The organism is Cohnella nanjingensis (assembly GCF_014212125.1).
Classification (GTDB): domain Bacteria; phylum Bacillota; class Bacilli; order Paenibacillales; family Paenibacillaceae; genus Cohnella; species Cohnella nanjingensis.
The window spans coordinates 1-114452 of sequence record NZ_JACJVP010000008.1; the positions used below are offsets into that span (position 1 = coordinate 1).

The 114452-nt window shown below is 59.6% G+C and carries 110 protein-coding genes and 2 riboswitches; of the genes, 79 read left to right on the top strand and 31 right to left on the bottom strand.

Annotated elements, in window-relative coordinates:
* The first annotated feature begins 409 nt into the window (after window positions 1-409).
* The 8 genes from H7C19_RS07215 (at window position 410) to H7C19_RS07250 (ending at window position 7107) form a co-directional block, all read left to right on the top strand.
* Window positions 410-1663: an MDR family MFS transporter gene (locus H7C19_RS07215; RefSeq protein ID WP_185141922.1), complete on the top strand. Its 1254-nt coding sequence runs from the start codon at window positions 410-412 to the stop codon at window positions 1661-1663.
* 180 nt (window positions 1664-1843) lie between these two features.
* Window positions 1844-2497, top strand: coding sequence for a TetR/AcrR family transcriptional regulator (locus H7C19_RS07220; protein ID WP_185141923.1), 654 nt, complete (start codon window positions 1844-1846; stop codon window positions 2495-2497).
* A 68-nt stretch (window positions 2498-2565) separates the two neighbouring features.
* The gene (locus H7C19_RS07225; RefSeq protein WP_185141924.1) at window positions 2566-3054 is read left to right on the top strand and encodes a hypothetical protein; all 489 of its coding nucleotides are present in this window, start codon (window positions 2566-2568) and stop codon (window positions 3052-3054) included.
* A gap of 176 nt (window positions 3055-3230) precedes the next feature.
* Window positions 3231-3821 (top strand): TetR/AcrR family transcriptional regulator, encoded by a 591-nt coding sequence (locus H7C19_RS07230; protein WP_185141925.1) that lies wholly within the window; start codon window positions 3231-3233, stop codon window positions 3819-3821.
* A 103-nt stretch (window positions 3822-3924) separates the two neighbouring features.
* Window positions 3925-4677 carry an SDR family NAD(P)-dependent oxidoreductase gene (locus tag H7C19_RS07235; RefSeq protein ID WP_185141926.1) on the top strand — a complete coding sequence of 251 codons (753 nt, stop codon included), beginning with the start codon at window positions 3925-3927 and terminating at the stop codon, window positions 4675-4677.
* Window positions 4678-4722: 45 nt separating this feature from the next.
* Entirely contained in the window at window positions 4723-5286 is a 564-nt protein-coding gene (locus tag H7C19_RS07240) for an NADPH-dependent FMN reductase (protein WP_185141927.1), read from the top strand.
* A gap of 110 nt (window positions 5287-5396) precedes the next feature.
* Window positions 5397-5780 carry an iron chaperone gene (locus H7C19_RS07245; protein ID WP_221469094.1) on the top strand — a complete coding sequence of 128 codons (384 nt, stop codon included), beginning with the start codon at window positions 5397-5399 and terminating at the stop codon, window positions 5778-5780.
* 409 nt (window positions 5781-6189) lie between these two features.
* Window positions 6190-7107 carry an AraC family transcriptional regulator gene (locus H7C19_RS07250; protein ID WP_185141929.1) on the top strand — a complete coding sequence of 306 codons (918 nt, stop codon included), beginning with the start codon at window positions 6190-6192 and terminating at the stop codon, window positions 7105-7107.
* A 121-nt stretch (window positions 7108-7228) separates the two neighbouring features.
* Here the strand turns inward: H7C19_RS07250 and H7C19_RS34195 are convergent, their stop codons facing one another.
* Entirely contained in the window at window positions 7229-7426 is a 198-nt protein-coding gene (locus tag H7C19_RS34195) for a hypothetical protein (protein ID WP_221469095.1), read from the bottom strand.
* On the opposite strand from H7C19_RS34195, the gene H7C19_RS07255 reads away from it, so the two are divergent.
* From H7C19_RS07255 to H7C19_RS07290, 8 genes are all read left to right on the top strand, one after another.
* Window positions 7407-8249: a sugar phosphate isomerase/epimerase family protein gene (locus H7C19_RS07255; protein ID WP_185141930.1), complete on the top strand. Its 843-nt coding sequence runs from the start codon at window positions 7407-7409 to the stop codon at window positions 8247-8249. The genes H7C19_RS34195 and H7C19_RS07255 overlap by 20 nt on opposite strands.
* 15 nt (window positions 8250-8264) lie before the next feature.
* The gene (locus H7C19_RS07260; protein ID WP_185141931.1) at window positions 8265-9272 is read left to right on the top strand and encodes a Gfo/Idh/MocA family protein; all 1008 of its coding nucleotides are present in this window, start codon (window positions 8265-8267) and stop codon (window positions 9270-9272) included.
* 17 nt (window positions 9273-9289) lie between these two features.
* Window positions 9290-10000, top strand: a complete 711-nt coding sequence (locus H7C19_RS07265) for a PIG-L deacetylase family protein (RefSeq protein ID WP_185141932.1) — start codon at window positions 9290-9292, stop codon at window positions 9998-10000.
* 14 nt (window positions 10001-10014) lie between these two features.
* Window positions 10015-10965 carry a sugar phosphate isomerase family gene (locus tag H7C19_RS07270; RefSeq protein WP_185141933.1) on the top strand — a complete coding sequence of 317 codons (951 nt, stop codon included), beginning with the start codon at window positions 10015-10017 and terminating at the stop codon, window positions 10963-10965.
* A gap of 51 nt (window positions 10966-11016) precedes the next feature.
* The gene (locus H7C19_RS07275; RefSeq protein ID WP_185141934.1) at window positions 11017-12177 is read left to right on the top strand and encodes a Gfo/Idh/MocA family protein; all 1161 of its coding nucleotides are present in this window, start codon (window positions 11017-11019) and stop codon (window positions 12175-12177) included.
* 69 nt (window positions 12178-12246) lie between these two features.
* The gene (locus tag H7C19_RS07280; protein ID WP_185142016.1) at window positions 12247-13122 is read left to right on the top strand and encodes a carbohydrate ABC transporter permease; all 876 of its coding nucleotides are present in this window, start codon (window positions 12247-12249) and stop codon (window positions 13120-13122) included.
* A complete protein-coding gene (locus H7C19_RS07285) occupies window positions 13119-13955 on the top strand; it encodes a carbohydrate ABC transporter permease (RefSeq protein WP_185141935.1) in 837 nt (278 codons plus the stop codon). Before H7C19_RS07280 ends, H7C19_RS07285 begins: the two co-directional genes overlap by 4 nt.
* 56 nt (window positions 13956-14011) lie before the next feature.
* Window positions 14012-15379, top strand: coding sequence for an ABC transporter substrate-binding protein (locus H7C19_RS07290; RefSeq protein ID WP_185141936.1), 1368 nt, complete (start codon window positions 14012-14014; stop codon window positions 15377-15379).
* 181 nt (window positions 15380-15560) lie between these two features.
* Here the strand turns inward: H7C19_RS07290 and H7C19_RS07295 are convergent, their stop codons facing one another.
* Window positions 15561-16109, bottom strand: a complete 549-nt coding sequence (locus tag H7C19_RS07295; RefSeq protein WP_221469096.1) for a hypothetical protein — start codon at window positions 16107-16109, stop codon at window positions 15561-15563.
* Window positions 16110-16140: 31 nt separating this feature from the next.
* On the opposite strand from H7C19_RS07295, the gene H7C19_RS07300 reads away from it, so the two are divergent.
* The 5 genes from H7C19_RS07300 (at window position 16141) to H7C19_RS07320 (ending at window position 21034) form a co-directional block, all read left to right on the top strand.
* Window positions 16141-16911 (top strand): DeoR/GlpR family DNA-binding transcription regulator, encoded by a 771-nt coding sequence (locus tag H7C19_RS07300; protein WP_185141938.1) that lies wholly within the window; start codon window positions 16141-16143, stop codon window positions 16909-16911.
* Between the two features lie 266 nt (window positions 16912-17177).
* Entirely contained in the window at window positions 17178-18029 is an 852-nt protein-coding gene (locus H7C19_RS07305; protein WP_246469359.1) for a class I fructose-bisphosphate aldolase, read from the top strand.
* 2 nt (window positions 18030-18031) lie between these two features.
* Window positions 18032-19189, top strand: a complete 1158-nt coding sequence (locus tag H7C19_RS07310) for a Gfo/Idh/MocA family protein (protein WP_185141939.1) — start codon at window positions 18032-18034, stop codon at window positions 19187-19189.
* A 1-nt stretch (window position 19190) separates the two neighbouring features.
* Window positions 19191-20411 (top strand): carbohydrate kinase family protein, encoded by a 1221-nt coding sequence (locus tag H7C19_RS07315; protein ID WP_313731457.1) that lies wholly within the window; start codon window positions 19191-19193, stop codon window positions 20409-20411.
* 176 nt (window positions 20412-20587) lie between these two features.
* Complete coding sequence (locus tag H7C19_RS07320; protein ID WP_185141940.1) at window positions 20588-21034, top strand: hypothetical protein; 447 nt, start codon at window positions 20588-20590, stop codon at window positions 21032-21034.
* 114 nt (window positions 21035-21148) lie between these two features.
* Here H7C19_RS07320 and H7C19_RS07325 read toward each other — a convergent pair whose 3' ends face one another.
* Complete coding sequence (locus H7C19_RS07325) at window positions 21149-22024, bottom strand: hypothetical protein (protein ID WP_246469360.1); 876 nt, start codon at window positions 22022-22024, stop codon at window positions 21149-21151.
* A 498-nt stretch (window positions 22025-22522) separates the two neighbouring features.
* A complete protein-coding gene (locus H7C19_RS07330; protein WP_185141941.1) occupies window positions 22523-23230 on the bottom strand; it encodes a helix-turn-helix transcriptional regulator in 708 nt (235 codons plus the stop codon).
* Between the two features lie 323 nt (window positions 23231-23553).
* Here H7C19_RS07330 and H7C19_RS07335 point away from each other — a divergent pair, with 323 nt between their 5' ends.
* From H7C19_RS07335 to H7C19_RS07420, 19 genes are all read left to right on the top strand, one after another.
* Window positions 23554-24021: a LuxR C-terminal-related transcriptional regulator gene (locus H7C19_RS07335; RefSeq protein ID WP_185141942.1), complete on the top strand. Its 468-nt coding sequence runs from the start codon at window positions 23554-23556 to the stop codon at window positions 24019-24021.
* 205 nt (window positions 24022-24226) lie between these two features.
* Window positions 24227-24661: a hypothetical protein gene (locus H7C19_RS07340; protein ID WP_185141943.1), complete on the top strand. Its 435-nt coding sequence runs from the start codon at window positions 24227-24229 to the stop codon at window positions 24659-24661.
* Window positions 24658-25002: a hypothetical protein gene (locus H7C19_RS07345; RefSeq protein ID WP_185141944.1), complete on the top strand. Its 345-nt coding sequence runs from the start codon at window positions 24658-24660 to the stop codon at window positions 25000-25002. The genes H7C19_RS07340 and H7C19_RS07345 overlap by 4 nt, the downstream gene beginning before the upstream one ends.
* On the top strand, window positions 24992-26428 hold the full coding sequence (locus H7C19_RS07350) for a phage tail sheath family protein (RefSeq protein ID WP_185141945.1): 1437 nt from the start codon (window positions 24992-24994) through the stop codon (window positions 26426-26428). Before H7C19_RS07345 ends, H7C19_RS07350 begins: the two co-directional genes overlap by 11 nt.
* Before the next feature lie 16 nt (window positions 26429-26444).
* Entirely contained in the window at window positions 26445-26963 is a 519-nt protein-coding gene (locus H7C19_RS07355; protein ID WP_185141946.1) for a phage major tail tube protein, read from the top strand.
* A 13-nt stretch (window positions 26964-26976) separates the two neighbouring features.
* Window positions 26977-27321 carry a phage tail assembly protein gene (locus H7C19_RS07360; RefSeq protein ID WP_185141947.1) on the top strand — a complete coding sequence of 115 codons (345 nt, stop codon included), beginning with the start codon at window positions 26977-26979 and terminating at the stop codon, window positions 27319-27321.
* Window positions 27322-27475: 154 nt separating this feature from the next.
* Window positions 27476-30460: a phage tail tape measure protein gene (locus H7C19_RS07365; RefSeq protein ID WP_185141948.1), complete on the top strand. Its 2985-nt coding sequence runs from the start codon at window positions 27476-27478 to the stop codon at window positions 30458-30460.
* Window positions 30457-30660 (top strand): tail protein X, encoded by a 204-nt coding sequence (locus tag H7C19_RS07370; protein WP_185141949.1) that lies wholly within the window; start codon window positions 30457-30459, stop codon window positions 30658-30660. Before H7C19_RS07365 ends, H7C19_RS07370 begins: the two co-directional genes overlap by 4 nt.
* Window positions 30661-30663: 3 nt before the next feature.
* Window positions 30664-31689 carry a phage late control D family protein gene (locus H7C19_RS07375; protein WP_185141950.1) on the top strand — a complete coding sequence of 342 codons (1026 nt, stop codon included), beginning with the start codon at window positions 30664-30666 and terminating at the stop codon, window positions 31687-31689.
* Window positions 31690-31691: 2 nt separating this feature from the next.
* Entirely contained in the window at window positions 31692-32090 is a 399-nt protein-coding gene (locus tag H7C19_RS07380) for a phage baseplate assembly protein V (RefSeq protein WP_185141951.1), read from the top strand.
* Window positions 32087-32485 carry a phage tail protein gene (locus H7C19_RS07385; protein WP_185141952.1) on the top strand — a complete coding sequence of 133 codons (399 nt, stop codon included), beginning with the start codon at window positions 32087-32089 and terminating at the stop codon, window positions 32483-32485. Before H7C19_RS07380 ends, H7C19_RS07385 begins: the two co-directional genes overlap by 4 nt.
* Window positions 32482-32814, top strand: coding sequence for a GPW/gp25 family protein (locus H7C19_RS07390; protein ID WP_185141953.1), 333 nt, complete (start codon window positions 32482-32484; stop codon window positions 32812-32814). Before H7C19_RS07385 ends, H7C19_RS07390 begins: the two co-directional genes overlap by 4 nt.
* A complete protein-coding gene (locus H7C19_RS07395) occupies window positions 32814-33941 on the top strand; it encodes a baseplate assembly protein (RefSeq protein WP_185141954.1) in 1128 nt (375 codons plus the stop codon). Before H7C19_RS07390 ends, H7C19_RS07395 begins: the two co-directional genes overlap by 1 nt.
* The gene (locus tag H7C19_RS07400; RefSeq protein WP_185141955.1) at window positions 33934-34485 is read left to right on the top strand and encodes a phage tail protein I; all 552 of its coding nucleotides are present in this window, start codon (window positions 33934-33936) and stop codon (window positions 34483-34485) included. The genes H7C19_RS07395 and H7C19_RS07400 overlap by 8 nt, the downstream gene beginning before the upstream one ends.
* Before the next feature lie 12 nt (window positions 34486-34497).
* Complete coding sequence (locus tag H7C19_RS07405) at window positions 34498-36588, top strand: phage tail-collar fiber domain-containing protein (protein ID WP_185141956.1); 2091 nt, start codon at window positions 34498-34500, stop codon at window positions 36586-36588.
* A 12-nt stretch (window positions 36589-36600) separates the two neighbouring features.
* Window positions 36601-37089, top strand: coding sequence for a hypothetical protein (locus tag H7C19_RS07410; RefSeq protein WP_185141957.1), 489 nt, complete (start codon window positions 36601-36603; stop codon window positions 37087-37089).
* 18 nt (window positions 37090-37107) lie between these two features.
* The gene (locus H7C19_RS07415; protein ID WP_185141958.1) at window positions 37108-37884 is read left to right on the top strand and encodes a hypothetical protein; all 777 of its coding nucleotides are present in this window, start codon (window positions 37108-37110) and stop codon (window positions 37882-37884) included.
* 5 nt (window positions 37885-37889) lie between these two features.
* Window positions 37890-37997 carry a CD1375 family protein gene (locus H7C19_RS34200; RefSeq protein WP_221469097.1) on the top strand — a complete coding sequence of 36 codons (108 nt, stop codon included), beginning with the start codon at window positions 37890-37892 and terminating at the stop codon, window positions 37995-37997.
* 12 nt (window positions 37998-38009) lie between these two features.
* Window positions 38010-38306: a CTP synthase gene (locus tag H7C19_RS07420; protein ID WP_246469361.1), complete on the top strand. Its 297-nt coding sequence runs from the start codon at window positions 38010-38012 to the stop codon at window positions 38304-38306.
* Between the two features lie 72 nt (window positions 38307-38378).
* On the opposite strand, the gene H7C19_RS07425 is transcribed toward H7C19_RS07420, so the two are convergent.
* The 3 genes from H7C19_RS07425 to H7C19_RS07435 all read right to left on the bottom strand — a co-directional run bounded on the left by H7C19_RS07425 (window position 38379) and on the right by H7C19_RS07435 (window position 41103).
* Window positions 38379-39023, bottom strand: coding sequence for a PsbP-related protein (locus H7C19_RS07425; protein ID WP_221469098.1), 645 nt, complete (start codon window positions 39021-39023; stop codon window positions 38379-38381).
* A 438-nt stretch (window positions 39024-39461) separates the two neighbouring features.
* On the bottom strand, window positions 39462-40256 hold the full coding sequence (locus tag H7C19_RS35425) for a transglutaminase-like domain-containing protein (protein ID WP_185141960.1): 795 nt from the start codon (window positions 40254-40256) through the stop codon (window positions 39462-39464).
* Between the two features lie 13 nt (window positions 40257-40269).
* Window positions 40270-40360: riboswitch (cyclic di-GMP riboswitch) on the bottom strand.
* Window positions 40361-40425: 65 nt separating this feature from the next.
* Window positions 40426-41103, bottom strand: a complete 678-nt coding sequence (locus H7C19_RS07435; RefSeq protein ID WP_185141961.1) for a class D sortase — start codon at window positions 41101-41103, stop codon at window positions 40426-40428.
* Between the two features lie 179 nt (window positions 41104-41282).
* On the opposite strand from H7C19_RS07435, the gene H7C19_RS07440 reads away from it, so the two are divergent.
* Window positions 41283-44936 (top strand): collagen binding domain-containing protein, encoded by a 3654-nt coding sequence (locus tag H7C19_RS07440; protein ID WP_185141962.1) that lies wholly within the window; start codon window positions 41283-41285, stop codon window positions 44934-44936.
* A gap of 237 nt (window positions 44937-45173) precedes the next feature.
* On the opposite strand, the gene H7C19_RS07445 is transcribed toward H7C19_RS07440, so the two are convergent.
* The 5 genes from H7C19_RS07445 to H7C19_RS07465 all read right to left on the bottom strand — a co-directional run bounded on the left by H7C19_RS07445 (window position 45174) and on the right by H7C19_RS07465 (window position 51125).
* A complete protein-coding gene (locus tag H7C19_RS07445; protein ID WP_376775333.1) occupies window positions 45174-46598 on the bottom strand; it encodes an arabinan endo-1,5-alpha-L-arabinosidase in 1425 nt (474 codons plus the stop codon).
* A 3-nt stretch (window positions 46599-46601) separates the two neighbouring features.
* A complete protein-coding gene (locus tag H7C19_RS07450; protein ID WP_246469362.1) occupies window positions 46602-47438 on the bottom strand; it encodes a carbohydrate ABC transporter permease in 837 nt (278 codons plus the stop codon).
* Window positions 47439-47585: 147 nt separating this feature from the next.
* Complete coding sequence (locus tag H7C19_RS07455; protein ID WP_185141963.1) at window positions 47586-48473, bottom strand: carbohydrate ABC transporter permease; 888 nt, start codon at window positions 48471-48473, stop codon at window positions 47586-47588.
* Window positions 48474-48564: 91 nt separating this feature from the next.
* A complete protein-coding gene (locus H7C19_RS07460) occupies window positions 48565-49977 on the bottom strand; it encodes an ABC transporter substrate-binding protein (RefSeq protein WP_185141964.1) in 1413 nt (470 codons plus the stop codon).
* 167 nt (window positions 49978-50144) lie between these two features.
* Complete coding sequence (locus H7C19_RS07465) at window positions 50145-51125, bottom strand: glycoside hydrolase family 43 protein (protein ID WP_185142022.1); 981 nt, start codon at window positions 51123-51125, stop codon at window positions 50145-50147.
* A gap of 325 nt (window positions 51126-51450) precedes the next feature.
* Here H7C19_RS07465 and H7C19_RS07470 point away from each other — a divergent pair, with 325 nt between their 5' ends.
* Window positions 51451-52458: an ArsR/SmtB family transcription factor gene (locus tag H7C19_RS07470; RefSeq protein WP_185141965.1), complete on the top strand. Its 1008-nt coding sequence runs from the start codon at window positions 51451-51453 to the stop codon at window positions 52456-52458.
* Window positions 52459-52578: 120 nt separating this feature from the next.
* On the opposite strand, the gene H7C19_RS07475 is transcribed toward H7C19_RS07470, so the two are convergent.
* Window positions 52579-53400, bottom strand: coding sequence for a helix-turn-helix domain-containing protein (locus H7C19_RS07475; RefSeq protein WP_185141966.1), 822 nt, complete (start codon window positions 53398-53400; stop codon window positions 52579-52581).
* 134 nt (window positions 53401-53534) lie between these two features.
* Here H7C19_RS07475 and H7C19_RS07480 point away from each other — a divergent pair, with 134 nt between their 5' ends.
* Window positions 53535-53993 carry an SRPBCC domain-containing protein gene (locus tag H7C19_RS07480; protein ID WP_185141967.1) on the top strand — a complete coding sequence of 153 codons (459 nt, stop codon included), beginning with the start codon at window positions 53535-53537 and terminating at the stop codon, window positions 53991-53993.
* A gap of 243 nt (window positions 53994-54236) precedes the next feature.
* Window positions 54237-54638 carry a hypothetical protein gene (locus tag H7C19_RS07485; RefSeq protein ID WP_185141968.1) on the top strand — a complete coding sequence of 134 codons (402 nt, stop codon included), beginning with the start codon at window positions 54237-54239 and terminating at the stop codon, window positions 54636-54638.
* Window positions 54639-54659: 21 nt separating this feature from the next.
* Here the strand turns inward: H7C19_RS07485 and H7C19_RS07490 are convergent, their stop codons facing one another.
* Entirely contained in the window at window positions 54660-55544 is an 885-nt protein-coding gene (locus tag H7C19_RS07490; RefSeq protein ID WP_185141969.1) for a LysR family transcriptional regulator, read from the bottom strand.
* A gap of 142 nt (window positions 55545-55686) precedes the next feature.
* On the opposite strand from H7C19_RS07490, the gene H7C19_RS07495 reads away from it, so the two are divergent.
* A complete protein-coding gene (locus H7C19_RS07495) occupies window positions 55687-56640 on the top strand; it encodes a DMT family transporter (RefSeq protein ID WP_185141970.1) in 954 nt (317 codons plus the stop codon).
* A 69-nt stretch (window positions 56641-56709) separates the two neighbouring features.
* On the opposite strand, the gene H7C19_RS07500 is transcribed toward H7C19_RS07495, so the two are convergent.
* Complete coding sequence (locus H7C19_RS07500) at window positions 56710-57336, bottom strand: TetR/AcrR family transcriptional regulator (RefSeq protein WP_313731465.1); 627 nt, start codon at window positions 57334-57336, stop codon at window positions 56710-56712.
* A gap of 107 nt (window positions 57337-57443) precedes the next feature.
* Here H7C19_RS07500 and H7C19_RS07505 point away from each other — a divergent pair, with 107 nt between their 5' ends.
* From H7C19_RS07505 to H7C19_RS07515, 3 genes are all read left to right on the top strand, one after another.
* Window positions 57444-57983: a hypothetical protein gene (locus H7C19_RS07505; RefSeq protein ID WP_185141972.1), complete on the top strand. Its 540-nt coding sequence runs from the start codon at window positions 57444-57446 to the stop codon at window positions 57981-57983.
* Between the two features lie 109 nt (window positions 57984-58092).
* The gene (locus H7C19_RS07510) at window positions 58093-58461 is read left to right on the top strand and encodes an NmrA family NAD(P)-binding protein (protein ID WP_246469363.1); all 369 of its coding nucleotides are present in this window, start codon (window positions 58093-58095) and stop codon (window positions 58459-58461) included.
* The gene (locus H7C19_RS07515) at window positions 58437-58604 is read left to right on the top strand and encodes a hypothetical protein (protein WP_185142028.1); all 168 of its coding nucleotides are present in this window, start codon (window positions 58437-58439) and stop codon (window positions 58602-58604) included. The genes H7C19_RS07510 and H7C19_RS07515 overlap by 25 nt, the downstream gene beginning before the upstream one ends.
* A gap of 332 nt (window positions 58605-58936) precedes the next feature.
* On the opposite strand, the gene H7C19_RS07520 is transcribed toward H7C19_RS07515, so the two are convergent.
* Entirely contained in the window at window positions 58937-59917 is a 981-nt protein-coding gene (locus tag H7C19_RS07520; RefSeq protein WP_185141974.1) for a phosphotransferase family protein, read from the bottom strand.
* 438 nt (window positions 59918-60355) lie between these two features.
* Here H7C19_RS07520 and H7C19_RS07525 point away from each other — a divergent pair, with 438 nt between their 5' ends.
* From H7C19_RS07525 to H7C19_RS07535, 3 genes are all read left to right on the top strand, one after another.
* Complete coding sequence (locus H7C19_RS07525) at window positions 60356-60718, top strand: cytochrome-c oxidase (protein WP_185141975.1); 363 nt, start codon at window positions 60356-60358, stop codon at window positions 60716-60718.
* Between the two features lie 176 nt (window positions 60719-60894).
* Window positions 60895-61284, top strand: a complete 390-nt coding sequence (locus H7C19_RS07530; protein ID WP_185141976.1) for an RDD family protein — start codon at window positions 60895-60897, stop codon at window positions 61282-61284.
* Between the two features lie 299 nt (window positions 61285-61583).
* The gene (locus tag H7C19_RS07535; RefSeq protein WP_185141977.1) at window positions 61584-62372 is read left to right on the top strand and encodes a C40 family peptidase; all 789 of its coding nucleotides are present in this window, start codon (window positions 61584-61586) and stop codon (window positions 62370-62372) included.
* A 111-nt stretch (window positions 62373-62483) separates the two neighbouring features.
* Here the strand turns inward: H7C19_RS07535 and H7C19_RS07540 are convergent, their stop codons facing one another.
* The 4 genes from H7C19_RS07540 to H7C19_RS07555 form a co-directional block, all read right to left on the bottom strand.
* Window positions 62484-63659, bottom strand: a complete 1176-nt coding sequence (locus H7C19_RS07540; RefSeq protein ID WP_185141978.1) for a glycine C-acetyltransferase — start codon at window positions 63657-63659, stop codon at window positions 62484-62486.
* Between the two features lie 40 nt (window positions 63660-63699).
* Window positions 63700-64746 carry an L-threonine 3-dehydrogenase gene (tdh, locus tag H7C19_RS07545; protein WP_185141979.1) on the bottom strand — a complete coding sequence of 349 codons (1047 nt, stop codon included), beginning with the start codon at window positions 64744-64746 and terminating at the stop codon, window positions 63700-63702.
* 167 nt (window positions 64747-64913) lie between these two features.
* On the bottom strand, window positions 64914-65468 hold the full coding sequence (locus tag H7C19_RS07550; protein ID WP_185141980.1) for a helix-turn-helix domain-containing protein: 555 nt from the start codon (window positions 65466-65468) through the stop codon (window positions 64914-64916).
* Between the two features lie 133 nt (window positions 65469-65601).
* A complete protein-coding gene (locus H7C19_RS07555) occupies window positions 65602-65973 on the bottom strand; it encodes a DUF4190 domain-containing protein (RefSeq protein WP_185141981.1) in 372 nt (123 codons plus the stop codon).
* A gap of 367 nt (window positions 65974-66340) precedes the next feature.
* Between H7C19_RS07555 and H7C19_RS07560 the strand changes: the two genes are divergently transcribed.
* The 3 genes from H7C19_RS07560 to H7C19_RS07570 all read left to right on the top strand — a co-directional run bounded on the left by H7C19_RS07560 (window position 66341) and on the right by H7C19_RS07570 (window position 68995).
* Complete coding sequence (locus H7C19_RS07560) at window positions 66341-67114, top strand: ABC transporter permease (protein WP_185141982.1); 774 nt, start codon at window positions 66341-66343, stop codon at window positions 67112-67114.
* Complete coding sequence (locus tag H7C19_RS07565) at window positions 67111-67902, top strand: ABC-2 family transporter protein (protein WP_185141983.1); 792 nt, start codon at window positions 67111-67113, stop codon at window positions 67900-67902. Before H7C19_RS07560 ends, H7C19_RS07565 begins: the two co-directional genes overlap by 4 nt.
* 97 nt (window positions 67903-67999) lie before the next feature.
* A complete protein-coding gene (locus H7C19_RS07570; RefSeq protein ID WP_185142023.1) occupies window positions 68000-68995 on the top strand; it encodes an ABC transporter ATP-binding protein in 996 nt (331 codons plus the stop codon).
* A gap of 104 nt (window positions 68996-69099) precedes the next feature.
* On the opposite strand, the gene H7C19_RS07575 is transcribed toward H7C19_RS07570, so the two are convergent.
* The 3 genes from H7C19_RS07575 to spoVAC are packed head-to-tail and all read right to left on the bottom strand — an operon-like array spanning window position 69100 to window position 71480.
* Entirely contained in the window at window positions 69100-69960 is an 861-nt protein-coding gene (locus H7C19_RS07575; protein WP_185141984.1) for a DUF421 domain-containing protein, read from the bottom strand.
* An 8-nt stretch (window positions 69961-69968) separates the two neighbouring features.
* Window positions 69969-70997, bottom strand: coding sequence for a stage V sporulation protein AD (gene spoVAD / locus H7C19_RS07580; protein WP_185141985.1), 1029 nt, complete (start codon window positions 70995-70997; stop codon window positions 69969-69971).
* Between the two features lie 9 nt (window positions 70998-71006).
* On the bottom strand, window positions 71007-71480 hold the full coding sequence (gene spoVAC / locus H7C19_RS07585; RefSeq protein WP_185141986.1) for a stage V sporulation protein AC: 474 nt from the start codon (window positions 71478-71480) through the stop codon (window positions 71007-71009).
* A gap of 151 nt (window positions 71481-71631) precedes the next feature.
* Between spoVAC and H7C19_RS07590 the strand changes: the two genes are divergently transcribed.
* From H7C19_RS07590 to H7C19_RS07610, 5 genes are all read left to right on the top strand, one after another.
* Window positions 71632-71838: a DUF1657 domain-containing protein gene (locus H7C19_RS07590; protein WP_185141987.1), complete on the top strand. Its 207-nt coding sequence runs from the start codon at window positions 71632-71634 to the stop codon at window positions 71836-71838.
* 159 nt (window positions 71839-71997) lie between these two features.
* Window positions 71998-72789: a polysaccharide deacetylase family protein gene (locus H7C19_RS07595; RefSeq protein WP_185141988.1), complete on the top strand. Its 792-nt coding sequence runs from the start codon at window positions 71998-72000 to the stop codon at window positions 72787-72789.
* Between the two features lie 210 nt (window positions 72790-72999).
* A complete protein-coding gene (locus H7C19_RS07600) occupies window positions 73000-73965 on the top strand; it encodes an AAA family ATPase (RefSeq protein WP_185141989.1) in 966 nt (321 codons plus the stop codon).
* A gap of 2 nt (window positions 73966-73967) precedes the next feature.
* Entirely contained in the window at window positions 73968-75068 is a 1101-nt protein-coding gene (locus H7C19_RS07605) for a DUF58 domain-containing protein (RefSeq protein ID WP_185141990.1), read from the top strand.
* A 182-nt stretch (window positions 75069-75250) separates the two neighbouring features.
* Window positions 75251-76543: a DUF4129 domain-containing protein gene (locus H7C19_RS07610; RefSeq protein WP_185141991.1), complete on the top strand. Its 1293-nt coding sequence runs from the start codon at window positions 75251-75253 to the stop codon at window positions 76541-76543.
* Window positions 76544-76962: 419 nt separating this feature from the next.
* Here H7C19_RS07610 and H7C19_RS07615 read toward each other — a convergent pair whose 3' ends face one another.
* Complete coding sequence (locus tag H7C19_RS07615; protein ID WP_185141992.1) at window positions 76963-77826, bottom strand: AraC family transcriptional regulator; 864 nt, start codon at window positions 77824-77826, stop codon at window positions 76963-76965.
* Between the two features lie 165 nt (window positions 77827-77991).
* Here H7C19_RS07615 and H7C19_RS07620 point away from each other — a divergent pair, with 165 nt between their 5' ends.
* Window positions 77992-79284, top strand: coding sequence for a Gfo/Idh/MocA family oxidoreductase (locus tag H7C19_RS07620; RefSeq protein ID WP_185141993.1), 1293 nt, complete (start codon window positions 77992-77994; stop codon window positions 79282-79284).
* Between the two features lie 24 nt (window positions 79285-79308).
* Complete coding sequence (gene uxaC, locus H7C19_RS07625; protein WP_185141994.1) at window positions 79309-80718, top strand: glucuronate isomerase; 1410 nt, start codon at window positions 79309-79311, stop codon at window positions 80716-80718.
* Between the two features lie 248 nt (window positions 80719-80966).
* On the opposite strand, the gene H7C19_RS07630 is transcribed toward uxaC, so the two are convergent.
* The 3 genes from H7C19_RS07630 to H7C19_RS07640 all read right to left on the bottom strand — a co-directional run bounded on the left by H7C19_RS07630 (window position 80967) and on the right by H7C19_RS07640 (window position 84951).
* The gene (locus tag H7C19_RS07630) at window positions 80967-81434 is read right to left on the bottom strand and encodes a C40 family peptidase (RefSeq protein ID WP_185141995.1); all 468 of its coding nucleotides are present in this window, start codon (window positions 81432-81434) and stop codon (window positions 80967-80969) included.
* Between the two features lie 5 nt (window positions 81435-81439).
* A riboswitch (cyclic di-AMP (ydaO/yuaA leader) is annotated at window positions 81440-81586 on the bottom strand.
* A gap of 532 nt (window positions 81587-82118) precedes the next feature.
* Window positions 82119-82907 carry a hypothetical protein gene (locus H7C19_RS07635; protein WP_221469100.1) on the bottom strand — a complete coding sequence of 263 codons (789 nt, stop codon included), beginning with the start codon at window positions 82905-82907 and terminating at the stop codon, window positions 82119-82121.
* 40 nt (window positions 82908-82947) lie between these two features.
* Window positions 82948-84951 (bottom strand): M1 family metallopeptidase, encoded by a 2004-nt coding sequence (locus H7C19_RS07640; protein ID WP_185141997.1) that lies wholly within the window; start codon window positions 84949-84951, stop codon window positions 82948-82950.
* 147 nt (window positions 84952-85098) lie between these two features.
* Between H7C19_RS07640 and H7C19_RS07645 the strand changes: the two genes are divergently transcribed.
* Window positions 85099-85953, top strand: coding sequence for a YybI family spore inner coat protein (locus H7C19_RS07645; RefSeq protein ID WP_185141998.1), 855 nt, complete (start codon window positions 85099-85101; stop codon window positions 85951-85953).
* 221 nt (window positions 85954-86174) lie between these two features.
* Window positions 86175-86654 carry a YwhD family protein gene (locus H7C19_RS07650; protein WP_246469368.1) on the top strand — a complete coding sequence of 160 codons (480 nt, stop codon included), beginning with the start codon at window positions 86175-86177 and terminating at the stop codon, window positions 86652-86654.
* Window positions 86655-86904: 250 nt separating this feature from the next.
* Here the strand turns inward: H7C19_RS07650 and H7C19_RS07655 are convergent, their stop codons facing one another.
* Entirely contained in the window at window positions 86905-88989 is a 2085-nt protein-coding gene (locus tag H7C19_RS07655) for a transglycosylase domain-containing protein (protein WP_185142000.1), read from the bottom strand.
* Between the two features lie 306 nt (window positions 88990-89295).
* Here H7C19_RS07655 and speE point away from each other — a divergent pair, with 306 nt between their 5' ends.
* The 3 genes from speE (at window position 89296) to H7C19_RS07670 (ending at window position 93632) form a co-directional block, all read left to right on the top strand.
* The gene (speE, locus tag H7C19_RS07660; protein ID WP_185142024.1) at window positions 89296-90123 is read left to right on the top strand and encodes a polyamine aminopropyltransferase; all 828 of its coding nucleotides are present in this window, start codon (window positions 89296-89298) and stop codon (window positions 90121-90123) included.
* A 38-nt stretch (window positions 90124-90161) separates the two neighbouring features.
* Entirely contained in the window at window positions 90162-91031 is an 870-nt protein-coding gene (speB, locus tag H7C19_RS07665; RefSeq protein WP_185142001.1) for an agmatinase, read from the top strand.
* Between the two features lie 375 nt (window positions 91032-91406).
* The gene (locus tag H7C19_RS07670; protein ID WP_185142002.1) at window positions 91407-93632 is read left to right on the top strand and encodes a methyl-accepting chemotaxis protein; all 2226 of its coding nucleotides are present in this window, start codon (window positions 91407-91409) and stop codon (window positions 93630-93632) included.
* A gap of 236 nt (window positions 93633-93868) precedes the next feature.
* On the opposite strand, the gene H7C19_RS07675 is transcribed toward H7C19_RS07670, so the two are convergent.
* A complete protein-coding gene (locus tag H7C19_RS07675; protein ID WP_185142003.1) occupies window positions 93869-94762 on the bottom strand; it encodes a cation diffusion facilitator family transporter in 894 nt (297 codons plus the stop codon).
* 478 nt (window positions 94763-95240) lie between these two features.
* On the opposite strand from H7C19_RS07675, the gene H7C19_RS07680 reads away from it, so the two are divergent.
* From H7C19_RS07680 to H7C19_RS07700, 5 genes are all read left to right on the top strand, one after another.
* On the top strand, window positions 95241-97067 hold the full coding sequence (locus tag H7C19_RS07680) for a sensor histidine kinase (protein WP_313731470.1): 1827 nt from the start codon (window positions 95241-95243) through the stop codon (window positions 97065-97067).
* Window positions 97042-98592, top strand: coding sequence for a response regulator transcription factor (locus H7C19_RS07685; protein ID WP_185142004.1), 1551 nt, complete (start codon window positions 97042-97044; stop codon window positions 98590-98592). The genes H7C19_RS07680 and H7C19_RS07685 overlap by 26 nt, the downstream gene beginning before the upstream one ends.
* A 185-nt stretch (window positions 98593-98777) precedes the next feature.
* A complete protein-coding gene (locus tag H7C19_RS07690; RefSeq protein WP_185142005.1) occupies window positions 98778-99731 on the top strand; it encodes an ABC transporter permease in 954 nt (317 codons plus the stop codon).
* A gap of 12 nt (window positions 99732-99743) precedes the next feature.
* Window positions 99744-100649, top strand: coding sequence for a carbohydrate ABC transporter permease (locus H7C19_RS07695; protein WP_185142006.1), 906 nt, complete (start codon window positions 99744-99746; stop codon window positions 100647-100649).
* 72 nt (window positions 100650-100721) lie between these two features.
* Complete coding sequence (locus H7C19_RS07700) at window positions 100722-102470, top strand: ABC transporter substrate-binding protein (RefSeq protein WP_185142007.1); 1749 nt, start codon at window positions 100722-100724, stop codon at window positions 102468-102470.
* A gap of 26 nt (window positions 102471-102496) precedes the next feature.
* On the opposite strand, the gene H7C19_RS07705 is transcribed toward H7C19_RS07700, so the two are convergent.
* A complete protein-coding gene (locus H7C19_RS07705) occupies window positions 102497-102730 on the bottom strand; it encodes a hypothetical protein (RefSeq protein ID WP_185142008.1) in 234 nt (77 codons plus the stop codon).
* A 260-nt stretch (window positions 102731-102990) separates the two neighbouring features.
* Here H7C19_RS07705 and H7C19_RS07710 point away from each other — a divergent pair, with 260 nt between their 5' ends.
* The gene (locus H7C19_RS07710) at window positions 102991-103377 is read left to right on the top strand and encodes a YwiB family protein (protein WP_185142009.1); all 387 of its coding nucleotides are present in this window, start codon (window positions 102991-102993) and stop codon (window positions 103375-103377) included.
* Between the two features lie 4 nt (window positions 103378-103381).
* Entirely contained in the window at window positions 103382-105055 is a 1674-nt protein-coding gene (gene argS / locus H7C19_RS07715) for an arginine--tRNA ligase (RefSeq protein ID WP_185142010.1), read from the top strand.
* A 500-nt stretch (window positions 105056-105555) separates the two neighbouring features.
* Here argS and H7C19_RS07720 read toward each other — a convergent pair whose 3' ends face one another.
* On the bottom strand, window positions 105556-106731 hold the full coding sequence (locus H7C19_RS07720; RefSeq protein WP_246469364.1) for a S8 family peptidase: 1176 nt from the start codon (window positions 106729-106731) through the stop codon (window positions 105556-105558).
* Window positions 106732-107505: 774 nt separating this feature from the next.
* Here H7C19_RS07720 and rpoE point away from each other — a divergent pair.
* The 6 genes from rpoE to rho all read left to right on the top strand — a co-directional run.
* Complete coding sequence (gene rpoE / locus H7C19_RS07725; RefSeq protein WP_185142011.1) at window positions 107506-108090, top strand: DNA-directed RNA polymerase subunit delta; 585 nt, start codon at window positions 107506-107508, stop codon at window positions 108088-108090.
* A 181-nt stretch (window positions 108091-108271) separates the two neighbouring features.
* Entirely contained in the window at window positions 108272-109879 is a 1608-nt protein-coding gene (pyrG, locus tag H7C19_RS07730) for a CTP synthase (RefSeq protein ID WP_185142012.1), read from the top strand.
* A 139-nt stretch (window positions 109880-110018) separates the two neighbouring features.
* On the top strand, window positions 110019-110414 hold the full coding sequence (locus tag H7C19_RS07735; RefSeq protein WP_185142013.1) for a response regulator: 396 nt from the start codon (window positions 110019-110021) through the stop codon (window positions 110412-110414).
* Between the two features lie 404 nt (window positions 110415-110818).
* Window positions 110819-111673 (top strand): class II fructose-1,6-bisphosphate aldolase, encoded by an 855-nt coding sequence (fba, locus tag H7C19_RS07740; protein WP_185142014.1) that lies wholly within the window; start codon window positions 110819-110821, stop codon window positions 111671-111673.
* Between the two features lie 162 nt (window positions 111674-111835).
* Window positions 111836-113086: a UDP-N-acetylglucosamine 1-carboxyvinyltransferase gene (gene murA / locus H7C19_RS07745; RefSeq protein ID WP_185142015.1), complete on the top strand. Its 1251-nt coding sequence runs from the start codon at window positions 111836-111838 to the stop codon at window positions 113084-113086.
* A gap of 75 nt (window positions 113087-113161) precedes the next feature.
* A partial coding sequence (gene rho / locus H7C19_RS07750; RefSeq protein ID WP_246469365.1) for a transcription termination factor Rho occupies window positions 113162-114452 on the top strand: 1291 nt, incomplete at its 3' end.

The window sequence follows — 114452 nt, forward strand, 5'->3', positions numbered from 1 at the left end:
CTATGATGACGGAACAATAGGCGCTTAGAATGTAGAATGCCCGCTTACCACCAAAAAAGAATCAGATAGGCCATGTAGATTTTATCGTTGCAGCTCGTAAGGCCGGATTCGCCGCTGTGCGATTCTTTAAGCCTGTCGCAATTTTCATTATAGCCTGTGACCTGGTAAGGTCATGCATGTTTTTTGCTGGCGGGCAGCGGCGATAGTAGGAAAAAGACAACAAAAAAACGCCACGAAAGCGTGCCGTTCTCGGTAATTGAAGCAGCTGAAATAAAAGGATAGTACCTCGCCCCTTATAATATTAGTATAAACGAAGGGAGAATATAAGTCTATATCTTTGCTGGAAAATCGTCTAAATTAGGGGAACCCGGCCGGGGAGGAAAGAAAGGATCACGAGGGGGAACCCGCTTTGAGATGGCTGAAATGGGATTTGAACCTGCGCACGAGGTTAATCGGCGAGACGCTCTTCAATCTGCTGTTCTGGATGTACTTCCCCTATATGACGCTCTACTTCCGTTCGGTCTTCGGCGAGCAGACGGCGGGTCTCCTCATGTCCGTCCCGCCCTTGATCGGCATCTTCGGCAGCCTGATCGGCGGCCATCTCTCCGACCGGCTTGGCCGACGCTTCACGATGCTGCTGGGCGCCTTCACCAAGACGGGGATGTTCGCGATCTTCGCCTTGTCGCTGTCGCATTGGACCGACTATCTCGCCTTCATCGGGATCAGCCTCGGCGGCGCGCTCTACGGGCCGGCCAGCTCCGCCATGGTGGCGGATCTCACGCCGGAGCGGGATCGCCGCGTCGTCTTCGCCACCTTCGTCACCGCGATGAATATCGGCGCCGTCTTCGGGCCCGCGCTCGGGGCCGTCTTCTTCTTCCGCTACCGATCGGAGCTGCTCTGGACCTGTACCGGCGTGATGTTGCTGTACGCCGTCGCGGTCTGGTTCATCGTCCGGGAGACGCTCCCGGCGTCGGCGAAGGCGGTGAAGCCGGCGCAAGGCGCGCTCTCGCTCCTTCAGGCGCAGGTGGCCGGCTACGCCGTCATCTTCCGCGACCGCGCCTTTGCGGTCTATATCGCAGCGGGCATCTTCGTCACCTTCGCGTTCATGCAGCTGGACTTGTATTTGGCCGTCTACGTGAAGGACTACGTGCCCGCGCAGACGCTGATCGCCTGGGAGGGCGGCTCCTTCGCGCTGAGCAGCATGGGGGTCTTCGGGTGGATGATGGGGATCAACGGCCTCTTGTTCGTCCTGGGCGTCCTGCCGGTTACCCGCTGGATGGCCGCCTGGAGCGACCGGAACGTCCTCATCTTCTCCTCGCTTCTGTTCGGGATCGGGATGTTCCTGATCGGGTGGACCACGAACGCGTGGCTGCTGTTCGGCTTCACGATCCTCATGACAATCGGGGAGCTCAGCCGCTCTCCGGTCGCGCAGAGCTTCGTCAGCCGCTATGCGCCCGAAGCGGCCAGAGGCCAGTATATGGGGGCGGCCAGTTTGCAGTTTGCCGTCGGCCGTTTCCTGGCGCCTTCGACCGTCATTCTGTCCGCATGGCTGTCCCCGATCGCCGTCTTCGGGATCATCCTGCTGTGCACGCTTATCAGTATCGCCCTCTATATCGGCTTATTCCGGATGCTGCCGGCGCAGGAACCCGGGCAGAGGGGATAGGGGGACGCACAGGTTTAATTACGCGTCTTCGGCGCTCGTCCGCGTCCTCTGCCTTAATTGACAGAATGAAGTGCGATTTCTACAATGAGAATTGAAGCGCCGGCGCCGGAATGGACAGCCGGAAGGCCGGCGGAAAGCCGGATCGGGATGATCCGAAGTCACGACCAAAGGTGAATGCGCATGTCCCCACGTACACGAGAACAGAATGAAGAAATACGCAAGCAGCGGAAAAAGGAAATCCTGCAGGCCGCTATTCGCGTCTATGTCGATAAAGGCTACGCCGCTTCCGATATGGGAGATATCGCAGACCGGGCAGGGCTGGCGCATGGACTCGTCTATTACTATTTCAAAAATAAGAAAACGCTGTTCCGCGAGCTGTACGAATATATGATGGAGGAGTCTCGGCGCGCCACGGAGACTTACTTCGCGCAGGAGGGGGATGCCCCGGACTTGCTTCGAGGCTATGCCCGGATGGTTTGCGAGCGCGTGCTGGACGATTCTGCGATCTCCCGTTTCTATGCGCGGATCAGCCTGGATCTTCATCACTTGTATACGCCGGAGGAGATCTCTCCCTTCGCGTGGGTGAAGAGCTTCATGGGCCCCATGACCCGAGCCATCGAGAAGGGGATCTCCCAAGGCGCCATTCCGCATGGCGACGCCCGTCTGTTGGCTATGCAGTTCTGGGGGGCGGTCTCTCAGGGGATGGCGTATCTGGATCAAGCGCAGCACCAGCTTGCCGCACAGGGGATTCCGGATGCGGAGATGAAGGCGCGGCTCAACCAGCCGCTGGATCAGGTCGTCGAATCGTCGCTGCTGCTTTTTAAGCCGCAGTGATTTTTTTGTGTTTTATATTGACTTGTAACTCAATCAAACATAAGATGGCATCAAGGAGCGTGATTCTTATGATGTTGGTGGAGATGCAGAGATCGCAATTCGAGGCGCTGAACGACGAGGAGCTCTTCCTGATTTGCACGGAACCGACCGTCACCCGGATCCGAGGGCGGAATCTGGCGGTGAAGTCGGAAGCGATCGCCGAGTTGAACCGCGGGCAGCAGGCTTTATGCATGTTCAGGGTGCTGTATCCGGCGCAACATTCGGAAGCGGACTTCGAGGCGTGGATCGCTTATCTGCTGGAGCAGCCCGCTTATTGGAAAGGCGTCAACGACGGCCTGCGATTCTGGGGCGAGACGGCGTTGATTCAACTGCTGGAGGCCGCCAGAGAGACGCTTGAAGCGAAGGAGAGAGAGACGCTGGAGGAGGATCGGGCGATCATCCAATCCTCGATTCGCTCTCTGTTCGAGAAGTTCCGAAGCCAAGTGCAATCGAGTCTCGGTCACATCTGCCTCTATATCCGCTCCCATCCGCAGGAGTTCGTTCAGTTGATGGCTTAACGGGCTGCGGTTCCCGGCAAGGGCGATCATCATCTTCGATGCGGGGCCGGGGTTCTCTTCGCGGAGAAAGCCCGGCCTTTTTCGCCGGATGCGGAGGAATTGACAGCAAGACGGGGATGACTTATCTTGTATATAGACCAATCGTTATAATGAATGGACGAAAGGAATCTCAATCCATGGAACAAACGCTCTCGGCCCGCGAGCGGCTGATTCAGGCCACCTCGCATCTGCTCGACATTCAAGGGTACCATGCAACGGGGCTGAATCAGATCATCAAGGAAGGCGGAGCGCCCAAGGGATCGCTCTATTACTACTTCCCGGAAGGCAAGGAAGAGCTGGTTGCCGAGGCAATCGGCAAACATGGCGATGCGATCACGGAGCAGATCAGAGGCATGCTCGCGGAGAGCGGGGATCCCGCGGAGGCCATCTACGCCATCCTCATGTTCATCGCGAATAAGTTTATCGACACCGACTGCATCAAAGCCGGTTCCATCGCCTCCGTGGCTCTGGAGACCGCCCATGTCAGCGAACGATTGCGCGACGTCTGCCGACGCATCTACGACGCATGGCAAGCCGCATATGCAGGGATTCTCATGGAGAGCGGATTTCCGGCGGCGCGGGCTTCGCAGATCGCGACTTTGGTGACGGCATCGATCGAAGGGGCCGTGGTCATGTGCCGGGCGCATCGAGGTCCGGAGCCGATGATCGCCGTCGCCCGTGAATTGAAGCTGCTGATCGAGCACGCGCAGCGGGAGATGCGACGTTGAGTTATTGAACAACAAGAGATCGATGGAGAGGTCCATGGCTTGTTGTTTTCTTTTCCTCTATATTATATAGACTGGTCTACTTAAATAACGAGGAGGAAAAACAATGGATTCGGGTTTAGCGGGTAAAGTCGTACTCGTCACGGGCGGGTCCCGAGGAATCGGCAAAGCCGCCGCCGTGCAATTCGCCAATGAAGGGGCTAGGGTGTTCATCACGTATGCCAACGATTCGCGAATGGCCGCGGAGACCGTGGAGGAGATTCGCTCGCAGGGCAGCGAGTGCCATGCTATCCGAATGGATCTCACGGATCGGGACAGTATCCCGCAGGCGATCTCTAGCATCGCGGGGTCGTCCGCCGGCATCGATGTGTTGGTGAACAATGCCGTTACGGGCGACCGAAAGCCGGTTCGGATCGCGGAAGGATCTCCGGATGCGTGGCTCGCGATGATCGATCATAACTTAATGTCCACGTACTTGGTGACCAGAGCCGTCGTGCCCTTCATGCAGAAGGGCGCGTGGGGCCGAATGGTCCATCTCTCCTCCGATGTCGCGGAGGATGGCATGCCCGGCGCTTCGTCCTACGCCGCCAGCAAGTCGGGGCTTCACGGCTTCAGCAGAGCGTTAGCGGTCGAACTGGCGTCGGCCAACATCTTTTCTAACGTCGTGATGCCGGGGCTCACGTTAACCGAACGCAATACGGCCGAATTCGACCCCGGGCTGTTGACGCAATTCGCAAGAGCCGTACCCGCGAAGCGTCTGGGAACGCCTGAAGACGTGGCCAGCACGATCGTCTACCTAGGTTCTCAAGCGAATCGCTTCGTGAACGGAGAGGCCATTCGCGTAACCGGCGGGAAGTAAACGCAGACGCGCAGACTTTGACAGATCAAGAGGAGGATAAAGGATATGTCTAGTGAACAGCAATCGATTACGATCGTCGGACTGTGCGGAAGCACCCGCAAGGCATCCTATAACCGCGTTTTGTTGCGTGCCGCCGCAGCCTATTTGCCTAGCGAGGCAACCTATCTCGAAGCGGAGATCGGCGAGCTGCCCTTCTTCAATCAAGATCTTGAATCCGCCCTGCCCGAACAGGTAGCGTCATTCGTAGACATGATTAGAAGTGCCGACGGGTTGATGATCAGCACGCCCGAATACAACTATTCAGTCCCCGGCGTGTTGAAGAACGCGTTGGAATGGGGATCTCGGCCTTCCTTCGGATTCCCGCTGAACGAGAAGCCCGTCGCGATCATCGGAGCAAGCCGGGGGATATTCGGTCCGGTCAGAGGCCATCGCCATCTGCGCGATATTCTGTTCGGATGCAACGCAGCCCCGTTAAGCCGGCCTGAAGTCTACGTGAATCATGCGACAGCCAAGATCAACGACGAGGGGACTCTGGTTGACGAAGCTGCGCATGATCTGCTGCGTGCGGCGGCGGAAGCGCTGATCCTAGCCGCCCGGATGCGAACTTAGAACTATAGCGAGGCGCAGCCGAGAAATGCTATACTCGTGCCGAAGCGAAAATGAAAAATAATGTCATTTTCAGCCGATTCGCGACTCCATGCGCGGGAGGTGAACACGAGTTGTCTTCCAAAACGAAGTTCGAAACGACGGACGCGTATATCGGCACTTTTCCGAAGGACGTACAAGACGGACTAGAACAAATCAGGCAGACTATACAGCAAGCCGTACCGGAAGCTGAAGAGGTCATCAGCTACCAGTTGCCGGCTTTTCAGTATCACGGCATGCTGATCTATTACTCCGCTTACAAGAATCATTATTCGTTGTCGTTTCCTCCCCCCTTCCGCATCTTTGAAGTCTTTCAGACGCAATTGGCGCCGTACGAGGTGTCCAAGACGACGATCCAGCTGCCCATGGACCAGCCGCTGCCGCTAGATTTGGTGGGTGAGCTGGCGAAGTATCGGGCACAGGAGAACGCGGAGAAAGCGAAGAAGAAGAAAAAGTGACGGCATCGCGCCCGTTTGGATCGATCGCATGCAGGCGGGAAGAGACGGGGCCGTGATTGCACATTACGCACGCTATAGAGACTGCAACGAATTGCGGATCGCAATCGGACGCGGTCTTCTTTCTTTTGCATAGAAAACAAGCTAGATACCCGCATATTACGGTTACCTTTGCCTGTTCCGCCGGGGATCGGGGCCCGTTATCCGCATATTGCGGTTATCTCTGCCTTTTCCCTGGTACTTGGGGCTCGTTAACCGAGCGATGCGGCTACTGATCGACGTCGGCCTGCGAGCGCGGCTCTGCCGCGCGGCGGCTCCCCCGAGAGCTGCGATCTGCCAAAATGATCGGACAAACTCCGGACGCCTATGCTAAAATTTGTAGACAAGGATCGACTCGAAGGGGGCGACGGCAATGACGTCTACCGGCAGCGAATCTACCTCCCGCTTTGTCGCAAGGCCGCTTGAGATGACGTTCGACGTTAGCCGGCTCATCTCGCTCCACTATTTCGAATTCGCCAGGGACTTCATCTTCCGGGGGGAGCGTCACGACTTCTGGGAGTTTCTGTACATCGACAAAGGCGAGATCGAGGTCATGGCCGAGACGACGGGCTACAACCTGAAGCAGGGCGACATGATCTTCCACCAGCCGAACGAGTTCCACAGCGTCTGGGCCAACCGGAAGATCGCGTCGAACGCCGTCGTCGTCTCCTTCGTCTGCCGTTCCCCGGCCATGTCTTTCTTCGAAGGGAAGATCTTCTGCCTGGACAACCAGGAGCGCAATCTCGTCGCGGAGCTGATCCGCTACGGATTCGCCGCCTTCGAGCCGCCGTTCGACGATCCCGCCGTACACGATCTAGTGCCGAAGGAGAACGCCCCGCCGGGCGTCGAGCAGCTGATCAAGATCCATCTGGAGCTGCTGCTCCTCATGCTCCTGTCCCGAGACGACGCGATGCCGGGCAACCACCGGTTGTCCTCTACGGCGAAGGAGCGCAGCGAGGACGAGATCGTGCGCCGCGCCATCGCCTTGATGGAGGCCAACGTCCGCGGCCATCTGTCGCTCGAGGAGATCGAGAACACGCTCAACATCGGCCAGACGCACCTGCACGCGCTGTTCAAGGCGAAGGTGGGCATGAGCGTGATGCGCTGCTTCAAGAGCATGAAGATCGAGACGGCCAAGATGATGATCCGCGAGGAGACGAGCAACTTCACCGAGATCGCCGACCGGCTGAGCTACAGCAGCATTCACGCCTTCTCCCGGCACTTCAAGACGGTCACCGACATGACCCCTTCGGAATACGCACGCTCCGTCAAGGCCAGGTCCTCCTATTGAAGCCGTATTCTCTTATCGAAAGCTAGTCTCCCTAACGGAAGCCAGGTCCTCTAACCGAAACTAGGTCCTCTCGCTAGGTCCTCTTGCTGAAACCAAGTCCGCTTATGGGAGCCCAGCCCTCTTATCGAACCTCGCCAAACCTTTTCCCGCCCGGAAAAGGTTTTTTTGTGCTTCGTCGTCCGGCGCAGAAAAAGTGATAAATTTTTCGAAAGCTTTGGTAAATCTTTTTCCCCGCGGCGCCAGTAGAATAGGCTTCAAAGCCAAGCAAGACGACACCGGCAGAGAGCGAGGGCATCGAATTGAAGAAGGGCATCAACATCTGGTCGTTCCCGTCCGATATGGACCTTACGTCCTGCATGAAGCTGGCGAAGGCCGCGGGATTCGACGGCATCGAGCCGGCGCTGGCCGAATCCGGCACGCTCAGCCTGGAGAGCAAGACGGAGGAGATCTATTCCGTCCGGAGAGAGGCGGAGGCGCTGGGTCTCGAGATCGCAAGCCTGGCGTCGGGCCTCGGATGGACGAACGGTCTGACGAGCCGGAGCCGGGAAGTGCGGGATCGGGCGTCGGATATCGTGAAGCGCCAGCTCGAAGCTGCGGCGATCCTCGGCGCCGATACGATCTTGGTCGTGCCTGGCGCCGTAGGCGTCGACTTCATGGACGGCGTGGAAGTGACCGATTACGAGGAAGCCTACGACAATGCGGCGAACGCGCTTCGCGCGCTAGCGGAGGCTGCGGAGGGACATCAGGTCTCCATCGGCGTCGAGAACGTATGGAACAAGTTCCTGCTCTCGCCGCTGGAGATGAAGCGGTTCATCGACGAGATCGGCTCCCCCTATGTGGGCGCATATCTGGATATAGGCAATACGGTGCTGAACGGTTACCCGGAGCATTGGATCCGCGCGCTGGGCGGACGCATCAAGAAAGTTCACTTCAAGGACTTCCGCCGGCAGGCCGCCGGGCTGTCCGGATTCGTGGATCTGCTCGCGGGCGACGTCGACTATCCGGCGGTCGTGGAAGCGCTTCGGCAGATCGGCTACGACGGCTACGCGATCGCGGAGATGATCCCGCCGTACCGCCATTATCCGGAGCAGATCATTCACAACACGTCGGCTTCCATGGATGCCATCCTGGGAAGACGCTAAATGGGGGAGAAACGCATGGTTAAGATTGGACTGATCGGCGCCGGCTTCATGGGCGGCATGCACGCGGCTTGCTACGAAGCGCTGCTTCGGACGCTGGACTTCAAGGTGACGGCGGTCGCCGACGACAATCCGCAGAAGGCGGAGACGGTCGCCGCCAAGTTCGGCGCCCAAGCCTTCGCCTCTGCGGCGGAGCTGATCGCGCGCGGGGACGTGACGGCCGTAGATATCTGCTTGCCCACCTACCTGCACGCGGAGACGGCGATCGCCGCGATGAACCGGGGGCTCGACGTCTTCATCGAGAAGCCGGTCTGCCTGAACGAGCAGGAAGCGGAACGGCTCCTTGCGGCGCAGCGGCAATCGGGCGTGAAGGCGATGGTGGGCCACGTGATCCGCTACTGGCCGGAATACGTGGAATTGAAGGCACTGGCCGACAGCGGCATCTACGGCAAAGTCGTCTCCGCCGTCTTCAACCGGATCAGCCCGAAGCCGGATTGGGCTTGGCAGGGATGGCTGGACGACCCCGACAAGAGCGGCTCCGCCGCGCTCGACCTGCATATCCACGACGTCGACTTCGTCCGCTACCTGCTGGGCGATCCGGACCGCATCTCCAGCATGACCGTCAGCGACGGCGGCGCGAAAAACCACATCTTCAGCCTGTACGAGTATCCGGATGCGGTCGTGTCGCTGGAAGGCGGATGGGACTACCCCGCCGCGCTGCCGTTCGAGATGTCGTACCGCGTCAAGTTCGAGCGGGCCACCGTGCTGTTCAGCTCCGCCAAGCAGCCGACCCTCGCGATCTATGAAGAGAACGGCGGGGTCGTCGAGAAGAATCTCGAGCTGGACGTCGGCACGGCTGCCGGAGGCGGCAATATCTCGAGCCTGGGAGCCTACTACAGCGAGCTGCGCTATTTCGTGGAGCGGTTGGTCCGGGATGAGCCGATCGCGATCTCCACTTTGCAGGACGGCTGCGACTCCCTGAAGCTGACGCTTCGCGAGATCGCGAACGCCCAGTCGGTATCGTGAACGGGGGGACGACGAAGATGAATATCGTAGCGGTCGGCTGTCATCCGGACGATCTGGAGATCGGCTGCGGGGGAACGCTGGCCAAGCTGGCCGAAGCGGGACACCGCGTCGCGATGGTTCACGTGGCGAACGGGGACAAGGGGCACAAGGTCATCCCGTCCGAGGAGCTGAAACGGATCCGGGCGCGGGAAGCGGAAGCGGCGGGCAAGCTGATCGGGGCGGACGTGATCGGCCTCGATCTCTCCGACCTGTCGGTCAAGGCCGACAATGACGAGCTGGTTCGCCGGCTCGCCGAGGTGTTCCGGACGTATCGGCCGGACTACATCATTACCCATCCGCCCGAGGACTACATGAAGGACCATATGGAAGTGTCGCGGGCGGTATTCGACGCCAGCTTCGCCGCCACGGTGCCCTACTACCATCCGGCAGCGGATCTCGCCGCCTGCGGGAAGGCGCCGCCGATCTATTATATGGATACGCTCGCGGGGGTCGGCTTTCTGCCGACCGAATACGTGGACATTACCGCGCAGATCGGCACCAAGCTGCGGATGAACGCTTGCCACGAGAGCCAGGTCAAATGGCTGTTCGAACACGACGGCATCGACTTCCTCGACTTCGTCCGGACCGTGTCCAAGTTCCGCGGCTTGCAATGCGGCGCCGGGTTCGCCGAAGGCTTCGCGGCCTGCAGGGCATGGCCACGCCTGCCTCACACCCGATTGCTACCCTGAGGAGGAGAAGCTAGATGGACTTTATGACGACATCGCAGGGATCGCTGCTCGAGCACTTTTTCCCGGCAGGCTGGGACCTGCGCAGAATCGACGATTGCTGCGCGGTTCCGCCGGAGAGGATCGGGGAGCGCCAGCCTTTCTGGCATCGCGGCTTCGAGCCGGCCGGCTGCGGCACGACGCAGGATCTGGATACGAAGATGGGGCACGAGATCGCGCTTCAGATCCGGCGGACGCGGGAGGAGGGTCGCAAGCTGGCGCTCATCCTGCCGGCGGGTCCGATGGGCATGTACAAGTGGGCGGTCTACTTCCTGAAGGAATGGGGCGTCGACTGCCGGCACGTCTACGGCTTCAACATGGACGAATGGAGCGACGGCGAAGGCCGCACGCTGCCGCCGGATCATCCCGGGGCGTTCCGCTTCGCGATGGAGCAGGCGTTCTACGGGCCGCTCGGCGAGCTAACGGTTCCGCCGGAGCAGCGCCATTTCGCGACGCTGGACCAGCTGCCGTCCTACCCCGCCAAGATCGCGGCGCTGAAGGCCGAAGGGGCCGAGCTGATCACGATCTTCGGGATCGGCCGGATGATGCATATCGCCTTCTGGGAGCCGCACTTCGCGGCGGAGTACGAGACCGACGAGGCGTGGCGGGCGCAGGCGTACCGGATCGGCGCGCAGCTGCACCCGCTGACCGTCGAACAGAATGCCTTGACGAGCTTCAAGAGCCGGACTACGCTGGTCCCATGCAGGGCGAACACGATCGGGCCGGCGCTGTTCCTGCAGTCCGACCGGATCATCGGCGGCTGCGACGGCGCGCTAGGACGCGGCATGCAGTGGCAGGGATTGTCGTTATGGGTGACGCTCCGCTACGGTCCGGACCGCTGGATCCCGTCCAGCTTCATGCCCACGCTGCCCGGCAAGCTTTTCTACCTGGATGAGCTGGCGGGGCCGCTGGAGCCCGAGGTCAACTAAACCATACATCATGTCCTGCCGCATATAGGCGGACAGAGGGGGGCGGATCGGATGAGAATGGGCGTGATCGGTTACGGCAACCGAATCCGATGGATGGTCTCGCAGATGACGGCCGTGGACCCGGACTGCAGAGTGGCCGCGATCGCCGATCCCGATGCGGAGCGCATCCGGGCGGAGCTCGGCGAAGACGTCGCGGGCGGCATCCGGTTCTTCCGGTCGGCGGACGAGATGCTGGCGGAGATGCAGCTGGACGGCGTCGCGATCGGCACGAGATGCTCGCTGCATACGGAGATGGCGCTGAAGGTGTTCGCGACCGGGCTGCCGCTGTTCCTGGAGAAGCCGATCGCGACGACGTACGAAGACCTCGGCCGGCTCCGGGCGGGCTACGCGCAATCCGCCTCGCGGGTCGTCGTCTCGTTCCCGCTTCGCTTCACGCCGCTGCTCCAGCTGGCCAAGGAGATCGTCGCGTCCGGCAAGCTCGGCACCGTGGAGCACGTACAGGCGGTCAACAACGTGCCGTACGGCGGGGTGTACTATCATCATTGGTACCGAGACGAGCGCGAGACCGGCGGGATGTTCCTGCAGAAGGCGACGCACGACTTCGATTACCTGAACGCGCTGATCGGGCAGAAGCCCGTACAGGTCGGCGCGATGACTTCCAAGCAGGTATTCCGGGGCGACAAGCCGGCCGGACTGCGCTGCGCGGATTGCGAGGAGAACCGGACCTGCGCCGAGAGCGCGGTGCGCACGGACGTCTTCCCGGAGCCGCCGCAGGGCGAATTCTGCTGCTTCGCCGAGGACACGGGCAACGAGGATTCCGGCAGCGCCTTGATCCGCTACGAATCCGGGATGCACCTGACGTACTCGCACAACTTCTTCGCCCGCCGGGGAGCCGCGGCGAGGGGCGCCCGCCTGTTAGGGTACAAGGGCACGCTGGAGTTCGACTGGTATACGGCGCAGGCCAAAGTGCACATGCACCATACGGACCGCGTGGAGACCTACCAGCTGAGCTTGGGCGACGACGGACACGGGGGAGGAGACCGGGTGCTCGCCCGGAACTTCGTCGAAGTCATGAAGGGGATCGCCCAGCCGGAGAGCGCGCTGGAGACGGGGATGCTGAGCGCGCTCCTATGCCTCAAAGCCCGGCAATCGGCGCAGACGGCCGCTTTTCAATCGATCGGTTGGAATGCCAAAGTCGGCGCATTGATGTAAGCGATACCGGTCACCTTTTCTCCCTTTGATCTGACACCAATAGGAGGGATTCCCCCTTTGCGATCGCAAATGCGTGAGGAACTGAAGTTTCTGGGCTACATCCTGCCATGGCTTGTCGGCTTCCTGCTCTTCTTCCTCGTGCCGGCCGGCGCATCCATGGTCTACAGCTTCACCGACTACAACGCGATCAAGCCGCCCCACTCGGTCGGCTGGAGCAACTACAGCAGATTGTTCGAGGATCCGATCTACCTGAAGAGCCTGCGCAACACGCTGTTCTTCGTCTTCATCGGCGTGCCGTGCAACCTGCTGTTCCAGATTCTCGTCTCCTCGCTCCTGAACGTGCCGAGACGGGGCGTATCCTTGTTCCGGACGTTCTACTACTTGCCCTACCTCGTGCCGATGATCGCGACGGTCATGATCTTCCGGCTGATCTTCAGCACGGATTACGGCATCGTCAACCATGCGCTGGACTGGTTCGGCATCGCCAAGATCGGTTGGCTGGAGAAGGAAGCGTTCGCGAAGCCCATCATCGTGCTGATGAACATGTGGGCGGCCGGCAGCGGCATCCTGATCTTCCTCGCCGCGCTGAAGGGCGTGCCGCGGCACCTGTACGAAGCGGCCACGATGGACGGCGCCGGCAAGATCCGCTCGTTCTTCGTCATCACGCTGCCGATGATCACCCCGGCGATCCTGTTCTCGCTCGTGATGCAGATGATCGCGAACTTCCAGCTGTTCACGGAAGCGTACCTGTTGAACAAGGGCGGACCCAATTACGCTTCGTCGACGTACATGCTGAACACATACAACACCGGGTTCCGCGACTTTAAGTTCGGACTCGCCATGGCGCAATCCTGGATTCTCACGCTCATCATCCTCGTCATCACGGTCGTCGTCTTGGCTACCTCCCGGCGCTGGGTGTACTACGAAGGAGGCGACAACCGATGAGCCGATCGAACGCGAGGGCGACCGCTCTCCTGCAATACCTCCTGCTGCTGATCGGCTTGGCCGTCTTCATCGGTCCGCTGCTGTGGCTCGTCTCGACGATGCTGAAGACGCAAGGCCAGTCGCTTGAATTTCCCCCGAGGTGGATTCCCGATCCCGTCACGACCGAGGCGTTCTCCCGGCTGTTCCGCTCGCTGCCGCTGGCTTGGCATTGGCTCGGCAATTCGCTTTTGATCGCGGTGCTCGTGGCCATCGGCACGGTGCTGTCCGGCTCGCTCGTCGCCTTCGGCTTCGCCCGGACGCAGGCGAGATCGAAGAACGCGCTGTTCATCGTGCTCATGGCGACGATGATGATTCCCTACCAGACCACGCTGATCCCGCTGTACCTGATCTACAAGAACATCGGCTGGTACGATACGTGGCTGCCGCTGATCGTACCTTCCTATCTGGCGGGCGCTTTCTACGTCTTCCTGTTCCGGCAGTTCTTCCTGACGGTGCCCCGGGAGCTGGACGAAGCGACCTATATCGACGGAGGCACGTCCTGGACCGTGTATACCCGGATCCTGCTGCCGCTCTCCGTCCCCGTCCTGATGACCGGCGCCATCTTCGCTTTCGTGTTCTCCTGGGCGGACTTCTTCTCGCCCTTTCTCTTCCTGCAGACCGCGGAGAAATACACGTTCATCATCGGCCTGCAGCTGCTCATCGGCACCCAATCGCAAGACCTGCCCGCGCTGGCCGCGGGGTCGATGATCAGCCTGCTGCCGATCGCGATCCTCTATCTCTTCGCGCAGCGCTACTTCACGGAAGGGGTGGTCCTGACCGGCACGAAAGGCTAAGGAATCGATCGTACGCAGTTGTTTGTCTATCTTAATGATGGGGGAGTCGACCGAAGATGAAAAAATGGGGATTGGTGTTCGCCGCGATGGCGTTGATGCTGGCGGCATGCGGGAAAGACGGCGGCAACGGGGAAAGCGCAAGTCCGAAGGCTTCGGCGGAAGGGTCGGCCGGCGCATCGGCTAGCCCGTCGGCGAGCCAGCCGGCGTCAAGCGAGGAGAACGTCGAGCTGACGTTCGCCCAATGGGGGACCGCCGAACAGGTGGCCGCGACGCAGAAGCTGCTCGACATCTTCACGCAGAAAAATCCGAATATCAAGGTGAAGCTGGTCTACAAGGACTGGGGCAGCTACTGGACCTGGATCACGACCCAAGCGGCGTCCAAGGACTTGCCCGACGTGTACAAGATGAGCTTCGCCTACGTGGACAAATACGCCAAACTGGGCGCCATGAAGGAGCTGGATTCGCTCATCTCCGCGAACGGCTTCGACGTCGCCGGCCAGTTCGAAGCGCCGCTGCTCGCGATGCACCAGAGCGGTGGCAAGCAGGTGTCGCTGCCGCGCGACGCGAACACGGTCGTTCTGTATTACAACAAGGATCTGTTCGACGCCGCGAAGCTGCCTTATCCGGAGAACGGCATGGCGTGGGACCAGGTGCTGGAAATCGCCAAGAAGCTGACGGTGGACGAGAAAGGCAACACGGCGGACAGCGCGGGCTTCGACGCGAACAAGATCAAGCAATGGGGCATCGTCGCCGATGCCGCCGGCATGGCCGATGCGGTGCTCGAGCCGCAGCTCTGGTCCAACGGCGCGCGCCTCGTCGATGACGGCGGCAAGCTGGCGCTGAACACGCCGGAAGCGACGCAGGTGCTGGAGTTCTTCCGCGACCTGACGGCGAAGTACCATGTCAATCCGAAGACCAGCACGATTCAAGGGATGGGCGGCAATCCGATCCTCGCGTTCGGCACGGGCAAGTTCGCCATGGCCTTCGGAGGCAGTTGGAGCGCGACCGACTTCGCGACCGCCTCGTTCAAGTTCGGCGCGGCGCTGCCGCCGAAGTTCAAGGAAGTGCAGACGGTCGTGCAGCCGGCGGGCTACGCGATGAGCCCGTTCACCAAGAAGGAAGCCGCGGCGTGGAAGCTGCTGAGCTGGCTGTCGGGCGAAGAAGGCCAGACGGAAATGGCGAAGCTGAACGACGGCATCCCGGCGAACAAGCTCGCGGCGCAAGCCTATCTGGCCGGCGATATGGCCGATCTCAAACAGCTGTTCCTGGACGCGCAGGCCAAAGCGATCCCGTCCGCATGGAGCGACGGCAGGGACCGCCTGATGTGGGAGTTCATCCCGCAGAAGCTGGCCCTCCCGCTGCAAGGAGACGGAGATCTGGCGAAGGCCGTCAAAGAAATCGAAGGGTTGATGGCCAACCCTTGAGGGGCGTGGGGCATAGAGAGTCGAGGTTAGCGGATAGAGCGTAGAGCGTAAAGCGTAAAGCGTAAAGCGTAAAGCGTAAAGCGTAAAGCGTAAAGCGTAAAGCGTAAAGCGTAGAGCAAAAAGCAAAGCGTGTTGGTGCAGGACCCGGAGCGATTGCGCTCTGGGTTTTTGTATTGCGTGCTTACAGGCGGATGCGACTGTTGCTGTAACGATACATTTTATCGTTACAGGGTGCTGATGCGGCGCGATTTTCGCTGTAACGATACATTTTATCGTTACAGGGTGCGGATGGGCTGCGGCTGTCGCTGTAACGATACATTTTATCGTTACAGGGTGCGGATGCGCCGAGATTGTTGCTGTAACGATACATTTTATCGCTACAGGGTGCGGATGGGCTGCGGCTGTCGCTGTAACGATACATTTTATCGTTACAGGTGTCGGATGGGCTGTGGCTGTCGCTGTAACGATACATTTTATCGTTACAGAGTGCGGATGGGCTGCGGCTGTCGCTGTAACGATACTTTTTATCGTTACAGGGTGCGGATGAGCTGCGGATGTTGCTGTAACGATACATTTTATCGTTACAGGGTGCGGATGGGCTGAGGCTGTCGCTGTAACGATACTTTTTATCGTTACAGGGTGCGGATGCGTTACGGCTGCCTGAGACGCGGAATGGACAGATGGGAGGAGTTTTTTTACAATGTAAAAAAGGAACGAACAATCTGTTCATTTTGAACATGGGATTCTCTAGGAGGACCGATATGAGCAGCACGCAAAGGTTGAACGAACGCCAGCAACGCATGCTGGCGCTCCTCGAGCAGACGGGCGATGTCCGGGTGCCGGATCTCAAGGCGCAGTTCGGCGTCACGGAGATGACGATCCGGCGGGATCTGGAGAAGCTGGAGCAGACGGGCAAGGTGAAGCGTACGTTCGGCGGCGCCATCATGGTGACGAGGGACGTCGCGTTCTCGGACCGTACCGGCGTGCATACCGCCGAGAAAGCGAAGATCGGCAAAATCGCGGCGGAAAGCGTTCAGCCGGGGGACGCCGTCTTCATCGACGGGGGGACGACGACGCTGCAGCTCGTCCGCCACCTGCCGCCGGAGATGCGGATTACGGTCGTCACGAATGCCATTAATCTCGCCGCCGAGCTCATGGACAAGAAGATCCCGACTCTCGTCTCGGGCGGCATGCTGCTCGACACGACCTCGACGCTCATCGGTCCCGTGTGCGCGGATACGCTGTCCAAGATGGCGTTCGACCGCATCTTCCTTGGCGCGACCGGGATCACGCCGCTGCACGGCTTCAGCAACTCGAACATGTACGAAGCGGAGATCAAGCGGGTCGCCATCGCCCGCGCGAAGGAGATTAATATCGTCGCCGACCGCTCCAAGTGGGGCATGCAGGACTTGTTTTCGTTCGCCGAATTGTCCCGGGCCGACCGGCTGTTCACGGATACGATGGACGAACGGACCGGCGAGGTGCGTCAGGCGCTGGAAGAAGCTGCGGTGGAGTGGATCGTCTGCGAGTGAACCTTCATGGAGAGAAGCGTCGATAGTGAGGGCGAACGACGACTGCGACGGCATGGACTGAACGCCGGCAGCGCGGAGCGCAAAACGGATGCCCGTGCGGTGAGGGAACCATCGAGCGAGGTATTCGTCCGCGAATGTGGTTCGTCCCAAATGAACTAATATGATCTTTTTGAACAAAAGCATCGACAAAACCGTATCCGTGCCGTATAGTAATGTTTAAAACAAACATATATATGTTTGTATATAACATGAAAGGGATGATCGGGTTGTCCAGCAGCAGCACCAAACCTAGGCTGAACCGGATGTTCAGCGAGCAGGGCAAATGTTTTGATGTCGCGATCGATCACGGTTTCTTTAATGAATATTCGTTCCTGGCGGGAATTGAGGATATGCCGCGCGCGATCGCCACGATCGTGGACGCGAATCCCGATTGCATCCAGCTAAGCGCCGGTCAAGCGCGGCATCTGCAGGCCATTCCGGGCAAACGCAAGCCCGGTCTCGTGCTGCGTACCGACGCGGCGAACATTTACGGCACCGAGCTGCCTCGGTTCCTCTTCAGCGAGTTGATCGACGAAGCGGTGGAGCAGGCGGTTCGCCTGGACGCGGTCGCGGTCTGCGTGAACCTGCTGCTGCTCCCCGGACAGCCCGAGCTTCACCACCAATGCGTCCGCAACGTCTCCCTGCTCCGCCGCAAATGCGAGGAGTACGGCATGCCGCTGATGGTCGAGCCGCTCGTCATGCTCCCGAACGAAGTCAAGGGCGGTTACATGGTAGATGGCGACATCCGCAAGATTCTGGCGCTCGTCCGGCAGGGCGTGGAGCTGGGCGCCGACGTCATCAAGGCCGATCCGTGCGACGACGTCTCCGAATATCACCGCGTCATCGAGACGGCCTCCGGCGTCCCGGTCCTCGTCCGGGGCGGCGGCCGCGCGAGCGATGAAGAGATCGTGCACCGGACGGTGGAGCTGATGAATCAAGGCGCGTCCGGCATCGTCTACGGGCGCAACGTGATCCAGCATCCGAATCCGGCGGGCATGACGCGGGCGCTGATGGCGATCGTCCATCACGGCGCAACGGCGGTCGAAGCGTTGGCGCTGCTGAACGGGGAGGGGGCTTAGGCATGGCGAAGAAGACGATCCGTTTCGGCATCATCGGCTGCGGCCTTATGGGCAAGGAATTCGCCAGCGCGGCGGCGCGCTGGCTGCATCTGACCAACGTGAACGTCGAGCCGCAGATCGTGGCCGTGTGCGACGCGAACCCGGCGGCGACGGCTTGGTTCCAGCAGAACATCCCTAGCGTCAAGGGCGTCTACGCCGACTACCGGGAGCTGCTCGAAGACCCGGATGTCGATGCCGTCTACTGTGCCGTGCCGCACAATCTGCACGCGCAGCTCTACGTGGATATCATCCGGGCGGGCAAGCATCTGCTGGGCGAGAAGCCGTTCGGCATCGACGCGGACGCCAACGCCAAGATCGCGGCGGCGCTCGGCGAACGGCCGGACGTACTCGTGCGCTGCTCGTCGGAGTTCCCGTTCTTCCCGGGCGCGCAGCAGATCGTCCAATGGGTGAACGAGGGGCGCTTCGGCCGGATTATCGAAGTGGAAGCCGGGTTCTGGCACTCCAGCGATCTCGATCCGACCAAGCCGATCAATTGGAAGCGCCGGATCGGGACGAACGGCGAATACGGCTGCATGGGCGACCTCGGCATGCACGTCCTGCATCTGCCGCTCCGCTTCGGATGGCAGCCGCGCAGCGTCCGCGCGCTGCTGAGCCAGATCGTGTCCGAGCGTCCGGACGGCAAGGGCGGCGAGGCTCCATGCGAGACTTGGGACAACGCCATTCTCGCCTGCGACGTCGATACCGGCGCGCAGCAGTTCCCGATGATGCTCTCCATGAAGCGGATCGCGCCCGGCCATGCCAATACCTGGTTCATCCGCATCCAAGGCACGGCGTTTTCGGCCGAGTTCACGACGAAGAATCCGAAGCAGGTCGCCTCGCTGCCGTATGAACCGGGCGGCCCGCAGGCCTGGCACGTCATCGACGCGCCGTATCGCTCGGCCTACGAGACGATCACGGGCGGCATCTTCGAATTCGGATTCTCCGACTCCATCCTTCAGATGTGGGCGGCGTTCTGCGACGAGCTCGCGAACCGGGATTCGATGACGCAGCCGTTCCGCTGCGCAACGCCGGCGGAGGCGGCCGGCAGCCATCGCGTGTTCACCGCCGCGCTGGCGTCGCAGCGCACGGGCGAGACCGTGACGATCGATTGGAGGGACTGAAGTGGGGACTCAGGCACCGGATGTCGTGGTAGCCGGGCATATCTGTCTGGATATCCTGCCGCGGATGGACGGGACGAACCAGGGGATCGAGGCGACCTTGGTTCCGGGCAAGCTGGCGCTCGTCGGGCCTGCGCATATCGGCACGGGTGGCGCCGTCTCCAACACGGGGCTCGCCCTGCATCGTCTCGGCGTGCGCGTGAGTCTGATGGGCAAGGTCGGCGACGACCTGTTCGGCGGAGCCGTGCTCGACACCCTGCGCAGCTACGACGAGGCGCTGGCGGAGGGGATGATCCGCTCTCCGGGCGAGCATACGTCCTATACGGTCGTGGTCAGTCCGCCGGAGACGGACCGGATCTTCCTGCACTGCACGGGCGCGAACGACACGTTCGCGGCGGATGATCTGGCGTTCGAGGCGATAGATCGGGCGAAGCTGTTCCACTTCGGCTATCCGCCGCTCATGCGCCGGATGTACGCGAACGCGGGCGCGGAGCTCGAGGAGCTGCTTGCGCGGGTCAAGGCGAGCGGGGCGACCGTGTCCGTGGATCTCGCCAGACCGGACCCGGATTCGGAAGCGGGACGGGCGGATTGGCCGACGATCCTGCGGCGGGCGCTGCCGGGCGTCGATCTCTTCCTGCCCAGCCTGGAAGAGATCCTGTACATGCTGCGCAAGGAACAGTATGAGGCGATGGCGCAGCGGCATGGAGCGGCGGAGCTGCTCCACCACGCGGACGGCGCGCTCCTCCGTTCGCTGGCGGACGAGCTGATCGCCATGGGCGCGGCCGTCGTCGTGCTGAAGCTGGGCGAGCATGGCCTCTATCTGCGCACGACCGCCGACCCCGACCGGCTCGCGCGGATGGGCCGGGGCGCGCCTCGGCCGTCCGATCGCTGGCTGGACCGCGAACTGCTGGCCACGTGCTACCAGGTCACCGCGGTCGGCACGACGGGCGCGGGCGACTGCACGATCGCCGGCTTCCTGACCGGGCTGCTGCGGCACGGGGAGACGCCCGAAGCGGTGCTGAACGGCGCGGTCGCGGTCGGCGCGTGCAACGTCGAGCGCGCGGACGCGGTGAGCGGCGTGCCCTCGTGGGACGAAGTCCAGCGCCGCATGCAGGCCGGCTGGGCTCGGCGGGAGCAGGAGCTGTCGCTCCCGGATTGGCGGCGCATAGCGGACGGCCTGTGGGCCGGTCCGGCGGACCGCAACGATCGCAAGGATGGCGCTTAGCGCACAGCGCTTTGCGGGTATCCTTTTGAGCGATCTGCCCGAGACTGCACTTCCCTATGCACGGCAAATGAAAAATGACTCTCCTCCGAGAGTCATTTTTCATTTCTTCCATACAAGCTGGAGCAGGAGTGGCTTTCGTAGTAAAATGGCTGTTAATAGGGCAGGTGGAAGATCACGTGAAAAAGTACTATTTTGCAGGAATGATCGGCGTTGTTGCAATTGTATTCATTAGCATCTGGGCAGGAAGAGATACAAGGATTGTATCCATCCAGCCCAATGAGGCTGTCAGCGTGGAATTTTATAATGCGTCTAGTTCAGCTTCTCTCGATTCGGAAGTTCAAGTGATGTATATAAACGAACAGCAAGATATCGTTGAAGTATTCAACCAATTGAGCAAAATGAAACCAAACGGTCATGCGAGGCCATTAGACGGAAACTATACCTTTAAAATCAACAAGACCGATGGTTCCAACCTTATCTATGTCTATACGAATGGGGTAGTGACGACTTCAACCGGGTTTAAGGGCGGCGTACAGAGCGACAATGTGATGAACAGGCTGTGGGCCATGCTCGACTATCCCGTTCAAAACCTAGCTGAAGAAGAGCTTCCGGCGCTGGGTTGAGCTGTTGGTTTGAATCGGTGGCATATCATCCAGACCAGCGCAGCAACGAAGACTGCCCTATGCCTTTAAGGCCTTTGGGCAGTCTTTTTTTTGGAGGGGAGGCCAGTGCAGGGCTCAGGCAGCCTCCGACCGCTGGGCGGGACGGCGCAGCAAGGAGAGCGCGACCGGTACCAGCGCGACGAGGAAGCAGCCGGCCGCAACGAACGTCAGATAGGACCAAGAGAGAATGGCGTTGCCGAGCAGCGTCTGCCAACCCATCGCGAGCAATCCGAGGACATAGGCCGCGCCCGACAGATGGATCATCGCGCGCCGAGCAGGCGCATCCATCCCCGCACGTCCCGTCGCCCAAGCGACGAAGGGGAGCGCCTGCAGGGCGTGGAAGCCGAGACCGTGCAGCCAGATGATGTTGCCGTGCGGGCCGAAGTAACGCCCCTGATGCATGGAGATCAAGATGCCGGCGGCAAAAGAAATCATGACGGCGAGCATCGCATAGCGGATGCTGAGCACCCAGACGGGGTTTCGCTCGTAGACCTTGGGGCGCAAGTATTGAGCGGCCAAGAAGAGATAGAAGACGACGAGGAGCAGCGCTATAAGCGCAAAGATCGAGCCGATCGCGACATCGTAGGAGGACGCGCCGTCCTTCAAGAAGCGGGGGTTCACGCCGCGGGAGTTCTGCGTCGTCTCCGCAAAGTACGAATACAGCGCCAGCAGGACGTATACGGTTCGAAAAATCGTCTTTCCTTTGCGGCCCAAGCCAGAAGAGGGTACGATCATCGCCGTCGACAGCAGAAAGATCCCGATGGCGGCATTGAAGGAGAAGGCCTTCGAGACATCCCCGTCCGGTCCGACCGGTCCCCCGTACAGCAATACCCAAACCGCACAGAGCCCCGCGAGCAGAAAGCCTAGCAGGCCGGTCAGCACCAGCGCTTTCTCCGCTTGGAACAGTTGAACGGCGGGATTCGAATGGCCGGCTTGTCGCGTTTGCATCATTCATACACCCTTCCTAGAGAGATTTGACTCTCACTTTACAGGAAGGATGTGGATTTATTGACAGTCCCGGGGAGAGGTTCTCGGCTGGACTTGGAAAGGGATTGATTCCGGTGCTGGGGGAGGAGCGCGTTCCGTCTTAGGACGGAGAGGCCTGCCGAAGCCGAGGCGTCAAACGAAGACAGAAGCCTTAAACCAGCCGGGACATGGCTTTGGACCAGATGAAGCCGAAGTGCGCGGCATAGGTCGTCTGGATGGATGGCCCCTTCAGGGGAGTTATATAATCGCTCCAAGCCACTCTCCAACCGGGCGCCGGTACACCTTAGGATGCGCTTGTGGTGCACGCGGTTATAGCGATTGCGGGCGAATTGGTCCAGTGTATGATTAACAACGACGTCGAACAGTTTTTTAGAGGTTTAAGGCTGTCCGAAATCATTCGCTGGCACTCGGGGCGTTTGTCCGTTGCGGTGGTCTTCTCCCATCAGGATGTCAACCAGCTTCTTATTCGTCGCCATCAGGGGGTTCTCCTTGCCGATCACCAGGCTTTCGACCTTTTTCCGCTTCCTGAATGTACTTCCAAAAGCGGATTAATTCCGCTTTTCGTTCTTCTGGAGCATGGAGGAAATCTTTGAAAAAGAGCCCGATTTGGGGGTCGTTAATTGCTTCGAGAATAGCGGATTCCACAGGAGATTGTGTCGCAGCATTGCCAGCTTTTGAGTCTGTCTCGCCTGGAAAATCCTCATCCACAAATATTTCCTCCAAACTCTTCGGATCGGGGGGGGCATCATATGTGGGCGGTTCTTGGCGGGCTAGAGCAGCATGTAGTACTTTCGGGTTCAATTCAAGGGCTTTTGCTACTCTTGAAATATCGGCATAGTCGGGCTCGATCGGTTGGATGCTTTCAATGTTCTTTAAATAACCAATAGGCAGTTTCGTCATTTCAGAAAGGTCGGTTAGGGTTAATCCTTTTTTCTCCATACTATCTTCAATTATCGCTTGCGTAGATTGACCGAGCAGGTAATCGACGGAGACGTCAAAAACATCTGCTAACTTCATCGCATTCTCGGCACTTAGCTTTCGTCTTCCTCTTTCTATGTTGTAATAGTACTGCGTAGAGATCCCGAGTCTTTCTGCGACTTCAGCTCCTGTTAAATCTCGAATCCTCCGTACTCTCCTTATTCGGTCATGAACTAAATCCACTTCGCCCATCCCCCTTGAATCGATATTGCTATACTATCACCCATTTGGATAAAAATCAAACTGGCAACGGCCGAAAAACGAAGAAAATAGGAGTATTTGAGCTCTATAAGGATAATTAATATCCTAAAGTTGCTATTTATATCGCTAATAATCCATTTTGGATATAAATAATTCTTTACAAAATTATCCTAAATGGATAATATGTATTCAGAACTGAGAAGACGCAGGCTTTTCTAAAGCAGTAAGACATGCTTTGGCATGCTGGTACATGAACAAGTTGATCGAGGCAATAGAAAGACGAGGTGGGGAGAATGGAGAAGTGGGCAGAGAAAATGGCGGAAGAGTACAATATTGGCCGCCGGAAGATGACAACCTATCAGCGCAGACTTGCTGCGGCCAGCGAGAAGGATCCGACGGAAGCCGCAATGGTCGGTAGCGTGGTGAGAGAGATGGCATGGGTGATCGACTGGTTGCGGACAGGACATCAGCCGGGTCTCTCCCGAGGCACCGACCGCCGCGGCGTATACCGGAGCAATCGGCGCGTCGTGCTAGACGAGGACTTGTTTCCGAGCTTGCAGGAACCTCCTCGGAAGCGGTTCGAATTGTCGGACGACGAGCGCAACGAGGCGCTATCGGTGATCCGGACGATATCCCAAAGAGAAATGACGTGCTTGCAGCTGCATCTGGTAGATGGTCTTTCGCTGGGGAAAATCGCGGAGACGCTGAAATTGAGCAAAAGGACGGTTCAGGACTACGTTGACCGCGCAAAGAAAAAAATCCTTACAGCCCGTACGGGGTAAGGGATTGCGGGATTCTTGCCGTACGGTTGCCGTACGAAATTGCTATTAGTAGAGGGACATGATGCGATGGCCTAACGAGAAAGGAGGTGAACCACAAAATGCCAAGAATGACAACGCTGGCAGGGAACGCAACGAAGAGCAATATCGACTCAACGCTGACGTGTCTAGCGCATGAGCCTGATCGCTGCCCGGGAGGTGAAGCGACATGACGACCGTCATGCTGATGCTCGCGCTGCAGGCGTTTTTACGCAAGGAACTAGCTCGCGACGCCACAACTGTTCCGGTGATCCATCTTGGCGCGCTGCCGAACCAAACCGAGGCCGCTCGTCAAGACGCAGTGTTTCCGTACATCATTATTCGCCCCGTGGAGGGGGATAGCGACAACGAAGAGGGAACCACGCAAATCAAGCTCATCTTTGGGACCCAGACCAATGACGATTCGGGTTTTATCGAGGTTTTTAATTGGATGGAGCGTGTGCGGGTCTTGCTCATGCGACAGCGAATCATGGAGAAGAAATATTGTATTGAACCGGAGTGGAAGTGGAAGTTCCTCGAAGACCAGCCGGAGCCGCAATGGATGTGCCAGGCGTTAACTACCTGGATCTTGCCCCAAATCAGACAGGAGGTTAAGACGATATGAGCAACAAAAAGTCCACCAAGGTCGAAGAGGTATCGTTCGATGTATCTGAGCGAGCTGAGACCGCAACGACCCCGCCGGAGCCGGGCGTCCCCGCCGCGGCGGGACCCCAGATCTATCTCGGGCCGAACATCCCGGGGGGCCGACTCTTGCAGTCGACGGTGTTCCGGAACGCCATCCCCGCTTACCTGCAGCCTCTTATCCAAGAACAGCCTGACATTGGGGCGCTGATCGTACCGGTCAGCGACATGGCCGATGTACAGAACCGGATCGTCCAGACAGGGACGGCGGAGTACGTCGCTTATCAAAATCTACTGCAAGGAGGCGTAAGCAATGGCATTTAATCATGGTGTTACCGTTATTGAGCAAGCGACATCGGTCCTAGCGCCGACGACGGCAACCAGCGGCATCCCATTCGCAGTCGGGACGGCCCCGGTAAACCTCGCTTCCGCGGGCGTGCCGGCCCATACGCCGGTTCTCGTATACACGTATGCGGAGGCCGTCGCTGCACTGGGCTACTCGGACAATTGGACCGACTATACACTCTGTGAACTAATCTACTCGCATTTTGCGCTCTACGCCAAAGCGCCGATGATTCTGGTCAACGTTTTGGACCCGGCCACTCACAATACGAAAGTCGTGCCAACTGCGGTGGCCGTCAGCAATCGGGTCGCCACACTGGCCGTGGATGGCGTGCTGCTGCCGACGCTCGTCGTCAAGTCTTCGGATGGCGCCACGACCTACACGGCTGCCGATTATACGGCAGCGTTCGACGACAATGGACACGTCATTATCACGACCAAGGATGAGATCCCAGCTAATGCAACGCAGTTGCAGATCGGCTATGACAAGCTAAATCCTGAAGCCGCTGGTGCGGACGATGTGATCGGCGGTGTGACGGCGCTGGGCGCTTATACAGGTTTCGAGCTGGTCAATCAAGTGTACCCGCGCTTTGGCATTCTGCCTGATCTGCTAGTGGCTCCCGGATGGTCCCATTTGCCGGCAGTTGCTGCCGTCATGAAGGCTAAGGCCGGTAACATCAACGGCAATTTTAAGGCGATGGCCCTCACGGATATCGACCCTTCGAAGCCGTACACGGAGGCGGGGGAGTGGAAGTCGAGCAACAACTACACGGGTCCTCTGCATATCGCCACGTATCCCATGCTCACGATGGGTGACAAACGATACCACTATTCCAGCCATCTCGCCGGCTTGATTGCCCAAACGGACGCCAGCTATGGCGGCATCCCATACGCCTCGCCGTCCAACAAGGCACTGCAAGCCGACGGCACAGCGCTGGCTGACGGAACGGACCAGTTTCTGGGCATTGACCAGGCGACGTATCTCAATAGCCTAGGCATCGTTACCGCCGTCAATCTCGGGGCGAGCGGCTGGCGGAGCTGGGGCAACAATACGAGCGCGTTTCCAGGCGTGACGGATCCCAAGGACAGCTTTATCCCCATCCGGCGCATGTTTAACTGGATCGGCAACAGCATCATTTTGACGTACCTGCAAAAGGTTGACGATCCGCTTAACAAGCGTCTGATCGCGGCCGTGACCGACTCGGTCAACATCTGGCTCAATGGCCTGACGGCATCCGGGGCGTTGCTGGGCGGTCGTGTGGAGTTCCTGGAAGCCGAGAACCCGATTACGAACCTGATGGCCGGCAAGGTTACGATCCACGTCTATCTCACCCCACCGGCCCCAGCGCAAGAAATCTCGTTCTTGCTTGAGTACGACACGTCTTATCTGTCGGCGCTGTTTGCGTAAAAAAAGGAGGGTTCACATGCCAACAAGAACAGAACGCGTTGTTGATTACTCAGTGTTTCTCAATGGCACTGATTACTTAGGCACGTCAACGGTAACGATGCCGGAGATCACGTACCTCGCGGACACGATCAAGGGTGGCGGTATCAGCGGCGAGGTCGAGGCGCCGTCGCCCGGCCAGACAGGCGCCATGACGTTGACGCTGAACTGGCGGACCACGGAGCCATCTGCGGCCGCTTTGCTGGCGCCGAAGGTACATGCGCTCGATCTCCGAGCGTCTATTCAGACGTTCGATCCGACCAAAAATGAATATAAGGAAGTCCCATTTAAGGTATCGGTTCGCGCACGGCCGCTCTCGATGTCGCTCGGCAACCTAGAACCGGCTGCGGCCATGGATACCGCAAACACCTTCTCCGTCACTTACATCAAGGTACTGCTTGATGGAAAAGAAGTGCTTGAGATCGACAAATATAACTACATCCATAAGGTTGACGGATTTGACTATCTAGCCGTGACAAAGGCCAATCTTGGACTGTAAAGGGGAGAGCAAAATGGCAAACGAAGATCGGATAGAAGAGGCAGCCGAGCAGCAATCCGATCCTATGGCGGAGGTATACACCTTCGCCCGCCCTGTCTCTTTTGACGGAGAGCTATTTGCGGATGTCACGCTCGATTTCGATAAGCTGAGCGGAGAGGATATCTTGGCATGCGACCGGCAGTATCGCTCCGAACAAGGGCGGTCCGGCGGGGTGTCTCTCGCGCCTGAAATGGACAAGTCCTATCAGGCTTACATCGTGGCGAAGGCGGCCAGCGTACATGTTGGGCTCATTTTGGCCGCGTCGGCCAAAGACTTCACACGACTGACCTTGAGGGCCCGAAATTTTTTGCTGCTGTAGGTGTGGAGAGCTGCAGTGGGTTGAGAAAACTCACTGCAGCTTTAGCCATGCATACGCATACGCCAATCTCTTTTTACCTAGGGCTGTCGCTCGTAGATTTAAGGTTGTGGACGGAAGACATCGCTGATTTGACAGGAAAGAGGGGTTAGCACAAATGCCAGGACTTAGTAAAGAAGTCGATATCGTTTTTAGGCTCCAGGGGCTGATGGACTCCTCTTTCCGCCAGTCAACGAGCAGTGCCAAGCGCCGCATTGAGGAGCTCGAGAAGGCGCTGCAGGAGGTGAACAGCCGAGGTGATATTGCCGATCTCCGCCAAGATGCAGATCAGGCGGATCAATCTTTTAGCGACCTTCAGAAAAGTGCAGGAGCCTTCCGGGATACGCTAAAAAGCGTGGCCAAATTTACCGGCATCCCCAGTGCCGCTGATTCGTTCAAGAAAATGGTCGGATCTGTCGGAGACTTTGAGAATGGCATGGCTCAGCTCCAGGCCTCTACAGGCGCATCCGCAGCAGAGATGCAGGCGATGGAGAAGATCGCGGAAGATCTTTACAAGATGCCTATGGGCGACAGGTTTGACGTTTTATCGGAAGCCATCGGAAAAGTCCGGCAGGTGACGCTACAGTCCGGCGGGGCATTAGAGGAAACAACAAAAAACGCACTCATCTTCCGTAATGTTTTCAAGGGAGAAATTACGGAGTCGGTCCAGACAGTCGACACCATGATGCGTAATTTCGGCATCACGAGCACCGAGTCCTTTAACCTGCTGGCACAGGGGGCGCAAAAGGGACTTAATAACGCTGGGGGACTGCTCAATAGTGTGAAGGAGTACGCGCCGCAATTTGCTGCGCTTGGCTACTCGGCTAACGAAATGTTCGATATGTTCAGCGCCGGGCTCGCGTCTGGCGGTTTGAATTTGGAGAAGGTTGGCGCCGCTGCGGAGAAGTTCAATTCCGGGCTCCAAGAAGGCAGTAAGACGACCAGTGACGCGATGGCTGTTCTCTTTGCTCCAGACCATATTGTCGAATGGACGAACGCTCTCACCCAGGGAGGGAAGAAGTCTTCCCAGTACATGGAGCTGGTTGGCAAGGTAGGGAAAAAGACCGGCGAACAGATGGTTGCGAACCTCCGCAAAGGCAGCAAGACGGCAAGCGAAACCTTCACGGTAGTGCAATCGGTCATGGGCGAAGGTCAGCATATCCTTGATGGTCTCTCGGAAGGCTCTATCAAGGGAAAAGATGCCATGAACGCCGTCATCTTGCGATTGCAGGAAATCAAGGACCCGCTAGAGCGCAATCAACTCGGCGTTGCTCTGTTTGGTACGCAGTTCAAGGATCTGGAAACCAATGTGGTCGCGGCAATGGGTACGACCCGAAACCAGTTTGACATGGCCAAGGCAACGATGGACGAAGTCGCCAAGGTCAAGTATGACACGATTGGTAAGGACTTTCAGACCATTGGGCGGCAACTGATGACGGAGCTCGTCATTCCCATCGCCGAGGATCTGATGCCGGCTCTGGGGCATCTCGCTGACTGGGCAACGGACAACAGCGAGGTCGTCCAGGCGCTGGCCCTCGTCGTGCCGGCTGCATTAATCGGGAAAAATGTATACAAGCTTGTGCAAGGCATTGGCCAGGTGGCGGGTGCGGCAGCGGGGGCAGCCGGAGCTGCGGGCAGTTTCGGCGGCGCGATAGCCTTGCTAACCAATCCCGTGGGACTGGCTATCGGCGGCGTCGCCGCGTTGACGCTGGGTGTGATGGCGTACAAACAACACCAGGAGAACGTCCGCCAAGATCTCATCCATATGGGCGATGATTTAGATGCTGCAGCCCAGCGGTATCAAGCGGTGGCCGACAAGGCCAAGCAAACGAATGACTTGGTGTGGGAGTACAACAACCTCAGCACGGCAGTTCAGGGTAACACGGACAATACGGAGCAACTCGTCAGCAAAAAGGAACGTCTGGCCGACATCACCAAGCAACTGCAAGACATGTATCCCAAAATAATCACGCAATACGATATTGAGAACGACAAAATCAAAGAAAAGCTTGGATTGCTTAAGCAAGAGTCCGATGCAGACAGAGCGTACACCAAGCTCAAGCTTGAAAGAGAGGTTGCGGATAAAAGCCGCGATCAACCGAAGCTGGAAAAAGAGTATCAGAAACTTAAGGAACAGGCGGCCGAAGCGGATAGTCAGCGAAGCATCATCGATTCGACACTTCCCGTATTGAAGGAGTACCAGGTAGAGTTTCATAAGCTACTTGCGGACGAGCCTACCGAACAAACAAGGGAAAAGTTGGATGCTTTGCAGCAAAAAATCAATGAGGCTGCCGAGGTGGTTGGTCTACATTTCAATCATCTGGCTGACTTCGACGCACAGATAAAGAAGTTGGAGGACAAGCGAGTCGACGCGATCGATGCGCAACTCGAGACGCAAGATGAGTTGCGGGCGGCCAGCTCCAGCTACCAGGAACTCTACGACGCACAAAAGAGTCTCATCGAGCTCAACCTGGGTGGGAGTTTAGAGGAGCAGGCCAAGAACTTTAACAGCTTGCCGGACGAGCAGAAGTCCCGGTTCATGGAAGCGCTGGCCGCAATAAATGAACTGAATCGACAAATGGATCTGCTGCCGTTTGAAAAAAAGATCAACGTGGATGTGCTCTATCAGTCCTCCGGCCTCGAACAGCCGCCAGGGACCGGATCAAAGCCGCTTATTGACTCCCCGGACGCATTTAAACTTATGCTCCCGGATGCGTTTGAGCTTAAACTCCCGGAAGCGGCTAAGCCCCCGTATGCAGCTAAGCCGCCGGAGACGTTTAGGCCCCCGTTCCTGCGCACATATGCGGACGGCGGCTTCGCCAACACGCCATCTATTTTTGGCGAGGCCGGTCCCGAGATCGCGATTCCGCTCAATGACAAGCCTCGATCTCATACCTTGCTGGATATGGCGAACAGGATGATGGGCCGGGGCGACAGCAACCAGGTAGAAACGAACATCACTTGGGCTCCGAGCATTGTGATTCAGGGCGGTGACCCGGGTATAGAGCAAAAGATGAGAGGGGTACTTTCGGATTCGCAGGCTGGTTTTGAGCAGTTCTTGAAGCAGAGGCAGGAACGCAGGGAGAGGGTGAGCCTACGATGATCTATCGTACACTGCAAGGCGATACCTGGGATGGCATAGCCTTTAAGCTGTATGGGGACGCCAAGCTGATGACGCTCCTGATCAATGCCAATCCCGACCATGCCCAGACGGTCATTTTCAGCGCCGGCGTGCAGCTCAAGGCCCCCGACCGGCCGGCCGAGACGGCGGACGATCTGCCGCCATGGCGCCGGGAGGGTTGACCCATGGCGCAGATGCAGGATGCCCGTCGGGCGATGCTGGTACTCACTTACAACGGCAAGGACATCAGTAGCGATATAGCCAAATCCTTGCTTAATTTTACGTACACGGATGAGACGGGCCTGCTTGATGATCTGGATATTACGCTTGAGGATCGGGAGCGCAAGTGGCAGGGTTCCTGGACACCCGCCGCCGGCGATCGGATCAAGGCCGAGATCCGTACCATTAACTGGATCGGCCCGGGCGAGATCAAGAGCCTGCCGCTCGGATCGTTTGAGGTCGACTCGGTCAACGTCAACGGCCCGCCGGACACCGTAACGATTCGTGCCGTTTCGCTGCCTAACGGATCCGCCAAGCTGGAGAAACGGTCGAGGTCCTGGGAGAAGACAACGCTCAAGACGGTTGCCACGGAGATCGCGAAGCGCGCGGGCCTGTCGCTGCTCTACGAGGCGTCGGATAACCCGTCTTACGATCAGTTGCAACAGACCGAGCAGTCCGATCTGGGATTTCTCCAAGACGCGGCGACGAGGGAAGGGATTGCGCTCAAGGTATCCGGCTCCAAGCTAGTCCTCTTTAGCGAGTACACCTACGAGCAAAAAGCTGCAGTCGCCACGTTTACGCGGGGCACCGATGACGTGACTTGTTACGGGTTCACTTGGTCGACGAACAATGCAGCATACCGTGCTTGCACGGTGAGTTACACCAATGTCAAGACCAAAAAGGCCGTTTCAGTCACTTATACGCCCACTGCCGCACCTAAGACAGGGCCGGTCCTCAAGCTCAACGAGCAAGCTGACACGCAGGCGGCGGCACTCCGCCTGGCGCGCATCCGGCTCCGTGAAAAGAACAAAGAGGTGGGCAAAGGCTCGCTGCAGCTTATGGGCGATATCCGAATGGCGGCCGGGCTCACGATTAACGTCAAAGGCTGGGGCAAGTACGACGGCAAGTACATCATTGTCTCCGCGCGACACGCGATTGACGGCAGCGGATATAAGACGGATCTTGACATCAGAAAAGTATTGGGGTGGTAGCGATGATTTATATTGGACAAGTCTCCAAGGCCGACCCGGCCGCCGGCGCCGTGCGGGTTACCTTCGCGGACAGAGACGGCCTTGTAACAAGCGAGCTGCCGGTGATCAGGCCGGGGGGCTGGGGGCATGAGATCGCCATCCCGGAGCCCGGCGAGATGGTCCTGTGCGTCTTTTTGGACGTGAGCCGTACCGCAGGCTTTTGCCTCGGCACGTACGGCGATCCGCCAGGAACGGCGGATCAGCGCGGAACGTGGTTTGAGGACGGAAGTCACGTCTATTACGACCGTACGGTAAAGCAACTGATCATCAAAGCCGTCGGCGGCGCTCAGATCACCGGCAATGTGAGCGTCACAGGCAACCTTAACGTGTCCGGCGGCCTTACGACGGGATCGCGCGCATGAACAAGCTTGGAAGCCTCGGTCCCGTCGTTTTTATCGTCTCGGAGGGCGCGACGCGTACGATTGACGATTTCCAACGCAGCGCGGGGGGCCGATGGGCGCAACACGATATCATCGGCCAAAAATCCAAAAAGCAATGGCTGGGTCCCGGGGCGGATACGGTGACGTTCTCCGTCCTTTTCGACGTCCGGTTCGGGCTCCATCCACGCAAGGAGATTGACCAGTTAACAGAGCTCGAGCGCGCCGGCAAGGCGTTGCCGCTCGTCCTCGGCCGCAAGGGCATCGGGGTGGGGCTGTGGGTCATCACATCTATGACGCAGGCTTGGAACACGCTGGACGGCGATGGCAATGTGCTGTCGGCGACAGTTAACTTGACCTTGGAGGAGTATGTCAAATGATCTATACCGTAGACATGACCGCGCCCTCGGCCATCCAGTTTGCGCCAAGCAGCTTGATTGACGAGGTGGCGCAAAATATTCGCACGATTCTGGCGACGCCGCTCGGCAGCGCGCCGTTCGCGCGGGACATCGGATTGGATTATTCGCTGATCGACGAGCCTGCGCCGATCGCCGAAGCGCGCTTAATCGGCGCGATCACGACGGCCATCGCCGCTCAGGAGCCGCGCGCCATCGTGACCGATGTGATCGTTAAGCCCGTCGCAGGGGACGCTTGGACCGGGACGCTGCCCGCCGTCGTAAGGTTCCGAGTGTCCGAGGGGGTGGCGTGATGCAGTACGTCGATCTACCGGATATCCAGATGGTGCCGGAGGATGCCGCGAGCATCCAGCAAAACATCATTACGGTTTATGAGGGCTTGACCGGGCGCACGCTGCAGCCTGGCGATCCGGTCCGTCTCTTTTTATCATCGCTGGCAACCATCGTCGTACAGCAGCGGGTGTTGATCAACCAGACGGCCAAGGCCAACTTACTGCGATACGCGTCCGGCGTGTTGCTCGACCATATGGCTGCAGCTTACGGCGTGAAGCGTCTCGACCCGGCCCCGGCGATCACCAAGCTGCAGTTTACGCTCTCGATCCCGCTGACATCGGCGATGCCGATTCCCGCAGGCACACGCGTAGGCGCGCAGGGCGCCGCCGGTTCGATCTACTTTGCGACGACGGACTATTTCGAGATTCCGGCGGGGGCGACGACGGGCACTGTGACGGCTGCCTGCGCCACGCTCGGTCTGACCGGCAATGACTTTTTGCCTGGTCAAATCAGCGTATTGATGGACCAACTGCCGTTCGTTCAAGCGGTGACCAACTTGACCGAGAGCAGCGGCGGCGCAGCCGCCGAGAAGGACGAGGATCTGCGCACGCGTATCCGCACGGCGCCGGAATCGTACAGCACGGCCGGGCCGCGCGGAGCGTATGAGTTCTGGGCCAAGACCACTTCGGCGGCGATCGCGGACGTGCACGCGTATTCGCCATCCGACGGCGAGGTGACGATTGTGCCGCTGCTGGCCGGGGGCATCATCCCCGGACAGGACGTGCTCGACGCGGTCGCGGAGACATTGGAGGATCGCGGGATTCGGCCGTTGACCGACAAGGTGACGGTAGTCGCGCCCATGCCGGTCTCCTACGACACGGCGGTGACGTACTACATCAACCGTGAACGGTCCGCCGAAGTGACGGGGATCCAGACTGCGGTCGCGGAGGCGGTCTCCGCCTATCAGCTTTGGCAAAAGTCGCGGCTCGGGCGGGATATCAATCCCTCTGAGCTCATCGCCCGCCTCATGGCCGCCGGCACGATGCGCGTGGTGGTCACGTCGCCGGTGTTTACCGAGCTGGATGCGACGCAGATCGCCCAGGACGGCGCGACTCATATCGTCTATGGGGGCCTCGTCGATGACTAATATTCGGACCGCGAGACTGCTGGACATTTTGCCGACATCTATCCACAGCGATCCGGCTATAGCCGCCGCCGCGACCGCGCTTGATGCAGAGCTGCAGTCGGTGTCCGCGATGAGCGCCGCCCTGAGCATCTACGCACGATCGGCGGAGTGGACGGACGCGGAAACGGACGAGTTGGCTTGGCAATTTCAGCCGCCCTACTATGACCCGGGGCTGCCGCTCGACCAGCGACGCGCATTGGTGCATAGCGCCATCCCGTTCCATCGCCGGAAGGGTACGCCGGGAGCCGTCGAGGACCTGGTCGAGCTGCTTTTCGGCGAGGGCAGCGTTGAGGAGTGGTGGGAGTACGACGGGGACCCACATCATTTTCGGGTGTTGACCAACAATGCGGACGTGACGACGACGCGGGCACAAGAGTTTTTCCAAGCGGTCGAAGCAGTCAAGCGGCTATCTGCCGTCTTGGACAGCGTCACGATTAGCCAGGCAGAGCCGCTGCAGCTCTATATTGGCGGCGCGCTGCACATTGGCGAACGCATAACGATTTAGGAGGGATAACCATTGGCAGTATTTAACGGCATGACCTTGACCAATAAAGGGCTTGTTTTGCAGGGCAAGGCCCAAGCTGGTGCGACACTGCATTATACCCGATATGCGGTCGGGGACGGTTCGCTGACGGGGCAAGCTATTCCTGCCCTTAACGGTTTGATTTCGCCTAGACTTAGTTTGCCAATAAACAGATTGAGGACACAGCCGCCTAACAAAGCGATCGTCGGGACCGTGCTGAATAACTCGAGCGTGACTACTGGCTTTTTTATGCGCGAGATTGGTTTGTTTGCAAACGACCCGGATATCGGCGAGATCCTCTACGCCTACGCAAACGCGGGGGCGACGGCGGATTACATTGCCCCAAGTGGCGGCGCCGATGTAATTGAGAGGACGATCGATAGCGTTGTTGTCGTGGGCACTGCCTCCAATATTACGGCAACCATTGATGAATCGCTTGTCTTTGCGCGACAAGCAGAACTTGAAGCTCATAAGACGGCCGCGTCGCTGGATCATCCGGATGAATCGGTTACAACCGCCAAGCTTGCCGCTAAGTCCGTGAATCAAGCCAAGATCGCCGACAAAGCGGTAGGTGCCACGCAGCTTGCAGACGGAGCTGCGACGGACACGGTTATCGGGAATCGAACTGCGGACCCAAACACGACTGCCGCTTACGGCTTGAGCGGATCGGTTACCGCTTTGTTTTCATGGATATTGAAGTACTTCAAGGCCATCACCGGAAAATCCAATCCATTCGATACACCGGATATCACGCTGGCTTCGGCCAAGGCGCATGTCGACGCCATCGCTCCGCACAGCGGACATGCGGTAACCGTACGCAAAATCAATACGTCCGCCGGGCTGCAAGGCGGCGGCGATCTTTCTGCTGACCGCACGCTTTCCATTGCAGATGATGGGGTTACTGATGCGAAGTTCGGCAACCGCATGATCGACGATACGGTCACTGCGACTGTGGATGCAGACACTCCGACGCGTTTGTGGTCCAAGCTGGCGTTCCTGATTAAAGCGATCACGGGGAAGGCAAATTGGTTTACGCCCCCGAAGATTACGCTTGAAGCTGCCAGCGCTTCGCTTGATACACTTAGCAGTAAAAAAGAAGACCGGGCCAATAAAAACCAACCCGGCGGCTACGCCGGTCTTGATGCTCTAGGGCAGCTTCCGTCGTCGGTATTCGGCTCTAACACCAACGCGGCTACGCTGGGAGGGCGCCCCACGTCCGCATTCGGGCAAAACTTCGATGTTCAAACTGCTGACTTGAATACCCTGGTGCAATCCGGTTTTTACCGCCTGGGTGGCAACAATGCCAACGCGCCCGTTGGTGTGCAGTATGGACAACTGTTAGTAATACATGGTAGCGGCGACACAGTAACGCAAATCGTTACTGGCTACAATAGCGATAATATTTTTTGGAGAAGTGGCAACCCTCCGGCAGCCGGTGGCGTAGGCAATTGGAACGTGTGGCGTAGGGTATGGCATTCGGGAATCCAAGGCAACGGGAGCGGCGTTGATGTGGACACGGTGGACGGGTACCATGCTGCAACAGGGTCAACAGCATCAACAGTTGCAGCGCGAGACGCAGCTGGGGGCATAACCGCATATGGTTTCACTTCAACAAGAAACGATGGAGCGGCACCAATTATCGTTAATTCGCAAGGGTGGGTAGGCAACCTTAACGCGGACATGGTGGATGGCCTACACGCATCAAATATCGCACGGTACGGTGGAGGCGTTACGAGTACAACTCTTAACAGCCAAAACGCAGACACCGGTATGTATAACATTTCCGATGGATCGACCATCGGGCTGACAGCAGACTGGTATCATGTCATACACATGCGACATGTTAGTAATGACGGATACGCGGGGCAGTTGGCGATTAGATACTTTGGAGCCGGAGAGATGTATTTCAGAAGCGCAAACGGAACAACATGGGGCGCATGGAAGAAGGTAGTGACGGAAGGTGGAAGCAGTGTTTTAGTTGCAGCTCAAGCTGGATATAACGCAAGGTATGTCCGCAATACGTTCATGAGTACGGGAGATCCTAGCGGCGGCCAGCCCGGCGACATTTGGATCAAGTACCAGTAAGGAGAGAACCCAATGAACTGGCAGAATTATTACCCTTACTGGGAAAACGACAACGGCAACAACTCCGATGGGACACCGAAAAACTCTTGGTACAGATATATCGGCAGTTGGCCGGCTGGAAGCTATCGCTTAACCGCTTCTGCACGCGGCTTCCCAGATCAGACAAATATGAGGGCGTACGTTCAAGTCAATGGTTATCAAGAAGTCGCATCTATCACGTACGCCTCAAACGGTAATATGGGGCCCTTAACGGTTCCCTTCACCTTGAGTCAGGGTGTAACAGACGTTTACCTTCGCATAGTACGAACTATCGGATACACCGGCAATGTTGGCATGTATATAGACGCCGATCTAGACACCCTTATTACGGGCTTCGGGTATGTGAACATTGACGGCACGTGGAGGCGTTCGGTAGGTGAATGGGTGAACATTGACGGAGCATGGCGAAAAGTCGCTGCTAAATGGGCGAACATTGACGGCGTATGGCGAAAGCAAATATAGGAAGGAGGGCACCGTAGCATGGAGATTAAGATTTCTAGGTTTGTCCGCGAATATGGGGATTATTACGTTCGTTTTTTCGTCACCTCCAAAGACAAGACATTCGAAACCGAGGCCATGGTGTCCGGCAGCGAAGCCGCAGGGAAATCGCATGACGAGATCAGCGCTCTAGCGCTAATTAAGGTAAAGCCGAATATCGATTACAACATGAGCCAGCCGGACGAACTGCCGAGCGAAGACATCGGGGACATGATCGGCAAGGAGGTCAAGGTAGCGCCTGCCGCGCTTCAAAGTATCCGGGTATTGGGTCCGGCGTCTGTCTTTACAACTGCTGCCGGGCCGGTTTCGTCGAATTTCAATGCGGTTCCGATTGATCAATACGGCAGCATAATAGAATCGAGTGCCGTGGTATGGAGCTATTCCCCCAGCGAGCCAGGGATCGAGATCGATGCATCGACCGGAAGGCTCACAGCCAATCGGCCGGATCTCGCAGCATCCGTTGTCGTAACGATATCGGCCGCGATCGGGGGAGTCGTTGGCACTCTTCAGGTAGCAGTAAATCCACCTACTGGGGAGGATGTGTTAGGGAGAAAGGTCGCCGAGTTGGAGACAGAGAGCGTACAGACCATGCTGGCCGTTGCCGAAGCGTACGAAACAGCTGTAGTAAACAACACTCAGCGTGAAAAGGAAGGTGTCGATACGATGCTTAGGCTAACCGAAGTATATGACCTCTTCCTGCAGCAGCAGGTGGAAATCGAAGCCCTTAAAGCCGAAGTTTCTACCCTTAGGGGGTGTTAGCTAATATGGCCCAAGTATATGCCAACCTGATCCGGCGAGGCATCAAAACTATCGAGGATGTGCCGGTAAACAAGCGTGAAGAAGTGCAAGCCATTCTTAAAGCCGATGTTTAGGCGGTTCAAAGGGTGGCCTGTCTATTACAACGCGGGCCGGGATCGAAGGTCGAAGGGATCTACGGAAAAGGCGAGATCGTCGAGCAGTACGGGATATGCAACTATGGGTTGAACCCCGAATTCGCTCCCTTGCTGGAGCAAGCCGGCCTTCGGGTGGCCGGAGTGGACACCGAGGGCGCAGCTCGCATCATGGAGCTTGCGGGGCATCCTTTTTACATCGGGACGCTGTTCCAGCCGGAACGATCCGCCTTTCGGGAGACCGTACATCCGTTAATTCGGGCGTTCTTGCGGAGCGCGATGGACGAATAAGAGAAGGGACCGACCCGTCGCTGTTCGCGAGGGGCGGTCCCTTCTACTTGCCGATCGCTTGCTATCGTGCAACTACTCGTAGGATTCCAGCGTATCAACCATTTCGGCGACGGTATCCGCGTATTTGTCGACGCTCTCGGGGGCCGCGGTGTACGTGATGACGTAGGCTTTGCCCGCGTCGAGGACCGTCGCTTGCTCCCAGTGCAGGCTCAGCTGGCCCTGCTTGCCTGTGTACTCCATGTAGTGTACGCCGTCTTCAGTGGACGTAGCCGACGAGATGAGCTTGTAATCCGTAATCAATTGCTTGAGTTGCTGTTGGGAAGCCTCTGCGTATTGCTCCAGCGTGACTTCTTGTCCGCCCAGATCCTGCACGACCAAGTTGACATTCTCTTGGAAGGTGTCTTTGTCGTCTTCGACCGGAGAGAGGAAGGCGGCTACGACGCCCGGGATGCTGTCTTGGACGGTCCAGGTGGTCGGATATTGCATGCGGAGCTTGTATTCCGCGTTGTCGTAGAGCTTAAAGCCTTCCTTGAGGGCTGCGGTTGAGGCGCTGGCGCTAGGACTCGGGCTTGGGCTCGGGCTGGGACTTGGGCTCGGACTGGCGCTGGCGGATGCCGAAGCGCTAGGCGAAGGAGACGCGTCGTTTTTCTTATCGTCGGATTTGCCTCCGCAGGCGGCAAGCACGATCGCCAGACCCAGCGGGACAGACCATTTCAACCATCTTTTCGTTTGTTTCCACTCCATTATTTTCTCCCCCTGTTCGATTCTTGCAATTTCTACTAGGAAAATGCCAATTACTCTGACAACATTATACAAAATTCGACCAAATGTAAATACAATTCTCCCTATTTTATAGAAAATTTTAGGTTGTGTTCCCCTTTTGACTGGGAGGAAAGGCACGGGTCGAAAAACCTCGTCCTGTCGTTTCGAGGTGCTTTTTAGGTATTCCTTACGAATTTTGTTCATTTATTGTATAGGTCGAATTGATAGGATGGGATGGGAAGCTAGTTGGATGAAAGAAGGTGGGGCGATTTGAGATGCCTTCCTATCCCCTAAGACGCCAAATAGGGCCTGCCCGAATGATAGACAGGTCCGTTAGGCATGAAGCTGGGGATGGAAAACGGTGATGCCAAGCCGGACTGAACGGGAAGATGGTTAATAAACCTTCGTTCCCTTATAGTTCGCGGCATCCTTGAATATCGCCGGCGTCTGGCCCGCTTGGACGCGCGCCGCGTCGTAGGTCGTGTCGACGACAACCCATTGGTCTTGCAAGTAGACTTCATTCCAGGCATGCAGGATGTCGGGGTGATTCTTCTCCTTGCCGATGACCAGCTTGGTCGGAATGCCGACGCTCCGGGTCATCGCGGCGAAGGTCGACGCGAAGTCGTAGCAGATGCCCTTGGAAGCTTTGTAGACCTTGTCCAGATTCGGGATGTAGCCTGGTGCGACCGTCTTGGCCTTGGCTTCGTCGTAGGTGAAGGTCTTCGTCACGAAGCCATAGACCGCCTTGACCTTCTCCTTGTCCGTCTTCGCGCTCTTCGTTAGCTGCTTGGCTTTCACGACCGCTTTGGTGGTCTCGTCCCACTGAATGATCGGATTCGACTGCTTGAACACTTCTGTTTCGTCAGCCATCTGCAGGTCGATCTGGTCTTGGGAGACGACTTTATACTTGCTGCCGCTTACCGCTTCGGCGATCAGCACGGTATAGCTGCCGTTGCCGAGCTGCAGCGGATATTGGGCGCCTTGGGAGAGCGCGTAGTCGAATGTGGCGTTGTCCTTCGAGATGCGGACGATCGCTTTGGCTTGATTCGAGGGCGTGTAATCGACTTTAATGACGCCTTTGTCGAGCAGGCCCTGGTCGATCGTCGTCGAGGCGGCCTCCGTCCGTTCCGTCGCGAAGGCGAGGGAAATAGCGGCTGCGAAGAGAAGAATTGCGGGTTTTTTGAACACAAAAAACTCTCCTTTCGGTAACTGGCTGCCATCTCAGTACGAGTACTAAGGAAGGCCCTGTAGTTTTGCGTCTCTAGCTTTCGCTAGATTTGCCTTTATCGGTGGAAAGCACCGAGGTTCTATTGAATTAACCTAAATTTACTATAACTCTGTCGATTTGTACATCCTCTTATTTGGAATTGTCGACTATTTTGCCCTTAACGACTAAGCGGTGCGTGGGATTTTTCATCGGATGGCAGGTGATCAGCGTAATCTCCCGATCCTTGCCGTTGCTCTCCAACACTTCGACTTGCGTAGGGAGCACGTATTCCTTGGCATCCACGATATAGGTGTAGGTGGCGTTCTTCGTCTCGACTTGGATGGCGTCTCCCACCTTCACCTCGTCCAGCCGGTTGAAGTTTTTACCATAGGTCCGGTTCCGATGTCCGGCGATCGCATAGTTGCCGACGGCGCCCAGTTTGCCGGTATGCAGAATGCTGGCCACGGACAGCTTCAGGTGCGCTTGCGTGGCATCCGTGATGATCGGCAGCTTCAGATCGATCTTGTCGATGAGGAGGATGCCTTCGACGGATTCCTCGTCGATCCCCTTGGCGGCGGCCAGCTGCTGGAGCTCAGGCGCAGACGGATCTCGCTCGGCGGCGATGTCCTGTACGGGCGGAGCGAGCGAAGGCGCGGCAAGCGGAGATTCGCTCTCCGACGGGACCTCTTCGATCTGCTTCAGGTTCTGCTCCCATTCTTTTAAGAGGGCTTGCTGCCGGTAACTCTCGTAGCGATCGGCAATCGTGGGATAACAGAAAATGAAGATGCCGACAAGGATACATACATAGGGAAGAACTCTTTTCAACATGGTCACGCACCTCGCCTTGTGTAGGCTCAAATCGCTGAATTTTTATTGCTAATTCATGGATATTTCAATAGAATGGGTAGTTGGTATTGAGACTTATGGGCCGCTTTCGGAGTGGGATATAGTTCCAATATCATAGACGAATTTCATTCAGTTTAAGATGAAAAGAGGGTTTTGAACAGATGGGTTATCGTAAAACGGCTGCGTTTATTGTCTTCGTGATGGTATTCGTTCAGGTGGCATTCGGGTTTGGTCCGTTGCCCAAGGCTAGCGCAACTGCGATCGAGACGGACGGCATCAATCTGATCGACAGCGTCTCCATGTCGGTCTACGATTCGAACGGTCATTCGGTGAACGGAAGCGTGTACGAGCAGGGCTCCGATGTGAAGTTGGATTACACTTGGTCGATTCCGAACAATGTGTATAAAGACGGAGACACTTTCTCTTTCTACATCCCGGACGAATTCTTGCTCTTCAATGACATTCCCAAGCAGCCTCTCATATTTAACGATGAAGAAGTTGGCACTTTTTATGCAACGAAAGATCATAAGGTCGTTATGACTTTCAACAACTATATCGAAACGCACAATAATGTACAAGGCATCCTCACCTTCAAAACGCAATTCGACAAACAGGTAATCAAAGGAAGCACTACCCAGACGATTACGATCCCCATCAAGGGTGGGGACCAGATCTTTACTCTTGTCTTCAAACCTAACGTCACTTCGACGATAGAGAAGAAGGGCGTACCCGACGGCTTCAATCCGAAAAGCATCAATTGGACGGTAGACGTGAACAAGGCGCTGGATTCGGTGACGAACGCCGTCATGTCCGACCCGTTCCCGACAGGCTTGAAGCCGCCGGTGTCCGTTGCCGTGTACGGTCTTAACGTGAACCTGGATGGCAGCGTCACCCAAGGCGCATTGATCGATAGCAGCCGATACACCGTGGACTTTGCGGGAGGTCCGCTGAATGTGCGGTTCGCGGATAGCCCGATCACTTCCGCCTATCGCATTCAGTTCGTGACCGATATCGACGATACGAGCAAGACGTCCTTCAGTAACACCGCGACGTTCCAAGGGACCAACAAAACCCCCGTCAATTCTTCGACGACCGTCAGCGTGAATTACGGCAAGTTCCTGGACAAGTCGTCGACGGGCTATAATTCGGCTACGCAGACGATCGACTGGGCGATTAAGTACAACTATAGGGAAGAGTCGATTACGAAAGCGAATGCGCTGTTGACCGATACGTTCGGCAAAAAGCAGCAGCTTGTCAGCGGCTCTGTCGCGGTCTATCCGATCGAGCTCGATAACACGGGCAAAGAAACCAAAGGGGCCGCGATCGATCCTTCCCTTTACATGGTAACCCCAACATCGGATGCGACGGATAACGGCTTTACCTTGCAATTCAAGCAGAATATCAATTCGGCTTACAAGATCGAATATCAAACGACCACAATCGATCGCGTAGAGAGCAATACCACGATTACGAATAAGATCGAATCCCGGGGCCAATGGACCACGGGCACGCGCGATATCAAACAAGTCGTTCTGACGAAGGACAACGGCCCTGTCAACTATCAGAACCAAACGGTGAAGTGGACGATTCGTCTGAACGAAGACAGCAAGACGATGACGAATGTCGTGCTGAAGGATACGTTCCCGAACGGTGGATTGCAGATTGTGCCAGGCTCTCTGGTGGTGACGCCGGATAGCGTTCCTGGCGCGACTTATGCAGTGAACTATACGGCGAGCACGCCGCCCGGCGCAAATGACGGATTCGTCTTGACGTTCAATGCCCCGATCACAGGACCTTATACCATCAGCTATACCACGAAGTTCAATAATGACTGGCTGAACTACAACTGGCAAACGGGGACGGCCAGCTTCCCGAATCACGCCGCGGTCACATGGACGGAGCGCGGGGCGACAGCCCTCGAAGTCGATTCGACATTCAATCCGAACCCCCAAACCCAGAGCAACGGCTACAAGTCGGGTTCCTACAATGCCAAGACCAAGGAAATTACTTGGACGGTTGGGGTCAACTACAATCGCAAGCCGTTGAACAACGCGATCGTTCAGGATGAATTGAAGAGCGGTCAGAAGCTTGTCCCGGGTTCGTTAGCAGTCTACCCTATGACCGTGCAGTCCGACGGGACGCCAGGGCAAGGCGCAACGGCCATCGCTAGCAGCGAATATACCGTTGATTACAAGAACGATATCTTGAAAGTAAGCTTCAATCAATCGATCTCGACGGGCTACATTCTAGTATTCAGCACCAGTTTGAATGACGTGCTGATCGACGCAACGGTAAAAAACACGGCCAATCTGTTTGATGGCACCGTTGCCCAATCGAAGGACTTGACGGCATCCAAGAACATTCCGCAGGGCGGTGAGTACGTCAACAAGAACGGCGCGCAGAACGGCGGGAAGATCGATTGGACCGTCAATATCAACCGCGGCTTGTCTACCGTGAAGGACGCCGTTATCACGGACGTCCCAAGCCCGAACCAAATGTTGATTGCGAATTCGTTCCATCTCTATCCGACAGACATTAACGCCAATGGCACGGTCACCAAAAAAACGCCGGAGTTAATCAAGGATACGGATTATAAGCTGGAGATTTCGACCGATGATGACGGCCTTCAGTCCTTCGTTCTGACGTTCCTGAAGGACATCGATACAGCCTTTATCTTGGAGTATCAATCATTAATCGTCGCGAATAACGGAGACAAAGTCTCGAACAAAGTCAGCTTCGCGGGCAATAACGTACAGTCCGTCACCAAAGACACCACCAAGGAGATCATCGTAGGCGTGTCTAGCGGTTCGGGTACGGGCAGCGGCGTCCGCGGCAACTTGATCGTGAAGAAAACGGACGATGCGGATCATAGCATATTGAGTGGCGCTACGTTCGAACTTTATCGCCTATCCGGCTCCGACCGCATTCCGGTCGGCACAGCGGACAGCGACAACAACGGGTTGGCTACATTCAAGAAACTGCTGTCCGGCAGCTATGAAGTGAAGGAGATTAAGGCGCCGGCCGGGTACAATCTGGATTCGAAAGCTTATTCGGTCACGATCAACTCGACGACCGACGTGAATCTGGAGATCACGAACAAGAAGACCCCGACGCCGACACCGACGCCAACGACGTCGCCGACACCGACGCCAACAACGTCGCCGACACCGACGCCAACAACGTCGCCGTCGCCGACACCAGATCCGACGACGTCGCCATCGCCGTCACCAGATCCAACGACGTCGCCGACGCCAGATCCGACGACATCGCCATCGCCGACACCAGACCCATCGACATCGCCAACACCATCGCCGACGCCGGCAGTACCGACGCCGACGCCTTCGGTCGATCCGTCGCCGTCGCCTGAGCCGACGCTGACGCCGACGCCGACGCCGACGCCGACGCCGGTGCCTACACCGAAGCCGACGCCTACGGTGGTGGAGAAGACGACCGACCAGGATCAAATGATCGAGAGCAAAGTCGATGTACCGCTGGGCGGCTCGGCAGCTATTAAGGACAAGCCGAAGCATGGCCAAGTAACCGTGAAACCGAACGGCAGCTGGAAGTACAAGCCGAATCCGGGCTATACCGGGCCGGATAAGCTGACGATTCGCGTAACGGACAAGGACGGCAACACGAACGATATCCTGATCGACATCACCGTCGATGAAGTCCCGCTCGGCAACGATTTGCCGGGGGCAACGCTGCCGAAAACGGGCGAAGGAAGCCACCTGAATGTTCAATTAGCGGGTCTTGCCGTTATCTTGCTGGGCGTGTTCTTCCTCGTACGGAGAAGACTGTTCCGCGGCAAGTAATCGTAAGTTCTAATGCTCTCAAGGGCTGCAACGGGTTGCGCATGATGCGACCTGCTGCAGCCCTTTTTTTGCACTGAATTCGGGAGCGGTATGAGAGAGGGCTGCTGAATCAACAGGGCAGCTCCGCAGCCGAAGAATCGGCGGGAGCTGCCCGGTCTGTTAAAGTACCTTTATTCGTCATGCGAATTTTCCGCTACCCGTCCATTCTACGCTCCCAAAGGCCTCGGGGGCCGCCTCTCACCGCGCAGGATCGTTCAGCTTCTTGCCCCAGACGGCCTGCCCGGTCCCGTCCAGCCCGGTGAAGACGAGGGTGGGCCGGTTCAACTCCCAGTCCCATGAAGGGAGCAGCAGGACGGTCTCCACGGTATCCGCGCCGTCCTCTCCCGACCAGGTCAAGGTGAGCGTATGTTCGCCATCGAACGACCAGCTGTCCTTGCCGTCGGCAGCGTCGATCTTCCCGCCCTTCAGCAGCCGGAGCGGCTCCGATTCCGCCTGTCCGTCGATCCAGCGCGGCTGCACGAGGCGCTCCCAGTCTCCGGGGATGTCCACGGCCGGGATCCGCTGAACCCGTTCGCCCGCATACCGCTCCGGCGAGACGACCGGCCAGCCGTCCTTCGTCCACAGGAGCTTGCGGACATGCAGATACATCCAGCTCGGATCGCCTTCCGGGCGCGCATGATGCACGATGTAGTCGTCATCGCCGTCCTGCAACACGGAGTTGTGGCCCGGCGCGGTCCAGCCCTCCGACTCTCCGAACTTGTAGCCGCCCAGGATCTTCGTCCCGACGTCGAAAGACGGATCATAAGCCGTATCCGTCAACTCCCTGCCGTTAAAGTCGACATAGGGACCGTCGATGGCATCGGCTCGGCCGACCCGGACGTTGTAATCGGAAGACAGCGAGTCGTAGGAGACGAACAGATAGTACTTCTTGAACGCCGGCTTGTAGACGATATAGGGCCCTTCGACCGCGCCCGACGCCGTCTGCGGATTCCGCGCGGCGATCCGCCGGCCGAACCCCGGCTCCCGGAGCTTGCCCGTTGCGAGATCGAGCGGGGCGATATGGATGCCGTCGAAGAACGATCCATAGACGAACCAGGGATCCCCGGCGGCATCGATCGCAATCTGGGGATCGATCGCATTCGGCCCGTCGCCGGCTCCGGTCTTGATCACCTCGCCCTCGTCCCGCCAGGGCCCCTCCATCGATGCGCTGGTCGCCAGACCGATGTAGGACGTGTTGGAGCCGAACGTGGAGGAGGCATAGTACAGCTTATATTGTTCTCCGAACTTGTGTACATCCGGCGCCCATAGCGTCGGACCGCCGGTCCACGCCTTCGCCGCGTCCGGTACGCCGTCGAACGCATGGCCGACCCACTCCCATCGGATGAGGTCCTTCGACTTGCGCACCATCAACCCCGGTTTCGGCTCGCCGCCGACCTTGACGTCGGTCGACACGACGTAGTAGGTCCCGTCGTCCGTCTTGATGATGGACGGATCGTGCGCGTTCGTCGTCGTCCAGGCCGATTCGTCGTTCAGGTTGTCCGTATCGTACATCTTCGTTTCGGGCGGAGAGGGAGGATAGACCGCCTTGCCATCCGCTCCGCTGCAGCCGCCGAGCATCACCATCATCGCTACCCCCAGTCCGACAAGCAGCAGTATTCTCATAACCTACCCTTTAACGCCGGAGATGGCGACGGATTCAATGATTTGCTTCTGGAATACGAGGAACACGATCAGCATCGGCAGCAGAGCGACAACGGATGCGGCCATGATCAGCGGATAGTCCGTCTGAATCGCATAGGTCGCGTTGTAGTTGGCGATAACGAGCTGCAGCGTCTGCTTCTCGGGCGAATTGAGGTAGATGATCGGCGCCAAATAATCGTTCCAGATCGCCATGAACCACAAAATGAGTTGAGCGGCGATGGCCGGCCGGATGAGCGGAAACACGATCCGCGAATAGATGCCCGCGTACGAGCTGCCGTCGATCTTGGCCGCTTCGATCAGGGCGTTCGGCACGCTGGCCAGATATTGCCGCAGGAAGAAGATCATGACGATATTGCCGAACAGCCCCGGGACGATAAGCGGCAGCAGCGTATCGACCCACCCCGCCTGCGAGAAGAGGATGAACTGCGGGATCATGACCGATGGATACGGGATCATAAGGGAGGCGATCAGCAGCAGGAAAATCTTGTTTTTCCCCGGGAAACGCAGCTTCGAGAACGCAAACGCGGCCATGCTAGAGGTGAACGTCCCGACGAGCGTCACCGTCATTGCTACGATAAAGCTGTTCTTGATCCCGCTTAAGAGCGGGCCTTTATCCCAGATCTCGGCATACTTGCCGAAGTGCATCGGATTCGGAATCCATACGGGCGGCAGCGCGAACACGTCCATGCGGTCCTTGACCGAAGTCGTGAACATCCAGAGCAGCGGGGCGATCATGAATAGGCCGCCGAACAGCAGAATGACGAAGATGATCGCGCTCGCCCATTTCCTTTGTAAAGCCAACGCCGGTTCCTCCTTTCTCCATCATTCAGAATTTGCTTGGACATACAGAATGTATAGTTTCATACCTATCCATTTCTGTATGACCTCCGATAAAAACGTATCGCCCCCCTCCAGAAGGAGGACAAAGCCGTTTTTACTTGGCGACCGCTATTCGTGGATATCCGACGATTTGTCCAGCCGGAACTGAACGAGCGTCACGATGAAAATGAACAAGCCCAGGATGACGGTCATCGCGGAAGCGTAGCCCATCTGCAGGTTCCCGAACGCTTTCTGCCAGACGTAGAAGACGACGGTCGCGGACCCGTACTCCGGTCCCCCGGTCGAAGTCATGATGTTGACTTCGGTGAACACCTGAGAGCCGCCGATGATGCCCGTCACGACAACGAAGAAGGTGACCGGCTTCACCATCGGCCAAGTGATGTGCCGCAGGCGGTGGAACGCGTTCGCTCCGTCCAGCTCCGCCGCTTCGTAGTAGTCCTTGGGCACGCTCTGCAGAGCCGCCAGATACAGCAGCATCGTATAGCCGAGCCCTTTCCAGATCATCATCAGCATGATGGCGGGCTTCACCGTATGCTTATCCGCAAGCCAGTTCGGGCCCTTGATCCCGAGCAGGTCCAGGAACTGGTTGACGAGACCGAAGTCGCCGTTGTACGCCAGATTCCACATGATCGAGATGGCGGCGAGCGACGAGATGACCGGGATGTAATAGATGACGCGAAATGCCGTCGTCCCGGGAATGCGCCGGTTGAGGCCGAGCGCCAGCAGCAGCGCCAGGGCGAGTCCGATCGGAATGCCGATCATCATGAACAGCGTGTTGTACATGGCCTTGTAGAACAGTTCGTCCTGGAAGATGTCCTTGAAGTTGTCCAGGCCGATGAAGTTCATCTGGCCGAGCCCATCCCAGTCCGTGAACGAGCCGTAGACGGAATAGAGTGCCGGGAACAGCGCGAAGATCAGAAAGCCGAGCACCGGCGGGAGAATAAACAGGTAGCCGTAATAGGCTTCTTTGCGGTAAAGCCTCGAATTTGTCTTCATGGTTCACCTCGGGTGAATTCCGGTATCCGAACGAGGGTTGTTCCCGCGCGGGCGCGGGAACAACGCGTCATGATCACCGTGAGTCGTGAACTTATTTGCTCTTGGACTTGGCTTCCTGCTCGATGGCTTTGTCCAGCAGTTTCTGCATCTTCGGCTGCTCCTGCTTCACGTAGTCTGCCGCGGTCATCTTGCCGTCCAGCACAGGCTGGATATCCGTGAAGAACAGGTTATACCATTCGGCGTTGTAGGTCAGAATGCCAGGTAGCGGGCGACCGTAATCGTTGACGATCTGGAGGAATTCTTCTTTGTTCGCCGGCTTGGAGGAGGTGTCGGCCGCCCACGTCTGGGCCATGTCCTGCAGGTTCGGCATTTGGACCTTGGCGTCGGCGAGCATCTTCATGCCTTCTTCGGAGGCCGTCAGGTACATGACGAGAGCGGCGGCCTGCTCCGGGTACTTGGTCTTGCTGGAGACGCCGATGCCGAGCGAGCCGATCCACGTGGCGGTCTTGCCGGTGGAGCCGGCCGGATACGGGATGAGGTCATAGTCGAACGGCAGCTTGGCGTACGTGCTCAAATCCCAAGGTCCGACCGGGAAGAAGCCGATCTGGCCCTGCATCCACCGTTGGTACGTGTCGAGCGTCTGCGCTTCGGCGATCGAAGGCGTCGCTTTGTACTTGTTCTGGATGTCCGCGAAGAGCTGCAGCGCTTCCGCGAACTTGGGTTCGTCGATCGTGACCTTCGTGCGAGACGCGTCGATCCAGTCGGCGCCGTTGCTCCATACGAGGGACTGAAGGTTCCAGGTGACGTTGAGACCCGTTCCCCATTGATCGAGCTTGCCGTCGCCGTTCGTGTCCTTGGTCAGCTGCTGCGAGACTTGGATGAATTCGTCCCACGTGTACGGTTTGTCTTTGTCGGGCAGCGGAATGCCGGCTTTCTCGAACATCGTCTTGTTGTAGCCCATCGCGAACGGGCCGAGGTCTTTGGGGAGGCCGTAGATATCGCCTTGTCCGACCGTCTGTCCGTCGTAGCGGTACAGGTCCACGCCTTTTTTCCATACTTTGCTGATGTCGACATCCTTGTTGTCCTGGACGTAACTGTTAATATTGAGCAGCACGCCGCCGTTGACATAGGCCTTCAGGTCGCCCGGGTCGAGGTAGAAGACGTCAGGCGCGCTCTTGCCGGTAATGGCCGCTTTGAGTTTGGTGGCGTACTGATCGGCGGCCGTGGTGATGATCTTGACCTTCACGCCGGGATGATCGGCTTCGAACTTGTCGACCGTCTTCTTGTAGGCCGCTTGCTCGTCCGGACCGCCTCGGAACATGAACGTCAGCTCCGCCTTCTCGCTGCCGGATTTGTCCGAACCGTCGCCGGACTGGCTGCCGCTCGCTTGACTGCTTGCCGGACCGTTGCCTGCATCGGCGTTGCCGCCGTTGCTGCAGCCGGAGAGCGCCAACCCTGCCGTTACGAGCAACGTTACTGCGGGAATCCAACCTTTCTTAGCCATCGCATGAACCCCTCCTGAGGATATATGTGGCGCCTATAAGCGCAGTGAAACCGCATTCAAAGTCTGGCGAAGCGGCCGCGGCGTTCGCGCGGCGAATAGACTTGCTTGACGAATCGGAAAAGATGAGTGCTGCCTGTCTCTACCGATTCGGCTACGAGGCGAAACCGTTATTCCTGGCGGCCGTCGGGTACGGGCGCTCCGAAGAACGGCGTCCCGTCAGGCTTCCAGCCAAACGGCTGCACGCGGGCGTGGCGGTTCGGATCGTACAAGGGGTCGCCTGCGATCTCCTTGTAACTCCGGGCATGGTAGACGAGCAAGTCTTGCGCGCCGTCCTCCGAGACGGTGAAGCAGTTGTGCCCGGGTCCGTATTGGCTCGCTTCTTCATTCGTCACGAAGACGGGAGACGGCGACTTGGTCCAGGAGGCCGGGTCAAGCAGATCTGAGCGATCGGAAGCGGAGAGCAATCCCATGCAATAATGATGGTTCGTGGCGCTGGCCGAATAGGTGATGAAGATACGCCCGTTGCGCTTCAAGACCGCAGGGCCTTCGTTCACCCAGAACCCGATTCGCTCCCAGCCGAATTCGGGCTTCGTCAGCATGATCTGAGGCTGCTTGACGGTCCAGGGATTCTCCATCTCCGCCAGATACAAGTTCGAATTGCCGGGAATCTCGGGATCGCGCTGCGCCCAGACCAAGTATTGGGCGCCTTCGTGCGAGAAGGAGGTCGCGTCCAGGGAGAACGACTCCCAAGCGGCCTTGATCTGTCCCTTCTCCGTCCAGTCTCCCGCGAACGGATCCGCAGACGCGCACTCCAGCACGTACATCCGGTGATCGAAGAGCCCCTCTCCGTTCGCGCCGGTCTGGGCCGACGCGAAGTAGATGTACCACTTGCCGGCGATGAAGTGGATCTCGGGCGCCCAGATATGGGAGCTCATCTCGCCGCTTGGCCGCTTGCGCCAGACGACGCGCGCATCGGCGAGCCCCAGTCCCTGGATGGTCGGCGATCTGCGGATCTCGATCCGGTCATACGCCGGTACCGAGCCCGTGAAGTAGTACATTCCGTCCGTGTGCTTGTAGATCCAGGGGTCTGCACGCTGGCTGACGACCGGATTCTCGTAGGGGCAGCGCAGTTCAGCGGTGTCTTTCATGCGAACCATTTTCACCATCCTCGTGATGTCCATCAGTTGTTAATAAATATACAAATGTATTTTACATGTATTAACATTATCAAAACAGCGCTTTCATGTCAACGGTGTTGTGAATAAAAATATTTTAATATTAATATATATATTAATGATTAGATGGAGGGACGGGGAGAATGCCGAATCTATGGGAGAATCATTGCAGCCACGTTAATAAAATTATATAGTATTAAGAAGACGTTCTGTTGGTCGTGGCGCCTAGATTATCGCCCTCTACAGCGGACGGCGGAGCCGTCTTTGCTTGGGTTTGACACGGTATTGGAGGACGATCATGAATCTAGACATATCAGACAAATCCTTGCCCGTATACGAGGCGTTGGCGAGCAGCGTCAGGCTCAAGGTCATTCGGCTGCTGGCCCGGCAATCGATGAATATCCGGGAGCTCTCCGAAGCGGTGGGCCTCAGCAGCGCCATCATGACCATGCACATCAAGAAGCTGGAGAAGGCGGGCATCGTTCATAGCGAGATGCAGCCCAGCAGGGGAGGCATGCAGAAGGTGTGCTCCCTGCAAGTGGAGGAAGCGGAGATCATTTTCCCCAACAAACTCGAGCATATCCGCGAATACCATCAGAGCGAGATCTCCGTGGGCCACTTCACCGACTTCGACGTGGAGCCGACTTGCGGCCTCGCGACGACCGACCGGTTCATAGGCATCGTCGACGACCCCCGCTCGTTCCTCGCGCCGGAGAGATTCCAGGCGAAGATCCTCTGGTTCAGCGAGGGCTTTATCGAATACAAGATCCCCAACTTCCTGCTCTCCACCGAGCATCCGAAGGAGCTCGTCATCTCGATGGAGATCGCGTCCGAAGCGCCTCTCACGAACAACAACTGGCCATCCGACATTACGTTCTACCTGAACCACGTCAAGCTCGGCACCTGGACCAGTCCCGGCGACTACGGCGACAAACGGGGGAAGTACAATCCGGCTTGGTGGCCGGACGACATCAACCAATACGGATTGCTGAAGCACCTGACCGTCACCAATCAGGGCACCCGCATGGATGGCAATGCCATATCGGACGTGACGTTGGATCAGGTGAACATCTGGGACAAGCAATGGACCTTGCGGATCGCCATGGAGAGCGGTTCGCGCAACGTAGGCGGGGTCACTCTGTTCGGGAGCGGATTCGGCAATTACAGACAGGATATTCTGTTCCGTCTCTACTATGAGAAGACGGTGCCTGTCGGTATACCGGAGCTTGCGGAGGAGGAAGATGCCGGGGCATCGCATGTCGATCAGGGCTCCTCGGAGAGGAAGCCGGACGCAGAGGAGCGCTGAACAGGCGGCGGAATTCCCGAGGGCGACGCGCCGGAGCGCCCTGGGGAGGTCTCAAGGACGAAGTCGGCGTGCCTTGGGAGGCACGGCGACCAGGCAAACTTGAGATGGCAGATTCAACCACTATGACTGCCGCACATCCTCGATGTAGGCTTCGGGAGAGCGGCCGATCATGGCTTTGAAGCATTTGATGAAGTGCGCTTGGTCGTAGAAGCCCAGGTCCTGCGTCAGCTTGGCCCAATCCGGGATGTCGCCTTGCTCCATCCGTTCGGCAGCCTCTTGAAGCCGGAACCGCTGGATCACCCACTTCGGGCTGACGCCCACGTAGCGATGGAAGAGACGCTGTAGGGTTCGTACGTGAAGTCCGAATTGCCTGGCCAAGTCGTCTACCTTCACAAGCTCGCGATCGTCGATGACCGTCTGTACGATCCGGGTCGCGAGTTCGACGTTCGGATCCCGGTCCGGCAAGCGAGAGCGGAGGAAACGGTCCGTGACCTGCGCCATCTGTTCGCCGTCATCCAAGGCGCAGATTTGCTTTTCCAACGTGTCCGGCTCGATGCCGAACGCTTCGCGGAAGCCGATCCGCGTATCGGTCAGCTGCGAGATCGGCTGCTTGCGGTACGGGTAGAAGCCGCCCGGCTGGAACTTGACCCCCAGCACGGTGCCTTCTCCCTGGAGCAGGCGGGAACTGCTCGCGCTAGGGATGCCGTACACGCCCGAGTAGGTGCCGGATGTCTCTCGCTCGAACGAGAGATTGACGTTCGGAAAAGATAAGTTAACCTGACGGTACGGCTCCTGTCCCCGCAAGTCCCACCGGACGACCCAGTAATGCTTCACGAAAAAAGCCAGATCCGCGCTAGGCGCATAACGCGTCAGGGAAAATCTCCGCATGCCCGCGTCCGCTCTCAGAATTCCTTTGTTCGTGGCATCAACGATCGTCTCCATCGGTTCTCTCCTCGCTTCGCTTCGCATTTGTCGCGTTTTTACAATACGGTGCAGGCGCGCCATTCTATACTCGAGAGTACCACTTGATAGAGCTTGGCACAAACCTATCTACCAATCGGATGGAGGATGCAATCATGGGACTGAAGGAATTGAAGTATACGATCTACGTGGACGCGAAGCCCGAGCAAGTCTGGCGAATCTATACGGATGCGGAAGCCACGCGCGCGATCTTCTTCGGCAGCGAGCTGCGTTCGACGTTCGAGGTCGGTGCACCTTACGAATATGTAGGACCGGGTGTAGACGGCGGGGAGACCGTCCACGTCTACGGCGAGGTGCTGGCTTATGAGCCCTACCGGTTCCTAAGCTTCACGGAGCATGCCGGACCTTCTTATCGGGAGGACCATGCCAAGTGGAAGACCCGGGTATCGATGACGCTGGAGACGGTCGGGAACACGACGAAGGTGACGATCGTGAATGACGAATGGCCGGACGATCATCCTTCCTATGCCAGCACCCAAGAGAGCTGGCCGATGATGCTCAGCAACATCAAATCGTACGTCGAGACGGGCAAGGCGCTCGACTTCGGCTGGTAAGACCGGGCAGAACAAGTGCTGCCGTCTGAACATATGGCATGAAAGAGCAGGGCGCCGCTAAGCGGGCGCCCTGCTTTTTTGCGCGCTTGGAGGCAGGCAGGGGCAGCTTATCACACCACAACGAATGTTGAAGCCGACACAACCCTGATTTCTGCCTCAGTTTATTAACCATGTTCAACCGGAGTCAAACCATTTAAGATGAAGTTACAGTTCAAGTAACATTGAGGGAGGAGAGATGGTCTCTTGAAAAAAATATTTTATATTTCTCTAATTGCAGTAGCTGCTTTTTTAATAGTAGCAGGCTGCTCATCAAGTCGTAAGAACGATACTAGCAACGAATTTTTTTCTAAGGAAAGCGGCACCTATGCAGGATACTTATTCTGGAATTTGGATTCTGACGTAAACGAACTGAATAAGGAACTTCTGAGTATTGTGAATTCCAACCAAGTCATGCAGTCTATCCGTTTTAGCAAAGTGGAGATCATCAGTATGAATGACAAAAACCGAGTAGATGATGTTAAAGAGCTCGGCATCCAGAAAAGTCCGACTTTAATCATTTTCGATACCGATAAGTTGGTCTTGCAAACAAGCGATCTTAAGGAATTGTACAATTTGGCTGATCAACTTAAGGGAGAAAAGGGTTAATAGAGGGAGAGAGGGGCGAACTCAACCTTGCTCCGATGCCTCCGTCTCCCGTACGCGGGAAGCGTCGAGCATCCGATACAGCCGGGCGCCTGTAACGGCCGTGCGCGCGGCGAGCGCGATCGTGCGCCGCAGACGTTCTTCCTGCAGCGGTACGACGTGCAGGCCGAGCCGCTCGGCCTGGTGGCCGAACAGCCGGGGGAGTACCGTAATATCGTTGCCCACCGCCATGATGCCGAGCATGTAGTCGGTATTGTCGAGCTCCATGCGGGTATCGGGAACGTAGTCGTACCGTGCCGCCACCCTCTTGAACCGGTTGCATGAATCGCAATGCGCGACGAAGACGAACGTCTCTTCCTTCAACTCTTCCGTGCGAAGCGCGCGGCGCCTCCGGAATCGATGCCGCGGCGGCAGCACGACCAGGTAATCTTCCGTGAACAGCTCCCTGCTCCACATCCGTCCTCCCGTGTAGTCCGCGTCGATCAGAACGGCGTCGAACGTACCCTCCAGCAGCGCGGCCGCAAGCTCCTCCGACGTGCCCCGCACGCTGACGGAGAGCGGATAGCCGGCGGCGTTATAATCGCGCAGCCGGCCCGGCAGCACGTGCGCCGCCACGCTCGGCAGGCTGCCGAGCGCAAAGCGCGGCCGCTCCGCGCGCGCGCGCATCTCCTCACCAACCGCGTCGATCGCCTCGACGACGGGCGCGATACGCTCCAGAAACAGCCGTCCCGCCGCCGTCAGTTCGACGCCGGCCGTTCCTCTCCGGAAGAGCTCCACGCCGTAGGCGACTTCCAGATTGCGGATATGCTTGCTGACCGCCGGCTGGGTCAGATTCAGGCTCTCGGCCGCCTTGGACAGGCTTTTCCGCTTGACCGACTCCGTGAAGCTTCTGAACCATTCCACCTGCATGTCGTGCCCCTCCCATAACGTATCGTTATACCCCTCCAACAAAAGAGAAGTTCCGCTGCCGCGCCGAACGCGCTAATGTAATTGTACCATTAAAACATAAAGTGCCGTCTTGGAAAGACGGCCGGCAATAGGAGGGGTCAGAATGCTGAAATCGTACGGCCGGGGAACCGGTCTCGCTTGTTGTCTGTTCGCGGGCGCCGCGTTCGGCGCGCAGTTCCCGGTCGCCGGACATATTCTGAAAAGCGTCGACCCGCTCTATTTCGTCTTCATTCGCTACGTGCTGGCGGCGATCGTGTTCGCGCTCTTGCTGGTCTTCAAAGAAGGCCGGCGCGCTTTTCGGCCCGAAGGCCGGGGTTGGCTTCTGTGGCTGCTCGGCACGCTCGCGTTTACGGGCTATAATGGCCTCGTCTTCTACGGGCAGCACCTCGTTGGGCCGGCCGGGCCGATTCTATCCTCGGTCATGATGGGCTTCCTGCCGCTGGCGACCGCCTTCATCCTGTTTCTCTGGAAAGGCGCGCGGCTTTCGCCGGCGACGGCCGTCTGCATCGTCGTAGGCATCGTCGGCGTCTTTCTCGTGGCGTCGAAAGGCGATTTCGGCGCCTTGCTGGCCGGGGGCGCCACCATATGGGCGTTGTTGCTCATGCTCGCCGCCGTCGTCTGTTGGTGCGTCTTTACGGTCGGTGCATCGCTTTTCCCGACTTGGTCGCCCCTCCGTTATACGACGCTGGCTTGCTTCGGCGGGACGATCAGCAACGCCATTCTTGTCGGCGTCGGCACGCCGGCAGGTCTCTTTCGGATACCGGCATGGACCGATCTGGCGGTCAACGTCTGGCCGTTTCTGTACATGGCGCTGATCGGCGGCGTCGCCGCGGTACTCGCCTGGAACATGGCATGCAAAATCATTTCCCCGGTCGACGCTGCCTTGTTCACGAACAATGTCATCCCGATCGTATCTCTTATCCTTACGGCGATAGCCGGTTATCGGGTCGGCCTGCCGGAGCTCGGCGGCGTCGCTCTGACGCTGGCGGCATTGATTGCGAACAATATCGTCCACCGCCGGACGGCTGCCGGGAAGGAAGCTGCGGCACGGACATAAGCCCGGGTTCGAGAGTTTACATCAAGAATTTTCAGGCTCCATGAAATGCCTGAAGCCTCTGCCGGGTTCTCAGTTGTCCTTTTTCATGCGTATGCGTTCAGGAGGAGGTACGGGAGGCGCAAGCAGGAGGCTGTCCAAGTGATCCGCGACGATACGCATCAGCTCTTCCCCGTTCAGGCGCTCGGGATAGGTCACGTGATGCACGACGAGGCCGTCGATGAGCGCATGCAGCCGCCGAGTTTCCTGTTCGGGATCCAGGCCTTCCCTCGCTAGCTTATCCGAGAGGAGGAGCTCGATCATGCCGCGGAAGCCCGCATACAGCTCTTCGTGCATTTGGTGGCTAAGCGCTCGGACCGCCGGGTCGGTGATCGCCCTCCCCGCGAAAGCTAACCAGACCTCCGCTTCCGCCAGACGCTGTTCGTCGAGCGGCGCAAGCTCCGCGATCGCCATCTCAATATCGCGGCGAGGCTCCCCGGTGAACGGGAGACTGCGGATGCGCAGGTGTACGCGATCCGAGATCAGGCGCATGGTGAAGGAGAGAAGCTCTTCCTGCGCATGGAAGTAATGGCGGAGCGACCCCAGCGAGATACCGGCTTCGTCCGCGACATGACGCACGGAGACGCCCTCGAGTCCTTCTCGCCGGATGACGCGCCAAGCGGCTTCGGCGATTTGTTCTTTTCGTTGTTGGTGATCCACGATTTTCGGCATAGATAGATTATAGCACGGTTGTATTTTAATACAAATACACTATAATAAGAGGAGGTTTTTATAATACAACTGTTCCAAAAAAGGATGTGGAGAGCATGCTGGCATTCATCATCGGTTGCGAAGCCGCCTTTTGGGTGTTCGTCTTGGCTGGTCTCGCCTGCCGATATCTCTTGGGGCGGAAGCGAGCGGGCGCTCTGCTGCTGATCTGCACGCCGGTCGTCGATCTGGCGCTGCTCGTCGCGACCGTCGTCGATCTGCGGAACGGAGCGCAAGCGGGGTTCTTCCATGGCCTTGCCGCCGTCTATATCGGCGTCTCGATCGCGTTCGGCCATGGGATGATCAAGTGGGCGGACGAACGGTTCGCGCACCGCTTCGCCGGCGGACCCCCGCCGCGCAAGAAGTCCAAATTCGGTCCGGAGCATGCCCGACTGGAGCGCCGGGGCTGGCTGCTTCATCTGCTCGCCTGGGTGATCGGATGCGTGCTACTGTATGGAATGATCGCCTTGGTGGACGCGGCGGAACGGACAGCGGCGCTGCGGCAGGTGATGCAGCTGTGGTCGGTGGTGCTCGGGATCGACTTTATCGTCAGCTTCAGCTACACCTTTTGGCCGAGACGGCCGAAGACGCCGGCGTGATCGCGCCGGATTCGGCTATTTCCGAGGAAATTCTCGTCGGTATTACCGGGTATTGTCGAGTAAGCCCGCGTTTTGTCGATGGCGATCGAGCCGGTTGTCGAAGGAAAGGTTGCGCAACAGGGAAAAACAAAGAAGCAGCGGGGTTTATGCCCTGCTGCTTCTTTGGGGTGAGGCCGAGCGCCGCACGCGGGGTCCGCCGTCTGCACCGCTCAAGGCAGGCTCCGCTCCTGCCGCTGCGGCACGCGCCATTTCAGACCCCATTCCCGCATCTGTACGAGAACCGCGTGTCAACGATATCGGCGCCATAGCGGCGCTCGCATTCAAGCGCCCCGAGCGGTTCGTCGGGCAAGCGATCGATCTCGCCGGAGACGCGCTGACGCCGCCGGAGCTGGCCGCGGCCGTGAGCCGCGCTGCGGGCCGGACGGTCGAATATCGGCAGATCCCGACGAGACCTTGCGCGAGCAGAGCGAACTCGTAGCGCGAATCTACGAGCGGATCAATGGAGAGGGATACGAGGTGGACATTCCGGCGCTGCGCGCGCTGCATCCGGGTCTCTTGACGTTCGAGGCGTGGCTAGCGAATACGGAGAAGGCGAAGCTCGCGGCGGTATTGGCCGGCTAAGGGGAAATAAAGGCGAAGATGCGTTCAGACGAGCCGATCCCCGTTCGGCATACGCCGGACTGGTTCGGCGAATAATGAGCGGGAAGACCATGCCACGCGGAAAGGAGCATCGACCATGTCCCGCGAGATCAAACCGAACGGCTCCCAGCATGCCGCCCCGCCGTCCGACGACCCGAAGAAGCAAGGACGGTCCGCCGCGAAGAAAAAGTCGAAGTAAGCAGGCGCCTCCGGCGCGATCGGCAACCCGCATCGCGCCTGGAGGAGAGGAGGAAGGCCGTGATCGGCCCCCTACTCCCAGCTCCTAAGTCAACGAACGGCAGCGATAGGACGCCTTAAGGCGCGACGGCGGTTCCGTCCATGAATTTCGCCCAGCCTTGAACGGCGTTGTCGTGCGCCCAGCGCACATGATCTTCGTTCTCATACTTGCGCACGTAGCATTCGATGACGAGGATGAGGTCGAGATACAGGTCGTACAGCCGCTTGCGGACTTGCTCGTTCGGGAGATCGAACCGGCCGCCGTAACCGGAGTAGAACGCCTCCGAGCGTTCGAAGCGGCGGAAGTAATACTCCATCAGCGGATCGCCCCATAGCGCCCGTTCCCAATCGATGATGCCCGCGATCCGGCCGTCCGCGACGAGCACGTTGCCGCTCCACAGGTCCCAGTGCACGAGGCGGGGCTCCGTCACCTCGGCGAGCAGCGGGAGCCGCCGCTCCACCTCCGCCTCGATGGACGCATAAGGGGCGGGAAGCTGAACGCCGAGCCGCCGGCCGTCGGCCAGCAGGGCGCGCATCATGGCGCCGAATGCGGCCGGCCAGGAAGCGGTCGCCGCCGGATCGGCGCCGTGGAAAAAGCCGAACCGTTCGCCGCGAATCTCATTGATCCGCCGATTGAACCGGCCAATCGCGGTCTCGATCGCCGCGCGTTGTTCCTGCGTCATGTCTTCTTTGATCATGTTGTAGGGCTGTCCGGCGACCTTCTCCATCACGAAGTAGGCCGTGCCGATGAGCATCCGGCTGTCATCGTAAGCGAATACCTCGGGTACCGGCACGCCGCCCGCGGCGCGCATGCGCCGCATCGCTTCGACTTCGGTGCGCATGATGTCCTTCTCGTAGGCGAGCGTCTCGGCTCCGCTGTCCGGCGCCACCTTCAGGATGACGGCTCGTCCGTCGGTCAGCTCGATCTCATAGGCCGCGTTGAACCAACCGTTGGTCAACTCCGCATAACGCGCAATGCCGGCGTCTTCGCCGAAGGCGGCTGCGATCAAAGCCTTCATCTGGCGCGCGTTCAGTTTGGTCTTCGTCAGGCTCTCCATAGCGACGCTCCGCTCTCCTGGCTGTTGTCCGAGCCAGGGATTTTCTTCTATTGTAAGGGAACGGACCTCGATTTGTAACGGGATTGCAACTTCTTTTTCAGCTTCCGTTAAGGTTGTCTGCCTATAATCAATCTCGACCCCCCTTTTTGATAGCATATAGATTTAACCCCGCAGCCCGTTGCTGCGGGGTTCTTTTTTGCGCCAGCACGATCTGTCGGGTCTTCCTTCCGCCGATTCCGAAGCATGGAGAGGAGGGACGGCAGCATACGCTGTTAGAGAATGCGGCGACTCGGGTGTTCGGCGGGACGGGGAGCGCAATGTGCAACGCTGCGGGATGAAAGCGGTTTTTTCAGTCGCGGCGTGCGATGGACAGGAATTTGGCGTTTTTTGGCGAATGTATGGCATGAAAACCAATATCGGTCCAAGGGGGGACAATCGGTGGGAGCCCGTTACATCAAAGTAAGCGTCATTTACTTGCTCATCGGCACGGTAGCCGGCCTGGTCATGGGGAGCGCGCAAGCGTTCGAGTATACGTCCGCGCATGCGCACGTCAATCTGCTCGGCTGGGCGTCGCTGGCGATCATCGGCGTCATCTACAAAGCCTACCCCGAGGCGGCGAATACTTCGCTGGCGCAGACGCAATTTTGGCTGCACAACTTCGGTCTGCCGGTGCTTGTCGTCAGCATGATCTTGTTCGCCAATGACAAGGAAAGCTTAGGCATTCCGTTTGCGGCCGTCGGCGGCTTGCTCGTCATCGCTTCGGTTGTCTTGTTCATCGTGAATGTGTTCAAACGCCTCTAATGAAAAGATGGAGCCGGGGAGCTGCCGCTGCGTTCTGAGGCGCTCTCGCTTGCAGCCCCCTGCTCGTCATCCCGTCGCCAGCGGGTCTGAATGGGCATACGCCTCATCTCCTTAAGGCAATCTATAATGACTGGCTTCATGAAACGATCATCTGACGCAACGAAAGGGGAATCCGGATGAATGCCGGCTTTTGGATCCGTTTAGGCGCCAGCTTGCTTGATGCCTTGATCATCGGCTTGCCGATTTATTTGCTGTCGATGCTGCTGCTGGGCGGCAACGCCGACCGCTTGTCGGATGCTTTGTCGTTCCTCTACGGCCTGCTCGTCCCGATCTTCTGGAACGGTTATACGGTCGGGAAGCGCATATGCAGCATTCGGATACAGAAGCTGGACGGTTCGCCGCCCACGATCGGCACCATGCTGCTGCGGACGGTCGTGTCCGGATTGATCTACGGGTTCACGTTCGGTATCGCGGTGATCGTGAGCGCCTTTATGGTAGGCTTGCGCGAAGACAAGCGCGCCATCCACGACTTTATCGCGGGCACGGAAGTCGCATACGCGGAATAGCGGCAACTGGAACGACTGCGATAATCACGAGAGCGCCGGGGTCCCTTGGGACTCGCGGCGTGTTTGTTTGCGCGGAATGATGACGGTATGCCCAGAAAAATGGTCGATTCGGGGGAGAAAACATTTCCAATCAAGAGGCCAAAGATTAAGAATTCCTCATGAAATTCTCACAATGCGGGACAATGCCGCGTCCGGCACGGCGTTGCGCTCCTATTGGGAAATGGTGCAAATCCGAGTCGTGGTATGTTAGATGCAGGCGGGAAACGCTCCTGTCGAATACGCATACCGAGGAGGACGTTATGAACCGCATACCTCGTTATCCATTGAAGAAGACGTTCATCGGAGTCAGCCTCAGCCTCGCCGTCGTCATGGGCGGCAGCGTGATCGCCGCCACTCCGTCCGCGCATGCGGCCACGGCCACCCAGTCGGCAACGACGGTGGCGGATCAAGTGATCGCCGCAGGCAAGCAATATCTGGGCGTCCCTTATCATTTCGGCGCGCGGTCGGGTGACACATCCGCCTTTGATTGTTCTTCTTTTACCCAATATGTATATGGCAAAGTCGGGATTAAACTCCCACGATCGTCCAGGCAGCAATCCCAAGTCGGCACGCCTGTCTCCAGAGATCAGCTGCAGCCGGGCGATTTGATCTTCACTGACACGAACCGGGACGGCAAGATTAACCACGTCAGCATCTATATGGGCGGCAATCAGCTGCTGCACACCTACCGGGTCGGGATCGGCGTGACGATCTCCACCTTCTCGGGCAGCACGTGGGACAAGACCTTCGTGTCCGCGCGGCGCGTCATTCCGGGCGGAGGCGAGGCGGCCAGCCAGCCTGCGTCGGATACGAGCGCTCAAAAGCAGCTGCAACCGGATTATGGAACGCAGTCGGCTAAAGGGACGCAGTCGGATAATGGAACGCAGTCGGACAACGGATTGCAGTCCGACAATGCATCGCAATCCGATAAGGGAACGCAATCAAAGCCTAGGTCGAGCAAGCATGGAAAGTCGCATTCCGTTTCCAAGTCGGGCTATCATCATGACAAGACCCGGACGAGCTGGTCTCATAGCCGCTTCGATTCATAAGATTCGCTTAGATCATGCTGATCATGCACAGCAGCCCATCCTGTCGAGCCGACAGCGATGGGCTGCTGTTTGCGCGGAGCGATAACAGTCAGGGACGGCGGAGCAGGACAATCAAATGAGGCCGAACGCGCGACCGACCTCGCGCAGCGCCGCGCGCGCGAAGGCGAGGTCCTCGTCGCTATGGGCGGCGGTGACGATCAGGCGGACGCGGCCTTTGTCCGCCGCGACCGTGGGGTAGACGATGCCCGGGGCGAATACGCCTTCCTCGAGCAGCTGGGCCGAGAACCGCATCGTATCGGCCGCGTCTCCGACGACGATCGGGATGATCGGCGTCTCGCTATCGCCGGTGTCGAAGCCGTCCGCCTGCAGCTCGGCGCGGAAGCGGTCGGCCTGCGCCCACATCCGTTCGCCCAGCTCCGGGCTCTCGCGCAGCACGCGAATGGCTTCGAGGCAGCTGGCGGCGACCGCCGGCGTCTGCGACGTGCTGAACAGGAACGGGCGCGCCTTGTGGATGAGGTACTCCTTCAGCGCCTGGCTGCCCGCCGCGTAGCCGCCCACCACCCCGACCGCCTTGGACAGCGTGCCGATCTGGATATGCACCCGTCCATGAAGGCTGAAGTGGTCGGTCGTCCCTTTGCCGCAGCGGCCCAGCACGCCGCTGGCGTGCGCGTCGTCCACGCAGACGATCGCGTCGTAGCGCTCCGCCAGCGCGACGATCTCGGGCAGCGGCGCGATGTCGCCGTCCATGCTGAACACGCCGTCGGTCACGATGAACCGTCTCCTGTAACCGGATGCGCCGCGCAGCGCGTCCTCCAGGGCGTTCATCTCCTTGTGCGGATAGATCCGCCGCGCGGCCTTGGTCAGGCGAATCCCGTCGATGATGCTGGCATGGTTGAGCGCGTCGCTGATGACGACGTCGTTCTCCTGCAGCAGCGTGCCGAACACGCCCTGGTTCGTCGTGAAGCCCGATTGGAACACAAGGGCGGCTTCCGTCCCTTTGAAGTCGGCGAGCTCCAGCTCCAACTGCTCGTGAATGTCCAGCGTGCCGGCGATGGTGCGCACGGACCCGCTGCCGACCCCATAGCGTTCGATCGCCGCGATCGCGGCTTGCTTCAACCGCGGATGATCGGTCAGCCCCAGATAGTTGTTGGACGCCATCTGCAGCACCTTGCGTCCGTTCAGAACCATCCACGGTCCGGAACCGCTCTCCCATACCGCGGGGAGCCGATAGCGGCCCTGCCGCTTCCATTCTTCCAATTCCAGCTTCAGATCGTCCAGCCCGTTCATCTTCATCTCTCCTTCGTCGGGGACGTCAACCGTCGTCCCGTTATGCATGCATGAATACGATCTTGGCGCATTGGCCGGAGCCCATCAACGCGAACGCTTCCTCGTACCGGTCCAAGGTGAACGTGCGGTCCACCAACGGCTTCAAGTCGATGCGGCCGGCGTCGAGCAGCCCTTTGATCTGGTGCCAGGTTCGGTACATCCGCCTGCCGGTGATCCCGTAAACCTGCAGCCCCTTGAAGATAATGTGGCGCGCCAGATCGATGGGCACTTCCCGGGAAGGAATGCCGAGCAGCGAGACGCGGCCGCCATTCGCGACGGCTTCCAGCAGCTCGTTGATGGCGCTGGCGCTGCCGGACATCTCGAGCCCGACCTCGACGCCTTCGCCTCCGGTTAATTCGCGCAGCGTCCTGGACAAGCGCGCGTCCCCCGTCGGCTTGACGACATGATCGGCCCCGAGCCGTCCGGCCATATCGAGGCGGTAATCGTGCAGATCGACCGCGATGATGCGTCCCGCCCCCGCGGCCTTGGCGACCTGGATCGCCATCAGCCCGATCGGACCGCAGCCCACGACGGCGACGGACCGTCCGACGATATCGCCGGAGAGTACGGCGTGCACGGCATTGCCGAGCGGATCCTGCAGACATGCCAGCTCGAACGGGAGGGCGGGGTCGTTCGGAACGACATTGACCGCCTTGGTCACGGCATAGTCCGCGAAGCATCCCGGCGCCGAGATGCCGAAGCTGCGCGTGTGCGGACAGACGTGCGCGTTCCCGGAGCGGCACTGCCTGCAGACGCCGCAGACGATATGGCCTTCGGCGGACACGGAATCGCCGGGGCGGATGCCGGCGACGGCGCTGCCGACGCCGTCTACGATCCCCGCGAACTCGTGGCCGAACACGTTCGGCGTCACGACGTTCTCCTCAGCCCACTGGTCCCAGTGATAGATGTGCATATCCGTGCCGCAGATCGAGCTCGCCTTGACTCGGATGCGGACCTCGTCGGGTCCGATCTCGGGCACGGGAAGCTCCATCAGGACCGCGCCCGCCTTCCTTTCCGCCTTCACCAGTCCGATCATGGTCGGCTTCATCCGTCATTCTCCTTCGGATCAGGATAATCAATATAACGCACAAATGTGCAATATATAGAACAATGCTTATGTAATATTATATTAGGCGAATCGATTTTGTAAACAACAAAAAACAACCTTCCGGCAAGAAGGTTGCGAGGGGATGTCCGAGTATGCGGGAGCGGCGTTCAGAAGGGATACAAGATGACGCTCTGAAGCTCCGTCGCCTCGTCCGATTCATTGAGGTAGGCATGGGGCTGATCGGCCTCGAAGCGGATGGCTTCCCCAACGGCGGCGGCGTACCACGCTTCTCCGATCTTCATCCGCAGCGTCCCCCGGGTGACGGTGACGAACTCCTCCACGCCTTCATGGTGCGGTTCCGCCTCATAGACGCAGCCGGGAAGCATGACGACCCGATAGATCTCGAATCGGGAATTGTCGCCGTAGGGGAACAGAGGATAGGACAAATAGCGGCCGTCCGCCGCGGAGATGGCTTCGGTATCCGCCGCCCTGACCAAGGTCACCGCGGGACGCTCTTCTTCGATCAGATCGGAGACGGAGATGCGCAAGCCGCTCGCGATTTTCCACAAGACCGTGATCGTCGGATTGGAGTCCGCCCGTTCGATCTGCGCCAGCATCGTCTTGCTGACGCCGGTCAGCTCCGACAGCTTGTCCAGGCTGTAGTTCCGCGATTTGCGGATTCTCTTCAGGTTGCGGGCGACCCGCAATACCATCGTATCCATAAGGTCCTCCAAGGGATTCTCGCTAGCGCAGCCTTAGCGCGGCAGCACGCTCTCCATTAGGGCTGTGCGGGAGAGGAACTCCGCACCCTGTCATCGCCGCGACGAAGAGCCGATCCGGCCGCAGCGATGCGTCTTACGCGTTCAGACTCGTAAATGTGTCTACGTTGAAGTCGGTCGAGTTGCTGAAAATGGCGACGGCAAGAACGATCAGGATGAAGACGATCGTATAGAGCGCCGTGCCGACAATGCCGCACACGAGTCCGGCGATCGCCATGCCGCGCCCTAGCTCCCCGGTGCGTTTGATTTCTTTGAGCGACAGCGCCGCGAAGACGATCGCGAGGATGCCGATGATGAATCCGAGGTAGGGGACCGGGATCGAGAGGATGCCCAGCACCAACGCCGCGATCGATTTGCCGTTCGTCCTCGCCGGCGGGGGCGGAGGCGGCGGATACATCGGCGAGAACGCATTTTTGGATGAGGAAGGTTCATCGTGATACGGTTCCATGAATCGTTGCTCCTTTAGGGGCCGATTATGATTGGCTTCAAGAATTCGAGCGACGACGAGCCTTCCCGGCGGGAGTGCCGCGGGAAGTTGCGGGCCTCATCATCGGTTCGCCCCTTCTATTGTATATAGAAACGCCGAAGGAAAAAAGTCCCAGAAAATAAAAAAAGCCGCCGTATGCGGATTTTTGATAGATCTTAAGCAAGGGGCTAGTCGCTTGACTAGCGGATAAAGATATGTCGTCCTCGTCTTCTATAATATTAGAATAACACGGAGAAAAAGAATAGTCTAGTCTTTTTTGTCATTTTTGTTATGATTTTTTTTGCCCTTCCAACGGGGGTGCCAATGGCGTTGGAGAAAGGGGTCTACGATGGTTATATGGGTGTTAGCCCGCAGCATGTATGAGAGCCGTCTGCAATACAGCGCGTCCCACGCGGTGCGGACGGTCGCCAGCATCATCTTCGGGCTGATCTACGTCTCGATCTGGCAAGGCATCGGCGCGGAACGCGAGCTCGGCAGCTATGGGACGGTCGGGATGGTCAGCTACATCGCGTTCAATCAGGTCATCCTGTGGGTGACCTTCACCAGCCACGGACTCGGGTTGGAGGAGCGGGTGAGGACCGGGCAGATCGCCCTCGACCTGGTCCGGCCGCTGCATCTGTTCGTATTCGCCGCGAGCCGGGAGGCCGGCTCGATCGCGTACAACGCGCTGTTCACCGCCCTGCCGCTCTATGCGGTCTACGCCGTAAGCTTCGGGTTGCCGATCCCGCGCGAACTGTCGGTCTGGGCCTATACGGCCGCCGCGCTCGCGATGGGCGCCTACACAGCCTTGTGTATCGGCTACGCCATCGGCGTAACGGCGCTGTGGACCGTCGAGAGCCGCTGGTTCAGCCTGCTCAACTACTCGGTCAACTTTACGCTGTCCGGCTTTCTTATGCCGCTGGATTGGATGCCGGGCTGGCTGCAGACGATCGCCAGGGTGTCGCCGTACCCGATTTTCAACTACGTGCCCACGCAGATTTACCTGGGCAAGGCGGGACCGTCGTCGCTGCTCGTGCCGCTCGTCTGGTGCCTGCTGCTCACGCTGCTCTGCATCGCGGCTTCGGCGGCGGTCCGGCGCAAGGTGGAGGTGCAAGGCGGATGAACTGGCTCGGGATATCGGTGATGCTCTACAAGATCAATGTCAGGGCGGGCATGCAGTACCGTCTGAACTTCATCCTCTCGACGCTGCTCGCCGCGCTCGTGACGGTATCGGAATTTCTGGGCCTCGTGGTCCTGCTCAGCGTATTCGGCGCCATTCAGGGCTGGAGCGTGTGGGAGATCGGCTATCTCTACGGGGTGCTGATGACGGCGAAGTTCCTGTACCGGGCGTTCGGCTCGGCGATCAACAACTTCGAGCCGTATCTCGTGAACGGCACGCTGGATCAGCTGCTGCTGCGGCCGATGCCGCTGCTGCTGGCCGTCCTCACTTCGCGGACCCGCATGGTCGGCGGCGAGCTGCTGCAGAGCCTCACGGTGCTCGGCGCGTGCGTCGCCCGCCTCCTCGTACATGGCGACGCGAGCTGGTGGATCGTGCCGGAGACGCTGCTCATCATCTGCACCGGGACGGTCATCATGTTCGCGGTGGGACTGGCCACGGCTGCCTGCGGCTTCTGGATCACGCGGACCGAGGATCTGTCGGTGCTCACCGACAATGCGACGACGACCGCATGCCAGCTGCCGCTCAGTCTGTTCCCCGAGTGGCTGCGGACGCTGCTGCTGGCGGTCATCCCCTTCGGCTTCATCAACTACGTGCCGGCGATGTTCATCGTCCGGGGAGAGTGGGGGGTCTGGACGCTGGCGGCGACCGCAGCCGTAGCGGCGGCAGCCCTCCTGATCGCGCTCGGCGTCTGGAAGATCGGCGTGACGAAATATCAGAGCACCGGAACGTGAATCAAGGGTAGCGCAAGGCGGCGTTCGAATGCCAACGAGAACGCCGCCGAATCGCCATTCAACGGGAGCTTCATAAAGGAGAGTGAACGGAATGTATATGCTGGAAGCGATTGGGCTGGAGAAGACATTTGTGACATCGGTTCCCCGCGCGGGCCGCTTCAAGGCGGTGCGCACGCTGTTCTCGCGGGAGAAGCGGGCGGTAACGGCGGTGAAGGCGTTGGACTTTCGGGTCGCGCCCGGCGAATTCGTCGGCTTCATCGGCCCGAACGGGGCGGGCAAATCCACCACGATCAAGATGCTCTGCGGCATCCTGCACCCCAGCGCGGGGGAGGTCCGCGTAGCGGGGCACAGTCCGCAGCGCGACCGCCGCAAGGTCGTGCGGAAGATCGGCGTCGTATTCGGCCAGCGCACGCAGCTGTGGTGGGACCTTCCGCTGAAAGACAGCTTCGATATTCTCGCGGCGATGTTCCGCCTAAGTCCGGCGGAGAAGGAGCGGCAGCTGGTCCGGCTGGAGGAGGTGCTGCGGCTGCGCGAGTTCTGGGACACGCCGGTCCGCAAGCTGTCCCTCGGCCAACGAATGCGCGGCGATCTCGCCGCCGCGCTGCTGCACGATCCCGAGATGCTCGTGCTCGACGAACCGACGATCGGAATGGACGTGACGGCGAAGCGGCAGATCCGGACGCACCTCAAGCTGTTGAACGAGGCGTACGGCAAGACGATTCTGCTCACCACGCACGACATGGACGACATCGAGCAGCTCTGCCAGCGGGTGATCGTGATCAGCCGAGGCGAGCGGATCTATGACGGGGAGATCGGTCAGCTTCGCGAGCGGATCGGCCTGCCGACGGTCATCCGCGTCGCCTACCGGGGCGACTACCGGATCCCGGCCGGCGCCGAAGCCGGCGGGGGCGCGGACGTCCCGGACGGCGGCTTCCGCATCGTCGAGCGGAGAGAGCGGGAGGTGGCGGTCGGCTGCAACCGCAGCGAGACCGGCGTCATGGACGTGCTCCGCCAGCTCAGCCAATGGGGCGAAGTCGACGACGTCCGCGTAGAGGAGCCGGACTTCGAGGACATCATCCATCGGATCTATTAGCCGCATGAAGAGGAGAGGCATCGGCGGCACTCGGGACCGAAGCCAATGACGGCGGGGCCGTCTCCGGGAGATTCACTTCACGGAGACGGCCCCGCCGTCGTAGGCTAGTTCTGCAGCATCGGCTTCAGCGAATCGATCAATTGATTCAGCGCGACCGAATTGCGCTCGTACATGGCTTTGGCGTCGGGGCTGCGGGTTGCGACGGCGAACAGCTCGAGATCGGCCTGCGTCTTCTTCAGCGTGGCGAGCAGCAGCGCCTTGCCCTGCGGAGCCGGCACTTTCAAGTTGTCGTCGAACAGATCGACGTACAGCTGCTGATAAGCGTCCACCTGACCCAAGAACACATTGTCCAGGCTGACGCCGATCTTCTCCAGCTCCGTCTGCAGCCAGCCGGGGCTCAGACCGATCGTCGCGAGCGGTTCGAGCTGAATCTTGCCGTCTATGATCACCGTTTGCGGCTCGACTTCGTTCACTTTTTTCATCCCCATATCGCTAGGCGTGAGCGGCTGCTTCTCTTTTTTGAGCAGCACGCTCAGCTCCCCGGTCGTCTCCATGATCGCGAATTCGACGTCGGCCAGATTGAACACGTTCTTGCCGCGCAGCTGCTCCAGCAGTTCGTCTGCGGTCAGCCGCTCCTTCTTTAGGTTATCCTCCAGCACTTTGCCCTCCTTCATCACGACGCGGCCCTTGCCTTCGAACAGATGCCGGAGCTTCTTGCTCTTCAGCATCGCGAATTCGAGGAGGAACGGGACGAAGAACCAGACAAAGATGGCGAGCACGCCGTAAAAGTAATGGCCTTCGAGGTCGGTCGAGATGAACCCGGCGAGCTCGCCCAGCGTGATGCCGAGCACGTATTCGAAGAAAGACAGCTGGGAGATCTGCTTCTTGCCCAGGATGCGGGTCAGAACGAACAGGATGAACAGCGCTCCCAGGGAGCGGAAGATAATAACGGACCATTCCGGCATGTCGATCATCACTCCTTCGCGCTTGCTGCTGCCGGGGATTCGATGGCGACGGCATGGGCGATGCCGGGGATCGATTCGCCCTGCTGCATGGATATCGGGGACATGAGCGCGCCCGTCGCGACGACGAGGATCCGCCGCAGCTCGCCGGAGCGAAGCTTCTTCATCAGGTGGCCGTACGTGACGACAGCGGAGCACGCGCAGCCGCTGCCGCCGGCTTGGACCATCTGCTTGTCATAGTCGTAGATCATCATCCCGCAGTCGCGGAAACGGGTCTTGTGCATCGGAATCCGGTGCTTCTCGAACAGATCGCCCGCGATCTCGTGGCCGACCTTGGATAGGTCGCCAGTGACGATCATGTCGTAGTGGTCGGGCCCTACCTGCAGGTCGCGGAAGTGGGCGGTGATCGTGTCCACGGCGGCTGGCGCCATCGCGGCGCCCATATTGAACGGATCCTTGATGCCCATGTCGACGACTCTGCCGATCGTGGCGGCGGCGACGACCGGTCCGTCGCCTTGCCGGCTCACCAAGGCGGCGCCGGCTCCCGTCACGGTATATTGCGCGTACGGCGGCTTCTGCGAGCCGTACTCGGTCGGATAGCGGAACTGTTTCTCCGCGCTGGAGTTGTGGCTGCAGGTGCCGGCCAGCACATGCTGCGCGCCGCCCGAGCTTACCAGATAGGAAGCCAAGGCGAGGCTCTCCATCGAGGTGGAGCAGGCGCCGAACACGCCGAGGTACGGAATGGTGAGCGTCCTGGCGGCATAGCTGGTGCTCGTGATCTGATTCAACAGGTCGCCTCCAATGTAGAAGTGAACCTGCTCCTTCGTCAGCTTGGCGCGTTCGATGGCGATCGCGGCGGCTTCCTCCAGATAGGTTTTCTCGGCCTTCTCCCAGCTATCCTGTCCGACAAAAGAATCCTCGTGAACGATGTCGAAGTCGTTCGCCAGCGGCCCTCGTCCCTCGAACGGACCGACGACGGTCGCCGTAGACGCGATGACGGGCTTGTCGCGGAATACCCAACTCTGATGGCCTTTTAGCATGAGCGCGATTCAGCCTCCGTATTCGAAGATAAAGTGAATGAGGGAGATCAAGAAGGCCGCCACCGTGCCGAAAACGATGACGGAGCCCGCCAGTTTGAACATCTGGGCGCCCGAGCCCAGCACGAGTCCTTCGCTGCGGTGCTCGATCGCCGCCGACGCCATCGAATTGGCGAAGCCCGTGACGGGGACCGCCGATCCCGCTCCGGCCCATTGGCCGAGCTTGTCGTAGACGCCGATCGAGGTGAGGAAGACCGACGCCAGGATGAGCAAGGTGACGGTGGGCGACCCCGCTTCTTTCTCGCTCATCCCCCCCCAATGAACGAACGCTTGCTGGATCCCTTCGCCGATCAAGCAGATCAGGCCCCCGATCATGAAGGCGCGCAAAGCGTTTCTCCCCCAGGGTCTGGACGGTTGACGATGCAGGGCGAGCTGCTGATATTCTTGCTGTGTCGGAGTGAGTTTTTTCTTTTTCTGGTTGGCCACGCCTTACGGACCTCCTTTTCCAATCTCTCCAGAGGATTCCTCCAAAGCGGCGTTTTACAACACCCAAATGTTTACAATTTGAAATCGGCCGCCTTGGGGGAAAGTACAGATGGCTCTCCCGGGAGCAAATCATCTGAAAAGAGGGATTCGAGTGACCGTATCGTCTCAAGTCAAAACCTGCGTCGCTTCGCTGAAAAGCGCGCAAGCCAGCCTGGAGCAATTCGCGCTGAACACGCAGAACCAGGAAGCGAAGACGCTGTTCACGAACGCGGCGACCCAAACGCAGCAGATCGTGGACCAAGTGTCGACGCGCATCTCGCAGTTGGAGAACGAGGAGCCGCAATACAAAGGCTTCTAAGCCGAACGGACGACAGGAGGAGTTCCGCGCGCGGAACTCCTTTTCTATAGCGGTTCGGGAAGCGCGTCAGCACCCTCCGAATCGGCTGCCATCAAGAACGCGGTCGCCTGCCGGGGAGAGGGAGGCGGTGTCCGTTCGGACTTGGAAGGAGAGGACAAGATGAACACCCGACGAGGCCATTGGGCGAAACGGGGCAAGGCGGCGACGATCGCTTGCGGGTTGGCCGCGATCCTGCTGACGGCCGCCTCCTCCGACGAGGCGCATGCGGGGCCGAAGCCTCGCGCGTATTACGAATCCACGGGCGAAGTGATCTGGGAAGTGCCCGTCGGGGAAAAAGCGATCGCGCTCACCTTCGACGACGGCCCGGACCCCAAGGATACGCCCCAGATTCTCGACCTGCTGCGGGAGTACGACGCCAAGGCGACGTTCTTCATCATGGGCCGCAAAGCGCGCGAGCATCCCGAGATCGTGAAGCGGGAGGCGCTGGAAGGCCATGAGATCGCCAACCATACCTTCACGCACCCGGTACTGGTCCGCTGCAGTACGAAACAGATCCGCAAAGAGATCGAAGACACGCAGGAGATTCTGACCTCGGCCGCGGGCGTTCGTCCCGTCCTGTTCCGTCCGCCGGAAGGCTTCTTCGATTCGCGCGTCCTCGAGATCAGCAAGCAGCAGGGCCTGAAGACGGTGCTGTGGTCCTGGCACCATCCGACCGACGACTGGTCGCGGCCGGGCGTGGGCCATATCGTCCGCGGCGCGCTGGGCGACGTCCGCAACGGCGATATTATCCTGTTCCATGACTACGTCCACGGCCCGACCCAGACGATCGCCGCGCTGCGCCAGATTTTGCCGAAGCTCGCCAAGGACGGCTACCGCTTCGTGACGGTCTCCGAACTGCTGCGAGGCAAGGCGCAGGAGAACCAGGCCGAGCGGATGGGCGCCACCAAATAGCATGAGCCGGGATGGAGGACCGCTCAACGCGCAAGCCGGAGCTTGCGCGCTGAGCGGTCCCTTTGCCATGTTCGCCGGCAGCTTGTAAAATAGAGGGAACCAGAGAGCGCCTGTTGGCGGAATGCCTGGCCAGGTTTGTCCGCTCTCCCGCATGAAAGCGCTATTATCTTCTCGCTTCATCTATTGCTTTTTCCCATGGAGGTTGATCAGATGGTTCAAGTCCAGGAAATCAGCGCGCGTCTCCAAGCGATTAAGGATCAGATCGCGCAAGTCGTCGTCGGCAAAGAGGAAGTCGTGGAGCATGTGCTGGTGGCGCTCCTCGCCTCGGGACATCTCATTCTCGAAGACGTGCCGGGGACCGGCAAGACGCTGCTCGCCAAGTCGCTCGCGAAGTCGCTGCAGTGCGACTTCAAGCGCGTGCAGTTCACGGCAGACCTGCTCCCGTCCGATATCTCGGGCATTAACTTCTACAACCAACAAGCCGGCCGCTTCGAGCTGCGCCGCGGTCCGGTATTCACGAACATTCTGCTGGCCGACGAGCTCAACCGGGCGACGCCGCGCACGCAGTCGAGCCTGCTGGAGAGCATGGAGGAGCGGCAGGTGACGATCGACGGGGACACCCACCCGCTGCAGAAGCCCTTCATCGTCGTCGCCACCCAGAATCCGATCGAGAACCACGGCACGTTCCCGCTGCCGGAAGCCCAGTTGGACCGCTTCATGATGCGCATCTCGATGGGTTACCCTTCCCGGGACGAAGAGACGGAGATTCTGCGGCGCTTCATGGTTCGCGATCCGCTGCCCGACCTCGCGCCGGTCATCGGACAGGAGGATATCGCCAGGCTGCAGGCGGCCGTGCCGAATGTGTCCTGCCATGCGGACGTGCTCCAATATATCCTGTCGATCGTCGAGGCGACCCGCGCGCACGAAGAGATCGCGAACGGCGTCAGTCCGCGCGGCAGCCTCCAGCTCGTCAAGGCTTCGCAGGCGAGAGCGCTGCTCCGGGGACGGGACTACGTATCCCCCGACGACGTGAAGGCGCTCGTCCCGGCGGTGCTGAGCCATCGCATCGTGCTGAAGGACATGCTGGGCGCGGACCGGCGCCGTACCGAATCGTTGCTCGCCGGCATCGTCGCGCAGGTGCCGGTGCCCACCGAACCGCTGCTGGAGCGGCGGTAGCGATGATTATCGTCTGGCTGCTCACGATATTCGCCGTCCTCTTCCTGCTGCAGCGGTTGCTGTTCTCCCGCAGGGTGTTGCGACGCGTCGCCTACGAGCGTTCGTTCAGCGAGCCGCACGCCTTCGCCGGCGAGACGGTGTTCATGCTGGAGCGGATCGTCAATCGCCAATGGCTGCCGCTGCCGTGGCTGCGCGTGGAGACGATGATGCCTTCGCCGCTCCAGTTCAAGAATCAGAACGCGGAGCTCGCGATCAGCTCGGGCCAGCTGCTGCAGAATCACGCCAGCCTGTTCAGCCTGGCGCCGTTCACGAAGGTCGTGCGCAAGCACGAAGTCGTCTGCGTGCGGCGAGGCGTATACCGCATCCCGTCGCTGTCGCTGACGCTGGGCGATCTGTCGGGCGCCTCCAGCGTGTCGGATACGCGGGAGTCGAACTGCGCGATCACGGTTTTTCCGCGGCTGAAGGACGTGCAGCAGCTGCCGCTGTCCGCGCGCAAGTGGATGCAGAGCGCGATCGGCATGCACGAGGCTTTCCGCGAGGACCATTATCAGGTCGCGGGCGTCCGCCCTTACCGCAGCGGGGACTCGCTCAAGCAGGTCAACTGGAACGCGACGGCGAAGACGGGGCAGACGCTCGTCAACCGGCGGGAGAGCATGGTCGACAACGACGTGACGATCCTGCTGAACGCGGAGCTGTACGATGCGTCCGAGAACCGGCGCATCCAGCCGGCGGTCTTCGAGGAAGCGATCAGCTATACGGCCTCGGTCGCGCGCCATCTCCTGTCCAACGGCGGCAAGGTGGGCCTCGTCTATAACGGCAAAGTAGACGGGGAGACGGCTGTGCCTCTGGTGATGGAGCCCCGCGCCGGGCGCGCGCATCTGTACCGGATGCTGGAGCTCATGGCAAGGTTCGAAGCGGTCACGCGGCGCGAGCTCGGCTACGTGCTGGAGGAGATGGCGGCATCCGGCATGCGCGGCGTCAACTTGCTCGTCATATCGGCGTTCCTGACGCCGAAGCAGGAGCAGCTCCTCGAGCGGCTGCGCCATGGGGGCAACCGCGTGGAGAAGCTGCTGCTCTACCGGGAGAAGGAGGCGAGCGCATGAAGCGGTTGATGCGGAGTCTCGCGGAGCTTACGATCTTCTGGGAAAAGGAGGCGAGCGTATGAAGCGGTTGATGCGAAGTGTCGGGGAGCTGCTGCTCTACCGGGAGAAGGAGGCGAGCGCATGAAGCGATTGAAGCGGAGTGTCGCGGAGCTTACGATCTTCTGGGAAAAGGAGGCGAGCGTATGAAGCGGTTGATGCGAAGTCTCGCGGAGCTGCTGGTCTGGGCGCCCGTCCTCGTAACCATACATCACTTTGCCTCGGGCGGGGTTGGGCTGGCAGTCTGGTTCGGAGCGGCTTGGGCGGCGATCCTGGTCGGCATGGCGCTGCCGATTCTGATTCGCCGCCTGCCGCCTGCGTTGCTGCATGCCGTCTTGCTGCTGGCGCTGCTCGGCGGGGCGGCTTATTCCGACTTGGCGCTTCTGCCCTTCGCGGCCGCACTCGGCGTCGTTTCGTGGATCGCGGGCGCGGATCTGGCCTGGCTCTGGATTTGCGGGATGGGAACCGGCCTGCAGGGAGTCTGCCTCATCGTCGCTTCGCTGACGCACGAGCTGTCGGCGGAGCGGCTCTGGTTCATTCTCTGCGGCGTAGGTTGGTTCGTGGCTCTGCTCTACGTTCGCAATGCGGGCATGATGACGTCGGCGGGGCTCAACAGCGGCATCGTGACGCGGTCGGTGGCCGCCTCCAGCCGCAAATACTTGTCGTTGCTGGTTGTCGTGGTGCTGCTTGTCTTCCTGGCCACGACGGATCTATCCGCCTGGCATACGATCGCGCGCTGGATCAACGCTTTGATGCCGCACGGGTCGCCCAAAGACATTGCGCCCGAGCCGCTGCCTTCGAACGAAGCGCAGCCCCCGATGTTCCCGGAGGCGGGCGGAAGCCGCCATTGGTTCTGGCGGATCCTCGACTATATCGGTTACGGCCTGCTGGGGGCCGCCGCGCTGTTCGTCTGTTGGCTGCTCCTGCGGCGCTATCTGCTTAATCGCGCCTGGCTGCGGTCGGTGGCGGAGCGGGTGCGGTCGTTCATGGCTCGGCTGATTCGCCGACGGGAGCCGAAGGCGGACGATGCCGGCTATACCGAGGAACGGGAGAGTCTGCTCAATGTAGAGCGCGTGCTGCGCAGGCTGCAGGAGCGCTGGATCGACCGCGGGCCGAAGCGGCTGGGGCGCAAAGAGTGGGCGGGGCTGTCGCCCGAGGCGCGCGTGCGCCGTCTGTACGAGGATACCGTTCAGGCGGGCATGCGCGAGGGATTCGCGCATCGGCCGGCGCGAACGCCTGCGGAGACGGTAGCCGAGCTTGAGGTTTGGCAAGCGGGCCGGTCCGCTGCACGCGCCGAGCGAGGGGGACTGTGGGCGTGGTTCGCCGGCGCGCGCGCCGCGCTGCTCGAGCTCTACGGGCAGGCGCGCTACGGCGGGCGTGAGGTGCAGCCGGGCGAGGTCGACCGGCTGGCGGCAGAGTATCCGTGGGAGAAGAAGTGACAACTAGAAGAAGTGACAACGAGAAGAAGCAAAATAAGTCGTGCTTAAACGGCGCGCAGCGGCTGGTCTGTCCCAAATAAGGCGGAAAACCGTGTTTAAATGGCGCGCAGCGGCTGTTCCGCCCCAAATAAGGCGGAAAACCGTGCTTAAACGGCGTGCAGCGGCAGTTCCGGCCCAAATAAGGCGGAAAATCGTGCTTAAACGGTGCACAGCGGCGGATCCGCCCCAAATAAGGCGGAAAATCGTGTTTAAACGGCGTGCAGCGGCGGTTCCGCCCAAATAAGGCGGAAAACCGCGCTTAAACGGCGCGCAGCGGCGGATCCGCCTCAAATAAGGCGGGAAATTGAGTATACCAGCACCACGTACATCCGCTCACCCGCATCTGCCCCGGCTTGCCGCCTCTGCTAGCCCTCGCACGACTATCCCCGTTCCCGCTTGCGGTAGTCGCGCGGGGAGAGGCGGGCGATTCGCTTGAACGTCTTGCCGAAGTGCGAGAAGTTGTCAAAGCCCGCGGAGACGGCGATGTCCGCGATCTTCAGGTCGGTGTCGCGCAGCAGCCGTTGGGCCTCCTTCACCCGGGTGAGCACCAGGTAGTCGGTGAAGGTGAACCCGGTCGTCTCCTTGAACAGCCTGCTGAGGTAATGCGGGCTGATGTAGAAGCGCTCCGCCAGCTCTCCGAGCTTCAGCGGCTCGCCGTAACGCGCGTTCACATAGCGGACGACTTCGGTCAGCTTCGCATGCATGGGCGTAGCGTAGCCTACCGGCATCGGCTCATGCTCGCGCAGGTAGCGGGCGGTCTGCAGCAGGACGTCCATAACCGCCATTCGCGGGACCAGCTCGTAGCCCGGCGGCCGCGAACGGATCTCCGACACGCTCCGGCGCAGGAGGCGGTCGATCTCGATCTGCTCCGCCCGGGGCAGGCGGATGACGTGCGTCTTCTGCCGGAACGGGGAGAGCAGCAATTCCGCTTGCGCTGCCGTCAGCGAATCCGCGAGCCCGTCCCCGAAGTGCAGGATGATCCGCTCGTGCGCCCCTACTCCCGCCTGCATCGTCTTGTGCAGCTCGTTCTTCGGGATGAAGACGAGGTCGCCCTGCTCTACGGGATAGGATCGGTCCCGAACGAAGTAGACCCGGCTGCCGGACAAGAGATAGTAGATCTCGTAATAGGGATGATAATGGTCCGCCGACATCGTAAACGGTTCGGTCCGCCTCCGATACTCCATATACAGTTCGTTCTCCAGACCGAAGCGAGCCCCTTCCTCCGCCTCCGCCACGCGCCTCATCTCCCTCGTCCCAGACAAGTATCAAACCGATTCGCCCTATATCCATCCTTCTATCGCAACAAAAGCGGGGTTAAGCAGAAAATGGACATCATTTTAGCAGAATTATAGCACTCTGATGTCCTACAATGAAGCTAATCTTAGACAGACGAAGGGAGCTTCATGGCGATGAGCGCGAAGAAGAGATACGTATTGGTCGGAACGGGCGGACGCGCGGAGTTTTTCTACGGGGCGATTGCAACCGCGTACAGGGGGACGTCGGAGCTGGTCGCGTTCTGCGACATCAACCGCACGCGCATGGCTTACGCGAACAAACTGTTGGCGGAGAAATACGACTATCCGCAAGCGAGAACCTACCTCTCGGACGAATTCGACCGGATGATCGAGATAGAGAAGCCCGATGCCGTCATCGTCACGAGCGTCGACCGCACGCACCATCATTACATCATCCGCGCGATGGAGCTCGGCTGCGACGTCATCACCGAGAAGCCGATGACCGTCGATGCGCGCAAGTGCCAGGAGATCCTCGACGCGGTGGACCGCACGGGGCGGAACGTGCGGGTCACCTTCAACTACCGTTATGCGCCGCACCACACCAAAGCCCGCGAACTGATCGCTTCGGGCACGATCGGACGCATTCAGTCCGTGCACTTCGAATGGCTGCTGAATACGAGGCACGGCGCGGACTACTTCCGGCGGTGGCATCGCGACAAGCGCAACAGCGGCGGGCTGCTCGTGCACAAGTCGACGCACCATTTTGACCTGGTGAACTTCTGGATCGGCTCTCAGCCGGAGACGGTGTTCGCGTTCGGCGATCTGCTGTTCTACGGCCGCGAGAACGCCGAGCGGCGGGGCGTCACGCAATTCTACGAGCGGGCGACGGGCAATCCGCTGGCCAAGGACGATCCGTTCGCGCTGCAGCTGGACGACAATGAACATCTGAAGGCGATGTATCTCGATGCCGAGCACGAGGACGGGTACCGCCGCGATCAGAGCGTCTTCGGAGACGGGATCAGCATCGAGGATACGATGGGCGTCATCGTCCGCTACCGCAACCAGGCGATCCTCACCTACTCGCTGATCGCGAACGCGCCATGGGAAGGCTATCGGATCGCGTTCAACGGGACTAAAGGCCGCGTCGAGATGGACGTCGTCGAACAATCTTACGTGAATGCCGGCGGGGAGAAAAAGGACGAGGGCGCGCTTAAGCATCAATCGATCAAGGTGCTGCCGATGTTCGGCGCGCCGTATGAAGTCGAAGTGAAGGAAGGGGAAGGCGGCCATGGCGGCGGCGACCCCGTGCTGTTGAACGATATCTTCGGCACGCCGGTGGAGGATCCGTTCCACCGCGCGGCGAACCACGTCGACGGGGCCCGCTCGATCCTGACGGGCATCGCCGCGAACCGCTCGATCCAGACCGGGGAGGCGGTTCGCGTCGCGGATCTGGTGAAGTTCCATTAGAACGCAGAGAGGCGGGATATTCGGATGAGATCTTTTTTGGACGACAACTTCTTGTTGGGGAACGAGACGGCCGTGCGGCTGTATCGCGACTACGCGAAGACGCTGCCGATTATCGACTATCACTGTCATCTGAGTCCGCAGGAGATCTACGAGAACCGCGCCTTCGAGAATCTCACGCAAGCGTGGCTGTACGGCGACCATTACAAATGGCGGGCAATGCGGGCGAACGGAATCGAGGAACGCTACGTGACCGGAGGGGAGGGCGTGTCGGATTACGACCGCTTCCTCGCCTGGGCGCAGACCGTGCCGCGGACGATCGGCAATCCGCTCTACCACTGGTCGCACTTGGAGCTTCGCCGCTACTTCGGCGTGGAGGACATCGTGAGCGAGCGCACCGCCCCGGCCATCTGGGCGCAGGCGAACGCGAAGCTGGCGGCCGGCGGCCTCTCCGCGAGGGACTTGATCGTGAAGTCGAACGTGAAGGTCGTCTGCACGACGGACGATCCGGCCGATTCGCTCGCGTATCACCGGTTGATCCGCGAGCTGCCGGATTTCGACGTGAAGGTGCTGCCGTCCTTCCGTCCGGACAAGGCGCTGGAGATCGGGCGGGCGACGTTCCTGCCATGGATTCGCGGTCTGGAGGGCGTCGCGGGCGCCGCGCTGCCGGATTATGAGGCGCTGCTCCGGGCGCTCGGCGATCGCATCGACTTCTTCCATGCGGCGGGCTGCCGCGTCTCGGACCATGCGCTGGATGTCGTGGGCTACGCGGAGGCGACGAAGGAAGAGGCGGCTGCCGTCTACCGGAAGGCGTTGGCCGGCGAGTCCTTCACGGCCGAGGAGGAGCGCAAGTACAAGTCGTACACGCTGCGGTTCCTGAGCCGGCGGTACGCGGAGCTAGGCTGGGCGATGCAGCTGCACATGCACGCCTCGCGCAACAACAACGCGCGCATGTTCCGGCGGCTCGGACCGGACACGGGATACGACTCGATGTACGACGGTCCGGTATCGGATGCCATCGTCCGGCTGCTGGACGCGCTGGACCGCGAAGACGCGCTCCCCAAGACGATCGTCTATTCGCTCAATCCGAACGATCTGTACGTGCTGGGAACCGCGATCGGCAGTTTCCAGGGCGGCGGCGTTCCGGGCAAGATGCAGCTCGGCTCCGCGTGGTGGTTCAACGACACGAAGGACGGCATGCTCGAGCAACTGAAGGCGTTAGCGAATACGGGATTGCTCAGCCGGTTCGTCGGCATGCTGACCGATTCGCGCAGCTTTCTGTCCTATACGCGGCACGAGTACTTCCGCCGGATTCTCTGCAATCTGCTCGGCGAATGGGCGGAGAACGGGGAGGTGCCGGCCGATCCGGAGCTGCTCGGCGGCATCGTGCAGGACATCGGCTACAACAATGCGCAAGCCTACTTTAACTTCGAATAAAATAACGGAAGAGCCTGCGCCGTTCGCGCAGGCTCTTCCTCATTTAGCAGCGTTTTTGAAGGGGGGCGACGGTCGAAGAGGGCGTCGGATAACGGCTAAAAATACAAAAAAAATTTGCAACTAAATGCCAGCCTGATTCGTTTTATGAGTAGGTGGGTACATAAGACTGAGCCCCCCATTTACCCCTTAAATGCAACAAAGACCCGCCGCCAGCGGGTCTCTGCCACAATGCAAGGTACGGCCCTCGATTAGACGTGCTCGATGGCGACATCCTTGTAAGTATCGGAGTCCATCACGCGGCGGGCTCCCAGGTAACGCTTAGCGTAGTACTTCTCATCCAGATCCGAGATCGTGACGCCCTTGGATGCGGAATGAGCGAACTTGTTGTCGCCGACGTAGATGCCTACGTGCGAGACGCCGCTGCCGCTCGTGTTGAAGAACACGAGGTCGCCGGGACGAAGATCATCCCGTTCCACTTTGTCTCCGAGCGAGAACTGCTCCTTCGACGAATGCGGCAGCTTCAAGTCGAACTTCTTGAATACATAGGACGTGAATCCCGAGCAATCGAAGCCGTTCGTCGTCGTGCCCCCGTAATCGTAGTCGATGCCGATCAGCTTGGACACCGTGCTGTCCAGCTTGGTAGCCGCGGAGGCGACGCCAGCCTGAACAGCGAGGAAAACGGTTAAAGCAAGAATGAGGACTGAAACTTTGCGCAAAACGGACGTACTCCTTCCAGGTGCCTACGAGGTTAGCTGAAGGGTTCGGTTGAAGGTTCCCTATGACTCCTGCCCGCAGAGCGGAGTCAATTCACCCGGTACTAAATGGTTCCCCCATTTCCCTGTGCGCGGGAATTCGGCAGTTTTCGCACATGTCTCTAGGAATTCGATTTTTGGGTCAGTTTTCCTGCCTTTCGGAGATTAGAATTCCTTAATATTCCCGAATTCCCCCGACTTAGGGCGGAAAAACACCCCGGCCGAAGGCTAAAAATGCAAGACGCAACGGAGAGCGTCCGCTGACCGGAAAGAACGACGGATGCGCTAAAAACAGCGGTGTGGCGCGGGTTTAAGCCGCTCGTGCGTCGGGCGTCCGCCATTTTCCGTTCGTAAAAAGGATGACAGCATTCCTCCCTCGCAGGAGGCGAATGCTGCACTACCTTATGCAATAAAGTCATCCGGTGGCGTCGAAGATTAAAAAGGCGCACGTTTTTTTGGCCTTATGGCGACCTGTCGGCCAAGGCTGGGACCGCGCTTTTTTTGTCTCGTCTTTCGAGAAGGGGCTGGCGGAGGGGGGCCCTAGAGACGGGCGCGTCTCGCAAATCGGCGCAACAACAAAAAACGAGCCGCTAGAATCGCTTCTAGGGCTCGTTTTTTGTTGCCGTATTTTTGCCGTATATATAGAGATTATGCCGCGTGGTCCGGCTTCCACAGCTGATGTTGGGAGGCGGCGGTCCAGAGGGTGAGCAGGGCGCGCACGAGCTGGAAGGCCTGATGCAGCGCGACGGTCAGGAAGCCGGTCCAGAGCAGGGAACTGGCCGTGATCGCGAGCGAGGCGGCCGTGCCTAGCGCGAACAGCGCGACGGATACCGCGAGCAGCGGGAACGCCTGGCGGCAGGCGCGTCCGAGGCCGGACAGCAAGCGATCCTGCGAGACGGCGCTGAACTGCATGAAGAGGAACAGCAGATGCAGGAGAAACGCCCACAGCGCCCAAGCGCCGGCATAGGGGAGTATCTCGCGAAGCCAGGCGCCTTCGGACGGATTCGACAGATACTGCGTCTTGGCCATCGGAATCAGCCACGCGGCCGGCAGGAGCGCCAGGAGGTTCTCGATCCAATACAGCAGCGTCACCGGCTTCCAGGCGCTGCGGATGCCCGTCATGACCCGCGTGCCATCCGATTCGTTCGCATGCTGGAAGGAGTAATAGATGCCAGCATTGAGCAGCGGCGTCAAGAGCATGCGGATCAAGAGCATGCCTGCCAGCATCCAGAGCACTTCGTCGATCAGATTCGTCTTGAGCAGCCGGAATTGGGCTTCGATCAGGAATAGCCGCACGGCGCCATTGTTCGGATGCGGATCGGGATAGCGGGAGAGGACGGTCGTGACGAGCGAATCGATGAACCGGTACAGAAAGAACCCCCAGAGCAGCCGGTACACGAATAGGACGACGAGGACGTATTTATGACGGCGGGTCATGTCCCAGCCTCTGCGTATCGCGCCTTTCATTCTTCTCACCTCACCAAGCCAGGTTGCCAAGCACGGTCTCGATCAGTTGACTAAGGCCGACATTGAGCCGGATGCGTTCTTTCTCCGGCACTTCCGTCTTCAGGTAATTGTTGAAGCGATAGTTGTCGAGGACGACGTCGAACATCGGATCGACCGATACGTACTGCAGCGGGGACGTATGCTTCAATTGAAGCTGCACATGATTCTGGACGTTGTCCCACGTCTTGCGCACGGCGGTGCCGTCCGCGAAATGGAACAGGACGGTCACCGGCTGCGGGCTGCCGCCGTTGCGGCGGAGCACGACGAGGGATTGGAGTCCGCCGCCGTCGTCCGAGCGGGTCTCGATCGACTCCACCGCGAAGTCCGCCATCTCGCCGCGGTAGACGTACGCCTGGAAAAAGTCGCTCCATTTGTCCTTGGTTACGCTCTCGACGACCTTCTGGAAGTCGGCGGTGCCGGGGTGCCGGAAGCGGTACTTCTGGAAGTAGGCGCGCAAGATCTTGTTCATCGTCTGCTCGCCGACCTTCGCCTCGACCGCTTTCAAGACGAGCTTGCCGCGCATGTACACATTTTCCGCGTAGAGATTCGAGCTGCCGTACTTCCAGGAATCGAGCTTCAGCGCTTCGGGCCGGGTCAGATAGCTGGCTTCGATCGACGTATTGGGCATGACGCCGTAGATCGAGGCCATGAGCTTGTCTTCGGTGTACGACGTGAAGCCTTCGTCCAGCCAAGCCTCTTCGAATTCGTTCGAAGCGACGATGCCGTACCAGTATTGATGGGCAATCTCGTGGACGACGGTGCGTTCGAGGTCGTAGCCGGGCCGGTCGTCCTTCGCGGCGGCCGCCGTGACGAGCGTCGGGTACTCCATCCCGCCGGCGCCTTCGGCGTCTCCGGGCGGAACGACGACGGACAGCGTCGTGTACGGGTAATCGCCGTACCACTGGCCGAGCTTCGCGAGCGCGGACTTCGCGGCATGCATGTAGCGGTCGGCCATGTCCTTGTGGAGCGGGTCGAGATACAGCTTGATCCGGACGCCCGGCACGCCGATGGACGAGAAGGAATCCTCGACGGTCGTGAAGTTCGGCGAGGCGGCCCAGCCGAAGTCGTGGACATCGTCCGCGTAGAACTGATACACTTTGCGGCCGTCCTTGGGAACGGCGGTCTTGGTTTGGAAGCCCGTCGCCGCCACGATATCGCGATCGGGCACGTCGATCTTCACGTTGTAGATGCCGAAGTCCGAGTAGAACTCGGAGTTGCCGTGGTATTGGTGCAGATTCCAGCCTTCGGTCGTCCGGCCGCGCGTCCCCGCCGTCTCGTAGACCGCGACCTTCGGGAACCACTGGCCCGCCATGACGAAGTCGCCCGCTTTGCCCATCCGGGCGAACACTTGAGGCAGCTTCACGGTGAACTTCATCTTGAGCGTTACGGTTTGCCCGGGCCGGACGGCTTCGGGCAGGCGCAGCGTAGCTAGCGTCCGGTCCTTCGCGTTGCCGTCATCCGGCTGCACGTAGTGGACGCGGGGGAGCAGCGTCTCGCCTTCCTCGCTCGTCAGCTCCGTCAGCGCGATGGCGCCGTCTCCGCCCGGCTTCATCTGAACGCCGCGCAGTTGGCCGCCCGATTCGGAGAGGAAGGTGCTGCCGGGGGAGAACGCGTTCGGATACAGGTGGAGGTACAGATCTGAGACGGACTTGCGGCCCGGATTCTTCCAGGTTAGCGTCTGCGTGCCGTTCAGCGTGCCGTCGTCCTCCAACCGGACGGAGATATGGTACTCCGTGAGGCGGTTGCTGAGCGCGACGGGTTGGGGAGCAGGGGGGGCGACTTCGGACTCCGCGGCGGGTCTGGCTTGCGGCTGCGCCTTCGGCTGGGGCGCGGCGGATTCTTCGAGCGCAGGGGCCGAAGCGGGCAAGGCGAACTGCGACGCCCAGGCGTCGGCGAACCCGAAACGCATCGAGCCGATGAGCACGGCGGCCGAGACGGCGAGCGCGATCATGCGATAGGTGCGGCGATGGGGCATACGGATAACCCTCCCGTTGACAAGCATCTAGGGGATGTATATGTTGGTTGTCCGCAGATTATATCTGTGTGTTCGTACGAGCTTGGAAGAGCCCGCTGGGGGAGAATGCGCCGGGCGGGGTAAAGAATAGCAAGAGGAGGGATGGACATGACTTGGAGAACGCCGATGGCAAGCGTGTTGGCGGCCGGTATGTTCGCCGCGTCGGCGCTCGGAACCGCCGCGGCCGCGGCGGACTCGCCGCCGATCGCGCTGTCGACGAGCGAGGGCGGCACCCTGCCGATCGCGGCGACGGAGAAGGTCTATGCGGAGAGCGCCGACTTGTACGGCGAAGTCGCAAGGACCGGCATCGCGCTCTATGCGGACCTGGCGGCCACGCGGGAGCCGATCCGCTGGCGGTTGGCGGCGGACGGCAGGACGCTGTTCGCGATGATGCAGCCGGAGGACGCCTTGTACGGCAAGGATGCCGAAGTGAAGCTCGCGGACTTGACCGGCGACGGACTGCCCGAGGTGCTGATCTACCGCAACGGCATCGGATCCGGCGGGGCGCAGGGACTGAGCGTGTACCGTCCCGCCGACGGCTGGAAGCCGCTGCTCGAGCTGGTGGACCCGCGCCTCAAGGGGTCTGCCGGCAAAGACCGCTACGCGGTCTCTTATCTGGGCGGCGGAGAGCTCGCATTCGAGGACAAGACGACAAAGCTGAAGGGAACGATCAAGCTGGACGTCCGCCGCTACGATGAGGATCAAGCGAAGTCGGAGGCGGCGTTCCGCAAGATCGAGGCTTGGGTCGATCCCGTATCCGGCTACGGGCTGGGCGACGACGAGGGCGACGGCGTCCTGGAGATCACGGCCGTGCAGCGGGTGATCGGGGTGTCGCACCCGGATACGATCGCCCGGATCGAGACCAAGTACAAGCTGAAGGACGGGGCCTACGTGCAGGTCGCGGAGACGCTCTGCGACGCGGAGGGTCATCCGCTTCAGGCGGTCGAGATCCCCGGCTACTAAGGCGCTGCGGACCGATAGGGAACGGCGTCGGGAGTCGCGGGGCGCGGAGAAGGGGACGCGCGTCCTCTCCTCTGGTAGAGATGTGCCGCACCCTTCCCTCCGTCTGACGGATTTACGCCCGCGAAAAGATGCTTTTTCGTCCGATTTTCGCTAAAATGGGTATAGTCCGAGGGGATGGAGGCTGGAACGTGGAGAACAATCAATCGCAAGATCCGCAACCGATGAAAAAGAAGCTGGCGCTGAACGTCGTCAGCAACAAGGAACATAGAGGCTTCGGCGCCGGCAGCATCGATCTGAGCCAAGTATCGCCCGTCGTTATCGACGGGGACGAGGCCTATATCGACGTCGGCGCGATGCACGCCAAGAGCAAGGTGGAGAAGGGCATCAAGTTCTCCCCGGACAAAGCCAACGTGCCGAACGGCCGTCAAGTCTGGATCGTCTGGGTCGCGGTCGACCGCGACGAGGAAGGCAGCTTCTACGGCGGCGCGTCCGCCTGCGAGATGCTCGTCGATACCGAGGCGCGCCGAGGCTGGAAGCTGCTCGCGGAGCATGTGAACCGCATGGACGCCGCGATCAAGCGCCGCTTCCTGCTGGAGAACCTGGGCGCGAGCGACAAGGCCGCGCTGCGCAAGCTGCTGCAGGAACACAACGCCGAATGGTGGGACCGCTCGCCGCAGATCCTCAAAGACCAACTCGCGTAGGGCGAAGTCCCTCCTTTCTGCAAATGCATAAGAGAAAAAGCGGTTGGCCGCGGACGCTTTCGTCCGCGCCGGCCGCTTTTTGACGTCTGCCGTTCCGTAGATAGAAGATTCATGCCGGTCCGTCCCCGCATGATCTCCGATTCAAAAAAAGGCTTCGCCCTCTATAGAGAATGGCGAAGCCTATTTTACGTCGGCTAAGGCTAGGCGGGCGTTCGGGGAAGAGGCGAAGCCGCGATTGCTTGGCCGGCGCTTACCCGCCCCACCAGCGGCGCACCTTCGACCAGAGGGAGAACCGCTTGGCGGCATGTTCGTCATCCGTCTTCGCGCCGCCGTGCATCGCGCAGGTGTCCGTCGGTTCGGTGCCGGCCAGGAACGTCTCGGTCGCCTGGCCGGGGCATTCGGGCGCGGCGAGCAGCCCGGTCGACGGATCGACGTTGACGCTGACGACGCCGTCGGGCACCGCGAAGTCCTGCGGCGCGTTCGCCGCGAGCGCCGCCTCGGTGAACGCGGCAAAGATCGGCGCGGCGCGGTGCGCCTCGACGGAGGTGATCGCCCGGCCGCGGTCGTAGCCGACCCATACGGCCGTCGCCAACTCGGGCGTGTAGCCGACGAACCAAGCGTCCGAGCTGGTCGTGCCGGACTTGCCCGCGACGGGACGCTTGATCAGGTGGGCGACGCGATGCGCCGTTCCGCCGTTGTCGAACACGCTCTTCAGCAGATCGGTCACGACGTAGGCGAGCGCGGGCGACACGATCTGTTCGGAGCGCGGACGGGCGGTATAGAGCGTATGCCCTTCCCGGTCGGCGATCCGCAGGATGGCCGTCGGCTCGGCCTTCGCGCCGCCGTTCGCGAAGACGGCGTAGGCGGCGGCCATCTCGTATGGGCTTACCGGGAAGGTGCCGAGCGCGAGCGAAGGCACGGACGAGAGCTTGGACGAAATGCCGAGGCGCCGCGCCAATCCGATCACTTCGTCCGGTCCGGCTTCCATGATCGTATGGACGGCGAAGATGTTGTCCGAGGTCCGGATCGCCTGGCGGAGGCCGATCTCGCCGCCGAAGTAGCGGTCGTTGTAGTTGCTGGGCCGGTAGACCTTGCGGTAGTCGTCGTAATAGAACAACGTCGGCTCGCTTCTGAACCGGGTGACGGCCGTGACGGCGCGCTTGTCCAGCGCGGCCGCATAGACGATCGCCTTGAAGGAGGAGCCGGGCTGGCGCGTGGACGCGAAGACGCGGTTGTACGGATTCTTCATGTAGTGGCGCCCGCCGACCATGGCCTTGATGTAGCCGGTCTTCGGATCGATGGAGACGAGCGCCGCCTGCATCTCGCTGGACTCGGGGATCTGGCGGTCGACCGCGGCTTCGGCCTCGCGCTGCATGCGCGCGTCCAGCGTCGTCGTGATCCGCAGCCCGCCCTCGCTTAGCAGGCGTTCGTCGATCCCGAGCCGCTCGACGGCGATCTTGCGCACGTAATCGGCGAAGTACGGCGCCGTCTGCCCCTGGTTCTCCGGCAGCGGCCGGATCGCCAAGGCTTCCGCGTCCGTCCGCTTGGCCTGGGCGGCGCCGATCGCGCCGGTATCCGCCATCGCCTGAAGCACCGTGCGCTGACGGCCCTTGGCTTGATCCAGGTGGAAGTGCGGCGAGTAGTAGCGCGGACCTTTGGGGATGCCCGCGAGGAGCGCGCTCTCCGCCAGGGTGAGCGCCTTGGCCGGCTTGCCGAAGTACAGCTGCGCCGCCGCTTCGGCGCCGTAGGCGCCATGGCCGTAATAGATCTGGTTCAGGTACATCTCCAGAATCTCGTCCTTGGCGTACTTCTGCTCCAGCATGGCGGCGTACCAGGCTTCCTTCGCCTTGCGCGTCCAGGTGCGCTCGTGGGAGAGATAGAGATTGCGGGCGAGCTGCTGCGTGAGCGTGCTCGCGCCTTGCTGCCGGGAGCCGTGGCGGATGTCGACCCACGCCGCGCGGACCAGGCCGCGGAAGTCGACGCCCGCATGCGCGTAGAAGCGGCGGTCCTCGACGGCGAGGGTGGCCTTCACCAGCCAAGGGGAGATGTCCTTCAGGGCGACCGTCCGCCTATTCACGCCGCCCGACAGCGAGGACAGCACGTTGCCGCGCTCGTCGAGGATCTGCGTGGACTGCGGGAACGCCGCGTGCGGCAGGCTGCCGAACTTGAGCATCAGCGCGGCGGCGACGGTCAAGAGGACGAACGCGCCGGCGATCGTCGCCAGCACCCAGCGCCATCTCCGGCCGGACCGGCCTTCGCCGGCGCGTTTGAGCTTGAGGTGGACTTTGCCCGTGACGGCGGGGTCCGGCAGCTGGTTGTCCGAGTTCGATCGCATGCGCTCGCCTCCTTTCTCCGAAGTGTTGATCTGCCGCTAACAATCTCCCCTTATTATGGAAAAGCGGGCCTGATCTTATTCCCCGCGCGCCGCGGCGCGAGGCCTTCGCCTGCCGCCGTCTCCGGCATTGCGGCGTTGCCGTCAAATCCGCGGTTGCTTTTTGACGTCGATTTCATATAATACAACTTGTTTGGTACAATAGGCCAAAGGCCGGCAGACCCGGCATCGTATCCGGCATCGCGCATCCTCCCGCCCTTCGGGGCGGAATGAATCTATCTGGGAAAGAAGGGTTCTCTCATGTCCTCCATGGAATTGTGGTATACCGAGAAGCAGACCGAAAACTTCGGCATTACGGCCAAGATCAAGCGCACCTACGTCCACGAACAGACGGACTTCCAAGAGCTCGCCATGATCGAGACGGAAGAGTGGGGCAACATGCTCGTCCTCGACGGCATGGTCATGACGACCGAGAAGGACGAGTTCGTCTATCATGAGATGGTGGCGCATCCCGCGCTGTTCACGCATCCGAATCCGGAGCGCGTGCTGGTCGTCGGCGGCGGCGACGGCGGCGTCATCCGCGAAGTGCTGAAGCATCCGAAGGTGAAGAAGGCCGTGCTCGTCGACATCGACGGCAAGGTCATCGAATATTCGAAGCAATACCTCCCGTCCATCGCGGGCAAGCTCGAAGATCCTCGCGTAGACGTGCAAGTGAACGACGGCTTCAAGCACATCATCGATCACAAAAATACATACGACGTAATCCTGGCGGACACGACGGAACCGGTCGGCCCGGCGGCGCACCTGTTCACCCGCGGTTTCTACCAAGGCATCTACGAGTCGCTGAAGGAAGACGGCCTGTTCGTCGCGCAGACGGACAACCCTTGGTTCAAGTCCGAGCTGATCCAGAGCGTCAACCGCGACGTGAAGGAAGTATTCCCGATCGTCCGCGTCTACGCAGCCAACATCCCGACGTACCCGAGCGGCCTGTGGACGTTCACGATGGGCAGCAAGAAGCACGATCCGCTGAACGTGAAGACCGAAGACATCGCCGAGCTCGACACCAAGTACTACACGCCGCGCCTGCACCACGCCGCGTTCGTGCTGCCGAAGTTCGTCGAAGACCTGACCAAGTAACCTTGGATCCGATTCGTTAAAAAGGAGAATTGCCGCACATGCGCTTAGATCAAAAATATTCGGGCAACGTCTTCATCCTGAGCTCGGACGACTACGCTTCGGCCAAGGCCGTCATCTACGGCATGCCGATGGACTATACCGTCTCGTTCCGTCCCGGCTCGCGGTTCGGCCCCGGCCGCATCCGCGAAGCTTCGGTCGGCCTGGAGGAGTATAGCCCCTATCTGGACCGCAGCCTCGAAGAGCTGAGCTACTTCGACGCCGGCGATCTGCTGCTGCCGTTCGGCAACCCGGCGAAGAGCCTCGACGTCATCGCCGAGTACGTGAGCGGCGTGCTGGCGGACGGGAAGTTCCCGTTCGGCCTCGGCGGCGAGCATCTCGTCACTTGGCCGGTGCTCCAGCAGGCGTACAAGAAATACCCGGATCTCGCGATCATCCATATCGACGCGCACGCGGACCTGCGCGAGAGCTACGAGGGCGAGCCGCTCTCGCACTCGACGCCGATCCGCAAGGCGGCGAATCTGATCGGCGGCAAGAACGTCTATCAGTTCGGCATCCGCTCCGGCAGCCGCGAGGAATGGGCCTATGCGCGGGAGAACATCAACTTCTACCCGTTCGAGGTCGCCGAACCGCTGCGCCAGGCGCTGCCTGAGCTGAAGGGACGCCCGGTCTACGTCACGATCGACATCGACGTGCTGGATCCGTCCGCCGCGCCGGGCACCGGCACCGCGGAAGCGGGCGGCATCACGTCGAAGGAGCTGCTCGAGGCGGTTCACCTGATCGCGCGCTCCGGCGCGAACGTCATCGGCGCCGACGTCGTCGAGGTCGCGCCGATCTACGATCCGACGGAGCAGACGCCGATCACGGCATCCAAGCTGATCCGCGAGATGCTGCTCGGCTTCGTCAAGTAATAATCGATCGTTCGAGAAACGGCATCCGGAAACGGATGCCGTTTTTCTTGTGCCGTTAAACAAAGTCGCCTTCGGGACCGAGAAGGACGGTGTCGCCGTACCGGCGCTGACTTTGAACGCAGGCAATTCGCTCTCTTTTTTGTTGGCGGAAGGCTAAGCATTCGCCGTCTGAAAGGCCTATTTCAGGCCGGAAAGGGGTCTCAACGTGGCTGAAAACGCAAATTGTCGAAATCTAACGGCAATTTGCGTTAAGTATTATGACGTGTATCTAGATTTCATGTCAAAATTTCAGAAAAATAAGGAAATAATCCTCCGTCATGTGGTACAATAACTGACATTATAGAGAGAAAGAACTAGTCGGAGGGGTGGATGCGCATGTTTGATTGGCTGGGGTTCAAGAAAGGGCTGCCGCTGTGGGGGTCCTACAGATTGAACAGGCATCTGAAGCGGGACGTTGAAGAGATCTTCGAAGGAATCGCGGAGACCCGCATGCAGATCCTGAAGGATTGGACGTCCGATTGCTGGCGGCATTTGGAGCGGTTGGGCGAACAGCTGCGCTCGGTGAACGGGGGCGCGCCGCTGACGGCAGCATCGCCGACAGAGGCTTGGGATCGGTTGATGGGAGCGACATACACCCGGGCGTCCGACTTCACCGAACTGTTCGTGCTCGGTCCGGACGGCACGGTCGTCTACTCGACCCATCTGCCGCACAAAGGCCGCAGCTACGGCGCCGATTCGGTCGCCGCGGCCGGCCTGAGCTACGCGCGCGGGGACGGCGGACAAGCTCCGCGTCCGTGCCTGTTCGGTCCGTATCCCGATCCGCTGACGCTGGCGATCGGCTCCCGCTCTTCCTCTTTCCACGACAAGATGACGCTGCTCTTCATCCAACCGCTCACGCTGCAAGGCGGGTGGCAGGGCGCGCTCTGCGGACGCGTGCCGAACGACGTCATCGGCGATCTCATTCAGCGCGAATCCGGCCACGTCTACCCGGATTCCGGCGACAACTACCTCTTCATGGCGGCGCCGGTGCTGAACCGTCATATCGCGCCCGGCACGGCCCTCTCGCGCAGCCGATTCGAGGATCGCACGTTCACGCACGGCGAGAACCTCAAGGACGGCGTCACCACCGACTGGGGCGTCGTCTCCGTCAAGGAACATACCGAACTCGAGATCATGTTCACCGACCCGGCCACCGGCCAGCTGCATCCCGGCGTCGCGAATACGATCCGCGGCGGCAGCAACCTGTTCGTCGAATTTCCCGGCTATTCGGACTACCGACATATTCCGGTCATCGGCAAAGGCGTAACGTTCCAGCTCCCGCACTGTCCGGACGTGTGGGGCATGATGTGCGAAGGGGACTTGGAGGAAGTGTACCGGATTCGGAGCATCGCCCTCCGGCTGGTCCGGCCGCAGGGAATGGCGCTGGGCGGGCTCGGGCTGCTGTCCGCGGCGCTCGCGGGCTGGGCGGCCGCGAGTCTGTCGCCGGTCCTGACGGCCGCGTGCGTGCTGGTCTTCAACCTCGTCCTCGGCCTGATCGCCGCCGGGATGCTCCGCCGCCGGAGCGAACGCCGCGTGGCGGATCCGCTGCGCAGCCTAAGCCGGTTCATCCGCATCAACGCGGAGGGCAAGGGAGACCTCACCCAACGCATCGATACCGGCGCGTTCGACAACGACGAATTCCGCGACTTGGCCAAGTGGATCAACAACATGATCGATTCGCTCGAAGGCATCATGCTGAAGGTGCGGCTCGCGGCGGCCGACGTATCCAGCAGCCAGCAGTTGATGAACGAGTCGACGGCGACGACCGCCGGCTCGACCGAGCGGGTGGGCGGACGGATCAACGACATGATCCGCAGCATCCGGCGCCAGCTCAAGGACATCGACGTCGCCAAGGAAGTGGCGGACGAGATGCGGCAGACGCTGGGGGTGCTCGAACGGAAGGCATCGGAGCAGATCGCGGTCGCGCAGGGCGAGGTCGAACGGATCGGCGAGAAGATGACGCAGATCTCGACGCGCGTCGCGCAGACGAACGACACGATTCGCGTGTTCATGGACACGGCGAATGAGATTCGGGGCGTGCTGAACGTCATCGAAGAGATCTCTGCGCAGACGAACCTGCTCGCGCTGAACGCCTCTATAGAGGCGGCGCGCGTCGGCGAGCACGGACGCGGCTTCGCCGTCGTGGCGAGCGAGATCCGCAAGCTCGCGGATCTAACGCGGCAGTCGACGGAGGAAGTCCATGAGATCGTCGAGAAGATCTATACCCACGCGCAGGACGCCTACGTCTCCATGGAGGAAGGCACGCGCGTCGTCAAGGAAGGCACGCAGCTCGTCGCCGTCGCCTCCGAGACGCTGGGCGACGCCCAAGCGGAGGACTCGCTGAAGACGCAGGTCGTGGACGAAGTGGTCGCGCTGATGGAGAAGATCGCCGCCGTCAGCATGGAGAACCGCTCGATCTCCGCCGAGGTGGAGGGCAAGGTGCAGGAGCTGATGGGCGACATCATGAATGTCCGTCACACCTCGCACAACGTAGAAGGCATTACGGCTTTTCTGCACCAGCTGGTCGGCCAATTCCAGGTGACCGAATCGCGCAAACGCTAGCGGAGCGCGGAAGCGCGAGCGAAGCCGCGCTTCGGCGGGCCCGCCCGCCTGGAAGAGACGCGGCATGCCGGGCTCGTACGGGCGCTCGCTCGCTTGCTGATGGATGGCGCAGATGGACGACGTCTCAACCGGGCGCCGTACACCGTTGAACGGGCGCTCCCGCACTTGGCAAAACGAAGGCCGCCGGCTGCTGCCGGCGGCCTTCCCTCTCGAGAGCGAATACCGAATTCGGATCCTTACTCGCCTTTGTACCAAGGATTTAAATGGACAAGCACTTCTCCCACGAGCGCATTGTGCGCTTGCAGCGTTTCTTTGATTTTCCGCGAGATGTCATGTCCCTCCTGCACGCTAAGCTCGGCGGGGACGCCGACCCTCACGTCCACGATCATGTAGTGCCCGTGCTCGCGGGCGCGCAGGCGATCGACGCGCTTCACCTCGGGGACCGCGCGAACGAGCCGGAGCATCTCTTCCATCTTGTCGTCGTCGATATTTTTCTCCATCAAGACGTCCACCGAAGCGCGGCCCATATGGATCGCCAGCTTCAGGACGAAAAAGGCGACGATGATGCCCGCGACGGGGTCCCCGTATCGGAGAAGGAGAATCCCGTAATGCTCGCCGAGCATAGCCAGCGCGATGCCCGCCACGGCCGCCAGCGAGGCATAGACATCCGCCAAGTGATCGTAGGCGGTAGCGATCAATCCGCTGCTGTTGATGCTACGGCCGATCCGTATCGTGTAGACGTACAAGATCTGCTTCCATGCCAGGGAGACGCCGGCGGCGATCAGCACGATATAAGAGGCCTCATGGGGAGGCTCCATGAACGCCATGACGGAATGGTAGCCCATATACAGAGAAGCCAGCACCAAGACCACCGCGACGATGCCCGCCCCGATGACCTCCGCTTTTCCGTGTCCATAGGGGTGGTCTTTGTCCGGCGGGCGTTTGGAGATGATCATCGAGACCAGCGCGGCGGCCGTTGCGAATACGTCTCCGGCATTGTGCACGGCATCCGCTACGAGCACCTGGCTCCCGAACGCCAGGCCGACGACGAACTTCATCGCCGTCAATACGATATTGCTGATCAGGCTGATCCAGATTGCGAATGCGGATTGCTTGTTCGTTGCTTCCATGAAGACAGCCTCCAGCGGGGAATGCGGCTAAGGAGCAAAGCCGATGGATAAAGGAATGGGCGATGCCGATAAGGCGACCGTCACATTATACGAGAAGCGAATCGTGTGGGTCTAGAGAAACAGTGTTGTCGGTTTCAAGGAATTTTTGGCGCCGCCAATACAGTTGGGACAATCAAATGAAGTTGCTTGCGATCAACAATCGGCGATGCCGCGAGTCAGCGCCTGGGCGATATAGGGTTTTCTTTGCGCTGGCGATTTGGACGGCGCAAATCGAAGTTGTTGAAGTTAGTCGAATTTACATGTCAAAATCAACTTGCATTTGCTAATATATGTTCATGAGCGGCTAACAAAGGCGATCGAGCGTCTTCCGTCCGTGGCGCGTACATCGAGGCGATCGTTCCGTTAGGTTTGAAAACGCTTTAACGACGGTGCGGCGAAATCAGGCGAGCATGCGCGGCGCTTAGGAGGTCACCCCCACTTGCAGCGATTCCTGCTTCATTTGACGAACCATATGAAGATCCGCAACAAGCTCTATTTCTCTTTCTTCGCGGTGGTCTTGGTTCCCGTATTGATCGTAGGCATCTACTTGACGGTCGAACTCAAGCGGATGGCGCTGAACAATGCGATCGACCAGAACACCGCCAACGTGGAACGCGTGAAGAAACGGACGTCCGACATGCTCAAGGTGGCCTACGACATTTCCTACAGACTCTATAACGACCATCGGCTGTCGCAGCTCGCGACCCATCGCTACGACTCGATCTACAGCGTCGTGAAGTCGTACAAGAGCTATCCGGACTTCCGGGAATACGAGGACTTGTACAAGGAAGTGTCCGGTATCCGCTTGTACTTCGACAACCCTACGCTGCTGAACAACTGGGAGTTCCTACAGCCGAACGCGGACATCGAGGGCAAGTTCTGGTACGAGCGCGCCATGAAGACGAACGGCCTTATCGCTTGGAACTACATCGAGGACGATCGGAACGGGCAGTACAATCTCAGCCTGATCCGCCGTCTCGACTTCACCGAGGACAACGCCAAGGGCGTCCTGGTCATCAATATCAATTCGGCGCTGCTGAACGGGATTCTGAACCAGGAGACGTTCGAGACGATGATCGTCGACGAGTACGACAACATCGTAGCCGCCAACCGTCCGGGACGGGTGGGGAAGACGCTGGTCGATGCGCATTTCGACAAGAATATCGCGGATCGGAGCACCGGTACCTTCAATGCCGTCGTGGACGGCCGGAAATCCAGAATTCTAATCGAGGGATGGAATCCGACAGACAGCCTGAACGGCCTGCGCATCATCTCCGTCTTCTCGGTAGACAGCATCGTGCATGAGCCGAATCGGATCATCCGGCTGGCGGTCGTCGTCATCTCCAGCAGCATCCTGATCGCCCTGCTCCTGATCTACGGCTTCTCCTCCCTGCTGACGGGGCGACTCCTGCGGCTCAGCAAGCAGTTCTCCCGCGTCGCCTCCGGCAAGCTCGACGCCGCGCTGCCGATCGACGGCCGGGACGAGATCGGCCAGCTCTCCCGCCAGTTCAACGCCATGGTGGGCCGGATCCACGAACTGATCATGGAGGTGCAGGACACCAACGCGCAGAAGAGCCTGCTCGAGAAGCGGCAGAGCGAGATCAAGTTCCGGATGATGGCCAGCCAGATCAACCCGCACTTCCTCTTCAACACGCTGGAGTCCATCCGGATGAAGGCGGTGCTGCACAAAGAAGCGGAGATCGCGCGCGTCGTCCGTCTGCTCGGCAAGCTGATGCGGCAGAGCATCGAGGCCGGTCACAGCCATGTGCCGCTGGCCAGCGAGATCGACGTAGTGAAGTGCTACCTCGACATCCAGAAATTCCGCTACGGGGAGCGCCTGAGCTATGAATTGGCGATCGATCCCCGGGCGGAGAGCATCCCGCTGCCGGCGCTTATCATCCAGCCGCTCGTGGAGAACGCCGTCATCCACGGGTTGGAGAACAAGGAAGAAGGCGTCACCGTCCGGGTAGACGCCGAATGGCGGGAGGACGGCGTCCATATCCGCGTCACGGACGACGGCGCCGGCATGACGGCCGAGCGGGTGGACGAGTTGGACGCGCATCTGCGGGAACGCGATGAAGACGAGGAGGAGGAGACCGGCAGGATCGGTCTTCGCAACGTGCACATGCGGATGAAGCTGTCTTACGGGCCCGAGTACGGGCTCCATATCGAGAGCGAGCCAGAGCGGGGCACGCGGATTTATTTTGTCATCCCGCATCAACCGGGAGGGGGGATCGTTCATGTACAGCGTACTGATCGTGGATGACGAGTCTACCATCAGAGAAGGTCTTGAAGTGCTGATCGAGTGGGAGAGTCTGGGATTCCGCGTCGCGGGCGCGGCGGCGAACGCGAAGGAAGCGATCCCGATGTATCGGGATTGCCGTCCGGATCTGATGATCGTGGACATCCGGATGCCGGGGATGAACGGGTTGGAGCTGGTGCAGCATCTGAGGCGGGAGAACGAGCGCCAGCATGTGCTGGTGCTCAGCGGATACGCCGACTTCAGCTATGCGAAGCGGGCCATCCAACTGGGCATCGACGGCTATCTGCTCAAGCCCGTCGACGAAGAAGAGCTCGCCGCTTGCCTGGCGAAGATGAAGGAAGTGCTGGACGAGGAGCGACGCGCCGAAGGGGAGGATGCCCGGCAAGCCGTATGGAGCCGCGAGATGCTCGTGCAGGCGCTGGTGGCGAACCGCTTCGCGGGAGAAGGAGAGCGCCTGCGGATGGCCGCGGATCAAGCGGGTCTGAGCTGGCAGGCTTACCAGGTCGTGCTGCTGCATTTGCAGCCGGAGGACCCTCAGAGGCGTGAGGGCTTGCCGGCCGTGTTGGCGAGACTGGACCGGGCGCTTGCGCGCGGCGACGGAGGCTTTGTCTTCCAGGCGGAGCCCTACAGCGGATTGCTGCTCAAAAGCGGGCTCTCGAGCGACTCGGCGAAGCGCAACCTGCTGCGGGAGATCGGCGAAGCCTCGGAGGCGGAGGGCTGCGAGTATGTCGCGGCGGCCGGGGGCGGGGTCAGCCGGCTGGAAGATCTCGCAGCTTCGTTCGCCGCGGCGTTGGAGCGGCTGCACAACCGGTTCTTCTACGACGTCTCGATGCTGATCGACGGGGATACGCCGACCCCGCAGCTTCCGGCGGCGTCGCCGATGCCGGATGCCGCGGCCCGGTTGGACGACATCAAGGATCGACTCCTCTATACGATCGAGGCGGGCAACAAGGCGCCCTTGTCCCTATGGCTGGAGGAAGCGGGCCGGTACATGCTGCTGGCCGGGGAAGGAGAGAGCGGAATCAAGGCGCGATTCGGGCAGCTGCTGACCGGGGTGCTGAACAAGCTCTCGCAGAAGCACGCGATCGTCCGCGAGCGGTTCCCGTCTTACGAGGAGCGCGTGCTCGCCGCGTACCGGGCGCCCTCTTATCGGACGATGCTGCTGGCGATGTCGTCGCTCTTGGAGGAGGTTAGCGGCGAGATCGCGTGCGTCGGCTCCGAATCCAGAATCCGTCAGATGATCGATCTCATCCACCGCAACTATCAGGAGAACCTGAAGCTTGAATCGCTGGCGGACGCCTTGGGCTACAACAGCGCCTACTTGGGCAAGCTCTTCCGGAATACGACGGGAGACCCCTTCAACACGTACCTGGACAAAGTGCGCATCGAGAAGGCCAAGGAACTGCTGGACGCGGGCATGAAGGTCTACGAGGTGGCGGAACGGGTGGGCTATACCCAGGCCGACTATTTCCGCGGGAAGTTCCAGAAGTACGTGGGCGTACCGCCGACCTCCTATCGCAAAAAGTAAAGCGGTTGGAGAAACGGCCGATTCGGGGGATCAGGGGTTCCCTGAATCGGCCGTTTTTGTTTTCCGCTTTCAGAAAGCGTTTTCATGAAAAGCTAATTTTTAGGGTCTTTTTAACGCAATCCATAGGGTATTGCCAGCCTGTCAATTCCACTATCATAGGGACATGCAACGAGGAGGGGAACGAAATGGAAGCGGCTTCAGCTAAAGGGAAGAAACCCGCGAAGCGCGGCGGGAAGCGGTTTTGGAACGTTTTTGTACAGCAGAGATACTTGTACCTCATGTCGCTTCCCTTTATCGCCTGGGCATTCGTGTTCAGCTATTTGCCCCTCTGGGGATGGACGATGGCGTTCCAGAAGTTTCGGCCGGGGCGCAGCTTTTTCGATCAGGAGTGGGTAGGGCTTCAGTACTTCAGAGAGTTGTTCCACGACGCGCAATTCTACCTCGTGCTGCGCAATACGCTGGCGATGAGCGCGATGGGACTCGTAGCGGGGTTCACCGTGCCGATCGTGTTCGCGATCGTGCTGAACGAAGTCCGGTCGATGTCCATGAAGCGATTCGTGCAAACGGTCTCCTACCTGCCGCACTTCGTATCCTGGGTCGTCGTGGCGGGGATCGTCACCAAGATGCTGGCGACCGACGGCGTCCTGAACAACATCCTGATGGGTCTGCATCTGATCGATCAGCCCATCCAATATATGGCGAAGGGCAACCTCTTCTGGTACATCGTGACCGGATCCGACGTGTGGAAGGAGATGGGCTGGAATACGATCATCTATCTCGCCGCCATCGCGGGCATCGGTCCGGAGCTCTACGAAGCCGCGAAGGTCGACGGAGCGGGCCGTCTGCGGCAGATCTGGCACATCACGCTGCCGGGCATCCGCTCGACGATCATCATCCTGCTGATCATCTCGATCGGGCACCTGATCAGCATCGGCTTCGAGAAGCAATTCCTGCTCGGCAATCCGCTCGTCAGCGACTACTCGCAGGTGCTCGATCTGTACGCGCTGAATTACGGGCTGTCGATGGGCCGGTTCTCGTTCGGCACCGCGATCAACATTTTCAACTCCCTGATCAGCATCGTCCTGCTGTTCGCCGCGAACGGCATCTTCAAGCGAATAACCAAAGAGAGCGTTTTCTAAGGAGGGTGCCGCATGACCTCGAAGACCGTCAAATCCGGGAGATCCTGGTCCAACGCGACCTTCGACTTCTTTATCTATCTCATCCTGGCCCTCGTTACGGTCGTCACCTTGTATCCGTTCCTGAACGTGCTGGCGATCTCGCTTAACGATTCGACGGACAGCGTGCGGGGCGGCCTGACGATCTATCCCCGGGCGTTCACCCTGAAGAACTACGAGACGATCTTCGCCTTCGGCGGCTTGATGACGGGGCTCAAGATCTCCATTCTTCGGACGCTCGTCGGTACGGTGCTGGGCCTTATCAGCGCTTCGATGCTGGCCTTCACGATTAGCCGCTCGGACTTCCAGGGCCGCCGATTCGTCTCGACCTTCCTGGCCCTGACGATGTACGTGTCGGGCGGTCTGATCCCGTTCTATATCCTCATCCGCGATCTGCACATGATCGGCACGTTCGCCGTCTATGTGCTGCCCGGACTCGTGAGCGCCTTCAACGTCTTCATCATCCGTTCCTTCATCGACGGCATCCCGTTCGCGCTGCAGGAGTCGGCGAAGCTCGACGGGGCGAACGACTGGACGATCTACTGGCGGGTCATTCTCCCGCTGACCAAGCCGGCGCTCGCGACGATCGCGCTGTTCCTCGCGGTCGGTCAGTGGAACGCCTGGTTCGACACTTATTTGTACAACGGTTCGTCGGAGCATCTGACGACCCTGCAGTTCGAGCTGATGAAGGTGCTTCAGAGCACGACGACCAACGCCGATTCCTTCCGCGGCCGCAATATGACCGAGGTGATGCGGCAGATCTCCCCCGAATCGGTGAAGATGGCGATCACGATCGTGGTGACCGTGCCGATCTTGGTGGTGTATCCGTTCCTGCAGAAATATTTCGTCAAAGGCATGACGCTCGGCGCGGTCAAGAGCTGAGCGATTCGCAACGGTATCGACAGGTCTCCTGTTCATACAATAAAAACCATACATATTGGGAGGGTTCTCTGCATGGCGATCAACAGGTCCAAGGCAGCCGCAGTGTTGATGGCGTTCACGTTGTCCATCAGCTTGCTGGCCGGGTGTTCGGGCAAGGACAAAGGCGGCAATGACGCCGCCAAAGATACGGGTGCTGCCCCCAGCAGCAGCGCTAGCGCCAGCGGCAGCGCCAATACGGAAGATCTGTCTCCGGTCACCTTCACCTATTTCTCCGAAGACCCGAATCCGAACTGGAACAACATGCAAGACGACGTCTCCAAGGAGATCGCGAAAAAGACGGGCGTCACCCTCAATGCGGAATTCGCGGTCGGCGATCCTGCGCAGAAGGTCGCGCTGATGGCCGCAAGCGGCCAATATCCGGACATCATCGCGGCCAAGGGCGATATCGGCAAGCTTGTCGACGCCGGCGGCGTCCTCGACCTGACCGAACTGATCGACAAGTACGCGCCGAACATCAAGCGCGTGCTCGGTCCTTACATGAGCCGCGGCAAGTACACGACCAAGGATCAATCGATCTACGCGATTCCGACCTGGGCGGCGGTGAACGAGCAGAAGTTCGTCGCGGGCGGCGGCTTCGAGCTGCAGCATCGGGTCGTGAAGGAAGCGGGCTACCCGCAGATCCGGACGCTGCAGGACTACGAGAAGGTCATCAAGGACTATCTCGCCAAGCATCCGACGGACGAGAACGGCAACAAAAACGTCGGCGTCTCCCTCAACGCGGACGACTGGCATATGTATATCTCCGTTACGAACCCGGCCGTGGCGGTGACGGGCGGCTCCGACGACGGCGAATATTGGGTCGACCAGAACACGTTCGAGGCGACTTACCACTTCCGCCGTCCGGAAGAGAAGGAGTACTTCCGCTGGCTGAATCATATGAACGCCGAAGGGTTGCTGGACAAGGAGAGCTTCGTTCAAAAGTACGACCAATACAAGGCGAAGGTCGCTTCCGGCCGCGTGCTGGGCCTGATCGACCAAGACTGGGACTACAACGACGGCCAGCAGGCGCTGAAGGCGGCCGGCAAGTTCGACCAGACGTACGGACATTATCCGGTCACGATGAGCACGGACATCAAGGAACCTTCGTTCTGGCCGACGGGCTTCATGGGCGGCTACGGCATCTCCATCTCGAGTACGGCGAAGGATCCGGTCCGCATCATCAAGTTCCTGGACTTCCTCGCTTCCGACGAAGGCCAGATCCTAAACAACTGGGGCATCGAAGGCAAGCATTACGTCGTCGAGAACGGCAAGCGCGTCGTGCCGAAGGAAGTGCAGGAGCGCATCAACAACGACAATACGGCGTTCACGAAGGAATCCGGCATCGGATTCTACTGGAACATCATGGTCCACTACGGCGACGGCGCCAAGGATGCGAACGGCGACTACTATACGAAGAACAATCCCGATTTGATCCCGGTCGGCTATAGCGACGCGGAACGCGAGACGCTGAAGGCGTACAACGCGACGATCTGGAAGGATCTGTTCCCGGCCGAGACGGAGTTCAAGGAGAAGGCGTACGGCGCCGCCTGGAACATCCAGATCCCGGGCGAAGACGAAGTCTCGATCCTCGGCAACAAGATGAAGGACATCACGTGGAAACGGGTGCCGGAAGCGATCCTGGCGAAGCCGGCAGACTTCGACAAGATCTGGGATGCCTACCAGCAAGACCTCATCAAAGCCGGCGTCGAGAAGATGGAGAAGGGCTACACGAAGTACGTGCAAGACCGCGTCGCCCTGTGGCAGGCCGACAGCGCCAAGTAATCGGCTGCTCGAATCGCGCATCGATCCTATGAATGCTTCAAGCCCCCGTCGCCGGCCCTGGCGGCGGGGGCTGAAGGCGTTAGAATCTTGCCTTTATTATAGAAGCGATGGAAGTCTCCGGCGGCATCCTTTCCCAAGAGGATGGACGGGACGTCCCCCTGCACCGCTTGTACGTTGGCGGCCTCGAAGCCGAGGCCGCTTCCTTCGCTTAGTCCCCGTGCGGTCCCCGCCCCGCGGCGCGATGCCGATGCCTGCGCCAACAGATCCCCGCCTCTGCAACGTCGTCCGCAAGGAGAGATCCTTCGCGCTGACGGCAACCGCGCCTGCAAGCGCCATTTGCCGCCGTCGCGTTTTCGGCGGATCAGAAAGTAGAAGTTTCGCCCCTACTTTGCTGATACGTCTACGATAAAAACGTGTCGCCGCTGGAGAATACGGCAAAACCGTTTTTACTTGTTTGAATTGAAGAGGCGTTCTGTATATAGTAGTAACAAGGAAATGAGAGAAAGACGGTGCAGGAGAAATGCCGGACAAGCGACGGGTAACGGTCGTCTTCCGCAGCCGCCAGGACGGGCCTTGGGCAGAGGAGCGCCTGTCCGGAGAATGGTATCGGCTGGCGGCGGGCTGGGTGCTGCGAGTGCCGGATACGATGACGGTATCCGTGCTGAAGGGCGACGTGCGCGTCGTCAGGCAGGGCGAGCTCGGGGTCGAGCAGACGTTCCGTCTGGGCGCCGCCGCGCAAGGCGCGATTCATACGCCGCAGGGCTCGCTCCCAGTCGAAGCGTTCACGCACGAGCTGCAAGCCGAGTTGACGGATGCCGGGGGCACGCTAGCCTGGCGTTACGATATGCGTATGGAAGATCAGGATATGGGCCATTTTGAGATTGGGTTGGATATTCGGGAGGAATAGGGTCATGAACGTATTGGAGCAAGCGCACGAGACATTAAGAGCAGCCATTGCGGACGCCATCGTGCAGGCGGGGATCGTGGCGCGCGAGGACGTGCCCGCGATCGTCATCGAGGTGCCGCGGGACAAGGCGCACGGAGATCTGGCGACGAACGCGGCGATGCAGCTGACGCGCATCGCGAAGAAGAACCCGCGGGAGATCGCGACCGCCATCATCGAACATCTGGACAAGTCCAGAGCGTTCGTCCAGGCGGCGGAGATCGCGGGTCCCGGCTTCATCAACTTCCGCATGGACAAGAGCTACCTCCACCCGGTCATCGCCTCCGTGCGCGGCCAGGGCGCCAGCTTCGGCAGCACCGACGCGGGACGGGGACGCAAGGTGCAGGTCGAGTTCGTCAGCGCGAACCCGACGGGCAGCCTCCACCTCGGGCACGCGCGCGGAGCCGCCGTAGGCGACGCGCTCTGCAACGTGCTGGCGTTCGCGGGATACGACGTGACGCGCGAATACTACATTAACGACGCCGGCAACCAGGTGGCGAACCTCGCCAAGTCGATCGAGGCGCGCTATCGCCAAGCGCTCGGCCAAGAAGCCGAGATGCCGGAGGACGGATACTACGGCGAAGATATCGTCGGATTCGCGAAGGAGCTGGCGGAGCGGGAAGGCGAACGCCTGCTGCAGCAGCCCGACGAAGAGCGGTTCCAGTACTTCCGCAATTACGGGCTCGAGAAGGAGCTCGACAAGATCAAGCGGGATCTCGCGCGCTTCGGCGTCCAGTTCGACAGCTGGTACAGCGAGACGTCGCTCTATCGGACGGGCAAGGTAGAGGGCGCCCTCGACACGCTTCGCGCGACCGGCCATGTCTTCGAGCAGGACGGCGCCGTATGGCTGTCGACGACCCCGTTCGGCGACGACAAGGACCGCGTGCTGGTCAAGAATGACGGCAGCTACACTTATCTGACGCCCGACATCGCCTATCATATGGACAAGTACGGCCGCGGCTACGACCAGATGATCAACATCTGGGGCGCGGACCATCATGGCTACATCCCGCGCGTGAAGGCGGCGATGGCGGCGCTCGGCAACGACCCGGACAAGCTGACCGTGCTCATCGCGCAGATGGTCAGCCTGTTCCAGAACGGCGAGAAGGTCAAGATGTCGAAGCGGACCGGCAAAGCCATCACGATCGAAGACCTGATGGACGAAGTCGGCGTCGACGCGATTCGCTATTTCTTCACGATGCGGAGCATGGACTCCCATCTTGATTTCGACATGGATCTCGCGGTATCGACGTCGAACGAGAATCCGGTCTTCTACGTGCAATACGCGCATGCGCGGATCTGCAGCATCTTCCGCCAGGCGGAAGAACAGGGCATCGTCCTCCTGCCGGCCGAGGAAGCGAAGCTGGACCGTCTGAACGCGGAGCACGAGTACGACCTGCTGCGCAAGATGGGCGAGCTGCCGGCCGCCGTCGCCGAAGCCGCGGCTGCCTATGCGCCGCATCATATCATCCGCTATGTATACGAGCTGGCCGCGCTGTTCCACAGCTACTACCGCGCCGAACGCGTCATCACGGAGGACGCGGAACAGAGCCAGGCCCGCCTGCAGCTGCTCGACGCGCTGCGCCACACGCTCGCGAACGGCTTGCGGCTCGTCGGCGTTTCTGCTCCGGATCGGATGTAAGCCGCGGCCGCGTCTCCCTCGCTTGGGGGCAGCCGCAGCGCGCAGAACAGCCTGAACAAGATCTGCAACGATACTTTTTATCGTTACAGCGCGTCCAACGGCCTGGCCAGGATCAGTAACGATACTTTATATCGTTACAGCGCGTCAAACGGCTTGACCGGGATCTGTAACGATACTTTCTATCGTTACGGCGCGTCATACGGCTGTATCAGGATCTGCAACGATACTTTTTATCGTTGCAGCGCGTCAAACGGCCTGGCCAGGATCTGTAACGATACTTTCTATCGTTACGGCGCGTCAAACGGCTTGACCGGGATCTGTAACGATACTTTTTATCGTTACAGCGTGCCGAAAGACCTGACCAGGTGCGGCAACGATACTTTTTATCGTTGCGGCACACGGTCAGGCCTTTTTTGGGACCGGCTCTCCTGAATTAAGCAGGAGATCCCCCGTAACTCGCCCGCTCTGCGATTGTGCGCGCTAAGCGTCTGCGGACCCGCTCATCCGCTTTCGCGCGCAGGCGAAGCCGATTTGATCTTGTCTGCGGTTTGTAGCATACGCATGACATCCAGCTCCCCGGCCCTCCGGGGAGCTTTGACGTTCCGCAGAGGCCGCGCGGAGCGTTTGAGGATCTCCTTCACTTCGCCGGGCTTCAGCCCGGGCTTGTCGGCCAGCAGCAGCGCGATGGCTCCGGTCACGTGCGAGGTGGCCATCGACGTGCCGCTCATGATGCGGCGCCGGCCGCGCAGCCAGGCGGACTCGACCTTGTCGCCGGGGGCGTAGATGTCGACCAGCGCGCTGCGGTTGGTGAACTTGGCGATGCGGCCCTGCCGGTTCAGCGCGCCGACCGACACGGTATTCGCGAATCGGGCGGGAAAGTCGATCGTCCCCCGCTTGCCGTCATTGCCGGAAGACGCCACGATGAGGACGCCAGAACGATAAGCGTTGTTGACGGCGCCTAGCAGAGACTTGCTGCGGGTGGTCATGCCGAAGCTCATGTTGACGACGTCCATCCGGTTGCGGACGCACCATTCGATGCCCAGGATGATGTCGGAGACGAAGGCGGTGCCGTTATAGTCGAACGCCTTGACCGGATAGATCGCCGACCGCGGCGCGACGCCGATCATGCCGCGGACGGGATTGGCGGCGGCGATCGACCCGGCGATGTGGGTGCCGTGGCCGTTGTCGTCCTGAGGCAGCATCGTCCGCTGAAGCAGATTGATGCCGCGCTCCAGCGTGTGCTGCAGATCGGGGTGCTGAAAGTCGACGCCGGTGTCGATCACGCCGACCTTCACGCGCTGGCCGGTCGTTCGATTCCAAGCCTTGGGCGCACGGATGCGTCTGACGCCCCACGGAATATTCATGTCGGACGCGGGGGCCGTCTCCACTGTGCGGACGGGCGCGCGGACGCTGACGATCGGATCCTCTTCGCAGACGATGACGCCCTTGAACGCGTCCGGGATGCCCGATGCGGGCAGCGGACAGGAGAATCCGCGGATAATGCCGAGTTTGCGGACCGACCGCAGCGCCCGGGAGCGGCGCTGCTCCCGTCTCAGCGCCGCGAGGAGGTTGAAGTAATCGGAGGGCTGCGCGACGCGGATGATCGTTCTTCCGGCGAGCTTGCCGGGAGCCGCGAGAGCGCCTTGCAGCCATTTCAGGAAGCCGCTCGTGTCCAATGGCTCGTCACCCCTCCCGCCGAATTTGCTTCCCTATTGTATGAATGCACCTCGGCAAAAGCTTGGGAATGAGGCTTTTTTCCGTGGAAATGGGCGTCGCTCTGTGTCAAACCGCGCATCCTTACATAGGATGAAGGGAGAGTTTCCCGGCGAGACTCTTAGCCACGCCGGTTCTTCCTTTCGGGGAGGCGGCCGGGGTACAGTCGAAAAGCGAAGGCGCAGTCTGCGGACCCGTCTTCGCTTTTTCGCATTCTCCGGCGGCGAAGCCGTTTTTGCTTGTCCGATATCAGCGAGGATTCCTTTCGTTGATCCCCCTCTGAATCGGCTACGCCAAAAACGAACCCGCCGTATTCCTGGCGACGGGCTCGTTTTTACTTGATCATTCAGAATGGATAAGTTTCACGTTGATTCATCACTGAATGATCTCCGATAAAAACGTATCGCCCTCCCTGGACGGCGGCGAAGCCGTTTTTACTTGCCCGATATCAGCGAGGATTCCCTTCGTCGATCCTCCTCTGAATCGGCTACGCCAAAAACGAACCCGCCGTATTCCTGGCGACGGGCTCGTTTTTACTTGATCATTCAGAATGGATAAGTTTCACGTTGATTCATCACTGAATGATCTCCGATAAAAACGTATCGCCCTCCCTGGACGGCGGCGAAGCCGTTTTTACTCGGAAACTTGCATTTTCAGAGGAAATGCGGTTAACTAGTGGGTGACACCAACGCGAATTAAGATTTTGGTTAACATACAGAGAGGATGGGGACTTAAGCGTGAGCGCGGAATACGTCCTGAAATTCGACGCTGAGAAAATCCGGGAAATGCCGATGGTCGATCTTGCCTTCGAGGTGCTCAAAGCGGCCAACACCCCGTTTTACTACCGGGATCTGATGATGGAGATCGCGAAGCTTCGGGGTTTCTCCGAAGAGCAGATCAACGAATTCATCGCCCAAGTGTACACCGAGATCAACATCGACGGCCGGTTCGCCTGCGTAGGCAGCAACGTGTGGGGCCTGAAGCGCTGGTACCCGGTTGACCGTTCCGACGATCCGGTGACCGACGGCACGAAGCGTCCTCGCATCATCAACGACGACGACGATCTGGACGACGAGGATCTGTACGGCGAGGAAGAGGAAGAAACCTTCACCGAAGGCGAGGAAGGCTTCGACCTGTTCGACGAGGACCGCGAAGAGATCTTCGACGAAGGCGAAGAAGCCGGCGAAGCCGAAGAGGAAGTGGCGCTGGACGAAGAAGAGGAAGCCAGCATCGAGGAAGAGATCGACGAAGAGGACGCCGAGGAAGCGGACGACTTCGAAGAGGGCGAAGCCGACGAAGACGACGAGGATGACGATAAGTAGTCGCGTCTGAGGCTTGACACCTTCCGGACCAGAAGTTAAACTTATGCTTGGGCTTTTCAAGCGAGCATTTCTATAGGGTGTAAATTTTAAAAGTGCCCCCATTTATTGGGTGTCACTTTTTTGTTTTGCGGGCAGTCTAATGATAATGCCGATGGGCACGTGGTGGGAGGTTTCATACAGGGTGACCAAATACATTTTTGTAACTGGCGGCGTCGTGTCGTCGCTCGGAAAAGGAATTACCGCCGCTTCGCTCGGTCGGCTGCTTAAGAATCGCGGCCTCAAGGTGACGATTCAGAAGTTCGACCCTTATATCAATGTGGATCCGGGGACGATGAGCCCCTATCAGCACGGGGAAGTATTCGTGACCGACGACGGCGCGGAGACGGACCTCGACTTGGGCCACTACGAGCGGTTCATCGACATCAACCTCTCGAAGAACAGCAACGTAACGACCGGCAAGATCTATTCCACGGTCATCAGCAAAGAGCGCCGCGGGGAATACCTTGGCGGTACGGTGCAGGTCATCCCGCACATCACGAACGAGATCAAGGACCGCGTGTTCCGCGCGGGCCGCGAGACCGGCTCCGACGTCGTGATCACGGAGATCGGCGGCACGGTCGGCGACATCGAGAGCCTGCCGTTCCTCGAGGCGATCCGCCAGATCAAGAGCGATATCGGCCGCGAGAACGTCATGTATATTCACGTGACGCTGATCCCGTATATCAAGGCCGCCGGCGAAGTGAAGACGAAGCCGACCCAGCACAGCGTCAAGGAGCTGCGCAGCATCGGCATCCAGCCGAACGTCATCGTCTGCCGGACGGAATACCCGCTTGCCGAAGACCTGAAGCGCAAGATCGCGCTGTTCTGCGACATCGACGCGAACGCCGTCGTGGAGTGCCGCGACGCGTCCACGCTGTATGAAGTGCCGCTCATGCTCCGCGAGCAGGGGCTCGACGACTACGTCGTCAAGCATCTCGGCCTCGGCGGCGATCCGGTGCCGGATATGGCCCTATGGGAAGCGCTCGTCCAGCGCGTGAAGTCGCTGAAGAAGACGACCGAGATCGCGATCGTCGGCAAGTACGTCGCACTTCACGACGCCTACCTCAGCATCGTGGAATCGCTCGGCCATGCCGGCATCGACGCCGATTCCGAAGTCAATATCCGCTGGGTGAACGCGGAAGAGATCACCCCGGCTAACGTGCAGGACATGCTGGGCGGCGTGAACGGCATCCTCGTGCCCGGCGGCTTCGGCGACCGGGGCATCGAAGGCAAGATTACCGCGATCCGTTATGCTCGCGAGCAGGAAGTGCCGTTCTTCGGCATCTGCCTCGGGATGCAGGTAGCCGTGATCGAATACGCCCGCAGCATGGTCGGCCTCGACGGCGCGAACAGCTCGGAGATTCATCCGGCTACGCCGTTCCCGGTCATCGACCTGCTGCCGGAGCAGAAGGATATCGAGGATCTGGGCGGCACGATGCGCCTCGGCCTCTATCCGTGCAAGCTCGTGCCGGGCAGCCTGGCCGCCCGCTGCTACGACGACGAGCTCGTCTACGAGCGGCATCGCCATCGGTACGAGTTCAACAACGAATATCGCGAACAGATCGAATCCGCGGGTCTGAAGATCTCCGGCACATCGCCGGACGGGCGCCTAGTGGAGATGGTAGAGTTGCCCGGGCACCCTTGGTTCCTGGCGGTGCAATTCCATCCGGAATTCACTTCCCGTCCGAACCGGCCGCAGCCGTTGTTCCGCGATTTCGTCAAAGCTTCCCTCGTTCACGCGGAAGGCTGATACGTATAAGGTTTCTTCGAAGCGTCGGCGGCTGCCGTCGCTTTTTTTTCACATTTTTCCATCGGTACAGGAGGATTTCCATGTCGGCACCTCGAATACGGGAGGATACAGGAAGAACGTACTGGAGGAGGATTATTTGATGCCTAAGAAGAAGCTGCTCATTGTCGATGATCAAATCGGTATCCGAATCCTGCTGCTCGAAGTTTTTAGCGTGGAAGGGTACGAGACCTTCCAAGCGGCGAACGGCCGCGCGGCGCTCGAGATCGTCCGCAATCACACGCCCGACCTCGTCCTCCTCGACATGAAGATACCGGGCATGGACGGCCTGGAGATCCTCAAACAAATCAAGGAAATGAACCGCGAGATCAAAGTAATCATGATGACGGCATACGGAGAGCTAGACATGATTAAGGAAGCCACCGACTTGGGTGCGCTCATGCACTTCACGAAGCCGTTCGATATCGACGAGCTCCGAATCGCTGTGAATATGCAGTTGGAAGGAGGCCCTTCGCCCCGGTTCGCCTCGGGGTCCTGAGGGCTTTTTTTCTCGCCCGCTCCCTTCGCTGCATCCACATTTCCCCGACTTCTCCTTCCTCCGATCGAATCGCGAGCCGTTCATCCTGCGGATGCCCACTCGTTCACGCCTCATCGCAGAGCTTATGCAATCGCTTTACAATTGTATGCACGCCTGAACGCTGGAACGCCGGCGAACTTGAGAAATTTCTAATCTGGATGCAGCGGGCGTTCCGCCGCGCGCGATAGGGCCCGATTCCCGGCCGTATAAGGCCATTTTGCCCGTCCGGGAGGGCGCTGCGGCCGTTTTTTCTGGGGACAGGCGGTTTTACAATAAAAAGCCTTTTTGTGTTATAATAGCGCAGTATGCAAGTCGGCGATGAGACGACTTACGACTTAATAGAATCGCAGGAGGAATCACACATTATGCCACTCGTGTCAATGAACGAATTTTTGCCTAAGGCAAAAGCCGGCAAGTTTGCTGTGGGCCAATTCAACATGAACAACCTTGAATTCGCCCAAGCCATCACGGACGCGGCGATCGCCGAGAAGTCTCCCTTCATTTTCGGCGTCAGCGAAGGCGCCTTGAAGTACATGGGCATGGAATATACGGTAGCGATCGCGGAAGCGGCAGCGAAGAAGTCCGGCCTCCCGATCGCCCTGCACCTGGACCATGGCAGCAGCTTCGAAGTCGCGATGGCTTGTATCCGCGCAGGCTTCTCGTCCGTGATGTTTGACGGCTCCCACCACTCGTTCGAAGACAACATCCGCTTGACCAAGGAAGTCGTCAAGGCCGCTCACGCGATGGGCGTGTCCGTTGAAGGCGAACTGGGCACGATCGGCGGGGTCGAAGACGACCTGAGCGTCGACGAAGCGGATGCGAAGTTGGCCAAGCCTGAAGAAGCGATCCGTTTCTACGAAGAGACGGGCGTCGACTGCCTCGCGATCGCCGTCGGCACCGCGCACGGCATGTACAAAGGCGAAGTGAAGATCCACTACGATATCATTAAGCAAGTCGTCGCCAAGATCCCGGTACCGGTCGTGCTGCATGGCGGCTCCGGCGTGCCGGACGAGATGATTCGCGAAGCGATCCAATCCGGCGTCGGCAAGATCAACGTCAACACCGAGAACCAAGTCGCATGTACGGCCGCGATCCGCGAAGTTCTCGGCAAAGACGGCAACGTCATCGATCCTCGCAAATATCTCACGCCTGCTCGCAATGCCATGCAAGCCGTCGTTCAAGAGAAGATTCGCCTGTTCGGCAGCAGCAACCAAGCGTAATTCCCTATTATTCCGTACTAACTGCGGGCGTCCGCCTACCGGCGGCGTTCGTTCCAGCTCGGGGAAAGCGCCGTACGCGGTGTCTTTCCCTTTCCTCTATTGTGTCCGCGGCTGCTTAACGCGCGGGTGCGTGGAGCAGAATACTAGGAGGACCATGCATTCATGGAGAAACTTATGATACGCGGTGGGCGTCCGCTCCGCGGAACGGTCTCGATCAGCGGCGCCAAGAACAGCGCGATCGCGCTGCTGCCTGCAGCGATCCTGGCAGAATCTGAAGTCAGGCTGGACAATCTTCCTCATATTAGCGATGTCGAGATTTACAAACAATTGCTTGAAGAGCTAGGCTGCAAAGTCACATGGAACGAAGACACGCTATCCATCGATCCTGCCGACATTCAATCCATCCCGATGCCCAACGGCCACGTCAAGCTTTTGAGAGCATCCTATTATCTGATGGGCGCGCTCTTGGGCCGCTTCGGCGAAGCCTTGATCGGCATGCCGGGAGGATGCAACTTTGAACCTCGTCCCATTGACCAACATATCAAAGGCTTCGAAGCGCTGGGCGCGGTCGTAACCAACGAACACGGAGCCATCCGCATCAAGGCACAAGAATTGCGCGGGGCTAGAATATATATGGACGTCGTCAGCGTAGGCGCCACGATCAACATCATGCTGGCGGCCGCAAGGGCCAAAGGCTCGACCATTATCGAGAACGCGGCCAAGGAGCCGGAGATCATCGACGTCGCGACGCTGCTGAACGCGATGGGCGCCAAGATCAAAGGCGCCGGCACGGAGACGATCCGGATCGAAGGCGTGAGCAGCATGCACGGTTGCCGGCATTCGATCATCTCCGACCGGATTCAAGCAGGCACTTATATGATTGCAGCCGCCGCTACGCGCGGGGACGTCATCATCGATAACATCATTCCGAAACATCTGGAAGCTTTAACGGCCAAGCTGCAAGAGATGGGCGTCCACGTCTACGAGATGGACGAGGCGATCCGCGTGGTCGGACAGCCCGACTACGAAGCGGTGGACGTCAAAGCGCTCGTGTACCCCGGGTTCGCGACGGACCTTCAATCGCCGATGACGAGCTTGCTGACGCAGGCCAGCGGCGTGAGCATCCTGTCCGATTACGTATACAGCAATCGCTTCAAGCATGTCCCGGAGCTGTCGCGCATGGGCGCGCAGATTCGCGTCGAAGGCCGGTCGGCGATCATCGAAGGCGGGCGTCTGAATGCCGCCAAGGTGCGGGCCGCGGATCTCCGGGCGGGGGCTGCGCTGGTCGTCGCGGCGTTGACGGTAGACGAGGGAGTGACGGAAATTACAGGTTTGGAATACATCGACCGCGGTTATGAGAGATTAGTGGAGCATCTGCGCGATCTCGGCGCGGACGTATGGCGAGAAGGGTGAGGCGCCCCTGGATTCATGAGGCGCCCTCGCCTTTATTCTAACGATGAAGTGGGGATTGTATTGACGGATTTCATGATGTCCGATTTGGAAGGGTTAACCCTGACGCAGCTCTACAAGCTCGCCAAGGACCATCAAATCACGAACTACAGCCAAATGATCAAAAAAGAGCTTATCATCGCGATCCTGCGCTCGCAGGCGGAGCGCGGCGGTCATATGTTCCTCGAAGGCGTCCTGGAAGTGCTGCCCGAAGGCTACGGCTTCCTCCGCCCGATCAACTATCTGCCCAGCGCGGAGGATATCTATATCTCGGCTTCCCAGATCCGCAAGTTCGATCTGCGGACCGGCGACCTCGTATCCGGCAAATGCCGGGCGCCCAAGGAGAGCGAACGCTACTTCGGCCTCCTGCAGGTCAACGCCGTGAACGGAGATTCCCCCGAAGTCGCCGCCGAACGCCTCCATTTTCCCGCCCTGACCCCGCTGTTCCCTGACGAGAAACTCGTGCTCGAGACGACCCCCACCCGATTGTCGACCCGCATCATGGATTTGCTGGCTCCCGTGGGGCTTGGCCAACGCGGATTGATCGTTGCGCCGCCGAAGGCGGGCAAGACGCTACTGCTCAAGGAGATCGCCAACAGCGTCTCCACGAACCGCCCGGACATCGCGCTCTTTGTGCTGCTCATCGACGAGCGGCCCGAGGAAGTGACGGACATGCAGCGCTCGGTCAAAGGAGAAGTCGTCGCCTCGACGTTCGACGAAGTGCCCGAACATCATATCAAGGTTGCGGAGCTCGTACTCGAACGGGCGCGCCGGTTGGTGGAGCAGAAGAAGGATGTCGTCATTCTGCTCGACAGCATCACGCGGCTTGCCCGCGCCTACAACCTTGTCGTGCCGCCTTCCGGCCGGACGCTGTCCGGGGGCGTGGATCCGGCGGCGTTCCACCGTCCGAAGCGGTTCTTCGGCGCCGCGCGCAACGTGGAGGAGGGCGGCAGCCTGACGATCCTCGCGACTGCGCTGGTAGAGACGGGTTCGCGTATGGACGACGTCATTTACGAAGAATTTAAAGGCACGGGCAACATGGAGCTGCATCTGGACCGCAAGCTGGCGGAACGGCGCATCTTCCCCGCGCTCGACATCCGCCGCTCGGGCACGCGCCGCGAGGAGATGCTCCTCACCAAGGACGAGCTCGATCGGGTGTGGACGCTGCGCAAGAGCATGAACGATTCGCCGGAATTCGTGGATCAGTTCCTGCGCAAGCTCGCGGGCACCAAGACGAATATCGAGTTCTTGACGCTGCTGGAGTCGACCGGCGGCGTGTCCGCGGGACGCGGTCCGATCCGTACCGGCTCCGGTACGGATCGGACCGCGT

Bases quoted from the DNA above. Each gene is read 5' to 3' on its own strand.
- H7C19_RS07220 (WP_185141923.1), top strand. From the start codon at position 1,844: ATGTCCCCACGTACACGAGAACAGAATGAAGAAATACGCAAGCAGCGG.
- H7C19_RS07225 (WP_185141924.1), top strand. From the start codon at position 2,566: ATGATGTTGGTGGAGATGCAGAGATCGCAATTCGAGGCGCTGAACGAC.
- H7C19_RS07230 (WP_185141925.1), top strand. From the start codon at position 3,231: ATGGAACAAACGCTCTCGGCCCGCGAGCGGCTGATTCAGGCCACCTCG.
- H7C19_RS07235 (WP_185141926.1), top strand. From the start codon at position 3,925: ATGGATTCGGGTTTAGCGGGTAAAGTCGTACTCGTCACGGGCGGGTCC.
- H7C19_RS07240 (WP_185141927.1), top strand. From the start codon at position 4,723: ATGTCTAGTGAACAGCAATCGATTACGATCGTCGGACTGTGCGGAAGC.
- H7C19_RS07250 (WP_185141929.1), top strand. From the start codon at position 6,190: ATGACGTCTACCGGCAGCGAATCTACCTCCCGCTTTGTCGCAAGGCCG.
- H7C19_RS34195 (WP_221469095.1), bottom strand. From the start codon at position 7,426: ATGTTGATGCCCTTCTTCAATTCGATGCCCTCGCTCTCTGCCGGTGTC.
- H7C19_RS07260 (WP_185141931.1), top strand. From the start codon at position 8,265: ATGGTTAAGATTGGACTGATCGGCGCCGGCTTCATGGGCGGCATGCAC.
- H7C19_RS07265 (WP_185141932.1), top strand. From the start codon at position 9,290: ATGAATATCGTAGCGGTCGGCTGTCATCCGGACGATCTGGAGATCGGC.
- H7C19_RS07270 (WP_185141933.1), top strand. From the start codon at position 10,015: ATGGACTTTATGACGACATCGCAGGGATCGCTGCTCGAGCACTTTTTC.
- H7C19_RS07275 (WP_185141934.1), top strand. From the start codon at position 11,017: ATGAGAATGGGCGTGATCGGTTACGGCAACCGAATCCGATGGATGGTC.
- H7C19_RS07280 (WP_185142016.1), top strand. From the start codon at position 12,247: ATGCGTGAGGAACTGAAGTTTCTGGGCTACATCCTGCCATGGCTTGTC.
- H7C19_RS07285 (WP_185141935.1), top strand. From the start codon at position 13,119: ATGAGCCGATCGAACGCGAGGGCGACCGCTCTCCTGCAATACCTCCTG.
- H7C19_RS07290 (WP_185141936.1), top strand. From the start codon at position 14,012: ATGAAAAAATGGGGATTGGTGTTCGCCGCGATGGCGTTGATGCTGGCG.
- H7C19_RS07295 (WP_221469096.1), bottom strand. From the start codon at position 16,109: ATGAACAGATTGTTCGTTCCTTTTTTACATTGTAAAAAAACTCCTCCC.
- H7C19_RS07300 (WP_185141938.1), top strand. From the start codon at position 16,141: ATGAGCAGCACGCAAAGGTTGAACGAACGCCAGCAACGCATGCTGGCG.
- H7C19_RS07310 (WP_185141939.1), top strand. From the start codon at position 18,032: ATGGCGAAGAAGACGATCCGTTTCGGCATCATCGGCTGCGGCCTTATG.
- H7C19_RS07325 (WP_246469360.1), bottom strand. From the start codon at position 22,024: ATGATGCAAACGCGACAAGCCGGCCATTCGAATCCCGCCGTTCAACTG.
- H7C19_RS07330 (WP_185141941.1), bottom strand. From the start codon at position 23,230: ATGGGCGAAGTGGATTTAGTTCATGACCGAATAAGGAGAGTACGGAGG.
- H7C19_RS07335 (WP_185141942.1), top strand. From the start codon at position 23,554: ATGGCGGAAGAGTACAATATTGGCCGCCGGAAGATGACAACCTATCAG.
- H7C19_RS07340 (WP_185141943.1), top strand. From the start codon at position 24,227: ATGACGACCGTCATGCTGATGCTCGCGCTGCAGGCGTTTTTACGCAAG.
- H7C19_RS07345 (WP_185141944.1), top strand. From the start codon at position 24,658: ATGAGCAACAAAAAGTCCACCAAGGTCGAAGAGGTATCGTTCGATGTA.
- H7C19_RS07350 (WP_185141945.1), top strand. From the start codon at position 24,992: ATGGCATTTAATCATGGTGTTACCGTTATTGAGCAAGCGACATCGGTC.
- H7C19_RS07355 (WP_185141946.1), top strand. From the start codon at position 26,445: ATGCCAACAAGAACAGAACGCGTTGTTGATTACTCAGTGTTTCTCAAT.
- H7C19_RS07360 (WP_185141947.1), top strand. From the start codon at position 26,977: ATGGCAAACGAAGATCGGATAGAAGAGGCAGCCGAGCAGCAATCCGAT.
- H7C19_RS07365 (WP_185141948.1), top strand. From the start codon at position 27,476: ATGCCAGGACTTAGTAAAGAAGTCGATATCGTTTTTAGGCTCCAGGGG.
- H7C19_RS07370 (WP_185141949.1), top strand. From the start codon at position 30,457: ATGATCTATCGTACACTGCAAGGCGATACCTGGGATGGCATAGCCTTT.
- H7C19_RS07375 (WP_185141950.1), top strand. From the start codon at position 30,664: ATGGCGCAGATGCAGGATGCCCGTCGGGCGATGCTGGTACTCACTTAC.
- H7C19_RS07380 (WP_185141951.1), top strand. From the start codon at position 31,692: ATGATTTATATTGGACAAGTCTCCAAGGCCGACCCGGCCGCCGGCGCC.
- H7C19_RS07385 (WP_185141952.1), top strand. From the start codon at position 32,087: ATGAACAAGCTTGGAAGCCTCGGTCCCGTCGTTTTTATCGTCTCGGAG.
- H7C19_RS07390 (WP_185141953.1), top strand. From the start codon at position 32,482: ATGATCTATACCGTAGACATGACCGCGCCCTCGGCCATCCAGTTTGCG.
- H7C19_RS07395 (WP_185141954.1), top strand. From the start codon at position 32,814: ATGCAGTACGTCGATCTACCGGATATCCAGATGGTGCCGGAGGATGCC.
- H7C19_RS07400 (WP_185141955.1), top strand. From the start codon at position 33,934: ATGACTAATATTCGGACCGCGAGACTGCTGGACATTTTGCCGACATCT.
- H7C19_RS07410 (WP_185141957.1), top strand. From the start codon at position 36,601: ATGAACTGGCAGAATTATTACCCTTACTGGGAAAACGACAACGGCAAC.
- H7C19_RS07415 (WP_185141958.1), top strand. From the start codon at position 37,108: ATGGAGATTAAGATTTCTAGGTTTGTCCGCGAATATGGGGATTATTAC.
- H7C19_RS34200 (WP_221469097.1), top strand. From the start codon at position 37,890: ATGGCCCAAGTATATGCCAACCTGATCCGGCGAGGCATCAAAACTATC.
- H7C19_RS07435 (WP_185141961.1), bottom strand. From the start codon at position 41,103: ATGTTGAAAAGAGTTCTTCCCTATGTATGTATCCTTGTCGGCATCTTC.
- H7C19_RS07440 (WP_185141962.1), top strand. From the start codon at position 41,283: ATGGGTTATCGTAAAACGGCTGCGTTTATTGTCTTCGTGATGGTATTC.
- H7C19_RS07445 (WP_376775333.1), bottom strand. From the start codon at position 46,598: ATGAGAATACTGCTGCTTGTCGGACTGGGGGTAGCGATGATGGTGATG.
- H7C19_RS07455 (WP_185141963.1), bottom strand. From the start codon at position 48,473: ATGAAGACAAATTCGAGGCTTTACCGCAAAGAAGCCTATTACGGCTAC.
- H7C19_RS07460 (WP_185141964.1), bottom strand. From the start codon at position 49,977: ATGGCTAAGAAAGGTTGGATTCCCGCAGTAACGTTGCTCGTAACGGCA.
- H7C19_RS07465 (WP_185142022.1), bottom strand. From the start codon at position 51,125: ATGAAAGACACCGCTGAACTGCGCTGCCCCTACGAGAATCCGGTCGTC.
- H7C19_RS07470 (WP_185141965.1), top strand. From the start codon at position 51,451: ATGAATCTAGACATATCAGACAAATCCTTGCCCGTATACGAGGCGTTG.
- H7C19_RS07475 (WP_185141966.1), bottom strand. From the start codon at position 53,400: ATGGAGACGATCGTTGATGCCACGAACAAAGGAATTCTGAGAGCGGAC.
- H7C19_RS07480 (WP_185141967.1), top strand. From the start codon at position 53,535: ATGGGACTGAAGGAATTGAAGTATACGATCTACGTGGACGCGAAGCCC.
- H7C19_RS07490 (WP_185141969.1), bottom strand. From the start codon at position 55,544: ATGCAGGTGGAATGGTTCAGAAGCTTCACGGAGTCGGTCAAGCGGAAA.
- H7C19_RS07495 (WP_185141970.1), top strand. From the start codon at position 55,687: ATGCTGAAATCGTACGGCCGGGGAACCGGTCTCGCTTGTTGTCTGTTC.
- H7C19_RS07505 (WP_185141972.1), top strand. From the start codon at position 57,444: ATGCTGGCATTCATCATCGGTTGCGAAGCCGCCTTTTGGGTGTTCGTC.
- H7C19_RS07520 (WP_185141974.1), bottom strand. From the start codon at position 59,917: ATGGAGAGCCTGACGAAGACCAAACTGAACGCGCGCCAGATGAAGGCT.
- H7C19_RS07530 (WP_185141976.1), top strand. From the start codon at position 60,895: ATGAATGCCGGCTTTTGGATCCGTTTAGGCGCCAGCTTGCTTGATGCC.
- H7C19_RS07535 (WP_185141977.1), top strand. From the start codon at position 61,584: ATGAACCGCATACCTCGTTATCCATTGAAGAAGACGTTCATCGGAGTC.
- H7C19_RS07540 (WP_185141978.1), bottom strand. From the start codon at position 63,659: ATGAACGGGCTGGACGATCTGAAGCTGGAATTGGAAGAATGGAAGCGG.
- tdh (WP_185141979.1), bottom strand. From the start codon at position 64,746: ATGAAGCCGACCATGATCGGACTGGTGAAGGCGGAAAGGAAGGCGGGC.
- H7C19_RS07550 (WP_185141980.1), bottom strand. From the start codon at position 65,468: ATGGATACGATGGTATTGCGGGTCGCCCGCAACCTGAAGAGAATCCGC.
- H7C19_RS07555 (WP_185141981.1), bottom strand. From the start codon at position 65,973: ATGGAACCGTATCACGATGAACCTTCCTCATCCAAAAATGCGTTCTCG.
- H7C19_RS07560 (WP_185141982.1), top strand. From the start codon at position 66,341: ATGGTTATATGGGTGTTAGCCCGCAGCATGTATGAGAGCCGTCTGCAA.
- H7C19_RS07565 (WP_185141983.1), top strand. From the start codon at position 67,111: ATGAACTGGCTCGGGATATCGGTGATGCTCTACAAGATCAATGTCAGG.
- H7C19_RS07570 (WP_185142023.1), top strand. From the start codon at position 68,000: ATGCTGGAAGCGATTGGGCTGGAGAAGACATTTGTGACATCGGTTCCC.
- H7C19_RS07575 (WP_185141984.1), bottom strand. From the start codon at position 69,960: ATGCCGGAATGGTCCGTTATTATCTTCCGCTCCCTGGGAGCGCTGTTC.
- spoVAD (WP_185141985.1), bottom strand. From the start codon at position 70,997: ATGCTAAAAGGCCATCAGAGTTGGGTATTCCGCGACAAGCCCGTCATC.
- H7C19_RS07595 (WP_185141988.1), top strand. From the start codon at position 71,998: ATGAACACCCGACGAGGCCATTGGGCGAAACGGGGCAAGGCGGCGACG.
- H7C19_RS07600 (WP_185141989.1), top strand. From the start codon at position 73,000: ATGGTTCAAGTCCAGGAAATCAGCGCGCGTCTCCAAGCGATTAAGGAT.
- H7C19_RS07605 (WP_185141990.1), top strand. From the start codon at position 73,968: ATGATTATCGTCTGGCTGCTCACGATATTCGCCGTCCTCTTCCTGCTG.
- H7C19_RS07610 (WP_185141991.1), top strand. From the start codon at position 75,251: ATGAAGCGGTTGATGCGAAGTCTCGCGGAGCTGCTGGTCTGGGCGCCC.
- H7C19_RS07615 (WP_185141992.1), bottom strand. From the start codon at position 77,826: ATGAGGCGCGTGGCGGAGGCGGAGGAAGGGGCTCGCTTCGGTCTGGAG.
- H7C19_RS07620 (WP_185141993.1), top strand. From the start codon at position 77,992: ATGAGCGCGAAGAAGAGATACGTATTGGTCGGAACGGGCGGACGCGCG.
- uxaC (WP_185141994.1), top strand. From the start codon at position 79,309: ATGAGATCTTTTTTGGACGACAACTTCTTGTTGGGGAACGAGACGGCC.
- H7C19_RS07635 (WP_221469100.1), bottom strand. From the start codon at position 82,907: ATGACCCGCCGTCATAAATACGTCCTCGTCGTCCTATTCGTGTACCGG.
- H7C19_RS07640 (WP_185141997.1), bottom strand. From the start codon at position 84,951: ATGCCCCATCGCCGCACCTATCGCATGATCGCGCTCGCCGTCTCGGCC.
- H7C19_RS07645 (WP_185141998.1), top strand. From the start codon at position 85,099: ATGACTTGGAGAACGCCGATGGCAAGCGTGTTGGCGGCCGGTATGTTC.
- H7C19_RS07650 (WP_246469368.1), top strand. From the start codon at position 86,175: ATGAAAAAGAAGCTGGCGCTGAACGTCGTCAGCAACAAGGAACATAGA.
- H7C19_RS07655 (WP_185142000.1), bottom strand. From the start codon at position 88,989: ATGCGATCGAACTCGGACAACCAGCTGCCGGACCCCGCCGTCACGGGC.
- speE (WP_185142024.1), top strand. From the start codon at position 89,296: ATGGAATTGTGGTATACCGAGAAGCAGACCGAAAACTTCGGCATTACG.
- speB (WP_185142001.1), top strand. From the start codon at position 90,162: ATGCGCTTAGATCAAAAATATTCGGGCAACGTCTTCATCCTGAGCTCG.
- H7C19_RS07670 (WP_185142002.1), top strand. From the start codon at position 91,407: ATGTTTGATTGGCTGGGGTTCAAGAAAGGGCTGCCGCTGTGGGGGTCC.
- H7C19_RS07675 (WP_185142003.1), bottom strand. From the start codon at position 94,762: ATGGAAGCAACGAACAAGCAATCCGCATTCGCAATCTGGATCAGCCTG.
- H7C19_RS07685 (WP_185142004.1), top strand. From the start codon at position 97,042: ATGTACAGCGTACTGATCGTGGATGACGAGTCTACCATCAGAGAAGGT.
- H7C19_RS07690 (WP_185142005.1), top strand. From the start codon at position 98,778: ATGGAAGCGGCTTCAGCTAAAGGGAAGAAACCCGCGAAGCGCGGCGGG.
- H7C19_RS07695 (WP_185142006.1), top strand. From the start codon at position 99,744: ATGACCTCGAAGACCGTCAAATCCGGGAGATCCTGGTCCAACGCGACC.
- H7C19_RS07700 (WP_185142007.1), top strand. From the start codon at position 100,722: ATGGCGATCAACAGGTCCAAGGCAGCCGCAGTGTTGATGGCGTTCACG.
- H7C19_RS07710 (WP_185142009.1), top strand. From the start codon at position 102,991: ATGCCGGACAAGCGACGGGTAACGGTCGTCTTCCGCAGCCGCCAGGAC.
- argS (WP_185142010.1), top strand. From the start codon at position 103,382: ATGAACGTATTGGAGCAAGCGCACGAGACATTAAGAGCAGCCATTGCG.
- H7C19_RS07735 (WP_185142013.1), top strand. From the start codon at position 110,019: ATGCCTAAGAAGAAGCTGCTCATTGTCGATGATCAAATCGGTATCCGA.
- fba (WP_185142014.1), top strand. From the start codon at position 110,819: ATGCCACTCGTGTCAATGAACGAATTTTTGCCTAAGGCAAAAGCCGGC.
- murA (WP_185142015.1), top strand. From the start codon at position 111,836: ATGGAGAAACTTATGATACGCGGTGGGCGTCCGCTCCGCGGAACGGTC.